Annotated in this window: 104 protein-coding genes (1 of these 104 running past the window's edge); 40 read left to right on the top strand and 64 right to left on the bottom strand. The window is 68.0% G+C overall.

Annotated features, from left to right (window positions below; all coding sequences use genetic code 11):
* Positions 1–449 carry the 3' end of a class I SAM-dependent DNA methyltransferase gene (locus J1C47_RS13520; protein WP_207351298.1) on the top strand. 2443 nt of this gene lie to the left of the window's left edge, so the window shows 449 of its 2892 coding nt (coding positions 2444–2892); its start codon lies beyond the left edge, outside the window; its stop codon occupies positions 447–449.
* 30 nt (positions 450–479) lie between these two features.
* On the opposite strand, the gene J1C47_RS13515 is transcribed toward J1C47_RS13520, so the two are convergent.
* From J1C47_RS13515 to tam, 8 genes are all read right to left on the bottom strand, one after another.
* Positions 480–1853: a DUF6538 domain-containing protein gene (locus tag J1C47_RS13515; RefSeq protein WP_207351297.1), complete on the bottom strand. Its 1374-nt coding sequence runs from the start codon at positions 1851–1853 to the stop codon at positions 480–482.
* Positions 1854–2190: 337 nt separating this feature from the next.
* The gene (locus J1C47_RS13510; RefSeq protein WP_207351296.1) at positions 2191–2757 is read right to left on the bottom strand and encodes an NUDIX hydrolase; all 567 of its coding nucleotides are present in this window, start codon (positions 2755–2757) and stop codon (positions 2191–2193) included.
* 3 nt (positions 2758–2760) lie between these two features.
* A complete protein-coding gene (locus J1C47_RS13505; protein ID WP_207351295.1) occupies positions 2761–3057 on the bottom strand; it encodes a type II toxin-antitoxin system RelE/ParE family toxin in 297 nt (98 codons plus the stop codon).
* A 7-nt stretch (positions 3058–3064) separates the two neighbouring features.
* Positions 3065–3334, bottom strand: a complete 270-nt coding sequence (locus tag J1C47_RS13500; RefSeq protein WP_207351294.1) for a type II toxin-antitoxin system ParD family antitoxin — start codon at positions 3332–3334, stop codon at positions 3065–3067.
* A gap of 78 nt (positions 3335–3412) precedes the next feature.
* Positions 3413–4102, bottom strand: a complete 690-nt coding sequence (locus J1C47_RS13495; RefSeq protein ID WP_207351293.1) for a DsbE family thiol:disulfide interchange protein — start codon at positions 4100–4102, stop codon at positions 3413–3415.
* Positions 4099–4284: a heme exporter protein CcmD gene (gene ccmD, locus J1C47_RS13490; protein WP_207351292.1), complete on the bottom strand. Its 186-nt coding sequence runs from the start codon at positions 4282–4284 to the stop codon at positions 4099–4101. Before ccmD ends, J1C47_RS13495 begins: the two co-directional genes overlap by 4 nt.
* A gap of 31 nt (positions 4285–4315) precedes the next feature.
* On the bottom strand, positions 4316–5077 hold the full coding sequence (locus tag J1C47_RS13485; RefSeq protein ID WP_207351291.1) for a heme ABC transporter permease: 762 nt from the start codon (positions 5075–5077) through the stop codon (positions 4316–4318).
* 69 nt (positions 5078–5146) lie between these two features.
* A complete protein-coding gene (tam, locus tag J1C47_RS13480; RefSeq protein WP_207351290.1) occupies positions 5147–5926 on the bottom strand; it encodes a trans-aconitate 2-methyltransferase in 780 nt (259 codons plus the stop codon).
* Positions 5927–6362: 436 nt separating this feature from the next.
* On the opposite strand from tam, the gene J1C47_RS13475 reads away from it, so the two are divergent.
* Positions 6363–7388, top strand: a complete 1026-nt coding sequence (locus tag J1C47_RS13475; protein ID WP_207351289.1) for a GGDEF domain-containing protein — start codon at positions 6363–6365, stop codon at positions 7386–7388.
* Positions 7389–7534: 146 nt separating this feature from the next.
* Here the strand turns inward: J1C47_RS13475 and J1C47_RS13470 are convergent, their stop codons facing one another.
* From J1C47_RS13470 to ccmA, 3 genes are all read right to left on the bottom strand, one after another.
* Positions 7535–8545: a threonine ammonia-lyase gene (locus tag J1C47_RS13470; RefSeq protein ID WP_342591981.1), complete on the bottom strand. Its 1011-nt coding sequence runs from the start codon at positions 8543–8545 to the stop codon at positions 7535–7537.
* A gap of 289 nt (positions 8546–8834) precedes the next feature.
* Positions 8835–9494, bottom strand: a complete 660-nt coding sequence (gene ccmB / locus J1C47_RS13465) for a heme exporter protein CcmB (RefSeq protein ID WP_207351288.1) — start codon at positions 9492–9494, stop codon at positions 8835–8837.
* Positions 9491–10321: a heme ABC exporter ATP-binding protein CcmA gene (ccmA, locus tag J1C47_RS13460; protein WP_210382325.1), complete on the bottom strand. Its 831-nt coding sequence runs from the start codon at positions 10319–10321 to the stop codon at positions 9491–9493. The genes ccmB and ccmA overlap by 4 nt, the downstream gene beginning before the upstream one ends.
* A gap of 257 nt (positions 10322–10578) precedes the next feature.
* On the opposite strand from ccmA, the gene acnA reads away from it, so the two are divergent.
* On the top strand, positions 10579–13338 hold the full coding sequence (acnA, locus tag J1C47_RS13455) for an aconitate hydratase AcnA (protein WP_342591979.1): 2760 nt from the start codon (positions 10579–10581) through the stop codon (positions 13336–13338).
* Positions 13339–13681: 343 nt separating this feature from the next.
* Positions 13682–14479, top strand: coding sequence for a DUF1223 domain-containing protein (locus J1C47_RS13450; RefSeq protein ID WP_207351286.1), 798 nt, complete (start codon positions 13682–13684; stop codon positions 14477–14479).
* Positions 14480–14489: 10 nt separating this feature from the next.
* Here J1C47_RS13450 and J1C47_RS13445 read toward each other — a convergent pair whose 3' ends face one another.
* Positions 14490–15491, bottom strand: a complete 1002-nt coding sequence (locus tag J1C47_RS13445) for a 2-hydroxyacid dehydrogenase (protein WP_207351285.1) — start codon at positions 15489–15491, stop codon at positions 14490–14492.
* A gap of 199 nt (positions 15492–15690) precedes the next feature.
* Here J1C47_RS13445 and J1C47_RS13440 point away from each other — a divergent pair, with 199 nt between their 5' ends.
* Positions 15691–16239, top strand: a complete 549-nt coding sequence (locus J1C47_RS13440; protein WP_245396549.1) for an SH3 domain-containing protein — start codon at positions 15691–15693, stop codon at positions 16237–16239.
* Positions 16240–16333: 94 nt separating this feature from the next.
* On the opposite strand, the gene aspS is transcribed toward J1C47_RS13440, so the two are convergent.
* Positions 16334–18127 (bottom strand): aspartate--tRNA ligase, encoded by a 1794-nt coding sequence (gene aspS, locus J1C47_RS13435; RefSeq protein ID WP_207351284.1) that lies wholly within the window; start codon positions 18125–18127, stop codon positions 16334–16336.
* A gap of 268 nt (positions 18128–18395) precedes the next feature.
* Between aspS and J1C47_RS13430 the strand changes: the two genes are divergently transcribed.
* The 3 genes from J1C47_RS13430 (at position 18396) to J1C47_RS13420 (ending at position 21711) form a co-directional block, all read left to right on the top strand.
* Positions 18396–18590, top strand: coding sequence for a hypothetical protein (locus tag J1C47_RS13430; RefSeq protein WP_207351283.1), 195 nt, complete (start codon positions 18396–18398; stop codon positions 18588–18590).
* Positions 18591–18721: 131 nt separating this feature from the next.
* Positions 18722–19876: a ribonuclease D gene (gene rnd, locus J1C47_RS13425; protein ID WP_207351282.1), complete on the top strand. Its 1155-nt coding sequence runs from the start codon at positions 18722–18724 to the stop codon at positions 19874–19876.
* A 542-nt stretch (positions 19877–20418) separates the two neighbouring features.
* Positions 20419–21711, top strand: coding sequence for a capsular biosynthesis protein (locus J1C47_RS13420; RefSeq protein ID WP_207351281.1), 1293 nt, complete (start codon positions 20419–20421; stop codon positions 21709–21711).
* Between the two features lie 269 nt (positions 21712–21980).
* On the opposite strand, the gene J1C47_RS13415 is transcribed toward J1C47_RS13420, so the two are convergent.
* The 5 genes from J1C47_RS13415 to J1C47_RS13395 all read right to left on the bottom strand — a co-directional run bounded on the left by J1C47_RS13415 (position 21981) and on the right by J1C47_RS13395 (position 26382).
* Positions 21981–22991, bottom strand: coding sequence for an adenosine kinase (locus J1C47_RS13415; RefSeq protein WP_207351280.1), 1011 nt, complete (start codon positions 22989–22991; stop codon positions 21981–21983).
* 332 nt (positions 22992–23323) lie between these two features.
* A complete protein-coding gene (locus J1C47_RS13410; RefSeq protein WP_207351279.1) occupies positions 23324–23626 on the bottom strand; it encodes a PAAR domain-containing protein in 303 nt (100 codons plus the stop codon).
* A 94-nt stretch (positions 23627–23720) separates the two neighbouring features.
* Entirely contained in the window at positions 23721–24233 is a 513-nt protein-coding gene (locus tag J1C47_RS13405) for a 2'-5' RNA ligase family protein (protein ID WP_207351278.1), read from the bottom strand.
* Between the two features lie 203 nt (positions 24234–24436).
* Entirely contained in the window at positions 24437–24937 is a 501-nt protein-coding gene (locus J1C47_RS13400; RefSeq protein ID WP_207351277.1) for a YetF domain-containing protein, read from the bottom strand.
* A 248-nt stretch (positions 24938–25185) separates the two neighbouring features.
* A complete protein-coding gene (locus J1C47_RS13395; RefSeq protein ID WP_207351276.1) occupies positions 25186–26382 on the bottom strand; it encodes a hypothetical protein in 1197 nt (398 codons plus the stop codon).
* A 235-nt stretch (positions 26383–26617) separates the two neighbouring features.
* Between J1C47_RS13395 and parC the strand changes: the two genes are divergently transcribed.
* The gene (parC, locus tag J1C47_RS13390; protein WP_207351275.1) at positions 26618–28870 is read left to right on the top strand and encodes a DNA topoisomerase IV subunit A; all 2253 of its coding nucleotides are present in this window, start codon (positions 26618–26620) and stop codon (positions 28868–28870) included.
* A gap of 47 nt (positions 28871–28917) precedes the next feature.
* Here parC and J1C47_RS13385 read toward each other — a convergent pair whose 3' ends face one another.
* The 6 genes from J1C47_RS13385 to J1C47_RS13360 all read right to left on the bottom strand — a co-directional run bounded on the left by J1C47_RS13385 (position 28918) and on the right by J1C47_RS13360 (position 34368).
* Positions 28918–29244, bottom strand: coding sequence for a type II toxin-antitoxin system PemK/MazF family toxin (locus J1C47_RS13385; protein WP_207351274.1), 327 nt, complete (start codon positions 29242–29244; stop codon positions 28918–28920).
* A gap of 103 nt (positions 29245–29347) precedes the next feature.
* Entirely contained in the window at positions 29348–29698 is a 351-nt protein-coding gene (locus J1C47_RS13380) for a hypothetical protein (RefSeq protein WP_207351273.1), read from the bottom strand.
* Positions 29699–29739: 41 nt separating this feature from the next.
* Positions 29740–30489, bottom strand: coding sequence for an arginyltransferase (locus tag J1C47_RS13375; protein WP_207351272.1), 750 nt, complete (start codon positions 30487–30489; stop codon positions 29740–29742).
* Between the two features lie 17 nt (positions 30490–30506).
* Complete coding sequence (locus J1C47_RS13370; protein WP_207351271.1) at positions 30507–32333, bottom strand: SLC13 family permease; 1827 nt, start codon at positions 32331–32333, stop codon at positions 30507–30509.
* 174 nt (positions 32334–32507) lie between these two features.
* Positions 32508–32978 carry an RDD family protein gene (locus J1C47_RS13365; protein ID WP_207351270.1) on the bottom strand — a complete coding sequence of 157 codons (471 nt, stop codon included), beginning with the start codon at positions 32976–32978 and terminating at the stop codon, positions 32508–32510.
* Positions 32979–33087: 109 nt separating this feature from the next.
* Positions 33088–34368: an NAD(P)/FAD-dependent oxidoreductase gene (locus J1C47_RS13360; RefSeq protein ID WP_207351269.1), complete on the bottom strand. Its 1281-nt coding sequence runs from the start codon at positions 34366–34368 to the stop codon at positions 33088–33090.
* Between the two features lie 228 nt (positions 34369–34596).
* On the opposite strand from J1C47_RS13360, the gene J1C47_RS13355 reads away from it, so the two are divergent.
* The gene (locus J1C47_RS13355) at positions 34597–35313 is read left to right on the top strand and encodes a class I SAM-dependent methyltransferase (protein WP_207351268.1); all 717 of its coding nucleotides are present in this window, start codon (positions 34597–34599) and stop codon (positions 35311–35313) included.
* Positions 35314–35456: 143 nt separating this feature from the next.
* Positions 35457–35888 carry a MarR family winged helix-turn-helix transcriptional regulator gene (locus J1C47_RS13350; RefSeq protein ID WP_207351267.1) on the top strand — a complete coding sequence of 144 codons (432 nt, stop codon included), beginning with the start codon at positions 35457–35459 and terminating at the stop codon, positions 35886–35888.
* 18 nt (positions 35889–35906) lie between these two features.
* Here J1C47_RS13350 and J1C47_RS13345 read toward each other — a convergent pair whose 3' ends face one another.
* Positions 35907–37223 carry an NAD(P)H-dependent oxidoreductase gene (locus J1C47_RS13345; protein ID WP_207351266.1) on the bottom strand — a complete coding sequence of 439 codons (1317 nt, stop codon included), beginning with the start codon at positions 37221–37223 and terminating at the stop codon, positions 35907–35909.
* Positions 37224–37468: 245 nt separating this feature from the next.
* On the opposite strand from J1C47_RS13345, the gene J1C47_RS13340 reads away from it, so the two are divergent.
* From J1C47_RS13340 to J1C47_RS13330, 3 genes are all read left to right on the top strand, one after another.
* The gene (locus J1C47_RS13340; RefSeq protein WP_207351265.1) at positions 37469–37675 is read left to right on the top strand and encodes a hypothetical protein; all 207 of its coding nucleotides are present in this window, start codon (positions 37469–37471) and stop codon (positions 37673–37675) included.
* Between the two features lie 265 nt (positions 37676–37940).
* Positions 37941–39218: a 5-aminolevulinate synthase gene (gene hemA, locus J1C47_RS13335; protein WP_207351344.1), complete on the top strand. Its 1278-nt coding sequence runs from the start codon at positions 37941–37943 to the stop codon at positions 39216–39218.
* Positions 39219–39301: 83 nt separating this feature from the next.
* Positions 39302–39679, top strand: a complete 378-nt coding sequence (locus J1C47_RS13330) for a hypothetical protein (RefSeq protein ID WP_207351264.1) — start codon at positions 39302–39304, stop codon at positions 39677–39679.
* Positions 39680–39692: 13 nt separating this feature from the next.
* Here the strand turns inward: J1C47_RS13330 and J1C47_RS13325 are convergent, their stop codons facing one another.
* From J1C47_RS13325 to J1C47_RS13290, 8 genes are all read right to left on the bottom strand, one after another.
* Positions 39693–40814, bottom strand: a complete 1122-nt coding sequence (locus J1C47_RS13325) for an AbrB family transcriptional regulator (RefSeq protein WP_207351343.1) — start codon at positions 40812–40814, stop codon at positions 39693–39695.
* A 2-nt stretch (positions 40815–40816) separates the two neighbouring features.
* The gene (locus J1C47_RS13320; RefSeq protein ID WP_207351263.1) at positions 40817–41986 is read right to left on the bottom strand and encodes a pyridoxal phosphate-dependent aminotransferase; all 1170 of its coding nucleotides are present in this window, start codon (positions 41984–41986) and stop codon (positions 40817–40819) included.
* Positions 41987–42122: 136 nt separating this feature from the next.
* On the bottom strand, positions 42123–43760 hold the full coding sequence (locus J1C47_RS13315) for an ATP-dependent Clp protease proteolytic subunit (RefSeq protein WP_207351262.1): 1638 nt from the start codon (positions 43758–43760) through the stop codon (positions 42123–42125).
* Between the two features lie 24 nt (positions 43761–43784).
* A complete protein-coding gene (locus J1C47_RS13310) occupies positions 43785–44531 on the bottom strand; it encodes a hypothetical protein (protein ID WP_207351261.1) in 747 nt (248 codons plus the stop codon).
* 165 nt (positions 44532–44696) lie between these two features.
* A complete protein-coding gene (pnp, locus tag J1C47_RS13305) occupies positions 44697–46829 on the bottom strand; it encodes a polyribonucleotide nucleotidyltransferase (RefSeq protein WP_207351260.1) in 2133 nt (710 codons plus the stop codon).
* 295 nt (positions 46830–47124) lie between these two features.
* Complete coding sequence (gene rpsO / locus J1C47_RS13300; protein ID WP_207351259.1) at positions 47125–47394, bottom strand: 30S ribosomal protein S15; 270 nt, start codon at positions 47392–47394, stop codon at positions 47125–47127.
* 320 nt (positions 47395–47714) lie between these two features.
* Positions 47715–48062 carry a DUF2147 domain-containing protein gene (locus J1C47_RS13295; RefSeq protein ID WP_207351258.1) on the bottom strand — a complete coding sequence of 116 codons (348 nt, stop codon included), beginning with the start codon at positions 48060–48062 and terminating at the stop codon, positions 47715–47717.
* A 407-nt stretch (positions 48063–48469) separates the two neighbouring features.
* Positions 48470–48811: a DUF2147 domain-containing protein gene (locus tag J1C47_RS13290; protein ID WP_207351342.1), complete on the bottom strand. Its 342-nt coding sequence runs from the start codon at positions 48809–48811 to the stop codon at positions 48470–48472.
* A gap of 485 nt (positions 48812–49296) precedes the next feature.
* Here J1C47_RS13290 and J1C47_RS13285 point away from each other — a divergent pair, with 485 nt between their 5' ends.
* Both J1C47_RS13285 and J1C47_RS13280 read left to right on the top strand, forming a co-directional pair.
* Positions 49297–49569 (top strand): hypothetical protein, encoded by a 273-nt coding sequence (locus J1C47_RS13285; protein WP_207351257.1) that lies wholly within the window; start codon positions 49297–49299, stop codon positions 49567–49569.
* A gap of 125 nt (positions 49570–49694) precedes the next feature.
* Entirely contained in the window at positions 49695–50768 is a 1074-nt protein-coding gene (locus J1C47_RS13280) for a serine hydrolase domain-containing protein (RefSeq protein ID WP_207351256.1), read from the top strand.
* Between the two features lie 65 nt (positions 50769–50833).
* Here J1C47_RS13280 and J1C47_RS13275 read toward each other — a convergent pair whose 3' ends face one another.
* Both J1C47_RS13275 and J1C47_RS13270 read right to left on the bottom strand, forming a co-directional pair.
* Positions 50834–51949: a pyridoxal phosphate-dependent aminotransferase gene (locus J1C47_RS13275; RefSeq protein WP_207351255.1), complete on the bottom strand. Its 1116-nt coding sequence runs from the start codon at positions 51947–51949 to the stop codon at positions 50834–50836.
* A gap of 128 nt (positions 51950–52077) precedes the next feature.
* Positions 52078–52605, bottom strand: a complete 528-nt coding sequence (locus tag J1C47_RS13270) for a gamma carbonic anhydrase family protein (protein WP_207351254.1) — start codon at positions 52603–52605, stop codon at positions 52078–52080.
* Positions 52606–52865: 260 nt separating this feature from the next.
* On the opposite strand from J1C47_RS13270, the gene J1C47_RS13265 reads away from it, so the two are divergent.
* The 3 genes from J1C47_RS13265 (at position 52866) to J1C47_RS13255 (ending at position 58381) form a co-directional block, all read left to right on the top strand.
* On the top strand, positions 52866–53999 hold the full coding sequence (locus J1C47_RS13265) for a metallophosphoesterase family protein (protein ID WP_207351253.1): 1134 nt from the start codon (positions 52866–52868) through the stop codon (positions 53997–53999).
* 1 nt (position 54000) lies between these two features.
* Complete coding sequence (locus tag J1C47_RS13260; protein ID WP_207351252.1) at positions 54001–56688, top strand: AAA family ATPase; 2688 nt, start codon at positions 54001–54003, stop codon at positions 56686–56688.
* Positions 56689–57115: 427 nt separating this feature from the next.
* The gene (locus J1C47_RS13255; RefSeq protein ID WP_207351251.1) at positions 57116–58381 is read left to right on the top strand and encodes a porin; all 1266 of its coding nucleotides are present in this window, start codon (positions 57116–57118) and stop codon (positions 58379–58381) included.
* Between the two features lie 515 nt (positions 58382–58896).
* Here J1C47_RS13255 and J1C47_RS13250 read toward each other — a convergent pair.
* Positions 58897–59922, bottom strand: a complete 1026-nt coding sequence (locus J1C47_RS13250; RefSeq protein WP_207351250.1) for a glucokinase — start codon at positions 59920–59922, stop codon at positions 58897–58899.
* Between the two features lie 193 nt (positions 59923–60115).
* Positions 60116–61132 carry a penicillin-insensitive murein endopeptidase gene (gene mepA, locus J1C47_RS13245; protein WP_207351249.1) on the bottom strand — a complete coding sequence of 339 codons (1017 nt, stop codon included), beginning with the start codon at positions 61130–61132 and terminating at the stop codon, positions 60116–60118.
* 305 nt (positions 61133–61437) lie between these two features.
* Here mepA and J1C47_RS13240 point away from each other — a divergent pair, with 305 nt between their 5' ends.
* Positions 61438–62169 (top strand): glutathione S-transferase, encoded by a 732-nt coding sequence (locus tag J1C47_RS13240; protein ID WP_207351248.1) that lies wholly within the window; start codon positions 61438–61440, stop codon positions 62167–62169.
* On the opposite strand, the gene J1C47_RS13235 is transcribed toward J1C47_RS13240, so the two are convergent.
* From J1C47_RS13235 to J1C47_RS13195, 9 genes are all read right to left on the bottom strand, one after another.
* On the bottom strand, positions 62145–63389 hold the full coding sequence (locus J1C47_RS13235) for a BatD family protein (protein WP_207351247.1): 1245 nt from the start codon (positions 63387–63389) through the stop codon (positions 62145–62147). The genes J1C47_RS13240 and J1C47_RS13235 overlap by 25 nt on opposite strands.
* Before the next feature lie 95 nt (positions 63390–63484).
* Positions 63485–64135, bottom strand: coding sequence for a tetratricopeptide repeat protein (locus tag J1C47_RS13230; protein WP_207351246.1), 651 nt, complete (start codon positions 64133–64135; stop codon positions 63485–63487).
* 5 nt (positions 64136–64140) lie between these two features.
* Positions 64141–65070 carry a VWA domain-containing protein gene (locus tag J1C47_RS13225; protein ID WP_207351245.1) on the bottom strand — a complete coding sequence of 310 codons (930 nt, stop codon included), beginning with the start codon at positions 65068–65070 and terminating at the stop codon, positions 64141–64143.
* Positions 65067–66020 carry a VWA domain-containing protein gene (locus tag J1C47_RS13220; protein WP_207351244.1) on the bottom strand — a complete coding sequence of 318 codons (954 nt, stop codon included), beginning with the start codon at positions 66018–66020 and terminating at the stop codon, positions 65067–65069. Before J1C47_RS13220 ends, J1C47_RS13225 begins: the two co-directional genes overlap by 4 nt.
* A gap of 3 nt (positions 66021–66023) precedes the next feature.
* A complete protein-coding gene (locus J1C47_RS13215) occupies positions 66024–66443 on the bottom strand; it encodes a hypothetical protein (protein ID WP_207351243.1) in 420 nt (139 codons plus the stop codon).
* Positions 66430–67401 (bottom strand): DUF58 domain-containing protein, encoded by a 972-nt coding sequence (locus tag J1C47_RS13210; RefSeq protein ID WP_207351242.1) that lies wholly within the window; start codon positions 67399–67401, stop codon positions 66430–66432. Before J1C47_RS13210 ends, J1C47_RS13215 begins: the two co-directional genes overlap by 14 nt.
* A complete protein-coding gene (locus J1C47_RS13205; RefSeq protein ID WP_207351241.1) occupies positions 67401–68426 on the bottom strand; it encodes an AAA family ATPase in 1026 nt (341 codons plus the stop codon). The genes J1C47_RS13210 and J1C47_RS13205 overlap by 1 nt, the downstream gene beginning before the upstream one ends.
* 410 nt (positions 68427–68836) lie before the next feature.
* The gene (tldD, locus tag J1C47_RS13200) at positions 68837–70255 is read right to left on the bottom strand and encodes a metalloprotease TldD (protein ID WP_207351240.1); all 1419 of its coding nucleotides are present in this window, start codon (positions 70253–70255) and stop codon (positions 68837–68839) included.
* Positions 70256–70442: 187 nt separating this feature from the next.
* Positions 70443–70991, bottom strand: coding sequence for an invasion associated locus B family protein (locus tag J1C47_RS13195; protein WP_207351239.1), 549 nt, complete (start codon positions 70989–70991; stop codon positions 70443–70445).
* A gap of 400 nt (positions 70992–71391) precedes the next feature.
* On the opposite strand from J1C47_RS13195, the gene coxB reads away from it, so the two are divergent.
* From coxB to J1C47_RS13130, 13 genes are all read left to right on the top strand, one after another.
* Positions 71392–72327: a cytochrome c oxidase subunit II gene (gene coxB, locus J1C47_RS13190; RefSeq protein ID WP_207351238.1), complete on the top strand. Its 936-nt coding sequence runs from the start codon at positions 71392–71394 to the stop codon at positions 72325–72327.
* 22 nt (positions 72328–72349) lie between these two features.
* On the top strand, positions 72350–73951 hold the full coding sequence (gene ctaD, locus J1C47_RS13185; protein WP_207351237.1) for a cytochrome c oxidase subunit I: 1602 nt from the start codon (positions 72350–72352) through the stop codon (positions 73949–73951).
* A gap of 231 nt (positions 73952–74182) precedes the next feature.
* The gene (locus J1C47_RS13180) at positions 74183–75118 is read left to right on the top strand and encodes a heme o synthase (protein ID WP_245396548.1); all 936 of its coding nucleotides are present in this window, start codon (positions 74183–74185) and stop codon (positions 75116–75118) included.
* A 2-nt stretch (positions 75119–75120) separates the two neighbouring features.
* Positions 75121–75258, top strand: coding sequence for a hypothetical protein (locus tag J1C47_RS13175; protein ID WP_207351352.1), 138 nt, complete (start codon positions 75121–75123; stop codon positions 75256–75258).
* Positions 75255–75878, top strand: coding sequence for a cytochrome c oxidase assembly protein (locus tag J1C47_RS13170; protein ID WP_207351235.1), 624 nt, complete (start codon positions 75255–75257; stop codon positions 75876–75878). The genes J1C47_RS13175 and J1C47_RS13170 overlap by 4 nt, the downstream gene beginning before the upstream one ends.
* Positions 75879–75980: 102 nt before the next feature.
* Complete coding sequence (locus tag J1C47_RS13165) at positions 75981–76859, top strand: cytochrome c oxidase subunit 3 (RefSeq protein WP_207351234.1); 879 nt, start codon at positions 75981–75983, stop codon at positions 76857–76859.
* Positions 76860–76965: 106 nt separating this feature from the next.
* Entirely contained in the window at positions 76966–77364 is a 399-nt protein-coding gene (locus J1C47_RS13160; RefSeq protein ID WP_207351233.1) for a DUF983 domain-containing protein, read from the top strand.
* Positions 77365–77464: 100 nt separating this feature from the next.
* Positions 77465–78193: an SURF1 family protein gene (locus J1C47_RS13155; RefSeq protein WP_207351341.1), complete on the top strand. Its 729-nt coding sequence runs from the start codon at positions 77465–77467 to the stop codon at positions 78191–78193.
* Positions 78194–78413: 220 nt separating this feature from the next.
* Entirely contained in the window at positions 78414–79424 is a 1011-nt protein-coding gene (gene ispH, locus J1C47_RS13150; RefSeq protein WP_207351232.1) for a 4-hydroxy-3-methylbut-2-enyl diphosphate reductase, read from the top strand.
* A gap of 5 nt (positions 79425–79429) precedes the next feature.
* Positions 79430–80419, top strand: a complete 990-nt coding sequence (locus tag J1C47_RS13145; protein ID WP_207351231.1) for a homoserine kinase — start codon at positions 79430–79432, stop codon at positions 80417–80419.
* Entirely contained in the window at positions 80416–80898 is a 483-nt protein-coding gene (rnhA, locus tag J1C47_RS13140) for a ribonuclease HI (RefSeq protein WP_207351230.1), read from the top strand. The genes J1C47_RS13145 and rnhA overlap by 4 nt, the downstream gene beginning before the upstream one ends.
* Before the next feature lie 3 nt (positions 80899–80901).
* On the top strand, positions 80902–81183 hold the full coding sequence (locus J1C47_RS13135; RefSeq protein ID WP_207351229.1) for a hypothetical protein: 282 nt from the start codon (positions 80902–80904) through the stop codon (positions 81181–81183).
* Positions 81184–81440: 257 nt separating this feature from the next.
* Positions 81441–82484, top strand: a complete 1044-nt coding sequence (locus J1C47_RS13130) for a M42 family metallopeptidase (protein ID WP_207351228.1) — start codon at positions 81441–81443, stop codon at positions 82482–82484.
* A gap of 130 nt (positions 82485–82614) precedes the next feature.
* Here J1C47_RS13130 and J1C47_RS13125 read toward each other — a convergent pair whose 3' ends face one another.
* Both J1C47_RS13125 and J1C47_RS13120 read right to left on the bottom strand, forming a co-directional pair.
* Positions 82615–83100 carry a peroxiredoxin gene (locus tag J1C47_RS13125; RefSeq protein WP_207351227.1) on the bottom strand — a complete coding sequence of 162 codons (486 nt, stop codon included), beginning with the start codon at positions 83098–83100 and terminating at the stop codon, positions 82615–82617.
* 160 nt (positions 83101–83260) lie between these two features.
* Entirely contained in the window at positions 83261–84181 is a 921-nt protein-coding gene (locus tag J1C47_RS13120) for a protein-disulfide reductase DsbD domain-containing protein (RefSeq protein WP_207351226.1), read from the bottom strand.
* 290 nt (positions 84182–84471) lie between these two features.
* Between J1C47_RS13120 and J1C47_RS13115 the strand changes: the two genes are divergently transcribed.
* Positions 84472–85086 (top strand): YqgE/AlgH family protein, encoded by a 615-nt coding sequence (locus tag J1C47_RS13115; RefSeq protein ID WP_207351225.1) that lies wholly within the window; start codon positions 84472–84474, stop codon positions 85084–85086.
* A 127-nt stretch (positions 85087–85213) separates the two neighbouring features.
* On the opposite strand, the gene J1C47_RS13110 is transcribed toward J1C47_RS13115, so the two are convergent.
* From J1C47_RS13110 to J1C47_RS13085, 6 genes are all read right to left on the bottom strand, one after another.
* A complete protein-coding gene (locus tag J1C47_RS13110; protein WP_207351224.1) occupies positions 85214–88114 on the bottom strand; it encodes an EAL domain-containing protein in 2901 nt (966 codons plus the stop codon).
* 169 nt (positions 88115–88283) lie between these two features.
* Entirely contained in the window at positions 88284–88931 is a 648-nt protein-coding gene (locus J1C47_RS13105) for a GNAT family N-acetyltransferase (protein WP_207351223.1), read from the bottom strand.
* Positions 88932–89017: 86 nt separating this feature from the next.
* The gene (locus tag J1C47_RS13100) at positions 89018–90319 is read right to left on the bottom strand and encodes a M16 family metallopeptidase (RefSeq protein WP_207351222.1); all 1302 of its coding nucleotides are present in this window, start codon (positions 90317–90319) and stop codon (positions 89018–89020) included.
* Positions 90316–91731 (bottom strand): threonine synthase, encoded by a 1416-nt coding sequence (gene thrC, locus J1C47_RS13095; RefSeq protein WP_207351221.1) that lies wholly within the window; start codon positions 91729–91731, stop codon positions 90316–90318. The genes J1C47_RS13100 and thrC overlap by 4 nt, the downstream gene beginning before the upstream one ends.
* A gap of 880 nt (positions 91732–92611) precedes the next feature.
* Positions 92612–94399 (bottom strand): methyl-accepting chemotaxis protein, encoded by a 1788-nt coding sequence (locus tag J1C47_RS13090; RefSeq protein WP_281065521.1) that lies wholly within the window; start codon positions 94397–94399, stop codon positions 92612–92614.
* A 300-nt stretch (positions 94400–94699) separates the two neighbouring features.
* Positions 94700–95380 carry an HAD family hydrolase gene (locus J1C47_RS13085; protein ID WP_207351220.1) on the bottom strand — a complete coding sequence of 227 codons (681 nt, stop codon included), beginning with the start codon at positions 95378–95380 and terminating at the stop codon, positions 94700–94702.
* Positions 95381–95651: 271 nt separating this feature from the next.
* Between J1C47_RS13085 and J1C47_RS13080 the strand changes: the two genes are divergently transcribed.
* Positions 95652–96791: a site-specific DNA-methyltransferase gene (locus J1C47_RS13080; RefSeq protein WP_207351219.1), complete on the top strand. Its 1140-nt coding sequence runs from the start codon at positions 95652–95654 to the stop codon at positions 96789–96791.
* A 243-nt stretch (positions 96792–97034) separates the two neighbouring features.
* Here the strand turns inward: J1C47_RS13080 and J1C47_RS13075 are convergent, their stop codons facing one another.
* The 4 genes from J1C47_RS13075 to pimC all read right to left on the bottom strand — a co-directional run bounded on the left by J1C47_RS13075 (position 97035) and on the right by pimC (position 104123).
* Positions 97035–100157, bottom strand: coding sequence for an efflux RND transporter permease subunit (locus tag J1C47_RS13075; protein ID WP_207351218.1), 3123 nt, complete (start codon positions 100155–100157; stop codon positions 97035–97037).
* Positions 100154–101335, bottom strand: a complete 1182-nt coding sequence (locus J1C47_RS13070) for an efflux RND transporter periplasmic adaptor subunit (RefSeq protein WP_207351217.1) — start codon at positions 101333–101335, stop codon at positions 100154–100156. The genes J1C47_RS13075 and J1C47_RS13070 overlap by 4 nt, the downstream gene beginning before the upstream one ends.
* Before the next feature lie 134 nt (positions 101336–101469).
* Positions 101470–102618, bottom strand: coding sequence for an acyl-CoA dehydrogenase family protein (locus J1C47_RS13065; protein WP_207351216.1), 1149 nt, complete (start codon positions 102616–102618; stop codon positions 101470–101472).
* Positions 102619–102920: 302 nt separating this feature from the next.
* Positions 102921–104123: a pimeloyl-CoA dehydrogenase large subunit gene (pimC, locus tag J1C47_RS13060; RefSeq protein ID WP_207351215.1), complete on the bottom strand. Its 1203-nt coding sequence runs from the start codon at positions 104121–104123 to the stop codon at positions 102921–102923.
* 298 nt (positions 104124–104421) lie between these two features.
* Here pimC and J1C47_RS13055 point away from each other — a divergent pair, with 298 nt between their 5' ends.
* The 3 genes from J1C47_RS13055 to J1C47_RS13045 all read left to right on the top strand — a co-directional run bounded on the left by J1C47_RS13055 (position 104422) and on the right by J1C47_RS13045 (position 106648).
* Complete coding sequence (locus J1C47_RS13055) at positions 104422–104958, top strand: SRPBCC family protein (protein WP_207351214.1); 537 nt, start codon at positions 104422–104424, stop codon at positions 104956–104958.
* Positions 104955–105983: a YVTN family beta-propeller repeat protein gene (locus J1C47_RS13050; protein ID WP_342591978.1), complete on the top strand. Its 1029-nt coding sequence runs from the start codon at positions 104955–104957 to the stop codon at positions 105981–105983. The genes J1C47_RS13055 and J1C47_RS13050 overlap by 4 nt, the downstream gene beginning before the upstream one ends.
* Positions 105984–106111: 128 nt before the next feature.
* Entirely contained in the window at positions 106112–106648 is a 537-nt protein-coding gene (locus tag J1C47_RS13045) for a hypothetical protein (RefSeq protein ID WP_207351213.1), read from the top strand.
* A gap of 145 nt (positions 106649–106793) precedes the next feature.
* Here the strand turns inward: J1C47_RS13045 and J1C47_RS13040 are convergent, their stop codons facing one another.
* The 5 genes from J1C47_RS13040 to J1C47_RS13020 form a co-directional block, all read right to left on the bottom strand.
* Complete coding sequence (locus J1C47_RS13040) at positions 106794–107975, bottom strand: KpsE/RkpR family capsule polysaccharide export protein (protein WP_207351212.1); 1182 nt, start codon at positions 107973–107975, stop codon at positions 106794–106796.
* A 340-nt stretch (positions 107976–108315) separates the two neighbouring features.
* Positions 108316–109644 (bottom strand): glycosyltransferase family 4 protein, encoded by a 1329-nt coding sequence (locus J1C47_RS13035; protein WP_207351211.1) that lies wholly within the window; start codon positions 109642–109644, stop codon positions 108316–108318.
* Positions 109645–109813: 169 nt separating this feature from the next.
* Positions 109814–111127: a glycosyltransferase family 4 protein gene (locus J1C47_RS13030; RefSeq protein ID WP_207351210.1), complete on the bottom strand. Its 1314-nt coding sequence runs from the start codon at positions 111125–111127 to the stop codon at positions 109814–109816.
* A 99-nt stretch (positions 111128–111226) separates the two neighbouring features.
* Positions 111227–111997: an ABC transporter ATP-binding protein gene (locus J1C47_RS13025; RefSeq protein WP_207351209.1), complete on the bottom strand. Its 771-nt coding sequence runs from the start codon at positions 111995–111997 to the stop codon at positions 111227–111229.
* Positions 111998–112044: 47 nt separating this feature from the next.
* On the bottom strand, positions 112045–113403 hold the full coding sequence (locus tag J1C47_RS13020) for a KpsE/RkpR family capsule polysaccharide export protein (protein WP_207351208.1): 1359 nt from the start codon (positions 113401–113403) through the stop codon (positions 112045–112047).
* A gap of 33 nt (positions 113404–113436) precedes the next feature.
* Here J1C47_RS13020 and J1C47_RS13015 point away from each other — a divergent pair, with 33 nt between their 5' ends.
* Positions 113437–113763, top strand: a complete 327-nt coding sequence (locus J1C47_RS13015) for a hypothetical protein (RefSeq protein WP_207351207.1) — start codon at positions 113437–113439, stop codon at positions 113761–113763.
* Between the two features lie 13 nt (positions 113764–113776).
* Here the strand turns inward: J1C47_RS13015 and J1C47_RS13010 are convergent, their stop codons facing one another.
* Positions 113777–114631, bottom strand: a complete 855-nt coding sequence (locus J1C47_RS13010) for an ABC transporter permease (RefSeq protein ID WP_207351206.1) — start codon at positions 114629–114631, stop codon at positions 113777–113779.
* Positions 114632–115098: 467 nt separating this feature from the next.
* Between J1C47_RS13010 and J1C47_RS13005 the strand changes: the two genes are divergently transcribed.
* The coding region (locus J1C47_RS13005) for a hypothetical protein (protein ID WP_207351205.1) at positions 115099–115343 on the top strand (245 nt) is incomplete at its 3' end.

Genomic DNA, 115343 nt, shown 5'->3' with positions numbered 1-115343 from the left:
GGACATCTCTCGAAGACCGCCCCCGCTATACTCCGACGACGACGTTCGAGACCTTCCCCTTCCCGGAAAGCCTCACCCCTGACGTCCCCACTGCCGCCTACGCCGACAACCCTCACGCTATCGCCATCGCGGCCGCCGCCGCCCGGCTGAATGAGCTTCGCGAGAACTGGCTCAATCCGCCCGATCTCGTTCGCCGAGAGCCTGAAGTGGTCCCTGGCTTCCCCGACCGCGTCCTTCCGGTCGATGACAAGGCCGCCGCGATCCTCAAGAAGCGGACGCTGACCAATCTCTATAACGACCGGCCGGCATGGCTCGACAATGTCCACAAGGCGCTCGACGCCGCCGTTGCTGCTGCCTACGGGTGGCCCGCTGATCTCTCCGACGACGAAATCCTCGCCCGCCTCTTCGCCCTCAATCAGGAGCGAGCGGCGGCGCAGAAGGGAGACTGATGGGCCGCTGACGAGCGCGAGGAGTGGGCCCTAAGCGACCCCCTCCGGCAACCGCACGGCCTCGACACAAGACCGCATTTGCGCCTCCGATGGCCCTCCCCGGTTATAGACGCCGAGTGTGATCCCATCGCGGCCCTCGGCGTGCCCCACGACCCAAGAGACGACGTGATGAGGCACTCCGGCCCGGATGGCATCCTCGACGAAGCGCCTTCGGAACGAATGGAAGTTGACCTTGGACCGGCGATGTCCCTCCCGCAGATCGGCAACGCCAATTGCCCGAATGAATCGGCCGAACTGTTTGCTGAGAGGATCGGAGAGGGACGCGCCCTTCCCCCGGACGTCAGAGAATAGACGCTCATCGGCCGCCTTGCCCTTGCAGCGCCTCGCGACGAGCGAAGCAAGACCTGAGTGAATGGGGAGGGTGCGGGCGGCAGCGTCGGTCTTGCCCTCGCGAATTCTGAAGAGCCCGTCTTGGCAGTCGCTCACAGTGAGTCGGCAAATTTCTTCGATCCGCATCCCAGACAGAGCGCCAACCCGCATGGCATCGTTGAGACGCTCCCGATCCTTGCCGCCGGCTTCGGAGATTCCTGCGAACAGCCGCCGCATTTCGTCGTCGCTGAATGGCCGTTCCGCTTCCTTGGCTTGCCCCGCGCGGGCCTTCTTCTGATTTGGAAACCGGAGACGATCCCAAGGGCTGTCTTCGAGATAGAAGCCGCGCTCGATCAGCCATCGCCAATAGACCCTGATGTTCGAGAACTTCGTCTCGGCGGTTTTCCGGTTCATCGGGAGGAGGACTTCCGCGAAGAAATCCGCAGCCTCTCGCCGCCCGACCTTGCGGACCGTCAGACGGCGCTTGGAGGCCCACGCGGCGAACAAGCCGATGTCTGCGCGGCGGCCTTGGAGGGTCTTGGGCTTCAAGTCGAGTTCGCCGAGATGGGTCTCCACGTGCTCCTCTACGGTGGTGCGGTTGTGCAGACGATCCAAGAAGCGGGCCTTCGCATCCTCGCCGTGCAATCGCGCAATGCCCTCGACCTCGTCATCCAGAACCTCGTGAGGACTGAGTGCGTCCTCTTCGCGTTCGACCCTTCGCCCTGCCTTTGCGGACCATGCGAGAGGGTCCGCATCATGCGCTTCGATTTCCGCCCGCCATTGATCGGCAATCTCTTCGATTCGCGCGACAGGCTTCGAGAATTTCCCGCTGCGGGCTTCGTCGAAGAGCCGGTCGGTCTCCCTTGCGATCTCGTCGCGGCGCCGCTTCGCGATCTTGGTGTCGGACGTCTCCAGGGGTCGGATGATCGCCGTCTTCCCGTCGAAATGATGCCGAAGCGCGGCGGGTATTTCACGGCGGAACTGGTATCTGTTGCCGCGTCGTTTGAGGTACCGTTCGCTGCTTGAAACCGCCATTCCGACCAATCGCTCCGACCAAAATTCATCTCTGAAGCGACTGTGATATAACGGAAACAAGGCGATATTGCAAAACGGCAGACAGTCCCTCTCTCACCGCCATAGTTTCAATAAAATCAATAGTCTGAGGCTAGATTTTTGGTCGCTCTATTTTTTGCCGTCAACTCCAAAAGGCCTGCCTTCGACGGCGACAATCTTGTGACCCGATAAATGTCCACGAAAGAGGGGGGAACTCGAACTCCAACTCCCGCGCTCTCTCTCTGTCTCTGCTTGTCTGCGCATGATTCTTTCAGAAAGCCGGTTCCCGGTTTTCGCGATCATGCTGTGAACGCGGCCCTCAGCCGCCGCCGCCGGCAGGCCTGCGCCCTTGCGCCGGCATGACGTCGCCCGACTGCCCGGCCGGATTGCCGAAGGGTACCGGCGGCGCCCCGGCCGCCGCCGCCTCGTCATGGGCGAGCGCCCAGTGGACGGATGGAAAGGCGATCTCGTCGAAGGGGATCTTATCGCGCGTGAACAGCTTCACGTCGAGGCTTTCCGGCCCGGCGGCAAAATGCGGCCGCCCCAGCGTCGCCCGGTAGATCAGCTGCACCTGGCTGATCCGTGGCACCGCATAGACGGCGAGCAGCCGCTCGATCACAAGGTCGGCCTCCGCCTCCTCCCGCGCCTCGCGCCGCGCGCCTTCCTCCGGCGTCTCGCCCAGTTCGAGATAGCCGGCGGGGATCGTCCAGAAGCCCCGGCGCGGCTCGATCGCCCGGCGGCAGAGCAGGATCCGCCTCTCGTGCCGCACCACCGAGCCGACGACGATCTTCGGATTTTCATAGGCGACGAAGCCGCACCTGTCGCAGATCCGGCGCGGGATGTCGTCGTCGTCCGGCGTGCGGAGGGAAAAGGACGGTTCGGCCATGGCCTATAGATGGTCGGAAAGCTTCATCCGGGAATGGAGGATGCGGACGACGAGAAGCCTTCCCGCCGCATCGAACCGGAAAATCACGTAATGGGATCTGACGAGCTTGCGCTTGTACCCCGGCCGGATCTGGTCGATCGGCTGCCCTCGGAGAAAGCCTGCCGCCAGATCATCGCATGTTTTCCTGATGCCGTCTGAATAGCGCCGCGCCTGTGCCGCGCCAAAAAGGCGGAGGCTCTGGCGGAAGACGTGGGCGATGTCGGCTTCGGCCTGCCGGGAATAGAGCGGCGCAGGAGCCAAGGCTCGGCTACCGCGCTCGGGGCGAGACCGCGGCAGCTTCCTCCGCCTCGATGCGCTCGTAGAGGGCGTCCCAGTCGAGCTCCCGGTAATCCCCGCTCGCCTCGCCCGCTTCGATCGCGGCGCGGATCCTCGCTTCCTCGTCGGCGCTCTGGCGCTCGAGCAGCGACAGGCCGGCCCGGACGACGGCGTCGGCGCTGGCGAAGTTGCCGGCCTCGACCTGGCCGTCGACGAAGCTCCGGAAATGCTCTCCGAGATCGAGCGTCTTGACCGAACTCATCGCCCTCTTCTCCTGTCACGTGGCAGCGTCGACAAAAGCTAGGCGCCGCCCGCCCGACGCGCAACAACGATCGCGCCGTCAGCTCGTCGCCGCCCGCGCCTTCGGTTCGCGCTTCAGCGCCTTCTCGACCGCCGGCATCAGGCCGGTCTCGATGGAATCCGGCGTGAACGGGCCGGTCTGCTTGTAGAGGATCTCGCCGTCGGGGGCGACGAGGAAGGTTTCCGGCACGCCGTAGACGCCCCAGTCGATGGTCGCCGCGCCCTTTTCGTCGACGCCGATCGCCGCATAGGGGTCGCCGAGGCTCTTCAGGAAGGCGAGGGCGTTTTCGGGCTTGTCCTTGTAGTTGATCGCAACGAGGCGGAAGCGCTTGTCCCTGGCAAGCTGCATCAAGAGCGGATGCTCCTCGCGGCAGGGCGCGCACCAGGAGGCGAAAACGTTGACCAGCACCGGCCGGCCGTCGCCGGGGCCGGAAAGATCGAGGCCGGGCGTCGGCGTGCCGTCGGCGAGCGTCGCCCCGGCAAGCGCCGGCAGCACCGTCATCGGCGCGGTCTTGCCGACGAGCACCGAGGGGATCTCCTTGGGGTCGTTGCCGGCGAGAAGCTGGTAGAGGAAGACGCCGGCAAGGCCGAGAAAGATCAGGAGCGGCAGCAGCACGACGAGACGCGGGCCGCCGCGGCGCGCGGCGGTCTTCGCGTCGGCATGCGGCGCGGGCCGCGCACCGTCGGCCGGCGCCGTCTCGAGCAGCGTCTCGTCGTTGCGAACGCTCATCGGCCGGACCCGCCTGCCGTCTCGCCCGCCGCCGAGCGCCGGCGCACGCCCTTGGCGTCGAGCGCCGCGAGGGCGCGGCGCTGGGCCCGCGCATCGAGGAAGATCCAGGCGAGGAGGCCGCAGATGGCGAGCGCCGAGATGCCGTAGGCGCTGGCGATGAAGGCGGAATATTCGGCTTGCAAGTCGTCCTCCCGATGGCTGCCGCCGGCCGGCTCAGGCGTCGGCGCGGCGGGCGGCGAGCCGCGACAGCGCCGCGACCCGGCGGCGCAGGATCTCGGTGCGCATCGCCGTCAGATGCAGGGCGAAGAACAGCACGGTGAAGCCGATCGCCGAGACGAGGAGCGGGGTCAGGTAGACGGCGGGCATCGCCGGCCCGTCCATGCGCATGACGCTCGCCGGCTGGTGCAGCGTGTTCCACCAGTCGACCGAGAACTTGATGATCGGAATGTTGACGAAGCCGACGAGGACGAGGATCGCCGCGGGTCTTGCCGCCTTGCCCGGCTCTTCCAGCGCGCGGGTCAGCGCGATCAGGCCGAGATACATCAGGAACAGGACGAAGACCGAGGTCAGCCGCGCGTCCCAGACCCACCACGTCCCCCACATCGGCCGGCCCCAGATCGAGCCGGTGATCAGCGCCAGCGCCGTGAACACCGCGCCGATCGGCGCCGCCGCCTTGATCGACACGTCGGCGAGCGGATGGCGCCAGACGAGGGTGCCGAGCGCCGAGACGCTCATCACCGTCCAGATCATCATGCAGAGCCAGGCGAAGGGCACGTGGATGAACATGATCTCCACCGTCGAGCCCTGCTGGTAGTCGGCCGGCGCCGTCAGGCCGAGCGACAGGCCGACGGCGATCGCGGCGAGGGCGACGGCGTAGAGCCACGGCTGCACCTTGCCCGACAGGTCGAGGAACCGCGTCGGATTGGCGAGGAGGCTGACGCGCGAGGGCTTGGCGCTGGCGGAAACGTCGGTCATGGGAACCGAATTTAGAGCCTCTCGAACGAAGCCGCAAACGACTTCTCGCGGCCCGCCATCACATCGTGATCATCCCTCCCGGCGCGTCGCGACGACGAACAGCCGCGGGAAGGGCAGGATCACCCGGCCGTCGGCGCGCGGCGGATAGGCCGCGGCGATCCGGGCGGTGTAGGCGGCAAGGAAGGCGGCCCGGTCCGCCTCGTCCAGCGGATCGAGGAAGGGGCGCAGCCCCGTCGCCCGGACCCATTCGACGATCGCCGGGGCGTCGGCGAGGACGTGGCAGTAGGTCGTTCGCCAGATGTCGATCGTGGCGGCGAGGGGGAGGAGGAGGTCGTAATAGGCCTCGACCGCAAGGATGCGGGCGCGGGCGCCGCCCGCTTCGCCGAGCCTTGCCGCAAAGCGCGGCTCGGCGGCGACCTCGCGCATCAGCCGGTGCGAGGGCTGATCGAGATTGTCCGGCATCTGGACGGCGAGGACGCCGCCGGCGGAAAGGCTCCGCATCAGCCGGGGAAACAGCGTTTCGTGATCGGGCAGCCATTGCAGCACGGCATTGGCGAAGAGGAGGTCGGCGGGCGGCTCGGCCCTGAACGCTGCGACGTCGCCGCGGGTGAAGCTGACGCCCGGCAGGCGCGCTTTGGCCTTTTCCAGCATGTCCGGCGAGGTGTCGACGCCCTCGACCGCCGCCTCGGGATAGCGCGCGGCGATCAGCTCGGTCGAATTGCCGGGCCCGCAGCCGAGATCGACGGCGCGGCCGAGGCGGGTCAGCGGCACCCGCGCCAGAAGCTCGGCGGCGGGGCGGGTGCGTTCGCCCGCAAAGCGGAGATAGAGGTCGGCGTTCCAGTCGGTCATGGCGGGGCCCGGTCGGATTGAGGTCGCCGGCTTGTAGCACCGATCGGTGCGGCAGGCTGCCGGTTCGGCCGCGCAACTGTTCGGGCGGCGAATCGACTGTCTGGCTGATTAATCCGAAATTCACCCTTTCGTCGTCATCCTGCAGCGGTTCGTCCCGCTTGTGACGGTCCGGCCGCCCGTCGCCGGCCCGCCCCTTGAATTGTCTGGCCTTTCAGCCTCTTGATAAGCTCGTGGTCCGATTCCGACATCTGTACCGCTTTGCCGAGACCGCGCAGCAAATGTCGGAATCGAAAGACCACGAGCCAAGATTATGATCCCGGTGGATTTTTCGAATTTGACATTTGATACGGCGCCTCACCCGATCGGCACTCGAATGTCAAATTCAATCCACTAGTTCGCGCGGCCGCGGAAGGGGCCCGGAGGAAAGCGTCGCATCTTGGCGAAGACGGAAAGCATATTCGACGATGTCGACGCCCTGCGGCGCTCCATCCTCGTCGCGCTCCTGATCTTCACGACGGCGTTCGGCGCGGCCTTTGCCGTCCTCAACTACTTCCACGCCAATTACGAGGCGATGGTCGGCGAGATCGCGATGGGAAGCTTCGCGCTGGTTCTCGTTCCGGTGATCCGCAGGACGCCGCATCTCGTGCGCTGGTCCTTCGTCTATCTCGTCCTCTTCGACTTGACGATGATGCTGATCCTCGCGACGCCGCAATCGGCGCCGTCGGTCTTCGCCTGGGTCCTCCTGATCCCGATCCTGTCGCACATGCTGCTCGGTCGCGCCCTCGGCGGCGGCGTCAGCGTCGTCTTCCTGGTGATCGCCTTCCTGATCTATTACGGGCGCTTTTCAGACAGCGCGCTCAACGGCAACCCGCGGGCGCTGCTCAACGTCGCGGGGGTGGCGCTGTGCATCTTCGGCTTTTCCTTCGTCTACGAGACCTCGCGCTCGCGGGCCGAGAATGCCCTGAAGCGCCAGGCCCTGAGCGACCCGCTGACCGGGCTCGGCAATCGCGCCTTCCTCGGACTGCGCTTTGCGGAAGAGAAGGCCCGGTGGGAGCGCCACGGCACGCCCTGTGCGATGCTCCTCCTCGACATCGACTTCTTCAAGAAGATCAACGATTCCCATGGCCATGAGGCCGGCGATACCGCGCTGAAGGCGATGTCCGCGCTGCTCGTCGAGAACCTCCGGCCGAACGACGACGTCGTCCGCTATGGCGGCGAGGAGTTCTGCCTTCTCCTGTCGCACGCCACGCCGCACGACGCGCGGCAGGCGGCGGAGAAGCTCCGCCGGCTGATCGCGACCTCGTCCTTCGAGGACGCCGGCAGGGCGCTGTCCTTCACCGCGAGCATCGGCGTCGCCACGCTTCCCGAGGACGGAACCGACCTGCAGGCCCTGCTCGGCGCAGCCGACAAGCGGCTTTATGCGGCGAAGGTGGCAGGCCGCAACCGGGTGGTGTGGGAGTGAGGCGCCGGGGAACGGAGCCGACAATCGCGCGTCATCGCCCAGCATTGATGCGGGCATTGGTGATCAATGAAGGCTGAAACGGAATTGATGAATCCGTTTGAGAATTGGTGGGCTTCCACACGCGCCAGCAAGCGCCGCTCAAATCCTCAAAACCCGGCCCATTTCGCAAAATCTTCCGGTGCAACATTGCTTCCGCACAGAACTGTCGCAACGGTTTGCCCGCGAAAGCGGTTCGGGTTCTCAAGAATGCTGGCGACACCCAAAGCAGCGGCAGGTTCAACCACCAGGCCACAGCATTTGTAAAGAAGCCTCATGGCCTCAACGATGCTCTTCTCCTCCACCAGAAGGGCGTCATCGACGATTTCCAGCATATCTGCCAAGACCTCGGGGATCGTATATCGTCCGGCTACACCGTCGGCAATTGTCCTGGGTGGTCCGGAGTCGACCACTTCACCAGCAAAATATGACCGCGTTAACGCGGGTGCATTCTGAGGTTGAACGGATAAGACTTTTGTGCGGGGGCTGTAGGATTTCAGCGCAAGGCCGATGCCCGTTGCCATCGCGCCCGCGCCAAGTGAAATCAAGATTGAATCGAATATGAATGGTAATTTCGCAAGTTCCAGGCCGATTGTCCCTGCACCTTCGCAAGTATCAATGTTCTTGCTGTCTTCGACCAGGAACGCACCGGTTTCTCTGGAATGTGCAATAGCAGCTTCAAGAGCTTCCTCGATCTGCCCTTCCACTAAGATAACCGTTGCACCCAGCGCCTTCATCCGCTGAATCTTCAACGGGTTGGCGGCTGCCGACGCAGCGACCGTGACCTCGAAGCCTCGCTTCTTTCCGCAATATGCAAGGGCTTGGCCAAGATTTCCCGCGCTTGCACACACCACGGATTTCGGTCCGTCATTCGCGCCAAGCCGAGCCAGCACCGTCTCCGTTCCGCGACCTTTGAAACATCGAATCGGGTTCAATGTTTCCACCTTCAAAATAACGCGGCATCCCAACGCATTGCTGAGATGAGGGCAAGAATATTGCGGCGTATTCAAAAAAACCTGGTCGATTATCCGATATGATTCTTCAATTCTGCTGAGGCTCAGTCTTGTCATAAGCCCACCCTGCGTCGAGTCGCCAAACCCCAGCTTTCGAAGCGGTTCCACGCCGGATTTCCGCAAGGCCGTGAAGGAGGCGTTTTGCGGGCGCTGCAGAGGACGACAGGCTCTGGTGTCATGGGTTTAAGATCAGGGCCTCCGACATGAAGATGCAGTGCGGTCGATGATGGAGAGGTGGGAGAGCGTCTCCTTCCTCGTGTTCGGTGTCCGAAGCCGACCATCCGCATATCACCCGTCCCGGCCCTTCGAACCCTCGTTTTGCAACACTATCATGGTATTCCGTTTCACGCCGCCGATGCGCCGGGATGGCGTCATACGCCGAGCGTCGTCTGCCTCTTCAATCCCCACCCCCCTTCAACGCAGCCCCAGCAGCGATCGGCCCCAGCGCCCCGAAGAACAGTGTCAGCGCGCATAAGATCATGAAGGGAGGGAGAAACGGGTCCGGCTCGTTGACCGCGGCATAGGTCGCCGAGACGCCGAAGATCAGCACCGGAATCGCAAGCGGCAGCACCAGCACCGAGACCAGCAGGCCGCCGCGGGGCAGCGCCACGGCGACGGCGGCGCCGACGGCGCCGATGAAGACGATGGCCGGCGTGCCGACGAAGAGCGTCGCCATCACCGCGAAGAGCGCGGCGGGCTCGAGCGCCAGGAACAGGCCGAGGACCGGCGAGGCGAGGACCAGCGGCAGGCACGAGGCGGCCCACAAGGCGAGGCATTTCGCCAGGACGACGAGCGGCATCGGCAGCGGCCCGGCGATCAGAAGATCGAGCGTGCCGTCCTCCCGGTCGGCCTGGAACAGCCGGTCGAGGGTGAGCAGCGTCGACAAGAGCGCGCCGATCCACAGGATCGCCGGGCCGATGCGCGACAGGAGATTGAGGTCCGGCCCGACGCCGAAGGGGATCGTCGCGATGACCGCGAGGAAGAAGATGACGCCGGTGGTCGCCCCGCCGCCGCCGGAAAAGGCAAGGCGCAGGTCGCGGAGGAAAAGGGCGGTCACAGCCAGCCCTCGGCTTCGGCGAGGGCGGCGTCGTCGATGGCGGGCGCGACGGGGCCGTTCGAGCCTGGACCGTCGTCGCGCCCGGCAGGTGGGGTGATGTGGAGCGTCTGCGCCGCTTCGAGCCCGAGCGGATGGTGGGTGGCGGCGATCGCGATGCCGCCGCGGGCGAGATGCCCGGCGACGAGGCCGGCAAAAAGCGCCTGCGAGGCGAGGTCGAGCGCCGAGGTCGGCTCGTCGAGGATCCAGACCGGCCTGCGGGCGACGAGCAGGCGGGCGAGGCTCGCCCGGCGCTGCTGGCCGGCGGAGAGATAGGCGAAGGGAATGTCGGAAAGGCCGGGCAGGCCGACGGCGGCCAGCGCCTCCGCCGGCGCCAGCGGCCCCGCCCCCTCGGCCGCTTCGCCCGTCCGCAGAGGGCCGGCGCCGAGATAGCCCGCCCAGAAGGCGAGGTTCTCGCCGACGCCGAGCGCCGCCTTCATGCCGTGGCGGTGGCCGACATAGTGGGAGGCGTCGGCGAGCCGCGCCGCCGCTTCGCCGTCCGCCGCCGTCAGGCCTTCGAGGCGGACGCCTCCCGATATCGGCGGCAAAAGGCCGGCGAGTGTGCGCAGCAGCGTCGACTTGCCGGCGCCGTTCGGCCCGGTGACGACGAGCGCCTCGCCGCTTGCGACGGCGAGGTCGAACGGCCCGGCGACGGCGACGGCGCCGCGCCCGACGACGAGGCCCTGAAGGGCGATCCGCGGCCGGATCACGCGGCCGCACCCTCGATGGCCGCCGCCGGACGGACCGCTGCCGGACGGGCCGGCGCCGCCCGTCTTGCGCCGATTTTGCAGCGTGTCATATTTTCTCGCCTCGGTCGCCCTCGGGCCTTTATAGCCATTACAAACTTGCCTATAACGCCCGCAGCCACTCCAGCGACCGGCGTGGAAACATCAAGCGCCGATCTCATGGCGCCCGCACGGCACCGACGGGCGTCAGGGCGGACAGCGGAAATGGTCGCACCCGCATCTTCGAGCGCGCTCTTCCGCGGCGCATGAAGGCCGTTCGCCCTTCGGACTATTTCATCGGTTCGAGAAGGAATGTGAGCCTCGTGAGCAATCATCCAGATAGTTTCAAAGCCCGGAAGACGCTGTCCGTCAACGGCAAGGACTACGTCTATTTCGACCTCAAGGAAGCCGAGAGGAACGGTCTGACCGGCGCGTCGCGCCTGCCCTTCTCGATGAAGGTCGTGCTGGAGAACCTTCTGCGCAACGAGGACGGGCGCACGGTCACGGCCGACGACGTCAGAGCCGTCGCCAAGTGGCTCGACGACCGGGGCAAGGCCGGCTACGAGATCGCCTACCGCCCGGCGCGCGTTCTGATGCAGGACTTCACCGGCGTTCCGGCGGTGGTCGATCTCGCCGCCATGCGCGACGCGACGGAAAATCTCGGCGCCGACCCGAAGAAGGTCAATCCGCTGGTGCCGGTCGATCTCGTCATCGACCATTCGGTGATGGTCGACTATTTCGCCTCCCCCGACGCCTTCACCAAGAACGTCGACGCCGAATACGGCCGCAACAAGGAGCGCTACACCTTCCTGCGCTGGGGCCAGGAGGCGTTCCGCAACTTCCGGGTCGTGCCTCCGGGCACCGGCATCTGCCACCAGGTCAATCTCGAATATCTCGCCCAGACCGTCTGGACCCGCGATGAGAACGGCGAGACCGTCGCCTATCCCGACACCCTCGTCGGCACCGATTCGCACACGACGATGGTCAACGGCCTCTCCGTTCTCGGCTGGGGCGTCGGCGGCATCGAGGCCGAGGCGGCGATGCTCGGCCAGCCGATCTCGATGATGATTCCCGAGGTCATCGGCTTCAAGATGACCGGCAAGCTGCCGGAGGGGACGACCGCCACCGACCTCGTCCTCACCGTCACCGAGATGCTGCGCAAGAAGAAGGTCGTCGGCAAGTTCGTCGAGTTCTTCGGCCCGGGACTGTCGAACCTCACCCTCGAGGACCAGGCGACGATCGGCAACATGGCGCCGGAATACGGCGCGACCTGCGGCTTCTTCCCGATCGACAAGGACACGATCGCCTATCTCGAGGCGACCGGCCGCGACAAGGACCGCATCGCGCTGGTCGAGGCCTATGCCAAGGCGCAAGGCATGTACCGCCAGGACGGCACCGAGGATCCGGTCTTCACCGACACGCTCGAACTCGATCTTGCCACCGTCGTTCCCTCGCTCGCCGGGCCGAAGCGCCCGCAGGACCGCGTCGCGCTGACTGACGCCGCGCGGCAGTTCGCGACCGCGCTCACCGAGATCAAGGGCGGCCGCAAGAAGAGCGAGACGCCGCAGTCCGAGGGCGATTCGCGCTACATGGACGAAGGCGCCGTTCCGCCCAAGGAGACGCCGGAGACGGTGCGCCATCCGGTCGAGGGCGCCGAGCACGGCCTTGCCGACGGCGACGTCGTCATCGCGGCGATCACCTCCTGCACCAACACCTCGAACCCGAACGTTCTCGTCGCGGCCGGCCTCGTCGCCCGCAAGGCGCATGCGCTCGGCCTGAAGGTGAAGCCCTGGGTGAAGACCTCGCTGGCGCCGGGCTCGCAGGTGGTCACCGAATATCTGAAGAAGGCCGACCTCCAGAAGGATCTGGACGCGATGGGCTTCAACCTCGTCGGCTACGGATGCACCACCTGCATCGGCAATTCCGGGCCGCTGCCGGAGCCGATCTCCGAGGCGATCAACGACAACGACCTCGTCGCCTGCTCGGTGCTCTCCGGCAACCGCAACTTCGAGGGCCGCGTCAATCCGGACGTCCGGGCGAACTATCTCGCCTCGCCGCCGCTCGTCGTCGCCTATGCCATCGCCGGCTCGATGTTCGTCGACGTCACCACCGAGCCGCTCGGCAAGGACAAGGACGGCAACGACGTCTTCCTCAAGGACATCTGGCCGACCACCCAGGAGATCGCCGCGATCGTCCGCGAGACCGTCACCCGCGAGATGTTCGAGACGCGCTATGCCGACGTCTTCAAGGGCGACGAGCACTGGCAGAAGATCGAGGTCTCGGGCGGCCTGACCTATGACTGGGACGACCGCTCCACCTATGTGCAGAACCCGCCCTATTTCGAGGGGATGGACGCCGAGCCGGCGCCGGTCACCGACATCGAGGGCGCGCGCATCCTCGGCCTGTTCGGCGATTCGATCACCACCGACCACATCTCGCCGGCCGGCTCGATCAAGAAGGACGGCCCGGCGGGCGACTATCTGGTGTCGCACCAGGTCCGCCCGGTCGACTTCAACTCCTACGGCGCGCGGCGCGGCAACCACCAGGTGATGATGCGGGGCACCTTCGCCAACATCCGCATCAAGAACCAGATGGTGCCGGGAATCGAGGGCGGCGTCACCAGGCACTATCCCGACGGCGCCGAGATGCCGATCTACGACGCGGCCATGATGTACCGCGACGAGGGCGTGCCGCTCGTCGTCTTCGCCGGCAAGGAATACGGCACCGGCTCGTCGCGCGACTGGGCGGCGAAGGGCACCGTGCTCCTCGGCGTCAAGGCGGTGATCGCCGAGAGCTTCGAGCGCATCCACCGCTCCAACCTCGTCGGCATGGGCGTCGTGCCCTTCGTCTTCGCGGAGGAAGGCACGTCCTGGTCCTCGCTCGGCCTCAAGGGCGACGAGAAGGTGACCATCGAGGGCCTCACCGAGGTGAAGCCGCGCCAGGAGATGGAGGCGAAGATCGAGAAGGCCGACGGCTCGACCGAGACGGTCAGGCTGAAGGTGCGGATCGATACGCTCGACGAGCTCGAATACTACAAGAACGGCGGCATCCTGCAGTACGTGCTGCGCCGGCTCGCCGCCTGAGACTGCTTGACGAGGGAAGGGGCCGCGCGGCCAGGCTGCCGCGCGGCCCCTTCCTTTAGTCCGGGCCCCGCGGCCCGGAGCCGGGGGGAGGGGCAGACGGAGCCGTTCGTTTGCCTTATGGTTCGCGAGCGCGCCTTTCACCCGCAATTGACTGGCCCGTGTGACGGTCGATCCCTTAGGGTCCGCCGCGACAAGGGCCCCCTGCAATGCCATTCCGCCGAGCCGCCATGACCAGCCTTCAACACCGACCCGGGTGCGACCGCCGTTTTCGGCGGCCGGGAGCTTCCGCGAGACGGAGCGCCGCAGACGGCCGATGCGCTCCGGCTCGGGCGGACCGGTGCTGATGCGGGTTCTTCCTGCCTGCCGCCTCGTCCGCAAGGCGGCTGCCCCGCTCTTTCTTCTCGTGGTTCTCGCGCTGCCTGCCCACGGCTGGTGTGCCGAACGGATCAAGAGCCAGATCACCCACGTGCTCGAGCTGTTCACCAGCCAGGGCTGCTCCTCCTGTCCGCCGGCGGACGATCTCCTCGCCCGCTTCGCCGACGCGCCGCACGTCCTGGCGCTCTCCTATCACGTCGACTACTGGGACTATATCGGCTGGCGCGACACCTTCGGGTCCGGCCACAACAGCGAGCGCCAGCGCGCCTATGCGCGCAGCTTCGCCAACAAGATGATCTACACGCCGCAGTTGGTGATCAACGGCCTCTACGACGTCGTCGGCTCGCATGCGGAAAAGATCCGCCGGCTGATGGCGAAGTCCAGCCTGCCGGCCGCGACGACGCCGATCAGCCTCGGGGTGAAGCGCGTCGGCGACAGCATCCACATCACCGCCAGCGGCATCCGCACCGCGCCGGGCGAGCCGAAGCCGATGCTGGTGCTCGTCAGCTTCGCCGACCGTGCCGAGGTTTCGATCGAGCGCGGCGAGAACCGCGGACGCACGCTGGCGACCACCCATCCGGTCAGGAGCTGGCAGCTGATGGGCATGGTCGGCGAGGACGGCATGGCGGTCGACATGCCGCTGTCCTCGGTCATGCCGGACGGCGAGGAGACCTATGGCTGCGCCGTGCTGGTGCAGGCCGTGCGCCCGGACGGCAGTCCCGGCGCCATCCTCGCGGCGACGCAGATGGAAGTCGATCCGGACTGATCCGGCCGGCTCAGACCCCGCCCGGCAAAATCCGGTCTGGCGGCCGGTGGCCGTCCATCAGGGTGCGGATGTTGATGATCACCTTCTCGCCCATCTCGATCCGGCCCTCGATCGTCGCCGAGCCCATGTGCGGCAAGAGCACGACGCGGTTCTCCTCGGCCAGCCGCAGCAGCTTCTTGGAGACCTGCGGTTCCTCCTCGAAGACGTCGAGCCCGGCGCCGGCGATCTTCTCGGCCTCGATCGCGGCGACCAGCGCCTTTTCGTCGATGATTTCGCCGCGCGCGGTGTTGACGACGAAGGCGTGCGGCTGGACGAGGGCGAGGCGCCGCGCCGAGATCAGGTGGTAGGTCGCCGGCGTGTAGGGGCAGTTGATCGAGACGATGTCCATGCGGGCGAGCATCTGGTCGAGGCTCTGCCAGTAGGTGGCCTCGAGCTCGCTCTCGGTCTTCGGGCTGACGCGGCGGCGGTTGTGGTAGTGGATCTCAAGGCCGAAGGCGCGCGCCCGCCGCGCCACCGCCGTGCCGATGCGGCCCATGCCGACGATGCCGAGCTTCTTGCCCCAGATCCGTCGGCCGAGCATCCAGGTCGGCGACCAGCCGGGCCAGCGCCCGCCGGCGACGAGCCGCGTTCCGCCCTCCACCAGCCGGCGCGGCACCGCGAGGATCAGCGCCATGGTCATGTCGGCGGTGTCCTCGTTGAGGACGTTCGGCGTGTTGGTGACGTAGAGATTGCGGGCATGCGCCGTCTCGATGTCGATGTTGTCGACGCCGTTGCCGTAGTTGGCGATGAGCTTCAGCCGCTCGCCGGCCTGTTCGATCACCGCGCGGTCGATCCGGTCGGTCACCGTGGGCACCACGACGTCCGCCTCGCGCAGCGCGGCGACGAGTTCGGGCTGCGTCATCGGCCGGTCCGTCTCGTTGAGACGCGTGTCGAACAGCTCGCACATGCGGCTCTCGACCGGCTGCGGCAGCTTGCGGGTGAGGATCACGAGGGGCCTTCTGCGCTCGTCCATCAACCGCCTTTCCCGATGACTCTCAAGACCTTGTTAACCGAAACGGCCGATTATCCGGATCGACGCCGATGCTCACCAGTAGCAGCCGGGCGCCGCGAAAAAAAGTTCCGCGGGGCCCGTCGCCGCCCATTCGCCGCCGGCATCGGCCAGCGGCCGGGGCAAGCTGTGGCGCTTCGGCCGCGTCAAGGAGTGAGATGTCATGCCGCCCGCCGTTCGTTTCGCCCCGATGCACCGTCTGCCGGCCGCCCTCGCGGCCCTCGTCCTGGCGATCGGGCTCGCGCCGTCGCCGGCCGTCTCTGTCGAGCTCGGCCCGGTCTCGAAGCTGCCGCTGCCCCGCTATGTCAGCCTCAAGTCCGCGCGGGTCAACGCCCGGATCGGTCCGGGCCGCGACTATCCGGTGGTCTGGCTCTATCTGAAGCCGGGCCTTCCCGTCGAGATCATCCAGGAATTCGGCCTGTGGCGCCGGATCCGCGATTCCGAGGGCTCGGAAGGCTGGGTCTATCACTCGCTGCTCTCCGGCGAGCGCACCTCCATCGCCGCGCCATGGCTGAAGGGCAAGGCGACGATGGTCGACGTCCATGTAAGCCCGGCGCTCGACGCGCCGCTGGTCGCCCGGCTCGAGCCAGGCGTCGTCTCCAGGGTCAAGGAATGCGCCACCGGCTGGTGCGAGGTCACCACCTCGGACCGCGAAGGTTTCGTGCGCCAGGAAGACATCTGGGGCGTCTATCCGAACGAAAGCTTCGACTGACCTGATTGCGCCGGCCCGGCGGTGGCATCGCCGAAGGCCGGCCCCCCCGAAGACGTCCTCGACGCTTCGGCGGTAGCGGGGAGGGCGGCGGCCGCTACGCCTTCTTCTCCGCCTGCGGCGCCACGCGGAGCCCGAGCTCGCGCAGCTGCGCCGGCGAGGCTTCGGCCGGGGCGCCCATCAGGAGGTCGAAGGCCTGCTGGTTCATCGGGAACAGCGCGATCTCGCGGAGGTTCTTCGCCCCGCAGAGCAGCATGACGATGCGGTCGATGCCGGCCGCCATGCCGCCATGCGGCGGGGCGCCGTACTGGAAGGCGCGATAGAGGCCGCCGAAGCGCTCCTCGACGTCGGCGCGCGAATAGCCGGCGAGTTCGAAGGCCTTGACCATCGTCTCGGGCAGCTGGTTGCGGATGCCTCCGGAGGCGATCTCGTAGCCGTTGCAGACGACGTCGTACTGGAACGCCTTGATCGACAGGGGCTCCTCGCTCTCCAGCGCCTCGATGCCGCCCTGCGGCATCGAGAACGGATTGTGGGCGAAGTCGATCCTCTTCTCGTCCTCGTCATATTCGTAGAACGGAAAGTCGACGATCCAGGCGAGCTCGTAGCGGTCGCGGTCGACGAGGTTGAGCTCCTCGCCGACGCGGGTGCGGGCGGCGCCTGCAAACTGCACGAACTTCTCCGGCCGACCGGCGACGAAGAAGCAGGCGTCGCCTGCCGCGAGGCCGAGCTGGGTGCGCACCGCCTCCGTGCGCTCCTCGCCGATGTTCTTGGCGAGCGGTCCGGCGCCGGAGACCGCGCCGTTCTCCTCGCGCCAGAAGATGTAGCCGAGGCCCGGCTGGCCCTCGCCCTGCGCCCAGGAGTTCATCCGGTCGCAGAAGGCTCTGGAGCCGCCGGTCTTCGCCGGGATCGCCCAGACCTCGACCTTGTCGTCGTTGGCGATCATGTTCGCGAAGACCTTGAAGCCCGAGCCGGCGAAATGCCGGGTCACCGCCTGCATCTCGATCGGGTTGCGGAGGTCCGGCTTGTCGGAGCCGTATTTCTTCATGGATTCGGCATACGGGATGCGCCGGAAGGTCTCGGTGACCTTCTTGTCGCCGGCGAACGCCTTGAAGACGTCGCGGATGACCGGCTCCATGGTCTGGAAGATGTCTTCCTGCTCGACGAAGCTCATCTCGACGTCGAGCTGGTAGAACTCGCCGTAGAAGCGGTCGGCGCGCGGGTCCTCGTCGCGAAAGCACGGCGCGATCTGGAAATAGCGGTCGAAACCCGACATCATCAGCAGCTGCTTGTACTGCTGCGGCGCCTGCGGCAGGGCGTAGAACATGCCGTTGTGCAGCCGCGACGGCACGAGGAAGTCGCGTGCGCCCTCGGGGCTGGAGGCGGTGAGGATCGGCGTCTGGAACTCGGTGAAGCCGGTCTCCTGCATCAGCGAGCGGATCTTCGCGATGATCTCGGTCCGCCGCATGATGTTCTTGTGCAGCGTCTCGCGGCGAAGATCGAGGAACCGGTATTTCAGGCGGATGTCCTCGGGATAGTCCGGCTCGCCGAAGACCGGCAGCGGCAGTTCCTTGGCGGGCGACAGCACCTCGATCTCGCGGGCGAAGACCTCGATCTCGCCGGTCGGCAGCTTGGGGTTCACGGTCTCGGGCGAACGCGCCTTCACCGCGCCGTCGATGCGGATCACCCACTCGCCGCGCACCGTCTCGGCGGTCGAAAAGGCCGGCGAATCCGGATCGACGACGATCTGCGTCAGTCCGTAATGGTCGCGAAGGTCGATGAACAGGAGGCCGCCATGGTCGCGGATGCGGTGCGCCCAGCCGGACAGGCGCACGGCCTCGCCGACATTCGCCCTGGACAGGTCGGCGCAGCGGTGGGTGCGGTAGCGGTGCATGGCTCGTCTCGTCGCGTTTCATGGCGCGGCGCCTCGCCCCTCGGGGCGAAAGCGGGCGAAAATCTCGTGGAATCGGTGGCGGAAAAGCACATGACCGCCTCGCGATGTCAAGGCCGACGGGGCGCCTGCGGGGGACGGGCGGAGCGACGCGCCGGAAGGCGCCGGGAGAGCATCGGCGCCGATCGGCGGAACCGCGGTCGCGGCGAAATGCGCGGGCTTGGGGCAGCCGCAATTTGGCAGGCAGCGCGCGCGCCCTTATAGAGAGCCGATGTGGCTGCCGATACATCTGCTTCTGCGCACGGCCTATTGGGTGCGCCGCCCGCCCGACAGGCGATGGCTGATCGCCGCCGGCGCCGCGGTCGCCCTGTGTGCCGCGGTCGCCATCGTCGAGAACACCGTCGGCTGGCCCGACTGGGCGAAGACGCAGCGCGTGCCGCGCAACGCCGTCCACCTGATGCGGTGACGCCGCCGCGGCCGCTTCCCGGCGCATCGGGGCGGTGCCGGGGGTGCCGGGGGAGGGCGCAGCGGGCGGCCATTCGCCGCGTCGCCCTTCCGGGCTTTCGCCGGGAGGTTTCTTCGGGCTAAAGAAGAATCATGCATCTCATCACGACGACGGCGGCTCTCGCCGAGCTCTGCCACCGCTTCGCAAATTCTCCGTTCATCACGGTCGATACGGAATTCATCCGCGAGACGACCTTCTGGCCGGAACTCTGCCTCATCCAGATGGCTTCGCCGGACGAGGGGGTGATCGTCGATCCGCTCGCCCCCGGCATCGATCTGTCGCCGCTGTTCGAACTGATGTCGGACGCCTCGGTGCTGAAGGTCTTCCACGCCGCCCGGCAGGACATCGAGATCCTCTACAAGCTTTCCGGCCGGGTGCCCGAACCGCTGTTCGACACGCAGATCGCCGCGATGGTCTGCGGCTTCGGCGAATCCATCGCCTACGACCAGCTCGTCGCCCGGCTGACCGACGCCCGGATCGACAAGACCTCGCGCTTCACCGACTGGCGCCGGCGCCCGCTCACCGACAAGCAACTCGCCTATGCGCTTGCCGACGTGACGCATCTGCGCGACGTCTTCGAGGCGCTGCGTGCGAGGATCGAGGCGAGCGGGCGCGGCGAATGGCTCGCCGAGGAAATGGCGCTGCTCGCCAATCCCGAGACCTACGACCTCCACCCCGACGAGGCCTGGACGCGGCTGAAGATGCGGGTGCGCAAGCCGATCGAGCTGCAGATCCTCAAGGAGGTCGCGGCCTGGCGCGAGCGCGAGGCGCGCGACAGCGACAGGCCGCGCGGGCGCATCCTGAAGGACGAGGCGATCTACGAGATCGCCCAGCAGCAGCCCCGGGACGAGGCGGCGCTGTCGCGGCTGCGCGCGCTGTCGAAGGGTTTCGAGCGCAGCGCCAGTGGCCGCGACCTCTTGGCGGCGGTCAACCGGGCCTTCGCGGTGCCCAAGGCGGACCTGCCGCCGGTGCCGCGGCCGGAGCCGCTTCCCGAGGGCACGGCTGCGGCGGTCGAGTTCCTGAAGGTGCTTCTGAAGATCGTCGTCGAGGAGGAGGGGGTGGCGGCCAAGCTCATCGCCTCGTCCGCCGATCTCGAACGCCTCGCCTCGAAGGGCGAGGCGGCCGACATCCCGGCGCTTTCCGGCTGGCGGCTGGAGCTGTTCGGGCGGCGCGCCCTCGATCTACTCGCCGGCAAGGCCGGGCTGATCTACCGCAACCGCCGGGTCGAGCTCTTCTCCGTCGCCTGAAGGCGCGGGGCGGCGGCCGATCGCGACCGGGAAAGACTTGCTGTTCCCCGGTGTCGGCCGGCCTCGTCCCGGGGCGAAGCCGGAGCCGCCCCGGCGAGGTCCGCGACCGGCGGCCATGCTCGAGTTTGCGGGCTCGCGCCGGGTCTGCCGGCCTCCTCACGAATTGCAATGCTGCAACGCAAAATGTGAGCGTGGCAAATCCCGCCGCCCCATGCTAGCGTGATCGGAGTGCTCATTGCATGCGTCGCGGCGGCCGGTCGGATCAAGTATTGATCTTCTCGCCGTTCTTCTCCAAAGATTCGCCGCAAAGGCGGCGTTTGACGAGCGTCATCTGATTTGAAGCCGTCATGTTCCCGAGCGTAAGGACGAGTAGCGCAGGTATGTGGCGGTCTTGCATCAGTCGAGTGAATTCCGTGCCGCTCCGTGGGGATCAGGGGCTGCGGGGGAGATGCCGGGTAGACAGTTCGGCTATCGCGGTCGTAACGGGATGCGTCCGGTCGGGCCGCAATCCGATTGCGGGAAGCTAGGGGGCGCTACGCAGAATGGCGACGAAACGCATCCTGTTCATTGGCGCTCCTTTCGGCCAGTTTTTCCGGGAACTCGCAGAGGCGCTCGAGGCACAGGGTGCGGAGGTGTTCCGCGTCGTTCTCGACGGCGGTGACTGGGCCGAGACTCCCGCTCGCAACCGCATCATGCTGAACCGTTCGATGAGCTGGGCGCGCTTCCTGCGCGAGGTCATCGCCACGCGCCGCATCCAGACGGTCGTCACATACAACGATACGCTGCCGCGCAACCGCATCGCCCTGACCATCGCCAAGCGTCTCGGCCTGACCCGGCTGGTGCTGGAGAACGGCTATCTGAGGCCGCACCACGTCACGCTGGCGCAGAACGGCGTCAACGGCAACTCGGAGCTGAGCTGCGACCCCGAAGTCATCGCCGGAACGCCCGAGCCGAAGAAGAAGTGCCGCGAGTTCCCGGTCCACATGCGCCCGCACGTGACCAACACGATGGGCCATTTCTTCTGGAGCATCCTGCTCAAGCCGGTCCTCCCCTATAATTCGCATTATTACGGGGATTCGATCGCCCGGCAGGGGATCGGCTATTTCGGCGAATATTCCTGGCGCCTGCGGCACGACGAGACGGCGAAGCTTGCCACCATCGACGCCCACAAGGCGACGTCGGGCAACCGCGTCTACCTCGTCCTGATGCAGAAGCCGGGCGACGGCCAGATCCGCTACCACTCGCCCTTCGGCACCAATCTCCGCTTCCTCGAGGAGGTGCTGACCTCCTTCGCCGAGCATGCGCCGCAGGATGCCTTCCTGGTCGTGAAGCAGCATCCGCTCGACTACGGGATCGAGCGTCTGCAGGAGACCTTCGAGGCGCTGGCCGCAAAGCTCGATCTGACCGGCCGGGCGGTCTATATGCGCAAGGCCGGCATCGCCGGTCTGATGGATCGCACGGACTGCCTGGTGACGATCAATTCCACCGGCGGCCTGCAGGCGGTGATGAACGGCATTCCGGTGAAGTGCCTCGGCAAGGCCGTCTACGACGTCGCGGGCCTCACCTTCCAGGGCTCGCTCGCCGAATTCTGGTCGAACCCGCCGAAGCCCGATCCGCGGATGGTGCGTGCCTATCGCAACTATCTCTTGTCGACCTGCCAGCTCAACGGCGGTTTCCACACGCCGGAGGCCCGTTCGATCCTGGTTCCGGCCCTGTCCCGCCGGATGCTCGAACTGACGACGCCGGTCATCTCGCCGCGCCCGGCGCTCGCCGGCGTGCCGGCTCAGATGGAAGACGACTTCTTCGCCCACGAAGGCCTGGTGCCGGCCGAATAACGCGCCGCCGTGCAGCGCCCGGCGGCAGGATGATGAGCGACGCGCATCATCTCTCGCGTCGGGACACCGCCTCGGATCGCTCCACGAGCGTCGCCCCGAAACCGCGGCGGCACGGCGCCTTCACGCAATGGGAAGGCGTCCTGCCGGAGAGCGACCAGCCGCGCCGGCGTCGTGCCGAAAATCGGGTTCGATCTTCGGCACGAACGATACGTCCAATCACAATCCGGGAGCGTCCGGCATCCCGCAGGACGCAGGGCGCTCCCGATGCCTCAGCCCCGCGCTGAGCCGAGCAGCGCCGCAACGGGCGGAAGGTCGGCGAGGCGCGTCTGCGGCCGCGGTCCGATCTGCCGGATGATGTGGCTCGCGGCGAGATTGCCGAGCCGGGCGGAAGTCTCGTGGTCGTAGCCGGCGGTGAAGCCGCGCAGGAACCCGGCGGCGAAGAGATCGCCCGCCCCGGTGGTGTCCACCACCTCGGCGACGTTCTCGGTCGGCACGTCGATCCGCCGGTCGCCTTCGAGGACGACGCAGCCCTTTTCGGAGCGCGTGATCACCGCGAGCTGCGAGGCGTCCTTGGCGAGCTTCCCGCAGGCGGCGTCGAAGTCCTCGGTCTCGTAGAGGGCGAGCGCCTCGGATTCGTTGGCGAAGACGATGCCGACGGCGCCGGTGCGCAGGAGGTCGAGAAATTCGCTGCGGTAGCGATGCACGCAGAAGGCGTCCGACAGCGTCATCGCCATCGATCGGCCGTTCGCCTTGGCGATCCCGGCGGCCTTGACGATCGCCTCCTTCGCCCGCGGCGGATCCCAGAGATAGCCTTCGAAATAGGTGACCTTGGCGGCCTTGACGATCTCCTCGTCGATGTCTTCCGGGCCGAGCTCGACGCAGGCGCCGAGATAGGTGCTCATCGAGCGCTCGCCGTCCGGCGTCACCACGACCATGCAGCGCGCCGTCGGCGGCTGACCCTCGAGCGGCCGGGTGCGGTAGGTCACGCCGAGCGAGCGGATGTCGTGGGTGAAGATCGCGCCGAGCTGGTCGTCGGCGACCTTGCCGAAATAGGCGCCGCTGCCGCCGAGGCTGAGGAAGCCGGCGACGGTGTTGCCGGCGCTGCCGCCGGAGGTCTCGACGCCCGGGCCCATGGCGGCATAGAGCTCTTCCGCCCGTGCCGCGTCGATCAGCGTCATGCCGCCCTTCTGGATGTTTTCGCGTTCGAGAAAGGCGTCGTCTCCGCGCGAGATGACGTCGACGATGGCGTTGCCGATGGCAAGGAGGTCGTATTCGGCCATGATGCTTTCCGCTGCGTTGCACATGGCGCGCATCGGTACAGTCTGCGGCCGCGTCTGGCTAGGGGATTGAATTAGACATTCGAGCCCCGATCGGGTGAGGCGTCGTATCAGATGTCAAATTCGAAAAATCCACTGGGATCATGATCTTGGCTAGTGGTCTTTCGATTTAGACATTTGCCGCGCGGTCTCCACAAGACGGTAACGATGTCGGAATCGGATTTGAGACCGGCCGGCGACGCGCCGCAGTCACGAGGGCCGCTCCGGCATGGCGGCTGGAGGCAGCGCGCCGGCTGCCTATCGTCGCGGAGCCGCCGCGACGCCGGGATCACGGGTCAGACCGTCCGCGCGCCGTCGCCGACGATCACCGAGGGACAGCCGCCGGTGATAAGGTTCCGCTCTCGCCCCTCGACGATCGTGTCGCCCAGGCGGCAGGCCGGCTGACCGTTGATCAGGACGGTGGGCGAACCGTCGACGACGACGCCGGTGCCGTGCCGGCATTCGTGCCTGTCGATGCGGGCCCGCCACGCCGGCAGGCCGCCGATGACAACATTCGCGCTTCCCGGCCCCGGCATCAGCCGGCCCGGATGCCGGTGGGCGACGGGGTCGAGGCGGCGGGCGGCCGGGCCGGTCGGCATGATGCATCCAGCGTTCGTTGCGCCTCGGCAGTAGGCAGCCAGAAAGAGCGGCCGGTCAAGGCCCTGTCGTCGCCAACTGCGTGCGGGTGGGCGCTCACGCCGCCCCGAAGGGAAATGCGCCCGCCTCCTCCCACGGCCCGCCGCGATAGCGCCAGAGCAGGAGGCCGGTGCCGGTGGCCTCGAGGGGCTCGAAGCCGGCGCGGAGCGCCTCGAAGGTCGCCCGCGCTTCGCCCGCCGGGACCTTGTTCTGGATCGTCACATGCGGGCGAAACGCCGCCGCGTCCTGCGGCGTCAGCTGGTCGCGCCAGCGGTCGGCGAAGTCGCGGCGCAGCGAGGCGAGGCGGGGTGCGGCGATCTCGAAGGCGGTGCCGCGGCCGAGAAAACGCAGGCCGGAAACGACCAGCGGGATCGGGGCGACGTCGCGCGTCACCGCGCTGAGGACGGCTGCGACGTCGCTCTCCTTTTCGCCGGAGAGGTGATGGAACAGCGTCAGATGCGCCGGCACGACGTTGCGCTCCGCCGGAAAGTGCCGCCGGCGCATCCCGTCGAGGAAGGCGAAGCTCTCCGGATCGAAGCCGAGGGTCAGGATGAGGGGCGCGTCGGCCATCCGGCATGTCCGGTCGGGGTCCGGTCGGGGCGGTGTGTCGGACCGCCATATGGCGCGCGAAGAGCCGCGGCACAGCGGTTCGCGCGGTCCCTGTGGGCCAGGGGCCACGGAAAGCGGACCGCGGCTCCCGGGCCCGACGGGGGTGGGGTGCATTCGGATCGGCGGCGGCCCGGGGCCGCTCCGGGCGCCTTGTGGTGCCGTACTCACGCCTTGCGGCTGGCGCTCGCCGCTTCGGCGCGGAGGTTGAACCCGGCCGCCTCGGCGCCGCGCACGTGGCGCAGCAGCTCCGGCGCGAAGCCCTTGCCGTGCAGCACCGAGATGTCGCCGCTGGTCTCCAGCACCACGGCGCGCACCTCCTCCATGGACTGGATGTTGGCGCCGCGCAGCTTGGCGTAGACGTCGCCGGGCGAGACGCGGCTTTCCGCCATCGCTGCGTCGATGAAGGCGCCGTCGCGCATCAGGAGCATCGGCTCGTTGTCGACGACGGCGGTGACCGCGCTCGACCGCCGGCGGCCGAAGGCGAGGGCGACCTGCACGGCCATCAGCGCCGCGATCGCGACGACCGCCTTGAGAAACGCCGGCCAGTCGGAAGACGAGGCGGCGGTCGCGAGCAGCGAGCCGGTGGCGAGGGTGATGACGAAGTCGAAGGCCGTCATCTTCGAGAACGAGCGCAGCCCGATCAGGCGCACCAGCAGGATCACCACCGCGAGCGCCAGGATCGCCAGGACGAGGCCGCCGACCAGGGCGTTCAGGGTGGGGGACAGGCCGAAGATGATCGCCTCCTTCTCGTCGTTGCGGGCGGGCTCGTCGCCGGGAACGGGCTCGTCGTCGCGTCGGGCACTCCCCGGGAAATGAAAACGCCGGCGGCCCTTGAAAGACCGCCGGCGCCGATATCGGCCGGAAATTTCAGGTTGCGGCTAACGGCCGCCGGCGATGCCCGGCGCGGCGATTGCTATTCGTTGGTCGCGTCGTTGGCCGTCACCTGGAGCGACAGCACCTGCGGCAGGGTCTGCGGCGCGCCCATCGCCGCGCCCATGATCTGCATCGCCGGCACCGGGTTTTCCGGATCGATCGAGATCGACAGCGACTTCGGATCCTTCAGATAGGTCGAGACGGCCTCGCTCACCTGCTTCTGGAAGTCCGGATTGTTCAGCTGGGCGAGGGCGGCCGGCACCATCGATTCGAGCTGCTGGACCAGCTGGTCCGGCGTCGTGCCCTGCTTCTTGGCGTAGTAGTCGAGGAGCTTCTTGGTCAGCGAATCGTCGGTGAAGGTGATGTCCGCCGAGCCGAGCGAGAGCTGCGACAAAAGCCCCATCATCGCCATGCCGGCATTCTGGTTGCCGTCCGGATTCTGCTGCATCTGCTGGGAGATCTGCTGCATCGACTGGATGAAGGCCGGGGTGTAGCCGGCCATTTCGTAGGTGAAGGACAGGTTGCCGGCGTTCTGGACGTTGACGTCGAACGGATCGAGCGTCAGCGTGCCGGTCTTCGGATCCCAGCTGGCGCTGCCTTCGACGCTGCCGTTCATCTTGGTGTAGCCGAGATCGCCCATGGTCTGGACCGTCTCGGGATCGGCGGTGGAGAAATCGGCGTCGAAGGTGCCGAAATTGAAGTCGGACGACAGCGTGTCGTCGTCGTTGATGGTGTTCTCGATCGAGACGCCCGACAGGTCGAAGACCTTGGCGCCCTTCTCCTCGACGGTCATCTTGTCGAGGCCGGCCTTCTGGAAATAGAACTCCGACAGCTGCTTGACCGCCGGCAGTTTCGAGCGGTCAGCCGGCAGGAGCTCGACCCCCTCGACCGACATGCCGGTCACGGTGGTGTGGGTGTCGTCCTTGGTGACGTCGACGTCGGCGATCGGGATGCGGGCGACCTTCCAGCCCTCCTCGGTGGAGCCGGAGACGCTCTCGAAGGTGACGTCGCCGAGCTTTGCCGGCTCCTCTCCCTTCGGCGCCGCGGTCATGCCCTTCAGGACGACGTTGTCGCCCTCGGACGCCGCGCTGTCGTAGGCGATCATCATGTTCTGGGTGGCGGCGACCGCCTTCAGGCGCTCGCCGAAGGCGTTCGCGTCGGCGGCGAGCGCGCTCGCCGAGCAGAAAAGGAGCGCGGCGGCCGTCGTGGTCAGGGACACGGAAGTCTTGGCGAACATGCAGAACCTTCTTTCAGCGTTGAGCCCGGCGCGACGCGCGGAGCCGATCATGCCCCGCGCGAGACTTAGCGCGATCAGTTGACGCAATCTACGGACAAATCAGGCGCCGGAAAGACGCCCGCGAAGGAAATCCGGCGACGGGAACGGACCGCATCGGGGAATGCCTGCGGAAAAAAGCTGAGGATTGCTTCGTTCCGCTCTTGTTCTCATCGGCCCGCTCCGCTAGAGCCCGCGCATGGGCAAGGCTGCGGAACCGCCGGGAAGCGGCGGCGACATCGAACCGATCGACCTGAAGACGGCGCTCGAGGAGCGCTATCTCGCCTATGCGCTCTCGACCATCATGGGGCGGGCGCTGCCGGACGTGCGCGACGGGCTGAAGCCGGTCCACCGGCGCATCGTCCACGCCATGCGCATCCTGAAGCTCGATCCGGGCGACGCCTACAAGAAGTGCGCCCGCATCGTCGGCGACGTGATGGGCAAGTTCCATCCGCATGGCGACGCGGCGATCTACGACGCGCTGGTGCGCCTCGCCCAGGACTTCTCGGTCCGCTATCCGCTGATCGACGGTCAGGGCAATTTCGGCAATGTCGACGGCGACAGCGCCGCGGCCATGCGCTACACCGAAGCCCGGATGACCGACGTCGCGACGCTGCTTCTGCGCGGCATTGACGAGGACGCGGTCGACTTCCGCCCGACCTACAACGAGGAGGACAGGGAGCCGGTGGTGCTGCCCGGCGCCTTCCCGAACCTCCTCGCCAACGGCTCCTCCGGCATCGCCGTCGGCATGGCGACCTCGATCCCGCCGCACAACGCCGCCGAACTCTGCGACGCGGCGCTGAAGCTGATCGAGGATCCGGACGCCTCGACCGACCAGCTGCTGCGCTTCGTCCAGGGACCGGACTTTCCGACCGGCGGCGTCGTCGTCGACAACCAGGCGCAGATCCGCGAGGCCTACGAGACCGGCCGCGGCTCGTTCCGGGTGCGCGCCCGCTGGGAGAAGGAGGATGTCGGCCGCGGCAACTACGTCGTCGTCGTCACCGAGATTCCCTATCAGGTACAGAAGTCGCGGCTGATCGAGAAGGTCGCCGAGCTGCTGGCGGCGCGCAAGCTGCCGCTCCTCGCCGACATCCGCGACGAATCCGCCGAGGACGTGCGCGTCGTCATCGAGCCGAAGAGCCGGACCGTCGATCCCGAGCTCTTGATGGAGTCGCTGTTCCGGCTGACCGATCTGGAAAGCCGCATTCCGCTCAACATGAACGTCCTTTCCGGCGGCAAGGTGCCGAAGGTCCTGTCGCTGAAGGAGGCGCTGTCGGAATGGCTGGCGCATCAGCGCGAGGTGCTGCAGCGGCGCACCCGCCACCGGCTCGGCCAGATCGAGCGGCGGCTCGAGATCGTCTCCGGCTATCTCGTCGTCTTTCTCAACGTCGACGAGGTGATCCGCATCATCCGCGAGGAGGACGAGCCGAAGAAGGAGCTGATGCGCACCTTCGAGCTGACCGACACCCAGGCCGAGGCGATCCTCAACATGCGGCTGCGCTCGCTGCGCAAGCTCGAGGAGTTCGAGCTCAGGCGCGAGTTCGACGCGCTGACCGCCGAGAAGGCCGACAAGGAGGCGCTGCTCGCATCGGACGACAAGCAGTGGGGCCGGGTCGCCGACGAGGTGCGCGAGGTGCGCGAGACCTTCTCCAAGAAGACCAGGCTCGGCCGCCGCCGCACCCGCTTCGCCGATGCGCCGAGCCACAATCTCGACGACATCGCCGTCGCGCTGATCGAGAAGGAGCCGGTCACCGTCGTTTTGTCGAAGAAGGGCTTCCTGCGCGGCATGAAGGGCCATCTCGCCGATCCTGCCGCCCTGACCTTCCGCGAAGGCGACGGGCTGAAGCTCGCCGTCCATGCGATGACCACCGACAAGCTGATCCTCCTGTCGGCCGGCGGGCGGGCCTTCACGCTGTCGGCCGACAAGCTTCCCTCCGGCCGCGGCCAGGGCGAGCCGGTGCGGCTCGCCGTCGAGATGGAGGACGAGGACGACATCGCCGCCGGCTTCGTCGCCGATCCGGAGGCGAAGCGGCTGCTCGTCGCCACCGACGGGACCGGCTTCATCGCCGGCGAGGCCGACATGATCTCCGGCACCCGCAAGGGCAAGCAGCTGGTCAACGTCTCCGGCAAGGCGAGGCTCGGCTTCGCCGTGCCGCTCGCGGGCGGCGACGCGGTGGCGATCGTCGGCGAGAACCGCAAACTCCTGGTGTTCCCGGTCGCCCAGGTGCCGCAGATGGCCCGCGGCAAGGGCGTGCGCCTGCAGCGCTACAAGGACGGCGGCGTCTCGGACGTCAAGGTGTTCAGGCTGGCCGAGGGCCTCGGCTGGACCGATTCCGCCGGCCGCGCCTTCCTGCGCCGCGAGGACGAGATGCTGGAGTGGCGCGGCGACCGCGCCCAGGCCGGCCGGCTGGTGCCGAAGGGCTTTCCGAAGAACAACAGGTTCATCGGCTGAGGGCGGGGCCGTTCCGGTCGCTGTTTCTCAAAAAATGCGGCGAACTCTCACGGCACGAGGGCAAGATGTTGCCTGATGGCCGCCTCGACGGCCGTCATGTCGGGTGCGCTCGGAATGCCCAGCCGGCTTTTCAGGCGGGATTTGTCGGCGGCCATGATCTGATCGGCCATTGCCTTGCTGGTCTGCGTCCCGACCGTGACGACCGCCTCTCCCGGATAGACCCGACCCGTGGCACTCGTAAATGGCACGACGACGACCCGCCTGATATTCCGGTTGGCGGCGTCGTTGCTGACGATGACGGCAGGGCGCCTCTTGCGGATCTCGCTTCCGATGGAAGGATCGAATTCGACCCACCATACCTCACCGCGCCTCATGTGCCGTGTCCGCGGCGAGCCCTGTCAGGCCAGTCCGCGGCTTCGGTTTCCCGCTCCGCATCGGCGGCCATGGCGCGATACGCCTCGTCGAGGCCTGAGTCGATCACGTGCCGACGCAACAGGTTCTCGATGTAAAGGCGCTGACGTCGCCCTCGCCGGCGGCCCGGGTGAGCCCGTCGAAGACGTCTTCGGCGATGGTGATGGTCATCTTGCGGGGCATGGTCGGATCCGTTCGTCCGGCACGAAAGATTTCTACCAGATCGAAGATCGTGCCTCCATCACGGTCGCGCTCGGGGGTGGAGGCAGTAGATGGACAGAAGCGCGAACGACGGCCGAAGGGTGAGCCAATGCACACCGCTCCGGTGCATCCCGGATCGCTGCCGTCGTGGCCGCCGCTTTCCGCACGGGCGATTGCCCGCCGCCAGTCCGGTCCGTTCGCGAAGCCCGGCGCCACGCGGGGCCGCCTCGACCCGCCGCGCGAGCAAAAGCCCGGCACTATCCCTCGTATCTCTCCCAGCCCTTCGGCGTCAGGTGTTCCTGCGGCTGGAAGCGGATCTTGTAGTCCATCTTCTTCGAGCCTTCGACCCAGTAGCCGAGATAGAGATAGGAGAGGCCGAGCTTCTTGGTCTGCTCGACATGGTCGAGGATCATCTGGGTGCCGAGGCTGCGGTCGTCCTCGAAGGGGTCGAAGAAGGAATAGACCATCGACATGCCGTCGGCCATGACGTCGGAGAGCGCGACGGCGACGAGTTCGCCGTCCGAGGCGGCCGAAAAGCGCGAGTCCGGGCCGCGGCGGCGGTATTCGATCAGCCGCGTGTCGACCTGGCTGTCCTCCACCATCATCGCATAGTCGAGGACGCTCATCTCCGCCATGCCGCCCTTGGCGTGGCGGTGGTCGATATAGCGCCGGAACAGCGAATACTGTTCGCTCGTCGGATTCGGCGCGGACATGCGGGCAACGAGGTCGCGGTTCCTCGACCTCACCCGCTTCATCGACTTCGTCGGCGCGAATTCGTCGACCAGGATGCGCACCGACACGCAGGCCCGGCAGCGTTCGCAGGCCGGCCGGTAGGCGATGTTCTGGCTGCGGCGGAAGCCGCCCTGGCTCAACAGGTCGAGCAGCGCCGGCGCGCGTTCGCCGAGGAGATGCGTGAAGACTTTGCGTTCGGCCCGCCCCTGCAGATAGGGGCAGGGCGAGGGCGAGGTCAGGAAGAACTGCGGCGTCTGCGGATGATGGACGGTCACGTGCTATCCCGAAACAGTCAAAGCCCGTAATACCATGGTGCGACGATGGTGAATGTTAACCACACCAGAAGCACGAGGGGAACACCGGCCTTCACGAAGTCGACGAAACGATAGCGCCCCGGCCCCATGACGAGAAGGTTGGTCTGATAGCCGATCGGCGTCGCGAAGGAGGCGTTGGCCCCGAAGATCACGCAGGCGAGCCAGGGTTCCGGCGCGACGCCGAGGCGGCGCGAGATGTCGAGGGCGATCGGCGTGAAGAGGACGGCGGTGGCGTTGTTCGACAGGAAGTTGGTGAAGACCGCGACGACCAGGAACAGCCCGGACAGGAGCACGATCGGCGAGGCGCCGTCGAGAGCCGACAGCGCGCTCTCGGCGATGAGGTGAGCGCCGCCGGTGCGCTCCAGCGCCGTCGCGGCGGCGATCGAGGCGCCGACCAGCATGAAGATCGACCGGTCGATGGAGCGGGCCGCCTCGCCGATGGTCAGGCACCCCGTCGCCACCATCGCGATGGCGCCGCAGACGGCGAGCACCTCGATCGGCAGGATGCCGACGGCCGAGAAGCCGACGATGGTGACGAAGATCAAGGTGGCGAGCAGCGCCTTGGCCGACTGCGGGATGGCCTGCGCCGAATATTCGAGCAGCAGGAGATCGTGATTGCCGCGCAGCGCCGAGATGTTCGCCTCGCGGCCGCACAGGAGCAGCGTGTCGCCGGGCTCGAGCCGGATTTCCGACAGGGCCGCCCGCGCCATGCGGCTCTTGCGCTGCAGGCCGAACAGGGTGATGCCGAACTGCGTCCTGAGGCCGGAGAACTGCATGGTGCGGCCGGCATAGCGCGAGCCGGGCGCGACCACCGCCTCGGCCATCACCATGTCCGGCCCGATCTTGTTGGCGCGCCCGGCGGTCTCGCCGCCCGACGGGTCCAGCGCCTTCACCTTGAGATTGCCGCGCGACAGCGCCCGCGAGAAGGCGCGCCGCGTCGCCGTGACGATCAGCCGGTCGCCGATCGACAGCTCGATGTCGTCGAAGGGGGGAAGGATGGTCTCGCCGCCGCGGATGATCATCCGCGGCGTCAGGTCGGAAAGTCCCGGAAACAGCCCCGACCGCGCCCTGAGGCCGAGAAAGGCGTGGCCGGGCGCAATGTCGATCTCGCCGAGGAACTGCTTGCCGCCGGGATCGACGACCCTTCCTTCCTGCGCCTCGCGCGGCGTCAGGATGCGCGGCATGAAGCGGATGACGTAGATCGCGCCGACGACGGCGATGGCGAGGCCGGGAACGGTGATGTCGAAGAAGCCGAGATGGATGCCGGAGCGCAGGGCGACGCCGGCGACGAGAAGGTTGGTCGAGGAGCCGATCAGCGTCGTGATGCCGCCGAGGATCGACAGGAAGGACAGCGGCATGAAGACGTGGTTCGGCGAGATGCCGCGCTGCGTCGCCAGCATCGTCAGGATCGGGATGAAGATGACCACCACCGGCGTGTTGTTGAGGAAGGCCGAGAGCGTCGCCGCCGAGACGAGGACGATCGCGACGGCCCCCGCGCCGATATTGCCGCCGACCTTGGTCAGCCAGGTTGCCGGCCGCGCCATGGCGTCGGTGGCGAACAGCCCCTGGCCGACGATCAGGAGCGCCATCACGGTGATCAGGGCCGGATTGGCGAAACCGGCAAGGAGATCCGAGGTCGTCACCGCCTGGCCGGCGGAATCGACATAGGGAAAGGCCGAGAAGAGGAGCAGGAATCCCGCAAGGGACGCCGCCGCGACCCCCTCGATGGGCCAGCGCTCCAGCGCGTAACCCACGATGCTCACCAGAATCAGCAGATAGGTGAGCCAGATGTGAAAGAATTCCATGAAACGTCGCGAGCAGTTGTCCCCGCGCCGTTATCTCCGGCCGAACGCCGGCTGACAACCCGGCCCCGGACGATTGATTCCCCGCCTCGGGGGAGAGCTGCCGGAGCCTCGGCATGCCGTCCAGGCAGGTGGCGGCCGGCCGAAGGTCGGCTTGCCTTCGGCCGGCGAGGCGTCTCAGAATTCGCGGTCGCGCAGGACGACGGTCCCGAGCAGCAGGTCCTGCAGCAGCTGCTTGCGCGGCGTGAACAGCGACACCAGCAGCACGAAGGGCGTCAGCACCGCGTTCGCCGCCCAGAAGATCACCCCGTGCAGCACGGCGAGTGACGGGTCGACGGCGCCGCCGTCGAGCCGCGCGATCCGGACGCCGGCCATGCGCATGCCGGGCGTCGCCTGGTTGCGCCCGCCCATGGTGAAGCCGACGTAGAACACCGCGACGACCGGAAACAGCAAGGCATAGAGGCTCCAGGCGAGGCCGAAGGAGACGATGCCGAGCAGGAAGACGACGATCGCCGCCGGCACGCAGAGCAAAAGCACGAGCGTGTAGTCGAAGACGAAGGCGAGCATCCGCCGCGTGCGCACGCCGCTGTAGGTGCCGGGGGCGTCGAGACGGTCGGCGCGCATGGCGTCGATCGTGGTGTCGGACATGGGCTGTGTTCCTCCTGACGAAAGGGCGGCCGGTTCCGCCGGCCCGCAGCATCAGATGGGAATGCGGCGTTTCCCCCGCAATGGTTTCCGGCCGATCCCGAGGCGGCGCTCAGGCGCCGCGCTTCAGCGCCGCGACGTGGGACTTGAGGTCGAAGCCGTGGCGGGCGACCTCGCCGCGCGCGAGAACGAGGTCCTCGGCGAGGATCCGCCGCCCGAGCATGTGCTCGCCGGGGCGGTTCACCGTCTCGATGCCGAGCAGCCTGTCGCCCGAGAAGCAATAGGCGACGAGCTTGCCGGCCTCGCCGAGGGGGGCGATCTCGACATGATCGGCGCCGGCGGTCAGGCCGACGATCTGCAGCTTGAACGGCCCCTGGTCGCTCCAGAACCACGGCACCGCCCGGTAGGGCGCGACGCCGGCCGCCGCCTCGCCGGCGACGATCGTCTCGGCGACGAGCTTTGCCTGGTCGACGGCATTCTGCACCGATTCCAGCCGCACGATCTTCTCGGCGAAGGGCGAATGAAAGGCCGCGCAGTCGCCGATGGCGAAGATCGCCGGATCGCTCGTTCTCATCGTGCCGTCGACGAGGACGCCGTTCTCGGCGGCAAGACCCGCCGTGCGGGCGAGCCGGTCGTTGGGAACGACGCCCGCGGCGATCAGCACGAGGTCGGCGGCGAGTTCGCTGCCGTCCGACAGGGCGACGGCGCCGACCCGGCCGTCGCCGAGAATGGCCGACAGCGCCGTGCCGAGGCGGATCTCGCTGCCCATCGCCCGATGCTCGTCGAGGAAGAACGCCGAGACCTCGCGCGAGACGGTGCGGCCCATCAGCCGGTCGGCGGCCTCGACGACGGTCACCGTCTTCTCCAGCGCCCGCAGGGCCGCGGCGACCTCGAGCCCGATGAAGCCGCCGCCGGCGATGACGACGCGCTGCGCCCCGGCGAGCCCGGCCCTCAAGTGCTCGGCATCCTCGGCCGAGCGCAGCTGGTAGACGCCTTCAAGGTCGTGGCCGGGGATCGGCAGGACGCGGTTGGAGGCGCCGACGGCAAGCACCAGCCGGTCGTAGGCGAGCCGCCCACCGCGCGAGAGCGTGACGCTCCGGTCGCCGCGATCGATCGCCTCGACCCGCTCGCCCAGCCGCAGATCGATGCGGTTCTTCTCGAAGAAGCCGTCGGGCTTGAGGACAAGGCTTTCGAAGGCCGCGTCGGTCTTGATGTAGGTCTTCGACAAAGGCGGGCGCTGATAGGGAAGGCGCGCCTCTTCCGAGACAAGCGTCACCCGGCCCGGATAGCCGGCCTGGCGCAGGCTGGCCGCCACTTGGAAGCCGGCCTGGCCGCCGCCGGCGATCACGACGCTTCCCTCGCCCGGCTCGGCTCCGCTGTTTGCAGCGTTCATGTCTCGTCTCCGTCAAACCTGTACCGCCGGCGCCCCTCGCGCGTCGGCGCGCCCGCCCTGTGAAGGGCGAGCCTCTCGTCGCATCGTGGGATGTCGTCCCGCGGCCGCAGTTCCGTTTTGACAGGTCGGCGCGCATTGATGAAGGGTGGGCGTGAGGGGCGGGCGCAGGCTCCGCTCATAAAAACAGGCGCCGGCCGCGACCGGGCGGCCGCGGGAGGACAGGACTTCATGCAGACACCCGAGGCGCTCAACGCCGCCTTCGCCTCCGGCAATCCGCACGACGTCGTCGTCGCGGCGCTGCGCTTCGCCGCGGCCCGCACCGTCCTCGACGTCGGCTGCGGCGGTGGCCGGCTGGTCGGCCGGCTGATCCGCGAAGGCTTCGACGCGACGGGCGTCGATCCGGCGCCGCTCGCCGTCGAAACGGCCCGCCGCACCGTTCCCGCCGCCGGCTTCGCCGAAGCCGGCGCCGAGGCGCTTCCCTTCGAGGCGGGACGCTTCGATGCGGTGGTGTTCATGAACTCGCTGCATCACGTGCCCGCCGAGCGCATGGCGGACGCGCTCGCCGAGGCGCGCCGCGTGGTGCGGCAGGAGGCGGCCATCCTGATCGTCGAGCCGCTCGCCGAGGGCAGCTATTTCGAGGCGATGCGTCCGGTCGAGGACGAAACGGCGATCCGGCAGGCGGCGGGCGCCGCCATCGCCGACGCCGTGCGCGCCGGGCGGTTGCGGCTGCGCGGCAACGTCGTCTTTGAGGAGACGATCCGCTTTGCCGACGTCGACGCTTTCTTGGCGCGTCTCGTCGCCGTCGATCCGGCGCGCGCCGTCCTCGCGGAGCGCCGCCGCGACGAGGTGGAACGCCGGTTTCGCGAATGTTCTCAGCCGGATGCGGCCGGCCGCCGGCTGCAGCAACCGCTGCGGATATACTGGCTGGCGCCGGCTCAAGATTAAAGTTGTTCTAGAAAGTTCATGCGTGAGGCAGGCGGCGCTACATTTTGCAATCATTCCGTGGTCGCATTGCGAGGATTCCCGTTCTATGATGCTTGTGACTGCTTTGCGGCGGTCGGATGAGTGAAGGGGCAACTTGTATCGACATGACGGAGACTGATTCCACCGAAGTGCTCACTGGGCTTTTCGAGCAAATGGCGCGCCGCCTGCATTCGAACGGCTATGCCGCGCACCTTTTCCCCGCCCAGTGGTCGGCGCTGCGCTACATCCACCACGCACAGGCGGACCGGCGCACCGCGATCGACCTCGCGCGCTATCAGGGACTTGCCTCCGGAGCCGTGGCGCGCACGGTGCGCACCCTCGTCGAAAAGGGACTGGTCACCAAGATGGGGACGATCGGCCGCGGCCGCGCCGAGCGTCTGGAGCTGACCGAAAAGGGCTACCAGCTTCTGAAGAGCGATCCGCTGCGCTCGATCCGCAAGGCGATGGAGGAGTTGTCGACCCACGAGCGCAGCGTCCTCGCCAAGGGCCTCGAAACCGCCATCGACGCGACGAGAATGCCGCACGGCCGTCTCTGACCGGCAGCCACGCACCGCCTATCCGAACGCCCTGTCGTCCGCAGCGTCCAGTTCGGCGCGCATGCGCGTGACGATGAGCGAAGCGTCCGGCGTGCAGTTCTCGTAGGTGAGAAGCTCGCCGGCCGCGATCGGCCTTGTGACGCGTGCATGTTCGGCAAGCCCGAGGGGCAGAGCGCGCTTGCCGCGTGCGTCGCGCCATTCGAGAGCGTAGCCGCGATAGTCGGCCATGCCGATGCGACCGAGCGTCTCACCCGGCTGCAACCCGCGCTTGGCACGGGCGCCGCATTCGGCCACCGGCCGGTCGATCGGCACCATGTCGGGCCGCCGGTGGATGACGACCCGCGCCGCCGACAGCGGCGTCTCCAGGCTTGTCAGATGAAACGGCCGGACGAGGGCGAAGCAGGGGCCGGGTCCGACCTTCAGATCCGCCATCCGCTCGATGGCGCGCGGGTGGCGGGGCTTGACGACGCAGAAGACGCCGGGGGCGACGCCCTTGCCGATCGTGTAGTCGACCCGCCCGGCGCGCGACAGCACGCCGCCGTCCTCGGCCGCGCAGAGAACCTGGGCGAGGTTCTCGACGCTGGCCTCGGGTCCGTGCATGCCCGGCACGTCCGGGACGAGGCCGGTGCAGTTTGCGATCGCCGTCATCTCGACCATCGTCTTCGAGCCGTCGATGAACTCGACCAGCATCCGGGCGTTCATGTTGCGCTCCTCAGCCTCGGCCTCGTATTCCTCGGGCACGGCGTCGTGGCGCAGGGGATTGTTCTTGCCCTTGCCCGCCGCGACGACCTCCATCCCGAGAGACTGGGCGAAGCCGATCAGTTCGAGCGTCGCCGCCGGTTCGTCGCCGGCCGAGCCGGTATAGACGACGCCGGCCGCCGCCGCCCGGCGGGCCAAGAGGCGGCCGACGGTGATGTCCGCCTCGACGTTCAGCATGACGACGTGCTTGCCGTTCTCGATCGCCAGGAGGGCGAGGCGGGTGCCGACTTCCGGGCTGCCCGTGGCATCGACGATGACGTCGATCTTGCCGGCCGCACAGAGCGCCGCGATGTCGTCGGTGACGGCGATCCTGCCGGTCTCGATTGCCGCGTCGATCGCCGCCGGCGTCGCCGCGACGACGCCGTGGCCCTCGTCGTAGCCGGCGATCGCGAGCGCCTCCAGCGGCCGGCGCGGGCTGTTGGCGGCGATCGCCCCGACCCGCACGCCCCGCATCAGCGCCGTCTGGACGACGATGTCCGTGCCCATCTGCCCGGCACCGGCAAGGCCGATCGTCACCGGCCCGCTGGATTCGGCGTGACGGGCGAGTTCGGCGGCAAAGCCGATGTGGTCGATCATGAGGTCTCAACTTTCCTTCAACACGCACCGGCCGGCTGCGGCGCGTCGGGCCGCGGCGGCGACGCTTCGACCGCCGATCTACCGGTTTTGCAACGAGCTTGTCACCCGGGGCCCGGCAGCTTGCGTCGGCTGCGCCATCCCGAATCCGTGACCGGGCCGGATCGGAACGGGCCAGACGCAGCGGCCCGCCCCCGCCGCGCCGCGGCGTCTGGCGTTTCCAGTCTGGAATCGATACATGCGGAACCATGGCCGGTACATCGCCCGACGATCGGAAGAAGACACAGCGCGAGGAGCGTCTCGAACGGGCGCTGCGGGCCAATCTGTCGCGTCGCAAGAGCCAGGCCAGGGCGCGGCGCGACGCCGGGACGCCGGCCGGCGAAACGGCGGAGCCAGGGGAACCCGGCGCGTCCATGCCGGAAGCCGGCGAGGGCGAGGGCGGCGGCGAGACGTGACGCCGCCGGCGCGTCGGGAGCGCCCGAGGCCCCGTTCGAGCAGCCCGGTCGCGGCGGCGGAGGCATTTCGAAACTTTAATTTGCTCCAAATCAAGGTGCGGACGTTACAACGGCGGCAGGATCGATGCCGGGGTGTCAAATTATTTTGTCACTTCGTGCGCCATTCGTGTCATATTGATTGGACGGGCGTCGGCGGCCGGTTGCGCCGGCGGTGGACAAGGCGGATGCACGGACTTAGAACCATTCCGATGAGGAGTGCAGGATGATTGACTACCAGCGCCATTTCGCCTCGGCGATCGAAGCCCTTCACGCCGAGCGGCGCTATCGGGTGTTCGCCGATCTGGAGCGTATCGCGGGAGAGTTTCCGAAGGCGATCTGGCGGCACCAGGGCGAGGCGCGGGAGATCACCGTCTGGTGCTCGAACGACTATCTCGGCATGGGCCAGCATCCCGACGTCGTCGGGGCGATGGCGAAGACGGCGCAGAGCATGGGCTCGGGCGCCGGCGGCACCCGCAACATCTCCGGCACCAACCATCCGCTGGTCGAGCTCGAGCTGGAACTCGCCGATCTGCACGGCAAGGAAGCGGCGCTGGTCTTCACCTCGGGCTTCGTTTCCAACGAGGCGTCGATCTCGACCATCGCCAAGCTTCTGCCGAACTGCCTGATCCTTTCCGACGAGCTCAACCATGCCTCGATGATCGAGGGGGTGAGGAAGTCCGGCGCCCGCAAGCAGGTGTTCCGCCACAACGACCTCGCCCATCTCGAGGAACTGCTCGCCGCCGCCGAGCCCGACCGGCCGAAGCTGATCGTCTTCGAGAGCGTCTATTCGATGGACGGGGACGTCGCGCCGATCGCCGCGATCTGCGACCTCGCCGAGACCTACAACGCCATGACCTATATCGACGAGGTCCATGCCGTCGGCATGTACGGCGCGCGCGGCGGCGGCATCTCCGAGCGTGAGGGCGTCGCCGGCCGCATCGACGTCATCGAGGGAACGCTGGCCAAGGCCTTCGGTGTCCTCGGCGGCTACATCACCGGGTCGAAGGCGCTGATCGACGCGGTCCGCTCCTATGCGCCGGGTTTCATCTTCACCACCGCGCTGCCGCCGGCGCTCGCCGCCGCCGCCACCGCCTCGATCCGCCATCTGAAGCACTCGCAGTCGGAGCGCGCCGGCCAGCAGCTTCAGGCGGGGCGGGCGAAGGCGGTGTTCGCCGAGGCGGGTCTGCCGGTGATGCCGTCCGAGACGCACATCGTCCCCGTGCTGGTCGGCGACCCGGACCTCTGCAAGCAGGCGAGCGACCGGCTGCTGGCCAAGCACGGCATCTACATCCAGCCGATCAACTATCCGACGGTGCCGCGCGGCACCGAGCGCCTGCGCATCACCCCGACGCCGCTGCACGACGACCGGCTGATCGAGGCGCTGCGCGACGCGCTGGTCGAGACCTGGCAGGCCGTCGGCATTCCCTTCGCCGCGGAACGCCCGGCGAGCCCCGAGCGTTCGGAGAAGGTGACCCCGCTGGTCGTCTCGCAAGCCGGCGGCTGAATCGCGGCCGTCGCGGCCCCGGCTCGGCCGGTGCCGCCGGCACGACGACGGGGCGGGTCCCGACGATCGCAAGGACCTGCCCGATGAAGGTTTCGCTCGCCTCCCTCCTGTCGAAGCTGCCCGGCCCTGCCAGCACGGCCTTTCCCGGCGGCAGGTTTGCCGCTGAGGCCTTCGCCCACGGCACCATGACCCTCGAAGTCCACGCCCCGCGCGGCGAGGACGCCCAGGATCCCTATCATCAGGACCGGCTGTTCGTCGTCGCGAGCGGCCGCGCGGCGACGCTCTCCGGCGACGGGACGGGGGCCGTCGGCGCCGGCGACGCGCTGCTGGTCGAGGCGGGCGAGGCGTTCCGTTTCGCCGAGATGAGCGACGACTTCGCCGCCTGGGTGGTCTCGTGGGGCCCGGAAGGCGGCGAGGCGGAAGCGCCGAGCCCGTCGGTCTTCGCCGCCATCGACGCCTGACCCCGCCGCGCCGTCACGCGCTTTCTCGATCCCATTCGCCGGGCGCCGGCGCGGCCGCCGTCCCGTCCTCGGCCCTTTCCGTGACGGCCTCGCGCCGCGAGACCCGCCGCGCGAGGAAGGGCACGATCAGCGCGATGGCGAAGAAGCGCACGACGTGATGGGAGGCGACATAGGCCGGATCGATGTCGAACTGGAAGGCGAGCACCGTCAGCGCCTCGAGCGCGCCCGGCGCATAGGCGAGGGCGACGTTCGGCGCCGGCAGGTCGACGAAGACGACGGCGGCGACGCCGGCAAGCCCGGTGCCGAGAAGGCCGAGCGCGAAGCAGCCGAGCGAAGGCGCGAGCAGCCGCAGGAAGGCGGAGACCGAGATGCCGTTCAGCCGGCCGCCGACGATGATCCCGAGAAGCACGAGGCTCGGCAGGGCGAGCCACCAGGGCAGCGAGACCGCGACGACGTCGGCGCCGTGCAGAACGGCGCTGCCGATCAGCGCGCCGAGCATCATGCCGCCGGGAACGTTGAGCCTTGCGGCGAGCCAGGCGGTGGCGGCGGAAAGGCCGAACATCAGCGCATAGGCGAACACCCCGCCGTCGCCGGCCGGCCGCAGCGCCGGACCCATCGCCCCGCCGCCTTCCAGCGCGCCGAGCAGCGGCACCAGGGCGGCGATCAGCATCAGGAGACGGATCGACTGGATGATCACCACCCGGCCCATGTCCGCCTTCGTCTCGGAGGCCGCCGCGACGACGAAGGACAGCGCGCCGGGCAGCGAGGCGAAGAGCGCGGTCGCATGGTCCCAGCCGAGCATCCGCCGCAGGAAGCCGTAACACAGGGCGACGGCGAAGAGGACGCCGAAAAGCTGGATGACGAAGGAGAGCGGCCAGACCGCGAACTGGGTGGCGATCTCGGGCGAGACGCCGGACCCGGCCTGGACGCCGAGCACGTAGAAGGCGAGGGTCTTCAGCCGGTCCGGCAGCCGCGTGTCGAGCCCGGCGAGGCTGAGCGCCGTCGCGGCGACGACCGGGCCGAGCAGCCAGGCGACCGGCAGGCCGAAAGAACTGGCGACGGCGCCGGCGGAAAGCGCCGCCGCCCCGGTGACGGCAAGGTCCCGCAGGCGGCCCCGCGCCGCCCGGTGGCCCATGCTCACACCTGGTATCCGATCCACTCCGCTAGGCGATGGGCGGCCGCCTCGACCTCGTCGAGCCGGCGGTGGAAGCAGGCCCGGAAGAACGGCGCGCCCGCCGGCCCGAAGGCCGTGCCCGGCGCGATCGCGACCTTCGCCTCGTCGACGATCCTGAAGGCCGCCGCCCTGGTGTCGCCGATGCCGTCGATCTTGAAGAAGGCGTAGAAGGCGCCGTCGGGCGGGGCGAGTTCGACGCGGTTGGTCGCCGTCAGGATGTCGCAGAAGATGTCGCGGGCGGTCTCGGCGCGGGCGATCTGGTTCTCGACGAATTCCTCGCCATGGGTCAGCGCGGCGATCGCACCCCGCTGCATGAAAGCCGCGACGCCGGAATTGGAATACTGGATGAGGTTCTCGATGATCTGGCCGAGCGCCGGGCTGGTCTCGATCCAGCCGACCCGCCAGCCGGTCATCGCCCAGTTCTTCGAGAAGGAATTGACGAAGACGATGGCGTCGTGGGCGGCCATGACGTCGTGGAAGGAGGGCGCGCGCGGGCCCTCGTAATAGAACCGCGCATAGATCTCGTCGGCGATGACGACGATGCCGGCCTCGCGCGCGACGGCAAGGATCGCGGCAAGCTCCTCGCGGGTCGCGGTCCAGCCGGTCGGGTTCGAGGGGGAGTTGACGAAGAGGACGCGGGTCTTGTCGGTAATCGCGCTCTTCAGCTTGCCCAGATCGAGCTGCCAGCGGCCGGCGACGCAGTCGAGGCTGACCTCGCGGGGCATCGCGCCCATCAGCCCGGCGGCGGCGGAAAAATTCGGCCAGGCCGGGCCGACGAACACCACCTCGTCGCCGCTGCCGGCGAGCGCCATCAGCGCGAGCTGGATCGCGTGCATCCCCGAGCCGGTGACGAAGAAGCGCTCGGGCTCGAGGTTCTGGCCGTAGAGCCGGCTGGTGTACTGGCTGAGCGCGACGCGCAGCTCCGGCAGGCCGCGCTGGAAGGTGTAGAAGGTCTCGCCCTCGGCAAGGCTCGCCGCCGCGGCCTCGGCGATGAAGCGCGGCGTCGCGAGGTCGCCCTCGCCGGCCCACATCGGGATGATCCCCTCCCTGCCGCGGGCGTGGTTGACGACGGCAACAATACCGCTTTCAGGCGCCTCCACGGCTTCGCGTCGCAGGCGGGAGAGGTCGAGCATGGGGAGGGGCTTTCGGAAAGAAAGGGTTTCCGGGCGGTCTCTTAAAGACATAGATCCCGGTACTGCATGATCCACGGGCCATAGCATTCGGCGCCGAGGTGGAAAAGGCAGGATGCTGCGGTGCGAACAGTTGTGATCAGTCGCTGGGAGCGGCAGGACAGGCGAGAACGATCTTCTTGGTCTGGACGTCGCGTTCGTATTCGGCAATGCCGTCATGATCGAATACGAGCGCAGCCGCGCTGCTATCGAAGGTTTTCCCTTCGGGCTGGCAGCGATCGCCGGTCTGATCGGGGGCGGCTCCCGTCAGGCGAAACGCGCTTTGCGATGGATCGAAGCGGCCGGTGACGCCATAGGGGATGGGGTCGCAACCTCGACGGAAGACAAAGGCTCGGCCGCTCAGCGATCCTTCGACCAATTGTCCCTTGAAAAGCAATTGCTTAGGCTCGATGCCGTACTTCAGGAGCGACTCTCTCGGCTGCGAGTAGCTGATCGTCACATCGGTCTGCCCGGTATCGAGCTTTTCGACCCTGAGCTCCATCTTCGAGCCGTTATGGTTCCAATTGGTCGTCTGTGACTCGACGACAAACGGCTCGACATCCTGCTCTGGACCAACGCTGCGAAAAATTCCGGTATCGGCAAGGGACTCGTCGATACGGGTGATAGGTGTATCTGGCGGAAGAGCCTGCCATGCACGAATTCGGTCGACAGGGATCAGAGCGACGCCCTGATTATCGATGTTCGGCAGCCCCGATCGGACCGTCAGGTCGCCTGGCCAGAATGCTGAATAGATGCGGCCGCTTTGATCCGTAGACACGACGCAATACGACTCATACCCGCCGATCGTCTCGTGCGAGAAGAGGTGCTCCCGGTATCGCCTCGCCCTCGTATAAGCAATAATTGGGCGACTTAAGATCGACCGATCTTGAATGTTCGCCGCCAAGGGAGAGGGGGTGTCCAACACAGGAAATGCGAACTGATCTTTTGCCCACTCTTCAGAATTGACGCAAAAGCTATGCAGGCCCAGCGGCGAACCTGCATCTGCCGCATAATAACTTTCATCGCGCAGATTTGGCTCAATGCGTAAGCGGCGAGATCCAGCAATCCCGATGCGCCACCTACCTGCTTGATCAACGGTTTTTACCTCAACGAATTCCCCTTTGTCGACGGCCTCAAGGGTAAACTCCGTCAATGATTGCGCCCAATTGTGATCATGCAGCAAATTGACGAAGCCGCGCGCTGCCTGGAACATTGCCTCCTCGATGGCCCGCGCCGCGACCCGATCGTCTGGCGCAATGTCGCGAAGCATTTCTTCTGGTAAGTCAGGGGCGTGGAATGCCAGTTTTGCGCCGGGCTCGATCTCCCGGATCGAGAAGCGCTTGCCGTTCGCTCCAATGGATGTACCTGCCATGAAAACGAGCGCGCACGCCGAAACGCACTGAGCGTTGCTCCTGACATAGGTTCGGAGGGCAGCATCTCGGACGAGGTTCGCCAGAGCTATTCCTTCGACGAGGTTTCCTCCGGGGCTGTCCAAAACCAAACGCGCCTGAGAACCTCGAAAGTCGCTTGTTGGAGCCTCGCTCAGCTTTGGTCCGAGGGCCGCTCTCAGTCTTTCGACGTCCCCCTTATCGATTTGGCCGTGCAGCAAAATCGTCCGTTCTGCGCCACAACGGTCGGAGATCTGGGCAGCAGACTGCGTCAAGACCTCGGCTGCTGTCGTAAAGTCTGCAAACGTGCAGACGAAAAATAATGTCAAAAATGAGGACAATTTTTTCATAATAGTCTCGGATAGGCTAAATAATCAATTTGTCACAACAAAAGGACAAGGTCGCCCCAAATCTATACTGCGCTCCGCATGGGCGACGATGCCATAATAATCATCCGGGCTTCCTTCTCGTAGTAGATGGAGAGGGTCATAATCCGCCCGCACAATCGTTCTTCCAGAGATTCCGGCCTCAAGTACGGCCTGAACTAGCTGCTCCGGCCACTCGTGCTCTCTCGTCAGGGTGATCAGATCAACAAAAAAAAGAAACATCTGACGGCGCGCGACCCGCGCGAGTTCGGCATTGCGGTCCTCCAACGGATTTATGGTTCGCACTTGCGCGAATGTGGGGATCGAAAACTCCAGGACGCCGCCTTCTTGCAGGCATCTTGCCGAGGCCCGGACGGTGGTCTCGTTGAAATTGCCCATGTTGCCAGCCATGAACGCGACCGCACAGGCATCTGAACACGTATCTCCAGCTAACACGGCAGTCGATACCTCGGATTGGCCGATCAGCCGAGCGATCTTCACTGCTTCTAAAAAATCTCCACCCTCACCCGCCAAAGTTACCTGATCAACGGCCGATCTTTCGCTGTCTTTGTCACGCGGTTGGTCAAGTCGAGCAGCGACCTTCTGGCTGTCGCCTTCCGTGATGTCCCCAGCGATGCGCAAGATTCTGGTAGCTTGACCTCCAGGACCTTCTCCGGTGGAAAGGCTCAATTCGGCTGCAAATGAACGCTGCATCCACACTGCGGCTAAAACGGCTGCGATCAGAATCCTGTTCACTGCAATTCCTCGGTACCACAACCACCCGATGAAAACATGGATGTCCGATTTAGGCAAATCGATCTTCGACCAATATGATCTTCGCAGATACCAAAACGCGCCCGGGTTTCCCCGAGCGCGCGCATCATGTCCGGTGGGGCTTCCGCCCCGAAAGCACCGTGAAGCTTACGCCTCTTCCTCGGCGCCCTTCTTGAGCTCTTCGCCCGTCGTCTGGTCGACGACCTTCATCGAGAGCCGCACTTTGCCGCGCTCGTCGAAGCCCATGAGCTTGACCCAGACCTTGTCGCCTTCCTTGACGACGTCCGTCGTCTTGGCGACGCGGCCTGCGCCGAGTTGGGAGATGTGGACGAGGCCGTCGCGCGAGCCGAAGAAGTTGACGAAGGCGCCGAACTCCACCGTTTTCACGACCGTGCCCTCGTAGATCTCGCCGACTTCCGGCTCGGCGACGATCGAGTGGATCCACTTCTTGGCGGCCTCGATCTCCTTGCCCGAGGCCGACGCGATCTTGATCGTGCCGTCGTCCTCGATGTTGATCTTGGCGCCGGTCTTCTCGACGATCTCGCGGATCACCTTGCCGCCCGAGCCGATCACGTCGCGGATCTTGTCGGTCGGGATGTTCATCACCTCGATGCGCGGGGCGAACTCGCCGAGTTCGGCGCGGCCCTCGGAGATCGCCTTGGCCATTTCGCCGAGGATGTGGTCGCGGCCGCCCTTGGCCTGGCCGAGGGCGATCTTCATGATCTCCTCGGTGATGCCGTCGATCTTGATGTCCATCTGCAGCGAGGTGACGCCCTGGCTCGTGCCCGCGACCTTGAAGTCCATGTCGCCGAGATGGTCCTCGTCGCCGAGAATGTCGGAGAGGACGGCGAAGCGCTCGCCTTCCTTGATCAGACCCATGGCGATGCCGGCGACCGGCGCCTTCAGCGGCACGCCCGCATCCATCAGCGCCAGCGAGGTGCCGCAGACCGTCGCCATCGAACTGGAACCGTTCGATTCGGTGATCTCGGAGACGACGCGCAGCGTGTAGGGGAACTGGTCGGCGCCCGGCAGCATCGGGTGGATCGCCCGCCACGCCAGTTTGCCATGGCCGATCTCGCGGCGGCCGGGCGAGCCCATGCGGCCGGTCTCGCCGACACTGTAGGGCGGGAAATTATAGTGGAGCAGGAAGCGCTCCTTGTAGGTGCCGGTCAGGGCGTCGACGAACTGCTCGTCCTCGCCGGTGCCGAGCGTCGCGACGACCAGCGCCTGCGTCTCGCCTCTGGTGAACAGCGCCGAGCCGTGGGTGCGCGGCAGGACGCCGACCTCCGAGACGATCGGGCGGACGGTGTCGAGCGAGCGGCCGTCGATGCGCGAGGAGGTGTCGAGGATGTTCCAGCGGACGATCTTCGCCTGCAGCGACTTGAAGACCGCGCCGACCTCTTCCTTGGAGTAGCGGGTCTCTTCCGCGCCCTCGGGCAGGAAGTTCGCGACGACCTTCTTCTTCACCGCGTCGACGGCGGCATAGCGCGCCTGCTTGTCGGTGTTCCTGTAGGCCTCGCGCAGCTCGCTTTCGGCAATCTGCAGCATCTCGCCCTCGAGCGCCGAATGATCCGGCGTGACGTGCTCGCGCGGCTCCTTGGCGGCGACTTCGGCGAGCTTGATGATTGCGTCGATCACCGGCTGGAAGCCGCGGTGGCCGTGCATCACGGCGCCGAGCATGACGTCCTCGGAAAGCTCCTGGGCCTCCGATTCCACCATCAGCACGGCGGCGTCGGTGCCGGCGACGACGAGGTCGAGGGCCGATTCCGGCATCTCGTCGACATGCGGGTTGAGCTTGTACTCGCCGCCGATATAGCCGACGCGGGCAGCGCCGATCGGGCCCATGAAGGGAACGCCGGAGAGCGTCAGCGCGGCGGAGGCGGCGACCATCGCGACGACGTCGGGATCGTTCTCGAGGTCGTGCTGCAGCACGGTGCAGACGACCTGGGTGTCATTCTTGTAGCCGTCGGCGAAGAGCGGGCGGATCGGACGGTCGATGAGGCGGGAGACGAGGGTCTCCTTCTCGCTCGGCCGGCCCTCGCGCTTGAAGTAGCCGCCGGGGATCTTGCCGGCCGCGAAGGTCTTTTCCTGGTAGTTGACGGTGAGGGGGAAGAAGTCGAAGCCGACCTTCGGCTGCTTCTCGGAGACCACCGTCGCGAGAACCGCCGTCTCGCCGTAGGTCGCAAGCACGGCGCCGTCGGCCTGACGGGCGATCTTGCCGGTCTCGAGGGTGAGCGGGCGTCCCGCCCAGTCGATTTCCACCTTGTGGGTGTTGAACATTCTCTTGCCTTTCGTTCGGCGTCGCAGCCGGGAGATCCCGGTGCGGCGCTTTGGCGTTCTGTTTTGGTCGAAACGCGCCATGGGCAAGACGGCGAGAGGCTTCGTGCGGCGCTTCGTCGAGGAAGCGATCGGCCGTTTTCGGCCTGCCCGGAAGCATCCGGCAATCCTGCCCCATGACCGTTCGGTGGTCCTTCGCGGGCAGGGCCCGTTCGGGGGTCAGGCGACGGCCGCGCGTCGCGGCCGGCAAAGGCCGGCGGGCCCGCGAAGCTGCGTTCGGGGCCCGCCGGAAGGTGTTTTAGCGACGCAGGCCGAGACGCTCGATCAGCGTCTGGTAGCGGCTTTCCTCGCAGCCCCTCAGATAGTCGAGAAGGCGCCGGCGCTGGGAGACCATCTTCAGAAGGCCCCGGCGCGAGTGATTGTCCTTCTTGTGGCCCTTGAAGTGCTCGGTGAGGTTGTTGATGCGCTCGGTGAGGAGCGCGACCTGCACCTCGGGCGACCCGGTGTCGCCTTCCTTGGTCGCATATTCCTTCAGCAGCGCAGCCTTGCGCTCTGCGGTGATCGACATCGCGTTACCCTTTCTTTTCGGTTTTGCGGGGTCGTGTCGCCCTTCGCCGGGATGTCGTCCAGCGAGGGCCGTGATGGCATTCGGCATCGTCGAGCGGCGAATGCTGGGGCGCATATAACGGATCGGCGCGCGAAATGCTAGCGGCCGTCGCCTTGCGCTGGTTTTGCGGAGCGGTGCGGATCAGGCGCGGGCGTTGCGCCGGCAAGCCATGCCACAGCACGGTACGGCGAGAACGGTGCCGGCGCCACCCGTCATGGATGGCGCCGGCGCCCGCCTGGCGGGATCGGCGCCCCTCCGATCCCGCCGTACCTCGTTGTTGCCTACTGCCGCGTCCAGGTCTGCGACTTGCAGAAGATCTTCAGCGCGCAACCGGTCAGTTTCAGCGAATTGCCGCTGATCTTGGCCGTCCCCTCATAGGTCTTGCCGTTGGCCGGATCGGTGATCTGTCCTGAATAGCTGTTGCCGGAGCCGCTCATCTGGCCGATCCGCTTGCCCTTGTGCTGGCCGGTCATGATCGTCGTGCAATAGGCCTTGCCGCAGGACGCGATCTTCGCGGTCTCGCCGCTGGCGGTCCGCCAGTTGCCCTCGATCGGCGCCGCCGCGGCCGTGCCGGCGCCAAGGATCATGATCGCGGCGGCCGCCGCAGTAAGTTTCGCCGTCTTCGACATCTGGTCTCCTCCCCAGTGGTTTGAATTTGACATTTGAGTCCCGATCGCGTGAGGCGTCGTATCAAATGTCAAATTCAAAAAATCCATTATAATCATAAACTTGGATAGTGGATCTTTCGTTTCCGACATTTGCTGCGCGGCCTCCACAGGACGGTACCAAATGTCGGAATCGGACCACCAGTCGTTCTCGCGGATGACCGGCGGATTCCCCGTCCGCCGCAGCGGATCCGCCGTTTACGTAAACGTAACTCAACTTTGTGGCCGGGAAAAGGCCGGGGGTCGAGACGGCCCCTGCATCGCAAGGCTCGGAACGGTGGAAAGACTTCGCGGGGGATGAGGTCAGAATGCCGGGAAGGCGCCCCGGCGGGGTGGCAGCCCGCGCCCGCGGGGCCGCCGCCGGGAATGCGTCAGACCCGGGTCCAGACCTGCGTCTTGCAGAAGACCTTGAGGGCGCAGCCGGTCAGCTTGAGCTGGCTGGCGCCGACGCTGGCGGAGCCGGAATAGGTCCGGTTGTCGCGGGGGTCGGTCACTTCGCCGGTGTATTCCCCGCCGGCTCCCGACATGCGGCCGACGGCCTTGCCCTTGTGCTTTCCGGAAATGACGGTGGCGCAATAGGCGCCGCCGCAGGTGCTGACCCTGACGATGCCGCCGCCGGGGGCGCGCCATTTGCCGAGGATCGGTTCGGCGCCGAGCGCCGGCGCGGTCAGGCCGGCTGCAAGCGCCAGCGCGCAGACCAGGGACTTCATCATCATGGTTTCATCCTCTCGGTTTCATGCGATGCGGTCTTCGGCGGCTCGCCCGGCGGCAGCAGGGCCGTCGGCCGCGGCTTCGCGAACGTTCCGCCGTGCGGGCCGCCTCGATCCGCCAAGGTGGCTCCCCGCCCATGCAGGCGGGACAAAAACTTCGGTCGCCCGGGCTGTGGTTCCAGCCGGCGGCTCTTTGCGTCTCGACATGCATGATGGCCGGGCCACGACGGCGGCGATCGCCCGTGGAGGCGCCACCTACAGCCGGATTGACGTGAAGGGAACCCGTCTCCGCGAAACGTGATCAACTATTGGGCAAGATTCGCGGGCTCGTGATCGCGTTCCGGCGCCGTCCGATCGCCGTCGGACTTTGTTTACCGCAACGGCATTCGAGCGGATTCATCTCGAATTAAGCGCAAATTTTAAGTGCGCATTGAAACGACCGCGGGATGATCATCGCCATAACGACAACAGCTTTCGGGACAGGGATCATGGCACATATCGACCTTTCGGCCTTCGATCGGGCCTTTGGCAACGGCGCGGCGCATGTCGACGGGCAGTTGCTTCTCGAACTCGGCATGCGCGCCGCGCTCGGCCGCGACGGCACCGCCGACTTCGTCGCCGCCCATATGTATTTCAACCTCGCCGACAAAAAGGGCGTCGCCGGTGCCGCCGCGCACCGCCAGGATGTCGCGGCGGAGATGACCAAGGCCGAGATCGCCGCCGCGCTGCGCAGCGCCCGCAGGTGGCTGACGCTGCACTGACTGGGGCACGGATCGCCAAGTGTCGAGACCGTTCTCGGCCCCCGGCGATTGAGTTCGCGTGGCTTGCGAAACCCGATACGGGAAGGCACGATGACGTCATGTCGCAATGACGTCGAAGGTGCGCCATGCAGGAAACCGCCGATGGCAGTGCTGGAGATGATGGCTGGCCGACGGCTCGTCCGGAAGAGGCGGGGATGGATGCGGCCACGCTCGCGGGCCTCGCACCACAGTTCGAGGCCTGGCCCGAAGCGAAGCTGCATGCGGCGCTTATCCTGCGTCACGGCAAGGTCGTCTACGAGCGCTATTTCGCGGCCGACGACATGGCTTTTGCGGTGCCGCTCGGCCGCGTCGACTATCATGCCGGGCTGACACACGACCTCCGCTCGATCACCAAGAGCATCACGTCGCTTCTCATCGGCGCGGCGATCGATCGCGGCCTGATCGCGGATATCGACGTGTCGGTGTTCGATTTCTTCCCAGACCATGCGGACCTGCGATCGAAAGAGAAGCAGCAGATCACGCTACGCCACCTCCTGACGATGTCCGCGGGCCTCGAATGGAACGAATCCATTCCCTACAGCGATCCGGCCAATAGCGAACGGCAAATGATCGAGGCGGCGGATCGGTGCCGCTACGTTCTCGAGCGGCCGGTCGTTCGCCCGGCAGGCGCCAGCTACAATTATAGTGGCGGCACGACCATGCTGCTTGCCAATGTCCTAAAAAGGGTGTCGGGGCGACCGGCGGATGAGCTGGCGCGGGAATGGCTCTTCGATCCGCTCGGCATCGTCGAAGTGGAATGGGTTCGCTATCGCGACGGCACACCCATGGCGGCGTCCGGACTGCGCATGCGGCCCCGCGATCTCGCGAAGATCGGCCAACTGGTTCTCGACGCGGGCCTGTGGCACGGGCAGCGCGTTGTCTCCGGCGGTTGGATCTCCGAATCGACCCGCGCGCATATCAACGGCGAGGGGTTATTCTTCTACGGGTACCAGTGGTGGCTCGGTCGGTCGTTGATCAAACGCCGGGAGATCCGGTGGATTGCCGGCTTCGGTTGGGGCGGTCAACGATTGTTCGTCGTCCCGGACCACGACCTCGTCGTCGTGGTCATGGCCGGGCTCTACGGCGATCCGTTCCTGCAAGCGTTGCCCGGCGAAGTCGTCTTGCGCCGATACGCGCTCTCCTCCGTGATTTCCGACTGAACCCGACCGTCGGACCGGTGCGGAGGTTCGGCGCTGCCGTCTCGGCGCATCCTTCCCGCGCCGGCTCAGCGAGCGTTCGGCCGGCCGATCTCGTCGATGGCGCTGAAAAGCGCATCCTCGAACAGCGCGAGATCATCCGGCCGGCCGGCGGACACCCGGATCATCCGGTCGAGTGGCGCGACCCCCGGCATGCGGATGAAGACGCCGCGTTTCAGGACGGCGGCGAGAAGGCCGCGCGCGTAGTCGCCGTCGCCGCCGCAATCGATGGCGACGAAATTCGTCGCCGAGGCGAGCGGGGTCATGTTCGCACGACGCGCGATGTCCGCAAGCGCCGCGCGCGCGGCCGCGATTTTCTTCACGACGTCGACGAGAAAGGCCTGATCCTTCAACGCCGCGATCGCGCCGGCCTGGGCGATCCGCGAGACGCCGAAATGGTTGCGCACCTTGTCGAATTGGGCGACCGTGGCCGGCTCTCCGACGACATAGGCGACGCGCACGCCGGCCATGCCGTAGGCCTTCGAGAAAGTGCGGAAGCGCAGGAGATTCGGCCGCATCAGCGTGATCGGCGTCAGCGCGCCCTCCGGCGCGAGATCGCTATAGGCCTCGTCGAGGACGAGGATGGTCTCTTCCGGCACCGCGTCGATCATCTGCTCGATCGTTCGAGCGTCGTGCCAACTGCCGGTCGGATTGTCGGGATTGGCGAAATAGAGAAGTTTCGGCCGCAGCGCCGTCGCCCGCTCCACCAAGGCTTCGGCGTCCTCGTGGGCGTCCGGCCGGTAGGGAACGAAGTCGAGCTTCGCGCCATGGCCGGCGACGTGATAGTTGAAGGTCGGATAGGCGCCGTAGGAAGTGACCACCGTGTCGCCGGGGTCGGTCGCAAGATGCACCAGATGGCCGAGAAGGCCGTCGATCCCTTCGCCGATCGCGATGTTTTCGAGACCGATCCCGTGATGCGCGGCGATCGCGCGTTTCAACTCGTACTGTTCCGGGTCGCCATAGGCCCAGCTCTCGGTCGCCGCCCGGGCCATGGCCTCGACGACGGCCGGGGAGGGTCCGAAGACGCTCTCGTTCGCGCCGAGCCTGGCGCGGAACGCCTGTCCCATGCGACGCTCCAGGGTCTCCGGCCCGACGAAGGGCACGGTGGCGGGAAGCGAGCGGGCGAGATCGGTGAAGAGCGGCATCGGCGGTTCCGGCGGTCTGGCGACCGGCAGGGTATGGCGAGCCGATCGCGGGCATAGGTGAAGAAGGTGAGGCGTCTTACGCGGTCGTGACCTTCGGGAAAAGATGCCGGGCCGCCGGACCGGACGATCTATCCGTCGATCCGCTTCAGGCCCGCGGCGTAGCGCCGGCCGTTGTCGCGATAGTGCCGGGCCGATTCCTTCAGCTTCTCCGCCGCCGCCGCATCGAGCGTGCGCACCACCTTGGCCGGCGCGCCGACGACGAGCGAACTCTCCGGAAACGTCTTGCCCTCGGTGACATGGGCGTTGGCGCCGACGATCGACCGGTCGCCGACCTTGGCACCGTTCAGCACCGTCGCGCCCATGCCGATCAAAACGTTCTCGCCGATCTGGCAGCCATGCACGATCGCCGCATGGCCGATCGTACAGCCGGCACCGATCGCCAGCGGCGAGCCGAGGTCGCTGTGGAGCACCGCATTGTCCTGGATGTTGGTGTCCGCGCCGATCTCGATCCACTCGTTGTCGCCGCGGATCACCGCGCCGAACCAGACGCTCGCCCCGCGGCCGATCCGCACCCGGCCGATCACCTGGGCGTTCGGGGCGATGAACACGTCCTCGCCGATCTCGGGGCGGTCCTCGCCGAGCTGATAGACGGGCATCGCCGCTCCTCTCCTTCTTCTTCTTGTTGCCGCGGGAATTTGCGCGATGGCGGCGCATGCGGTCAAGCGCTGCCGGAAGGGCGAAGCGCCCGGGGGTGCCGGGCAGCGCGGCCGGCGCGGCATCGCCGAAAGCCGCACCTTGCCGGCCCGGAAAAGCCGTTGAAAAGGCTCGCGAACGGCCATTCGCCCTTGCATCGCCCGCCGCCGCCCGGCACGTTCCCGCCAAGATTGGCGGCAACCCGAATCGCAGACGTCAGACGATGATCCGGCTTCTCCACACGGCGGACTGGCAGATCGGCAAGCCCTTCGGCGGTTTCGACGAGGAGCGGCGGGCCGGGCTGCGGGCGGCACGGTTCGAGGCCGTCGGCCGGATCGCCGCGCTCGCCGCGACCCGCGGCGTCGACGCCGTGCTCGTCGCCGGCGACGCCTTCGACGACAACACCGTGCAGGAGCGCGACCTCAACCGCGTGCTCGACGCGATGGCGGCCTATGAGGGACCCTGGATCCTGCTTCCGGGCAATCACGACGCGGCGACGACGGGCAGCGTCTGGGACCGGCTGCGGCCCCTCGCTCTCCGGCGCGGTGTCGCCAATCTGGTGATCGCCGACGAGCCGGCACCGATCGCGCTTGCGGGCGGGCGGCTCGTCGTCCTGCCGGCGCCGCTGCGCCGCCGCCACGAGGGCGCCGACCTCACCGCCTGGTTCGACGCCGCCGAGACGCCGGCGGCCGCGCTCCGGGTCGGCCTCGCCCATGGCGCGCTGGAGAACCGCCTGCCGCAGGGCGCCGATGCCGGCAACCCGATCGCCGAGACCCGGGCGGCGAGCGCGCGGCTCGACTATCTCGCCCTCGGCGACTGGCACGGTTTCGTCGAGATCGCGCCGAAGACCGTCTATGCCGGAACCCCGGAGCCGGATCGCTACCCCGCCAACGAGCCGGGCCACGTCGCCCTCGTGGAACTTGACGGGCCGGGCGAGCCGCCGCGCATCGAGCGGGTCGCCGTCGCGCGCTATGCCTGGACGGTGCGGACCGAGCGCATCGACGGCGACGCCGGCGGGCTGGAGGCGGTCTTCGCCGCCTTTCCCGATCCCGGGCACACGCTCCTGCGGCTCGTCCTCTCGGGCAGCCTGCCGCTGCGCCAGCGGGTGGAGCTCGAAGCGGCGATCGGCCACTGGCGCGAGCGCTTCTTTCATCTCGACCTCCGGGACGAGGACCTCTACGACGAGCCCGACGAGGACGATCTCGACCGCATCGACGTCTCGGGCTTCGTGCGCAGCGCCATCGAGACCCTGCGGGCCAAAGCGGCCGATCCCGCCGATCCCGAGCGGGAGGCGGCGCGGCTCGCCATCCGGATGGCCTATGTCGAACATCGCCGCCTGACCCCTTCCGAGGGTTGAGATGTATCTGAAGTCGCTCGCCGTCTCCGAATTCGCCAGCCTCGCCGAGGCAAGGCTCGAAGCGCTCGATCCCGGCCTCAACGTCGTCGTCGGCGACAACGAGGCCGGCAAGTCGACGCTTCTCAAAGCGCTGCGCGCCGCCTTCTTCCAGAAGCATCGGGGCCGCGGCGAGACGGTTGAAGCCTTCCTGCCCTATTGCGGCGAGGGCCGGCCGAGCGTTTCCATCGCCTTTTCCCATGGCGGCGCCGACTACCGCCTGTCGAAGAGCTTCCTGACCCGGCCCGCGGCCGAGCTCCTCGGGCCCTGGCCGTCGCCGGTGTCGGGCGACGCGGTGGAGGAGAAGCTCGCCGAGCTCTTCGGCTTCGTCCATCCCGGGCGGGGCGATTCCAAGCTCGCCGAGCATCAGGGCGCCTTCGGCCTGCTCTGGGTCGAGCAGGGCCGCTCGAACGGCGGCCTCGACATCGGCGCCGGGCGCGACGCGGTGACCGCCTCGCTGGAAGGCGAGGTCGGCACCATTCTCGGCGGCGAGCGCGGCCGCTCGCTGATCGCCGCCGCCAAGGCGCTGAACGACCGGCATTTCACCGCCACGGGACGGACCGCGGCGAATGCGCCGCTGAAGGCGATCGACGACGAACTGACGCGCGCGCGGGAGGACCTCGTCGGCCGGCGGGCGGCGCTTGCCGAGCTCGAGGAGAAGCTCAAACGGCTGGAAGACCGGCGCCGGGCGCTCAAGGGATACGAGGAGGCCGCGACCCTCGAAAAGGCCGAGGAGGCGCTGCGCTCCGCCGAGGCGGCGATGCGCCGGGCCGAGGATCACGACCGGGAATGGCAGGCGGCCGAAAGCGCCGTCCGGCAGGCCGAGGCGGTGCGCACCGGCGCGGCCGAGGCGCTGAAGCGCCGCGACGACCTGGTCAAGGCGGTGGAGGCGGCGCGCACCGCCTTCGAACGCGCCGCCGCCGATCACGCCGAGATCGACGCCGCCGCCCGCCTCGCGGTCGAAGCGGTCACGGCGGCCGCTCAGGCCCAGGAAGAGGCGCGCAAGGCGCTGAAGGCGGCCGAGGACCGGCACGAATCCCACCGCCGGCGCGCCGATCTTTCCCGCGCGGTCGCGGAACGGGACCGGCTGTCGGCGGTCGTCGCCGAGGCCGGCGACCTGACCGAGCGGATCGCGGCACTCGCGGCGCACCGCGACCTCCTGCCGATCGACCAGAAGAGCCTCGCAGCCGTCGAGAAGGCCGAGCGCCGGCGGCGCGACTGCGAGGTGCGCCTGCAAGTGGCGGCGCCCGCCGTCACCTTCGAGCCTGAGGCGGACGGGGCGGTGCAGCGGGAGGACGGACAGGCGGTGGCGGCCGGCGTGCCCACGCGCGTGACGTCGCGCAGCCGCTACCTTCTCGGCGGCTTCGGCGCCGTGACGATCGAGCCGGGCGGCGGCGCGGCCAACCTCGAATCCGAGCTGCGCGAGGCGGAGGCCGCCCTCGCGGCGCTTCTGAAGGGCGGCGGCGCGGCGAGCGGCGACGAGGCCCGGCGGCTTTTCGCCGAGCGTCAGGACGTCGAGGCCGAGCTGAAGCTGGTCTCGGCCCGCCGCGATGCGCTGGTGTCCGACGGCCTCGACGCCGCCAAGGCAAGGCTGCGCGCGGCCGAGGCGGCGGCCGACCGGCTGAACGCCGCGATCGGCGGCGAGGGTTCAAAAGGCGCGGCGGAAGCTGAAGCTGAAGCGACGGCGGGGGAGAGCGGGGACGACGAGGCCCTTGCCGAAAGCCTGGTCGCGGCGCTGAACAAGGCGCGCCGCGCCACCGCCACGGCCGACGAGCGGCTGCGGGCGGCCTCCAAGGAAAGCGAAGCCGCGGCGCTGCGCCGTGCCGCGGCGGAGAGCGATCGCAGCCATCTCGAAGCCCAGGCGCTGCGCCTGCGCTCCGAATGCGAAGGTGCGGAGGCCGCGGCCCCGCGCACCACCCTGGTCGATCGGCTCGCCGAGGCCGATGCCGATCTCGAGGCAAAGCGCGGACGCCTCGCTCTGAAGGAGCGTGAGCGGGTCGGCGACGGGCGCGAGGCGGCCGAAGCGCGGCAGAAGGCGGCGGAACGGACGCTCCGCCAGATCGGCCGTACGCTGCAGGAACTGCGCGACGAGACGATCGGCCTCGAAGCCGAGGTGCGCGTTTCCGGCGGCAGCGGCCTCGGCGAGACGGTGCAGCTCCTCGAAGAGGAGATTGCCGATCTCGAACGGCGCCGCGCCCGCACGGCGCTGGAGGCGTCCGCCGCAAGGCTTCTCTACGAAACCCTCGGCGAGGCGCGAAGGGCGGCCCGCGAGCGCTGGCTCGGGCCGATCAAGACGCGGGTCGCGCCGTACCTGCGGCTGATCCATCCCGAGAGCGACATCGACCTCGACGAGGAGACGCTCGAACTGAAGGGGCTGACCCGCGCCGGGGTGGCCGAGCGCTTCGAGCGGCTCTCGGCGGGCGCGCGCGAGCAGGTGGCGGTGGTGACGCGCCTGGCGCTCGCCCAGGTTCTGAAGCAGGGCGGCCATCCGGCGGCCGTCATCCTCGACGACGCGCTGGTCAACACCGACGAGATCCGGCTGGAACGCATGCACCAGGTGCTGCGCGAGGCGGCGAAGGATCTGCAGGTGATCGTGCTGACCTGCCGCGAGCGCGACTTCCGCGACCTCGGAGCCCCGACCTTCCGGCTGTGATTCGGGCCGCCGGGCCCTGCTGCCCGGCCCGCCGCAAGCCGCCGCGCGACGTCAGCCTCGGGCGGGCTCAAGCCACGTGCAAGCTTCGTCCGCGGCCGGCGTGGGGCCCTGCCGCGCGGCCGGAGCCGCCCCGATGCCCTCCTCGGCCGAAAACCGTTCAAAAACGCTCCGAAACCGCCGCGTTCCGGCTGTGGTTAGCGGCTGGTGAACGAAAAAGTGGCATCGGCGCAACACGGGTGTGACCAAAGCGTCCCAAACCGCGAGTGTGGCAGTTATGCGATTGCATCGATTTCCCGGCTGGATATTGTCGCGTCAGAAAGATCGCGGGGGCAAACGGCTTCGGACTTTCGCAGAGGGGATGGGGCAGGGAAGGCTGTCCTTCATACAAGGCCCAACCCTAACCTATTAATTGACTGGAGGTCAGGACATGAACATCAAGAGCCTTCTTCTCGGCTCCGCTGCGGCCCTCGTCGCAGTTTCCGGCGCCCGCGCTGCGGACGTCATCGTTCCGGTTGCGCCGGAACCCGTCGAATACGTCAAGGTCTGCGACGTTTACGGCACCGGCTTCTACTACATCCCGGGCACCGAGACCTGCCTGTCGATCGGTGGCTACGTCCGCTACCAGATCAACGCGTTCAGCAAGGTCGAGGACGACTTCGGCACCAACTACCTGTTCAACAACGAGGGCACCAACTACCTCGTCGGTTCGCAGGTCCGCGTCCGCCTGAACTTCGACGCCCGTGAAGAGACCGAGCTCGGCACCCTGCGCGCCTTCGCCCGCGTCCAGGCCACGAACTCCTTCGGCGCCTACTCGGCCGATCAGGCCTACGCGATGGACCAGGGCTACATCCAGCTCGGCGGTCTGACCATGGGCTACCTCGACAGCCTCTGGACCGAGGACGACGGCCTCCTTACCGATACCGACCTCGCCCTCGGCGACTACCAGACCAACCGCATTTCCTACACCTACGCCTCGAACGGCTTCTCGGCCGCTCTGGCGATCGAAGACGACGCTTCGGGTGACTGGCGTCCGGACGTGGTCGGCCGTCTGGCCTATGCCGGTGGCTGGGGCCGCGTCTACATCGCCGGTTCGTACGACGAGCGTGAGGCCGGTGGTCTCATCAGCAACCGTTACGCGGTCAACACCGGCCTGCCGGGCGACTTCTTCATCAGCGACTTCGACCAGGGCCGCAACGACGGCGCCTTCGCCCTCAAGGGCGGCCTGAGCCTGAAGGACCTGATCGCCACCGACTCCGAGCTGCGCATCGAGGGCGGCTACGCGTTCGATCCGTCGAGCTACATGACGATCGGCCTGTTCAACACCTCGACCGTCGGCACGACGCTCGTCGGCACGCTCGCCGGCACGCCGCTCCCGGTCGAGTGGCAGGTGGGTGCGGGCTACTCGCAGTCATTCGGCAAGCTCGGCGTCGCCCTGTCGGGCGCCTACGGCGAGACCTTCGCGATCGACGGCGTCACCGCTGTCGGCCCGACGACCGTCGCCGACCTCGGCCGCGGCAAGTACTACAAGATCGTCGGCAACGTCGGTTACGAGATCACCAAGAACTTCGACATGCTGGCGGAAGTTTCCTACGCCAACATCGACTTCGACGGCACCAACACTGCCGTGTCGGACTTCAGCGGCAACTCGGTCGACCAGACCGCCGGCTTCCTCCGCTTCGTCCGCTCCTTCTGATCGAAGCAGCGACAAGCCAGGAATACATGATGAAGGGGTCCGGCGTTCGCGCCGGGCCCCTTTTCGTTTGCGTGGTCGGTTTCGCGCGGTCCCGAGATTATGCCGCGGGTTCGGCCACTGCGGCGGGAAGGGCACGCCGACCGGTCGAAGCCTGAATCTTACCGGAGGGTCGGGGCCTTCCGCCGCATTCGGCGGGGGGACGCCTCGGCGTTCTTGCTCGCCGGTATCGAGAGAAAGATCGGGCGACACCGCCTGTGGCACGGGGCGTCCGGCGATTCCGGCGGGGCCATCGGTGGGAGCGGGGCTTTCCAAGCGACCATGCGCGACGGCCCGGCGCCGGAAGGCGGGATGGGCTTTCCCGATCAACCGGATCGGCGTCGTCGGTCAATGCGATAACGTGCCGGCCTCCCGCCGCCGCCCCGGACCGTGAAAGCGACTTCGGCAGGCATGCCGCGGAGAGTGGCGATGTCGGAACGGTCTCCGTGCGTCCCGGAGGACGCGCGCGGCCGGGGGCCTCAGCCGACCCAGCGCCGGCCGGTCGTCTCCAGCCCGAAGAAGCGCGGCGTGCGGGCGAAGGTCGCAAGACCCGCCAGCGCCGCCAGCGGCTCGGTCACCACATAGAGCGGGATCTCGCGCATCAGGTTGGAATGCGGCGCCTTGTCCTCGAAGGCGGCGCGCACGTGGTTCTTCTTCACCACCGGAATCAGCCGCTGGAAGATGCCGCCGCCGATGAAGACGCCGCCGCGGGCCATGAATACCAGGGCGATGTCGCCGGCGATGCGGCCGAGATAGGTGGCGAAGAGATCGACCGCCTCGCCGGCTTCCGCGTCCATGCGGTTGATCGCCGCCTCGGTGATCGCCTGCGGCGTCTCCAGCGACGGCTCGACGCTCTTCGTCGCGCAGATCGCCCGGTAGAGATTGACGAGGCCGCGGCCGCAGAGGATCTGCTCGCCGGAGACGCGCCCCTCGATGGTCTGGAGATGCGGCCAGATCTGGAGGTCGCGCTCGCTGCGCGGCCCCATGTCGATGTGGCCGCCCTCGCCGGCTACCGGGATCCACATGTTGCGGGCGCGCACCAGGCCGGCGACGCCAAGGCCGGTGCCCGGCCCGAGCACGGCGCGGCTCGCGCCCTCGCGGACGATGCCGCCGCCGATCTGCGTCCGCGCGTCGTCCTTCAGCGACGAGATGGCGAGGGCCTGTGCCTCGAAGTCGTTGAGGACGATGATCTCCGAGATCCCGAGGGCCGCGATCATCGCCTTCGGCCGGACCACCCAGGGGCAGTTGGTGAGGTCGATCTCGTCGCCGTCGATCGGGCCCGCCACCGCGAGCACCGCCGATTTCGGCTGCAACGAGGTCTTGTCGAGCACGCTCTCCTGGATCGCCGCGTCGATGTTCTCGTAGTCCGCCGTCTGCACCACCGGAAACATCTTCGGCTCGGCATAGGCGTCGACGATGATCGCGAAACGGGCGTTGGTTCCGCCGATGTCCCCGATCAGGATGGGAAATTTCAGCGCGTCGCTGACCTCGCGTGTCGATGCCATCTGATGCCCGCCGCTCAAATCGATTTGGATGGCATCGACATAGGACATCCGGCCTGCGAAGGCAAAGCGGCCGCGGCCCGTCGAAGGTGCCTTTCGCACGCGTCGGGCGGTGGCGTTCGGCCGCCGCCGGAAGGTCTACCCGGCAGCGTTCGGAGCCTTGCCGGCCGCAGGCAGCACGGCCGCCGGGCAGCTGTCACCGCGCGGGGCGCGGGGTCGGCACGGGAACGCTGGCGGCGGGCGGGGCGAAGGCGCTGGCATAGGCCCCGGCCGGCTCCATGCCGGTCGAGCTTCCGGCCGGGGCGGCGTCCGGCCGGGCACTGCCCCTGGCCGGTGCGGCGAGCACGGCCTTGCACGCCGCCGGCATGCCGGAGAGGGTCAGCGGCGGCTTCGGCTTCGGCGGCTTCGACCCCGGCGGCGGCGGCTTCAGCGCGACGTTGAACCACCAGTCGAGCTCGTCGCAGCCGTCGCCGCGCCCCACCGCCTGCTGCGGCTTGCAGCCCGGCGAGCCCGGCTGGCAGAACAGCCGGACGTGGAAATGCTCGTCATGGCCGTAGAAGGGGCGGACCTTCGCCATCCAGCCGCGGCCACGGCCCGCCGTTTCGCAGAGCTTTCTCTTGATGCCCGGATTGACGAAGATCCGCTGCACCTCGGGCTGCTCGGCGGCGAGCCGGATCAGGTCGAGATAGTGGCCGTTCCAGATCCGGTCGTCGACGGTGAAGGTGCCCTTCTTCAGGACCGAGCGGAACGGATAGGTCTCGCGCTGCTCGACGCTCAGCCGCGGCGAGGGCATCGGCCGCAGCCAGAGATCGAAGTCGAGGCCGACCTGGTGGGAGGCGTGGCCCGACGCCATCGGACCGCCGCGCGGCTGCGACACGTCGCCGACGAGAAGCCCCGGCCAGATGCCGCGCCGAGCCGCCTCGCCGGCCAGCCGCTCGATCAGCGCGACTGTGGCCGGGTGGCCGTAGCGCCGGTTGCGCGACAGCCGCATCACCTGCCAGTTCGGCCCGTCCGGCGGCAGTTCCGCGGCGCCTGCGATGCATCCGTCCGAATAGAAGCCGAGGCTCTGCGTCCCGCCCGCCGACGGCGCGCGCTCGGCCGAAAACAGCGTCTTCGCCGGCGTTTCGGCGAAGACGGGGCCGATGCCGGTCGCCGCGGCGAGAAGTCCGACGAACAAAGCAGCCGCAAGACGCGGCGTCGGCGATTGTCTCATGCTTTGCGTCCTTCGGATCGACCGCCCTTCGAAGCCTCGGGCACGTTGCCCGCAAGTCTCGATCACCAATCGGCGCGAAATTCGGACGGTTCCACCGCAAAGACGGGTCGCGCCTGAAGGGGCGCCAGATTGCCGGCATGGTGCGGCGGATCGGTCACGCCCGCACTCTCCTCCCTGACTTTCGACCCGATGCTCCCGTCAGGGGCCCCGCGTGGCGCCGGCGCCCGGCCGCACTATCCTCGGTGCCGGAAGGCATGAGCGCCGGCGCGGCGGCCGGCGACGGAGACATCAGGAGCCCTGAACCGATGACCTACGATCTCTATTACTGGCCTTCGATCCCCGGCCGCGGCGAATATGTGCGGCTGGTCCTCGAGGCCGCCGGGCTCGCCTATCGCGACATGGCGCGGCTCCCCGCTTCGAAGGGTGGGGGCATCGAGGCGATGTTCGCCTTCATGAAGGGCGAAAAGGGCGCCCATCGCCCCTTCGCCCCGCCCTTCCTCGTTTCCGGCGACATCGTCGTCTCGCAGACGGCGGTGATCGCGGCCTTCCTCGGCGAGCGCCACGGTCTTGCCCCGGAAGGCGAGGCCGACCGGCTGTTCGCGCGGTCGATTGCCGTGACGACGGCCGACTTCGTCGCCGAGGCGCACGATACCCACCATCCGGTCGGGTCGGGCCTTTACTACGACGAGCAGAAGGCCGAGGCGGCGCGTAGGGCCGAAGGCTTCCGCGCCGAGCGGATGCCGAAGTTCCTCGGCTGGTACGAGGCGCTCCTCACGGCAAATCCTGCGGCGAGCGGCTGGCTCGTCGGCAAGGCGCCGAGCTATGCCGATCTCGGCCTTTTCCAGACGGTGGCGGGGCTGCGCTACGCCTTTCCCCGGCGCATGCAAAGCCTTGCGGGCTCCTATCCGCGCGTCGAGGCGCTCTGCGCACGCCTCGCCGAAGAGCCGCGGATCGCCGCCTATCTCGCAAGCGACCGGCGGCTTGCCTTCAACGAGGACGGCATCTTCCGGCGCTATCTGGAGCTCGACGGCGAATAGACCGGCGCAGCGTCTCCCCCATGGGCAGGGCGCGTGTCCGCGTCGGTCCGCGCGCCCTGCCGGCGCAGCGCGGCCATGACCGCCCGGTCGATGGCGCCAAGGTCGACCGGCGCGGCCGATCCGGCGGCATCTCCGGCCCTTCTGCGAAACAGTGCGGCGTCGAGCGGCGCGAGCGCCCGTTCGGGCGAAAGGCCGTGTCTCGCAAGACGCCGCGCGGCATGGCGGCGATAGGCGCGCAGGTCGCCCCGCCCGCGGGCGAGACGCATCGCCGGAGCCTCCCGGTCGGGCAGCAGCCGGCGAAGACGGGCGCCAAGCGTTCCCGCCGGCAGCGGCCGGCGGCCGGCAAGCGCCGCGACGAGCGGCAGAGAAAGGCCGAGCAGCAGCGGCAGCAGCCACGCGGCGAGATTCGTGCGCGCCGCCCGGCCTTCCGGGGCGGTGATCGTCGCATAGGCGAAGCGGGCGGATTTCAGCACGATGTCGCGCATCTGCCGGCTCCTCGTGTCGAACCAGGGAATGTCGTAGGCCGGCAGATTGCCGGGCTCGGCCTTCGATGGCCGCAGCCGCCACTGCCAGCGCACGGTGCCGATCGGCCCGTCGCGGGTCAGCGTCGTCGTGCGCTCCTCCGGTGCGATGAAGGCGATCAGCCACGGCGCCACCAGCTTCGGCGGCGGCGGCAGGGCCGCGGCGGTCTGGCCGACGGCGGTGATCGTCACGGTGCGCGTCGCGGTCGCCCCGTCGGCGAGATGGGCGGTGTCCATGTCGAAACGGTCGTCGACGGTCACGTTCCGTGCCGGCAGCCACCAGCCGCCGCCCGTCGACGGCTTCGGCAGCACGGTGAGGGTGACGGCGTTGGAGACGACGGCGGTCTCGGTCCAGCGCCCGGTCCCGTCGTCGATGGTCAGCTGGTGGCGGAACGGCCCGATGGTGAAACTGCCGGCCTTTTGCGGATAGAGCGCCAGCTTGCGCTCCACCGTGGTGTATTCCCGGCCGTTCTTGCGGCCCTTCGACCAGATGTCGCGGCCGAGCTGCAGCCAGGTGAAGTTGGCAAGCTCGACCCCCTCGAAGCGCTCGCGGGTGATGAAGGCGTCGTAGTCGCCCTTCAGCGTCAGGATCACCATCTCGCCGACGAAGGGTTCCGGCGCGTCGGCCTCGATAGTCGCGGTGAGGGTGAGGTCCGGCGTCGCCGCCCGGGCCGCGGCGGCTCCGAAGAAGAGGGCCACGGAGAAGAGTGCCCCGAAGAACGCGGCCCAGTAAAATGCGGCGACGGGCCGGCGGCCACGGAGCGCCGCGCGACCTTGCCGTCCCGATCTTCCGGCTACCATGCGGTGTCCTCCGGTGGATTGGCGAGGCCGAGATCCTGGCGGCGCTGATATTCGGCCTTGATCCGGCGCTTCAGGTAGAGCGCCGGTTCGTCTTCCAGCGTCGTCAGCCAGCTTTCGGTGGCGGCGGTGAAGCTCTTCACCCGCGGATCGAGGATGCTGAGCTGGATCGCCAGGCTCTTCGCCTTGATGAGGTCGCGGTCGGAGGTGGTCGCCTCGGACGGGCCGTTTGCCGCAGCGTCGGCGGCGACGCCGTCGATGGAATTCGATTCGCCGATCACGCCCGGCACCTTCGCTACGACGAGGTCGCGGTTGAAGCGGGCGTCGGCATCGGCCGGATCGACGAAGAGGACGCCGTCGAAATAGCCGACGGCGAGGGCGTATCTGCCGGTGGCGGCGAGCGAGAGGCCGCGGTCGTAGGTCGCCTTGCGGCCGGCCTCGGCGAAGGCGCGGTCGGCGCCGGCATAGTCGCCGGCGGCATAGAGGGCGACGCCGCGCGCATGCGGGTCGGCGAGCAGCGGCAGGGCGAGCCGCGGCAGGCCGGAAGCGAGGGCGAGCCTGCCGAAGGCCTCAGGACCGGCGGCAAAGGCGGCGACCGCGGCGCCGGCGAGGCAGAGGGCGGCGAGGGGAAGGGTCCGGCTTCGCATCGCCGTCAGGTCGCCTTGCGGAAGAGGAGCAGCGCCGGGAAGAGCGCGAGGGCGAGCAGGTAACGGCCGAAATCGGCGAAGAACAACGCCGCCGTGTCGCCCCTGGCAAGGTCGCTCGCGGCCCGGCCGGCGATGGTCTCGGCGAGCGCGAAGGGGTCTTCCGCGACGCCGAAGCTGCCGTCGCCCGCCGCCACCAGCCGTTTCAGCCCATCGGCGTCGGGCGGCGGCGCGTCGCCGTTCTTCGTCGCCGGGCGCACCAGATAGGCGTCGACATGAATGCCGCGGCCGCCGAGATCCCGCGCCGTGTCGAAGGCCGCGGGCGACAGGTTGTCCCCGTCGGTGACGAGGACGACGTCGCCCTTGAGGACGTTGGCCTCCTGAAACATCCGCGCCGCCAGCGCCAGCGCCCGGTCGGTGCGCGAGCCCGGATTGGGCACCACCGTCCCGTCGAGGACGGCGACGAGCGGCGAAAGCGCTGCGGCGTCCTCGGTGAAGGCGCTCGCGACATAGGCCTCGCCGGCATAGACGATCATCGCCACCGGCCGGCCGCCCGCCCGCTGCAACACCAGCTGCGTCGCCGCCTGGGCGTCGGCGAGACCGTCGCTCTCGACGATCGAGCGGGAGAGATCGACGGCGACGACGATCCCGTCGAGATTGCGGAAGGTCTCGGGGTCGGCGATCCGATGCGCGGGACCCGTGAGCGCCAGCGCGACGAGCGCCGCCACCGCGACGGGGATGAGCAGGCGCCGGCCGCGGCCGGGAACGACGCGGCCGAAGCGTTCGAGCGCCTGCATCAGCACCGGGTCGATCGCGCTCTCCCAGGCGCCGAGGCCGCGCGCCCGGCGCAGCGCGAGAAAGGCGAGGATGGCGAGCGCCGGGATCGCCAGGAGCCAGAGCGGCCGCAGAAGCACGAGAGAGCCGAGCGCCGCCGTCACATCGCCCTCCGGCTGACGACGAGGAACAACGAACAGGCGAAGGCGACCAAAGCCGGCCAGATCCAGTCGTCGCTGCGGACGGTCGCCGGCGGCCGGTCGAGGCCGCTCTGTTCCAGCCGGTCGATCGCGGCGGTGACCTGTTCGAGGTCGTTCGTCGACCTGACGCGGAAGGTCCGGCCGCCGCTCGCCTCGGCGACCTGCCTCAGGGTGCGGGTGTCGACCGCGTCGGGATCGTTCGGCCGCGCCTCCTGATCCTCCGGCCCGAGGGCGATCGTGTAGACGGTGACGCCGAGGCTCTTCGCCAGCCGCGCGACGTCGGCCGGCAGGACGTTGCCCGACGTGTCGGCGCCGTCGGACAGAAGCACGACGACGCGCGATCGCGCCTCGCCGCGTTCCAGCCGCTTCAGCGCGACGCCGAGGCCGCCGGCGATCGACGTCGAGCGGCCGGAAATGCCGATCGTCGCCTCGTCGATGGCGCGCGACACGGCGGCGACGTCGAAGGTCAGCGGCGCGGCGACATAGGCCTTTTCGGCAAACAGCACGAGGCCGACGCGGTCGCCGCCACGGCCCTCGACGAAGCGCTTGCCGACCGCCTTCACCGCTTCGAGCCGCGAGACGGTGTCGCCGTCGAGGGTGAAGTCCTTCTGTTCCATGGAGCCGGAAAGATCGAGGGCGACGACGAGATCGCGGCCGGAGACCGGCAGCGCATCGACCGGGGCGAGACGCTGCGGCCCGGCCAGCGCGAGAACCAGCGACAGCCACAGGATGATGGGGACGGTGCGGCGGATCCTGACGCTGACGCCCTCGCGCGCGTCTTTCGGCAGCACCCGGCCGATGCTCTCGGGCAGGATCAGCGCCCCGGTCACCGCCTCGCGGCCCGGCAGCAGCCGCATGGCGAGAAGCGGCAGCGGCAGGAGCAGGAAGGCGGCGGGCGTCGCAAAGTCGAACATCGCTCAGCCCCGCCTTCCGAGCGCCTCGAGGATCGCGGCCTCGACCGCGTCGGGATCGAGCGCCGGCTCGCGCCGGTAGAGCTCGGCGTCGATCGTCGCCTTCAGCTCGGCGAGCCGCCGCGCCGCGGCCGCGGCGGCCCGGCCGCCGTCCTGCCGGCGCGCGAGCCGGGCGACGAGGCGGGACTGGCCGAGAAGCCGGTCGGCGGGAGACAGGCCGCGCTCAGCGGCGAGCGCGCGTTCGGCGGCCTCGCCTTCGGAAAGCCGCGGCGCGGTGAAGGCGCGCAGGATAAGCGCGAGGACGAGGCCAGCGACCAGCGCCAGCGCGAACACCGCCAGGATGCCGTTCCAGTCGAGCGCGTCGAAGCCCGGCGGCAGGCGCACCGGCTTGAGCCGCGCCACGAGATCGGGGTCAGCGGCGGCCATCGGCCCCCTCCATCTCGGCGGCCATCGCCTCGAAGGAAGCGTCGGCATAGAGGCTGCGCACCGTGATGCCGGCGGCGGCGAGGCGTTCGACGCGCGCATCCTCGGGCCTTCGCGGCAGCGGCTTGGCCTGCTGCGCGTGCTTGGCCTGCCGGTCGCGCCGGGCGACGAGCGCCCAGCGCATCGGCCCGGCACCGCGCGCGCCCGCCAGCCGGTAGGGATAGGCGCCGGTCGGCGGCTCGGCCTCGAAACGGTCGCGCAGGAGCATCACCGTCGTCGGAAACCGCCGGCAGGCGGCGCCGGCGAGGCGGTAGAAGTCCTCGCCCTCGTCGTCGAGGGCGGTGGCGAGAAGGATCGAGGTGCCGGGCGTCGCGCGGGCGACGGCTTCTTCCAGAATGCCAGCAAGGCTCGGCTCCGGCTGGCCGCCGCCGGCGGCTAGCGCCTCTGCCGCCGCCGCATGGGCGCTTTCCAGCGCTCCGGCGATCGCCGCCATCGCCCGCTCGCGCGGCCGCGGCGGCAGGAAGCTGCTGCTGCCGGCCGCAGCCGTGAGAAGGCCGACGCGGCCGCCGGCCTCGACCACCCGCCAGCCGGCGAGGGCGAGGGCACCGGCAGCGGCGACGGAGCGCAGCCGTCCGCGCGTGCCGAAGAACATCGCCGCCCGGAAGTCGGCGACGAGCAGCGCCGCCCGGTCGCGCTCGTCGCGGAAGGTGCGGACATGCGTCTTTGCCGTCCGCGCCGTCGCCGCCGCGTCGACGTGGCGGATGTCGTCGCCCGGCGAGAACCGCCTGACGTCGACGATCTCCAGCCCGTTGCCGCGGCGCCTGCCGGCAAATCCGCCCGGCCGGCCGGTCGGAGCAAGGCCGCGCTCGGGGACGTGGCGGACGATGTGGCGGAGGGCGAAGAGCCGTGCGGCGTCGACGTCGACCGCCTCCGCGGCGAGATCCGGTGCCGGCGCCAGCATCACAGCGGCTCGACGCGGGCGATCAGCCGTTCGACGAGGCTGCGCCCGGTCACTCCCTCGGCGCTGGCGCGCCATGTCGGGATGACGCGATGGGCGAGGATGTCGGGCGCGAGTTCGGCGACGTCCTCCGGCACGGCGTAGTCGCGGCCGGCAAGCAGCGCGCGCGCCCGGGCCGCCGCTGCGAGGGCGAGCGAGCCGCGCGGCGAGACGGCGTGTTCGATCTTCTCCGCGAGGTCCGGCATCGCGCCGCTCTTGCGCGTCGCCATGACCAGCCGGACGATGTAGTCCTTCAGCGCCGGGGCGAGGTGGATGGAAGCCGCCTGGCGCCGCGCGTCGAGAATCGCCTCGCTCGCGATCGGCGGATGGCGGGACGCGGTCTCGCCGGCGGCCTCGCGCTCGACGAGGTCGAGGATCCTCAGCTCCGATTCGGCATCCGGCAGATCGACGAGCACATGCATCAGGAAGCGGTCGAGCTGGGCCTCGGGGAGCGGGAAGGTGCCTTCGTGCTCGATCGAGTTCTGGGTGGCGACGACCATGAAGGGCTGCGGCAGCGTGTAGGTGACGCCGCCGGCGGTCACCTGCGCCTCGGCCATCGCCTCGAGCAGGGCCGACTGGACCTTGGGCGGGGCGCGGTTGATCTCGTCGACGAGGACGAGGGAGTGGAAGATCGGGCCCTCGACGAATTCGAAGCGACCGGTCTCCGGCCTGAAGACCTGCGTGCCGGTGAGATCGGCGGGCATCAGGTCGGGGGTGCATTGGATACGCGAGAACGAGGCCTCGAGCCCGCCCGAGAGCAGCTTCACCGCCCGCGTCTTGGCAAGGCCGGGCGGGCCTTCGACGAGCAGGTGGCCGCCCGAGAGCAGCGCGATCAGGAGCCGCTCGACGAGGCTCGAGCGACCGATCAGCCCGGCCTCGACGGTTTCGCGCAGCCGGGCGAGCGGCGCTGCGGCCCCGAGCGGCGCGGCATCCGTTTGTCGACGGTCGTTCGATGCGGTCAGCGCCTCGGCCAGCGGACGGTCCACCATGCTCCTCCCATCGCCGCGCGACGGGCGGTGCCGGACCCCACGCGACGAGGGCAAGGACTATCACGACAGGATGGGGGAAGGAAAATGGTGAAGCGTGAGCGGGAAAGCGAGGCGTCCGGCGGAGCGCTCAGAGACGCTCGATCGCCCGTATAGCCGGCTGGGCGGCGTTCTTGACCATCACGAGGAAGAAAAAAGCCGATCCATCGACCGCGCCACGCCCCGAGCCTTCAGCCAGCGGGAGACTAGCTCGATCCGGCAGGGTCCATTAAAGCCGCTTTGAACGGAGCGCCTCAAATTAAAGTTTGAGGCCGAAAAGTTTAATTTGGCAAGAGTGATTCAAGCCGACTTGAAGTCGGGCCGAGGGCACGGCCGCGGTGGAAACCTCATCCGTCGAGGCGGCCATCGACAGCTCACCCCGCCTCGGTCCCCCCGACCGTCACCTGGTTCATCCGAAGATGCGGCTGGCCGACCCCGACGGGAACGCCCTGGCCGTTCTTGCCGCACATGCCGATACCGGTGTCGAGGGCGACGTCGTTGCCGACCATCGAGACCCGGTGCATCGCCTCCGGCCCGTTGCCGATCAGCATGGCGCCCTTCAAGGGCTCGGCGACCCTGCCGTCGCGGATGCGGTAGGCCTCGGTGCAGCCGAAGACGAACTTTCCCGAGGTGATGTCGACCTGGCCGCCGCCGAAGGAGACGGCGTAGATGCCGTCCTTCACCGAGGCGACGATCTCGTCCGAGCCGTAGGGGCCTTCGAGCATCATCGTGTTGGTCATGCGCGGCATCGGGACATGAGCATAGGACTGCCGGCGGCCGTTGCCGGTGGCCGCCATGCCCATCAGCCGGGCGTTCTGCCGGTCCTGCATGTAGCCGACCAGCCTGCCGTCCTCGATCAGCACGGTCTTGTTGGTCGGCGTCCCCTCGTCGTCGATGGTGAGCGAGCCGCGGCGCTCGGCGATCGTCCCGTCGTCGACCACGGTGACGCCCTTGGCCGCCACTTGGCTGCCCATCAGCCCGGCGAAGGCCGAGGTCTTCTTGCGGTTGAAGTCGCCTTCGAGGCCGTGGCCCACCGCCTCGTGCAGCATCACGCCCGGCCAGCCGGCGCCGAGCACGATGTCGAAGCTGCCGGCCGGCGCCGGCACCGCCTCGAGGTTGACGCGGGCCTGGCGCAGCGCCTCGTCGGCGATCGTCTGCCACGAGCCGTCGGCGAGGAACTCGCCGAAGCCGCGGCGGCCGCCGGCGCCGGAGGAGCCGGTCTCCTGCCGGTCGCCGCTGCCGCAGACCACCGAGACGTTGATCCTGACCAGCGGCCGCACGTCCTTCACCAGCCGCCCGTCGGCCCTGAGGATCTCGACCGTCTGCCAGGTGGCGCCGAGCGTCGCCGAGACCTGGCGAACGTCGTCGCCCTTGGCCCTCAGATAGGCGTCGATCGCCTGCAGCAGCTTCACCTTGGCCTCGAAGCCGGGCGTCGGGATCGGGTTCTCGTCGCCATAGAGCCGCCGGTTGGTGCCGGCCGGCGGTTCGGCGACCGTGCCGGAATGGCCGGTCTTGACGGCGGCGACCGCGTCGGCGGCGCGCTTCAGCGCCGCTGCCGAGAAATCCCCCGCATGGGCGTAGCCGACCGCCTCGCCGGCGACCGCCCGCATGCCGAAGCCCTGGTCGATCGAGAAGTTGCCGGATTTCAGCCGGCCGTTGTCGAAGACGAGACTCTCCGATTCGCGGTATTCGAGAAAGAGTTCGCCGTCGTCGGCGCCCGCGAGCGTCTCGGCGAGCACCGCCTCGACGCTCTCGCGGGAAATATCGAAACGGTCGATGAGGGAGATGGCCATCGTCTTGTCGTCCTCGCGGCGGCGGCGGCGGACGCCGCACCGGGTTGCTGTTTCGTCGGCCGTCCGGTCGGGGCCGGCCTCGATGTCGTCGGCCCGCCGAAGATAGGGTCGCGCCAGCGGCGATGCGAATGCCGTGCCGCGGGCCATGCGGCGGGAGCCGCCAGCGCCCCGCCGGGCCCGGCCCGGCTCACAGGGCGTCGAAGCCCTCCCTGAAGCCCTTCAGGTCGACCGAGATGCCGATGCCGCCGTTCGGCTCGGCCGACTGGAAGAAGGTGAACACCGCCTCCTTGCCGTCCGACAGCATCTTCAGAAGATTGTCGTCGAGCGGCACCTCGGCGTAGCAGCCGTCGGAAAAGCAGCGGGTGAACTGCGTGCGCCCGACGCTCTTGCCGTCGATGATCAGGCCGAGCCCGTAGTCCGGCAGCGGCAGCAGCACGCCGAGCGGCGCCAGCACCCGGAGGATCCGCGCCTTGCCGTCGGCGGTCTTCAGCGCGACGACGGAAAGGCTGAGCTCGGGCCGCTTGTCGGAGACGACGTTCTGCAGGAGGGCGCACTGCTCGCCGCCGGCGCCGGCCGGCTTGTCGCAGACCACCGCCCATGCCCCGTGCTTGGACTTCACGGTTCCGGTCGCCCCGGCCTGGGCGGCGGCCGGACCGGCGCAGGCGAGGGAGACGAGGAAAGCGAGCGCGGCCGCGATCGAAAGGACGAAGGCGGGCGGTCTCGGCACTTTGGTCATGAAACGATCCGAATCAGTTGCGTGGTCGGGGTCGGCGAAAGCGTCGCCGCGGTCAAGCGCCCGGGCCGCGGATGCGGGTGCCGGCCGCGGTTGCGTCGCGTCTTGCCGGGAACTTACGCCGACCAGATTGCGACCGGAAGTCCCGCGGCGCACGCGGGCGGCGGCGCAGTGCAGCGAAATGCGCCGGCCGTGCCCGGGAACGGCCGCCGATTCCGCAGCGGAATCCGCCAATATGCCGCAAGCTTCGGGCCTTGTTATGGAGTTGCGATTTGCCGGGTTTCGTGATTTGAAGCTTGCGGGTCACCGAAGTTTAGGACGATTCAACGCGGGAGCCGGGCGACGCCCGGCGTCGATCGCGGTTGCGTCGCTTCGGCGCCGACCGTGCGTGTGAGGGGAGAACATGCAAGTGAGACGACCGATCTTTGCCGCCGCGGCATTGCTCTCGTCGGCCGGCGCCGCCCTGGCGCAGGAGGGAGGCCCGATGCTGCCGGGCCAGCCGCACGACTGGCAGATCACGCTGCAGGAAGCGCTGTCGCCGATCGAGGAACAGATCCACTGGTTCAGCAACTACACGCTGGCCTTCATCATCCCGATCACCATCCTCGTCGCGGCGCTGCTCGGCTGGTGCGCCTACCGCTTCGCCGCGCCGAAGAACCCGACGCCCTCGCGCACCAGCCACAACACCACCATCGAGGTGATCTGGACCCTCGCGCCGGTCGTCATCCTGCTGATGCTGGCGATCCCGAGCTTCCAGCTCCTCACCGCCCAGTACAATCCGCCGAGCGAGCCTGAACTGACGGTGAAGGCCACCGGCTACCAGTGGTACTGGGGCTACGAATACCAGCCGAGCGACAAGTCGGAACAGGCGCAGGCCGAGCCGGTCTCCTTCGAATCCTATCCGCTGGCGCAGCTGACCGATTCGCTGGCCGACCAGGACGCCGCGGCCGCCGCCAAGGGCGACATCGCGCAGTATCCCCGGCTCCTCGCCGTCGACAACGAACTCGTCGTGCCGGTCGACACGGTGATCCGCGTGCTCTCGACCTCGGCCGACGTGATCCACTCCTTCGCCCTGCCGTCGATGGGCGTGAAGGTCGATGCCGTTCCCGGCCGCCTCAACGAATACTGGTTCGAGGCGAAGCGCGAGGGCATCTTCTACGGCCAGTGTTCCGAGCTCTGCGGCCAGAACCATGCCAACATGCCGATCGCGCTGCGCGTCGTCTCCAAGGATCAGTTCGCCGAGTGGTACAAGTCCGCGGGCGCCGATCTCGACGGCGCCAACAAGGCGCTGACCGCCGCGATCGCCGCCAAGGGCGGCGCCAAAGTCGCCGCGCGCTGACATTTTCTTCGGGGATAGGATCATGGCATATTCCGCCGCCCACGAGGCTCACGACGACCACAAGCCGCACGGCTGGACGCGCTGGGTCTACTCGACCAACCACAAGGACATCGGGACGCTCTACCTGATCTTCGCGATCTGCGCGGGCGTCTTCGGCGGCGCGCTCTCCGTCGTCATGCGCATGGAGCTGCAGGAGCCCGGGCTGCAGATCTTCGGCGATCCGCAGATCTACAACGTCTTCACCACCGGCCACGGCCTGATCATGATCTTCTTCATGGTCATGCCGGCGCTGATCGGCGGCTTCGCCAACTGGATGGTGCCGATCATGATCGGCGCGCCGGACATGGCGTTCCCGCGGCTGAACAACATCTCCTTCTGGCTGCTCGCCGCCGCCTTCCCGCTGCTCATCCTCTCGATGTTCGTCGAGGGCGCGCCGGGCTCGAACGGCGCCGGCACCGGCTGGACCATGTATCCGCCGCTGTCGACCTCCGGCCATCCCGGCCCGGCGGTGGATCTGGCGATCTTCTCGCTGCACATCGCCGGCGCCTCGTCGATCCTCGGGGCGATCAACTTCATCACCACCATCCTCAACATGCGCGCCCCGGGCATGACGCTGCACAAGATGCCGCTCTTTGCCTGGTCGGTGCTGGTGACGGCGTTCCTGCTGCTCCTGTCGCTGCCGGTCCTCGCCGGCGCCATCACCATGCTTTTGACCGACCGCAACTTCGGCACGACCTTCTTCGCGCCGGCCGGCGGCGGCGACCCGATCCTGTTCCAGCACCTGTTCTGGTTCTTCGGCCACCCGGAGGTCTACATCCTGATCCTGCCGGCCTTCGGCATCATCAGCCACATCATCTCGACCTTCTCGCGGAAGCCGGTCTTCGGCTATCTCGGCATGGCCTACGCCATGGTGGCGATCGGCGTCGTCGGTTTCGTCGTGTGGGCGCACCACATGTACACCACCGGCCTGTCGCTCAACACGCAGCGCTACTTCGTCTTCGCCACGATGGTGATCGCGGTGCCGACCGGCATCAAGATCTTCTCCTGGATCGCGACGATGTGGGGCGGCTCCCTGTCGTTCCGGGTGCCGATGCTCTGGGCGATCGGCTTCATCTTCCTGTTCACCGTCGGCGGCGTCACCGGCGTGAAGCTCGCCAATGCCGGCATGGACCGCGTGCTCCACGACACCTACTACGTCGTCGCCCACTTCCATTACGTGTTGTCGCTCGGCGCCGTCTTCGCGATCTTCGCGGCCTGGTACTACTGGTTCCCGAAGATGACCGGCTACATGTACAACGAGCGGATCGGCCAGATCCATTTCTGGATGACCTTCGTCGGCGTGAACATCATCTTCTTCCCGCAGCACTTCCTCGGCGCCGCCGGCATGCCGCGCCGCTACGTCGACTATCCGGACGCCTTCGCCGGCTGGAACTTCGTCTCCTCGATGGGTTCCTACATCTCCGGCATCGCCGTGCTGGTGTTCCTCTACGGCGTCTTCGAGGCCTTCTCGAAGAAGCGCGTCGCCGGCGCCAATCCCTGGGGCGAGGGTGCGACCACGCTGGAATGGCAGCTGCCGTCGCCGCCGCCCTACCACCAGTGGGAAGAGCTGCCGCGGATCCGCTGACGGACGCCGGAGCCTGGACATGGAGAGCGGGCGTTCCGCGCTCCGTGGCCATGTGAAAGCGACCGGCTGCCGGCCCCGGCCGGGAAGGGCCGGGCACCAGATTGAGAAGACGGCCGCGGGCTGCCGCGGCTCCTATCGCCGGCGGCGGGTTCCGCCGGCGGATTTCGGCCCACGGGCGGAGAGCGCCGAACGCGTACCGCCCGCCGGGCCCTGATGATCGAGGTTGGAGAATTGACGCTAGTCGACGCACAGGCCCCCATCGCTTCTCCCGCAGCGATCAGCCTCTCCGAGCCGAAGGATTTCGTCGCGCTTCTGAAGCCGCGGGTGATGTCGCTCGTCGTGCTGACGGCCCTCACCGGGCTCGTCGTCGCGCCGGTCACCATGCATCCGACGCTGGCGGTGATCTCGATCCTCGCGATCGCCATCGGCGCGGGTGCGGCCGGCGCGCTCAACATGTGGTACGACGCCGACATCGACGCGATGATGACCCGCACGGCGAAGCGCCCCGTGCCGACCGGCCGGGTGAGCGGCGAGGCGGCGCTCGCCTTCGGCCTCGCCCTGTCGCTGCTTTCGGTCTGCCTGCTCGGCCTCGCCTCCAACTGGTTCGCCGCCGCCTTCCTGGCCTTCACGATCTTCTTCTACGCCGTCGTCTATACGATGGGGCTTAAGCGCTCGACGCCGCAGAACATCGTCATCGGCGGCGCGGCCGGGGCCTTTCCGCCGATGATCGGCTATGCCGCCGCGACCGGGACGGTCTCGCCCGAATCGATCATCCTCTTCCTGATCATCTTTCTGTGGACGCCGCCGCATTTCTGGGCGCTGGCGCTGTTCAAGCTGCGCGACTACGGCACCGCCAACGTCCCGATGCTGCCGAACGTCGCCGGCGAGCGGGCGACCCGCATCCAGATCTTCGCCTATTCGCTGGTGCTGGCGCCGGTCGGCGTCGCGCCCTTCATCTTAGGCTATGCCGGCCCGGTCTACGGTGCAGCCTCGATCCTTCTCGGCCTCAACTTCCTGCGCCACGCCTTCGCCGTCCTGAAGATGGCGGACGGCGACGCGAAGATGATCCCGGCGAAGAAGCTCTTCGGCTTCTCCATCCTCTATCTCTTCGGCCTCTTCGCCATGCTGCTCGTCGACGCCGCGCTCAAGGTCGCCCTAGGAGGATGATCGTGGAGCGGGAGGACAGGGTCAGGCTGACGGAGGCCGAGCAGCGGGCGCGGCGCAACCGCTCGCTGGCGATCGGCGCCGTCCTCGTCGGCCTCGTCGTGATCTTCTATTTCGTTACGCTGGCGAAGATGGCGTCATGAGCGAAGACAAGAACCGCCCGTCGCCGAACCGCGGCAAGGGAATGCGCGGCATCGTCGTTCCGCTCGTCTGCGCCGCCTTCGCCGCCGGCATGCTGGGCGCCGCCTTCGCGTCGGTGCCGCTCTACCGCCTGTTCTGCCAGGTCACCGGCTATGGCGGCACCACCCAGCGGGCGGAGGCCGCGCCGACCAGCGTCAGCGACAAGCAGGTGACCGTGCGCTTCGACGGCAACGTCGCGGAGGGCCTGCCCTGGACGTTCCGGCCGAACCAGCGCGAGGTGCGCGTCCATCTCGGCGAAAAGACCGAGGTGAGCTACCATGTCGAGAACCGCTCCGATCACGCCATCACCGGGCAGGCGCTGTTCAACGTGACGCCGGAGGCGGCGGGGCTCTACTTCAACAAGATCGCCTGCTTCTGCTTCTCGAGCCAGACGCTGCAGCCGGGCGAGACCGCCGACATGCCGATCGTCTTCTACGTCGATCCGGAGATGGCAGACACCGAAGAGCTGAAGAGCCTTCTGGCGATCACCCTGTCCTACACCTTCTTTCCTGTCGACGATCCGGCGGAAGTCGCGGCGCCGAACCGGCCCTCCGATGCGGCGGAAAAGGGCAAGGACAGTTGAGAGCCCGGCGGGAGGAACCCGCGACGATGGGATTGCTGGAGTACGGCGCCGCGGTGATGTAGAAACCGGATGGGCCGAAAAGGGGAGTGAGCGGGGAGAGCCATGGCGGACGCGCACGCGAAGAAACACGATTACCACATCATCGACCCGAGCCCCTGGCCGTTCGTCGGATCGATCGGCGCTCTGATCATGATGATCGGCGCCGTCGGCTTCATGCGCTGGCACGGCGGGCTCGACTTCAACATCCTCGGCCTCAACCTCGCGACGCCGTGGATCTTCCTGCTCGGTCTCGCCATCGTCCTCTACACCATGTTCGCCTGGTGGTCGGACACGGTGAAGGAGGGCCAGGAGGGCGCCCACACGCGCGTCGTGTCGCTGCATCTTCGCTACGGCATGATCATGTTCATCGCCTCCGAGGTGATGTTCTTCGTCGCCTGGTTCTGGGCCTTCTTCGACGCCAGCCTGTTTCCCAACGAGGCGGTGCAGGCGCAGCGCGTCGAGGTGCTCGGCGGGCAGTGGCCGCCGGTCGGCATCGAGGTTCTCGACCCGCTGCACCTGCCGCTGTTCAACACCATCACGCTGCTGCTCTCCGGCACGACGGTCACCTGGGCGCACCACGCGCTGCTGCACAACGACCGCAAGAGCCTGAAGATCGGCCTGGCGCTGACCATCGTGCTCGGCGCCATCTTCTCCTACGTGCAGTTCTTCGAATACGCCCACGCGCCCTTCGCCTTCTCGGGTTCGATCTACGGCTCGACCTTCTTCATGGCGACGGGCTTCCACGGCTTCCACGTGATGATCGGCACGATCTTCCTGACCGTCTGCCTAATCCGCGCGATGATGGGCCAGTTCACGCCGCAGAAGCATTTCGGCTTCGAGGCGGCGGCCTGGTACTGGCACTTCGTCGACGTGGTGTGGCTGTTCCTGTTCTTCTGCATCTATGTCTGGGGCGGCTGGGGCGCGCCGGTGCACGCGGCCTGATCGTCGCCGCATCCGCTCCGGCCCTTTCGGCCGGGGCGTCAGGATGAAACGCGAGCGGGGCGGCGCCGGCTGACGGGCCGCCCTTGCCGTTCGAGGGGACGTCACCATGACCGAGGATCGCGCGCTCCATGCCGAGACCGACCCGGTGAAGGCGGCGACGCGGGGCCGGTGCCCGCGCTGCGGTGAGGGCAGGCTGTTCGCCGGCTTCCTGTCGCTGCGGCCGCGCTGCGGCAATTGCGGCCTCGACTACGACTTCGCCGATGCCGGCGACGGGCCGGCGGTCTTCGTCATCCTGATCATCGGCTTCGTCGTCTGCGGCCTCGCTCTGTGGCTCGAGGTCAGCGTCTCGCCGCCGCTCTGGGTGCATTTCCTTCTCTGGATCCCGCTGACCTTCGTCCTCTGCCTGCCGCTGCTGCGGCTCCTGAAGGGCACGATGATCGGCCTGCAATACCGCAACCGGGCCGCGGAAGGCCGCCTCGACGGGCGGGGCGACGGGAGCGCGTGACGTGACGGCGGGGCCGGCCGAAACCGGCCGTCGAGACGCGGGCACCGCGCAGCCCGCAAGCTCGGGCGTCGGTGCCGACGCCGGGGCGGTGTCCCTGCCAATGCGGCGGGGCCGGTTTTTCACGGCGCTCGCCTTCTGCCTCGTCGGCATCGCCATCCTGTTTTCGCTCGGCACCTGGCAGCTGCAGCGCCTGCACTGGAAGGAAGGGCTGATCGCCGCCATCGACCGGCGCATCCATGCCGCACCGGCCGATCTGGCGACGATCGAGTCGCGGCTTTCCGCCGGCCAGCCGGTCGACTACACGCCCGTGACGATCTCCGGCCGCTTCCGCAACGCCGAGGAGCGCTACTTCCTCTCGACCTTCGAGGGGGAGGCGGGGTGGAACGTCTACACGCCGCTCGTGCTCGATGGCGGCGACGTCGTCTTCGTCAATCGCGGCTTCGTGCCCTACGCGCTGCGCGAGCCGGCGCGGCGCAGCGCCGGCCTGCCTTCGGGGCCGGTGACGGTCACCGGCCTCGTCCGCATCCCGCCGGCTCAGAAGCCGGACTATTTCACGCCGGACAACGCCCCGGAAAAGGCCGAGTTCTACTGGCAGGACCTCGCGGCGATGGGGCAGGGCGTGGCGATCCCGCCCGGCGGCCGGCTGCTGCCGTTCTTCGTCGATGCCGGGCCCGGCCGCGCCGAGGGCGGCTGGCCGGTCGGCGGCGTCACCGTCGTCTCGCTGCCCAATGACCATCTGCAGTATGCCATCACCTGGTACGGTCTCTGCCTCGTCCTGGTGGTCATGACCGGGCTGATGGTGGTTCGGCGGTTTCGGCGGCGCGGCTGAGGCAGGGCGTTCGCTTGGAGCAGGTGGCCGCATTCGCGATGGGGCTGATCTCCTCCGCAAGGGGGAGATCGAAGCGTCGGTGGCGGCGGCTGCCTTCAAGCGATCGCGCTGGCTGCAGAGGCCCGGTGCTTGACAGGGCGGGGGCGGATGCCTTCATTCGGGCCGACGCCGCAGGCTCGCGAGAAAGGCCCGGCGCCCGCCCATCGCCATTGGAGATCCCGTGTCCTTCAACGCGCCGACAAAGCCGAAGCTGACCCTTCGCCTGTGCGAGCCGCGCGGCTTCTGCGCCGGCGTCGACCGGGCGATCCAGATCGTCGTCCTGGCGCTGAAGAAATACGGCGCGCCGGTCTATGTGCGCCACGAGATCGTCCACAACCGATACGTCGTCGACGGGCTGCGCGACATGGGGGCGGTGTTCGTCAAGGAACTCGACGAGATCCCCGACGACGGCCAGCCGGTGGTGTTCTCGGCGCATGGCGTGCCGAAATCGGTGCCCGCCGCGGCCGCGACGCGCGAGATGCTCTATCTCGACGCCACCTGCCCGCTGGTCTCCAAGGTCCACAAACAGGCGATGCTGCACGTGAAACGCGGCCGCCACGTCGTGCTGATCGGCCACAAGGGCCACCCGGAGGTGGTCGGAACAATGGGCCAGCTCGCGCCCGGCACCGCCAGCCTGATCGAGACCGTGGCGGATGTCGCCGCCTTCGAGCCCGCCGATCCCGCCGCCCTCGGCTTCGTCACCCAGACGACGCTGTCGCTGGACGACACGGCGGACATCGTCGCCGCGCTCAAGGCGAAGTTTCCGCAGATGACGGCGCCCTCGTCGGAATCGATCTGCTATGCGACGACCAACCGCCAGGAGGCCGTGAAGGCCTCGGCCGAGGGCAGCGATCTGTTTCTGATCGTCGGCGCGCCCAACTCGTCGAATTCCAGGCGCCTCGTCGAGGTGGCCGAGCGGGCCGGGGCGGCGCACGGCCTTCTCGTCGAGGGACCAGATGAGATTCCGTTCGAGATGCTGACGCAAGAGCATCCGGTGGTCGGCATGTCGGCCGGGGCCTCGGCGCCGGAGGTGCTCGTCGACGCGATCATCGCCGCCTTGCGCGAACGCTTCGACCTGCGGCTCGAACTGGTGCAGACGGCCGAGGAGAACGAGAACTTCCCCGTCATGCGTGCGCTGCGCGACGTGCCGCTGACCAGCGCCGACATGGCCTTCGTCAACGGCGGAGCCTGACCGACTTGGCCGTCTACACCGACGTTACGGAACAAGATCTCGCCGCCTTTCTCGGCCGCTACGATCTCGGCAGCCTGTCCAGCTACAAGGGGATCGCCGAGGGCGTCGAGAACTCCAACTTCCTGCTGCGCACCACCGCCGGCACCTACATTCTCACGCTCTACGAAAAGCGGGTGAACCGCGGCGATCTGCCGTTCTTCATCGGCCTGATGGAGCATCTGGCCGAGCGCGGCCTCTCCTGCCCGCTGCCGGTGCACGACCGTTCCGGCAATGCCCTCGGCGAGCTCGCCGGCAGGCCGGCCGCGGTGTTCACCTTTCTCGACGGCATGTGGACGCGGCGCCCGAGCCCCGAGCAGTGCCGGGCGGTGGGGGTTTCGCTGGCGAGGATGCACGAAAGCGCCCGGAGCTTTCCGATCGCACGGCGCAACGGCCTCGCCCCCGCCGACTGGCGGCCGCTCTACGACAGCTGCGCCGGCCGCGCCGACACGGTGGAGCCGGGTCTGTCGGCCGAGATCGAGGCGGAACTCGCGGACTTCGAAGCCAACTGGCCGGCCGACCTGCCGGAAGGGGTGATCCATGCCGACCTCTTCCCCGACAACGTCTTCTTCCTCGCCGGCGAGCTGTCGGGCCTCATCGACTTCTACTTCGCCTGCAACGACCTTCTCGCCTACGACCTCGCCATCACGCTCGGCGCCTGGTGCTTCGAACCTGACGGCTCCTACAACGTCACCAAGGGCCGGGCCCTGATTTCCGGCTACGTCTCGGTCCGCCCGCTGGCGCCGCGGGAATACGAGGCGCTGCCGATGCTGTGCCGCGGCGCCTCGATGCGCTTCCTGCTGACGCGGCTCTACGACTGGCTGAACGTGCCGGACGATTCCTTCGTCACCAAGAAGGATCCGCGCGAATATCTGAGAAAGCTGCGCTTCCACCGCGGCGTGCGCGAGGCTTCGGCCTACGGGCTCGACCGGGCGGAAGTGACGAAAGGAAGCGAATGAGCGAGGCAGGCGGCGCCGACCGCGTCGAGATCTTCACCGACGGTGCCTGTTCGGGAAATCCGGGCCCGGGCGGCTGGGGCGCGATCCTGCGCTTTCGTGGCCAGGAGAAGGAGCTGAAGGGCGGCGAGGCGGAGACCACCAACAACCGCATGGAGCTGACGGCGGCGATCGAGGCGCTGAAGGCGCTGAACCGGCCCTGTGCCGTCGATCTTTATTCCGACTCCAACTATCTGCGCGACGGCATTACCAAGTGGATCTTCGGCTGGAAGCGCAAGGGCTGGAAGACCGCCGACAACAAGCCGGTGAAGAATGCCGAGCTCTGGCAGGCGCTGGAGAGCGAAAAGGACCGTCACGACGTCACCTTCCACTGGGTCCGCGGCCATGCCGGCCATGAGGAGAACGAGCGCGCCGACGAACTGGCGCGATCCGGCATGGAGCCGTTCAAGCGCAAGGGCAGGCGACCGGCCGCCGCGGAGTGAGCGATGACGCTGCCGACGAACGCGGGATTGACGACGCGTGTCAGGCCGGGAGACGAAGAAGCCCGCCGCGAGGCTGCCAAGTTGACGGCGAGCTATGTCAATGGCGTCGCCATCGCGCTTGCCGCGGTGGGTGGCATCGCGCCGGTTTTCACTGCCATATACGCGAAGCAGCCGCTTTCTGTCGGGATGTGGCGCCTCGGCGTCGTCAGCCTCGTTTGCCTGTCGGGCTCCGCGGGCCTACATTGGGCGACAAGATCTTATCTCCAGCGAGCGCTGCGCAAATGAGCGATCTCAACCTCTGGCTGGCACTTCTCGGCCCGGTGAGCCTGCTGGTACTCGGGCTTGCGACCCTGTACTTCACCAGCAGTTCGCGCTGACAAACGCTGCGAGTACCGCCGTCCCGGCGCCCGTCGGGTCGGACAAGGTGCTCGTCTCGGCAATAATCCCGACCTCGGGCGCAATCTGCCTCCCCCGGACGAATTTCAGCCAAACGAAGGCGTGTGGCATTCGCCCGCAATCCAGAATTCCAAGGAACTGAATCGATGAATCTCGACCTCCTCAAGCGGCTCTGCGAAACGCCGGGCGTTCCCGGCCGCGAAACCCGCGTGCGCGCGCTGATCGAAGCCGAGGTCGGCGGCCTCTTCGACGAGATCCGTATCGATGCCCTCGGCTCGCTGATCTGCAGGCGCAAGGGCAAGGGCAAGGGCGACACGCCGCAGAAGTTGCTCCTCCTCTGCCACATGGACGAGATCGGCTTCCTCGTCAGCCACGTCACCGACAAGGGCTTCGTCCATGTCGATCCGGTCGGCGGCTTCGATCCGCGCAACCTTTTCTCCCGCCGCGTCCTCGTCTGCACCGAGGACGGCGACATCAAGGGCGTGATGAACGCCGAGGGCAAGCCGATCCACATCCAGTCGCCCGACGAGCGCAAGAAGATGCCGGAGCCGAACGAGTTCGTCGTCGACACCGGTCTCGGAACGGCGGCGAAGGAGAGGATCCGGATCGGCGACTACGTCGTGATGAACGAGCCCTTCGAGGAGATGGGCGAAAAGATCGTCTCCAAGGCGCTCGACAACCGAATCGCCTGCTGGCTGGGGATCGAGGCGGTGCGCAAGCTGGTCGAGGACGGGCATTCCCACGACTGCGAACTGACCGTCGCCTTCACCGCGCAGGAGGAGGTTGGCCTCAGGGGCGCCAAGACGGCCTCCTACGGCGTCAAACCGGACATCGCCATCGGCGTCGACACGACGCTGTCCTGCGACACGCCGGGCGTTCCCGAAAAAGACCGCACGACGGTCCAGGGCGAGGGCTTCGGCCTGCACATGAAGGACGGCTCCTTCATCGCCGACTACGGCCTCGTGAAGGAGATCGAGACGCTGGCGAAAGAGCGGGGCATCGCTTGCCAGCGCACCATCCTCGCCAAGGGCGGACAGGACGGCGCGGCAGCCCAGCAGACCGGCGCCGGAGCGCGGGCGATCGGCATCGTCGTCGGGACCCGCTACATCCACACCGTCGCAGAGATGATCGACAAGCGCGATCTTCATGCCGCCCGCGAGATCCTGACGGCCTTCATCTCGGCGCATTGAGGCACGGGCAGCCGCGGCGAAGGAAGAGCGGCGGCGGCGCTCAGGGCCAGCGGTCGAATGCGCCGCGTCATTCGACCGATCGCGCGCTGGCCAATGGCGGCTCGCGCCCGCTCCGGCCCCGCCTGCGGCGTCACATCTGTTCGAGCAGCGCCTCGGCGCTCGACTTGTCGGCCTGGCCGGGGCTTTCCTCGATGTTGAGCTGCTTCACCGTGCCGTCTTCGACGAGCATCGAATAGCGCTTGGAGCGGACGCCGAGGCCGGCGACCGAGAGGTCGATGTCGAGCCCCAGCGCTCTGGTGAAGTCGCCGTTGCCGTCCGACAGGAAGAGGATCTTTCCCCCCGCCTCGCTCGCCTTCTCCCAGGCGCCCATGACGAAGATGTCGTTGACCGCGACGACGGCGATGGTGTCGACGCCCTTCTGCCGGAACTCGTCGTTATGGGTGATGAAGCCGGGCAGGTGGTTCATCGAGCATGTCGGGGTGAAGGCCCCCGGAACGCCGAACAGGACGACGGTCTTGCCCGAAAAGATCTCGTTGGTCGAAAGGTCGGCCGGGCCGTCCTCGGTGCGGGTCTTGACGGTGGCGTTCGGGATCTTGTCCCCGACGGCGATGGTCATGGCGGATGCTCCCCTCGGAGAAATCGTTGGGCGGCGTGCGCTGCTGCGGCCCGCCGAGCATCGAACTGGCGTCGCCGCGGCGCTTGTCCAGCGCAGCCCGGCCCGCTGGTGCAAATCGACGCAGGCGCGCGCGGCGCAAAACGCCGCCCGCCGCCGGCCCTCAGCTTCCGGGCGAGACCGGCACGGAGCGCGCCTCGACGCCCCGGCCGCCGCCGGCGGTGACGAGGACGTCGACGCTGGCCGGCGCTGTCGCCGTACTAGCGGGGCTTTCGACGACCGGCACGTCGAAGACCGTGGCGTCGTCCGTCCGCTCCGCCACGGTCGGCTCGTCGAAGAACCAGCCGTCGCCGGAGGTGACGAAGAGGTCCGGCGTGTCGCCGGACGTCCCTTCGGCAGCAGCGTTCTTCACGGCGACACGCAGCGTCTTCCCGTCGCCGGCCGCCGAGACGGTGACGGCGCCGTCCGGCGCCTCCTCGGGAAGCGCGGCGAAGGCCGCCGCGACAGCTGCCTCGGCTGCCGGGTCGCTGCCGTCGGTCGCAAGCTCAGCCGTCACCGGAATGCAGATCTCCTTGCAGACGCCCATGAAGACCGTGGCCTTCACCGTTCCGATCGTCGCGCCCTTTTCCGGAGCGATCTCGTAAGCGAAGGCGGCTTCGCCCTCGTAGCCGTTCGCCCGGGTCTCTCCCTCGCCGAAACGCCGCGGCGCCGGCAGCCGCTGCCGGACGCTGCCGGCGCCCTTCGTCGCGGAAAGGTCGATCTGCGGCGGGACGCCGGACGCCCCCGGGTCGAGCCAGTAGCTGTGCCAGCCGGGAGCAAGCGACACGAGGAGCGCGGTACGAACCTTGTCGTCCACCGGGTCCGCCGCCCTGACCAGCTGCAGCGTCACCTCGTCGTTCTGGAACGTCGCATCCTGGCCCGCGGCGGCGGCGGGCAGCGTGGCGAGGCCGGCGGAAGACATGGCGATCGCCGCGAGTGCCGCCCGGGCGGCGCTCGTCGTCGCCCCCAGAAAGGCCGGCCCGGCCCGAAATCGGCGGCGGGGCTTTTCGACGGTGCTCTCGCCTGCGGTTCGGCGGATCTGCATGGACGGTCTCATTTCCATTGTTCCATGGGGAGATAACGGCTTTTTGTCGAATTCGGAATGCTCGTGACAATTTCGCTCTGGTCATAGTTCGATGCGAATGCCACCTTCGTTTCAGGGACGGTGGCCCGGCGGTGGCCCGAAGTCGTGCCGGACGTCGCGGTGGAGGCCGCCGGTCTTCCGAGACGGCCGGTCACGGCGCGAGGGCGGCCCGGTGTCCATGGAGCGGCGTCGTCGCGAGGAGTGCCACGTCATCGAAGGTTTCGCTGTCGCAAACTGTGCGGTGAGGAAGTATGAAGCTCGATATCGATTTCGACTCCGAGGCAGGTGAGGTCGCCAACTCGCTCGAGGGGCATTTCCTCATCGCCATGCCGGCGATCAGCGACGAGCCCTTCGCCGGAACCGTGATCTATGTCTGCGCGCATTCTCCCAACGGCGCGATGGGCTTCATCATCAACAAGTCGCAGCCGATGAGCTTTCCGGCCCTCCTGACCCAGCTCGGCATCGTCGAGAGCGAAGGCGACATCCGCCTGCCTTCCGGCGGCCGCGAGGTGTCTGTCTGCATCGGCGGGCCGGTGGAGAAAGGGCGGGGCTTCGTCCTGCATTCCGACGACTACGATTCCGAATCCACCGTCCATGTCGCCGAGAACATCGCGCTGACCCCGACGGTCGACATCCTGCGCGCCATCTCGGAGGGCGTCGGTCCGAAGACGGCGATCATGGCGCTCGGCTATTCCGGCTGGGCGCCCGGCCAGCTCGAGGAGGAAATCGCCGCGAATGGCTGGCTGACCTGCAAGGCCGATCTCGGCATCGTCTTCGACACCGACCTCGAGGCGAAGTACAAGCGCGCCCTCGGCCTTCTCGGCATCGAGCCGGTCTTCCTCGCCGGCGAAGCGGGGCATGCCTGACGGCACTCCGTCGTGTGACGGGGGGCGGTCCCGGTTTTCGGGCGCTGCCTGGAAGACGCAGGCGTGACGCGATGGCTTGACGCCAGCCGCCACGGCAGCGTTCTGCGGATAACCCGAGGCGTTCCCCTCAGCTCGCGCGCTTCAGGCTGGCGGAGCGATCGACCAGCAGCCGCCGCGCCATTTCGAAGTTGAGCGGCGGCGAGAAGGCGAAGCTCTGGGCGTATTCGCAGTTGAGCTGCTTCAGCTGGACGATGTCGCTCTCGCTCTCGACGCCTTCCGCCACGACCCTCAGGCCGAGATCGTGGGCCATGGTGACGATCGAATGCAGGATGATCGGCCGCTGCGGCTGGCTGTTGTTGCGCAGGAACGACTGGTCGATCTTCAACGTGTCGAAGGGAAAGCGCATCAGATAGGCAAGCGAGGAATGGCCGGTGCCGAAGTCGTCGAGCGAAAGGCCGACGCCGAGCTCGCGCAGCCGGGCGAGCAGCCGCGCGGAGCGCTCCGGATTGTCCATCACCATCGATTCGGTCAGTTCCAGCTTCAGGACGGAAGGCGCCAGCTTGTAGCGCTCGAGGACGCTTTTGACGTCGGCGATGAGGTCCTGGCGGATCAGCTGCCGGCTGGAGATGTTGACCGACATGAAGAAGCTCTCGTCGCCGGTCGCCCGGTGCAGGTCGCCGAGCCGCTTGGCCGCCTCCTCGAGGGCGAACTGGCCGAGGCTGACGATCAGGCCGGTGTTCTCGGCGATCGGGATGAATTCCGCCGGCGAGATCGTCCCGCGGCGCGGATGCTCCCAGCGCAGCAGCGCCTCGAAGCCGGCGACGGTCTCGGCCGCGAGATCGACGATCGGCTGGAAGGCCAGCGACAGTTCGGAGCGCTCGAAGGCGCGGCGAAGGTCGGATTCGAGCTGCAGCCTGCCCGCGCCGATGGTCTTGTAGGCCGGGCGGAACGGCTCGATCCGGTCGCCGCCGAACCGCTTGGCCTGATACATCGCGAGTTCGGCCTCCTTCAGCGTCTCCTCGCTGGTCGCTCCCTCGGCCCAGCCGGAGAGGCCGATCGAGCCGGTGAGCACGATCTCGCGGCCGGCGAGCGCGATCGGCGCCTTGATCGCCTCGCGCAGCGATTCGGCGAAGGCCGCGACGGCGGCGACGTCGCTCTCCGAGACGAGGATCAGGCCGAACTGGTCGCCGCCGAGCCGGGCGAGCGAATCCTGCGGCTTCAGGATGCGCTTCAGCCGCCGCCCGACGGTCAGAAGGATGGTGTCGCCGACGGCGAGGCCGAAATCGTCGTTGACCTGCTTGAAGCGGTCGACGTCGATGACGAAGATCGTCGGGCGGACGTCGTCGCGTGTCGCGGCGAGGATCCCGATCGCCTCCAGCCGGTCGCGGAACAGCTCGCGGTTCGGAAGCCCGGTCAACTGGTCGTGCAGCGCGTCGTGGAGCAGCCGCTCCTCCGCCTTCTTCAGATCGGTGACGTCCTTCAGCGTGCCGACGCAGCGCACCACCTCGCCGTCCGAACCGAGCACGGGACGGGCCCTCAGCTGCATCCAGTGATAATGGCCGTCCTCGTCGGCGACGCGGAATTCCTGGACGATGCGGCCGCGGCGATGCTCGATCACCGTGTCGAAGGTCAGTTTGAAGCGGTCGCGGTCGTCGGGATGAAGGACGGGGAGCCAGTCGCGCGCGGCGCCGTTCATCGCCGCGATCGGCATGCCGGAGAGGGTGTCGCCGTCGGCGTCGAGGAAGATCCGGTCGCGCGAGACGTCCCAGTCGAACACCGCGTCGCCGGCCCCTGCGAGAGCGAGCGAGCGCCGCTCCATGTCCGACAGCAGCCCCTGCGCGAAGCTGCCGCCGGCAAAGCCGTGCTGCATCACCGTGAAGCCGATGAGGAGGACGATGAGGACGAGGCCGCCGCCGAGCGCCGGCTGGATGATGTCGTTGTCGATCCGGCCGGTGACGGTCATCCAGCTCGCGGCGAGCCAGAGGATGATCAGGCACCAGGTGGGGATCAGCATGACGGCGCGGTCGAAGCCCTGAAACGCCAGCCCGACGATCAGCGCGAGGCCGATGCCGGCGGTCGCCGCCAGGGACAGCCGCGCGATCCCCGAGGCGGCGACGGGCTCGAAGGCGGCGAGACCGCCGAGCCCGGCGAGCAGCGTCAGCCAGACGAGCAGGGTGATCGACAGCGCCCGGTGCCAGCGGTTGAGGTTGAGATAGGCGAACAGGAACATCGCCAGCGTGAAGGCGAGGGCGACCTCGGTCCAGGCGCGCCAGATCCGCTCCTGGCCTGGGGCGAGCGGCAGGAGCTTCTGCCAGAAGTCGAAGTCGATGCAGATATAGGCGAGCACCGCCCAAGCGAGCGCCGCGGCGGCGGGGAACATCGCCGACCCCTTGACGACGAAGAGGATCGTCAGGAACACCGCGAGCAGGCCGGCGATGCCGAGCACGATGCCGCGATAGAGGGTGAAGGCGTTGATCGTGTCCTTGTAGCCGTTGGGGTCCCAGAGCCTGAGCTCGGGAAGCCGCGAACTCGTCAGTTCGGCGACGAAGGTCACCACCGAGCCGGGATCGAGCGTGACGAGGAAGACGTCGGCGTCGCTGCTCGCCTGGCGTTCCAGCGCGAAGCCCTGGCTCGGCGTGATCGAGGCGATCCGCTGCGAGCCGAGATCCGGCGAGAGGATTCCCGAGCCGACCAGCCGGAAATGCGAGGCGACGACCAGCCGGTCGATCTGGTCGTCGGTGTTGTTGGCAAGCGCGAAGACCGCCCAGTTGCCTGAGGCGGCGGCGGATTTCGCCTCGACCTCGATGCGCCGGACGATGCCGTCGGCGCCGGGAACGGTGGTCACCTGGAAATTGCGGCCCTGGCCGAAATAGAGGTCGGTCGCCGGCTTCAGGTCGATGGCGACGTCGTCCTTGGAGACCCCGACCGGCTCCAGCGCCCGCGCCGGCGTCGGCGCGCCCGCCGCCACCAGGAAGACGGCGAGAAGCACGAGGCCGACGACCAGCCGGCGGAGCTTCGCGAGGGGCATTGCCGGCGGCGCCTTCCTGTCGGCTGCTACAGCCCGTCCATCGGTCACCGGTGAAAGTTCCCGCTCGTCGTGCCCGCTGCTCTCAGTCTCGCCTGCATCAGCTCCGTCGCCATGATTGCCCCCGCCGGTCCGGATTGTCGCAGTTTTCGGCACTGTGGTGAAGCTGCAATCATCCGTTCATCTCGACGATGCCCGCCCGCAGGGCCGGCGCGCTCCGCCCCCGCGCCGCCGCGGCGCGCGACCATTCTTCGGCGAGGATGGCGTAGAGGCAATGATCTTCCCATTTTCCGGCGATCTTGAGATAGCCGCGCAGATGGCCCTCGCGGGTGAAGCCGCAGCGCTCCAGAAGGCCGATCGAGCGCTGGTTGCTCGGCAGGCATGCTGCCTCGATCCGGTGCAGCCCCTCGACCTCGAAGGCGAAGAGCTTCACCGCCTCGACGGCGCGCCGCATGTGGCCGTGGCCGGCGAAGCGCTGGCCCATCCAGTAGCCGAGGGTGCAGGCCTGCGCGACGCCGCGCCGGATGTGGCCGACGCTGATCCCGCCCATCAGCGTCGTCTCGTCTGCGTCGAACAGGAAGAAGCTGTAGCTGCTCGCCTCCCGGGCCTCCTGATTGTAGCGGACGACGCGGCGGCGGAACGAGGCGTAGGTGAGTTCGTCGCTCGTCCATACCGGCTCCCAGGGGGTCAGGAACTCCCGGCTCTCCTCGCGCAGGGCCCGCCAGGCGGCGAAGTCGGCGCGGCGCGGCAGCCGCAGCACGACGCCATCGCCGGTCAGGACGGGAACGTTCGGCCGGCTGAGATGATCGATCAGGCCCATGGCGCGCGACGAGAGATGAATACGATGGCATGCGGCGTCGAAGCCGGTTAGCCGAGAAGATCGGGCGCCCGCAAGAGCGAAGCGCCTCATCGCCCGGCGGCGGCCCGCAACGGCGGCCGGCCGGCGAGGCGCTCGCCGAGATCGGCCATGGAGGGCAGCCGCGACACCGGACCGATGGCCGCCAGCGTCGGCGACGAGCCGGTGAAGGTCCGCCCCGCGAGATCGGCGAGGCGCGGCGCGGTGATCGCGTCGAGCCGGGCGATCAGGTCCTCGTTGGGGATGACCTCGCCGTTGAACATCAGCTGCCGGGCGATCTGGCCGGCGCGCGAGGCCGGGCTTTCCTGCGACATCAGGAGGCTCGCGCGCATCTGCGCCCGTGCCCGGGTCACCTCGGCGTCGGTGATTCCCTCCGCCGCCGCGACGAGCTCGTCGACGATGACCGGGGCGAGTTCGGCGAGTTCCTCCTCGCCGGTCGCGGCATGGACGCCGAAGACGCCCGAGTCGGAGAAGCTCCAGTGGAAGGCGTAGATGGCGTAGCAGAGGCCGCGGCGCTCGCGCACTTCCTGGAAGAGCCGGGACGACATGCCGCCGCCGAGGATCAGCGACAACACCTGGCTGGCGTAGAAGTCGCGGGCGTAATAGGGCCGGCCCTCGAAGCCGAGGACCATTTGCGCGTCCATGAGGTCGCGTTCCTGGCGGTGCTCGCCGCCGACATAGGTCGCCGGGCTGCGCGCCTCGGCGGCCGGCGGCGCCGGCGCGGCGTCGGCGCCGAGCGCCTCGGCGACCTGCCGCACGACGGCGTCGTGGGAGACCGCGCCGGCGGCTGCCACCACCATCCGGTCCGGGCCGTAGTGGCGGGCGAGATAGGCTCTCAGATCGTCCGGCGTGAAGGAGCGCACCGTCTGGCGGGTGCCGAGGATCGGCCGGCCGATGATCTGGTCGGCGAAGGCGGCCTGCTGGAAATGGTCGAAGACGATGTCGTCGGGCGTGTCCTCGGCGGCTCCGATCTCCTGCAGTATCACCTGCTGCTCGCGCTCGAGCTCGGCCTCGTCGAAGCGGGAATCGACCAGGATGTCGGTGAGGATGTCGATCGCCAGCGGCACGTCGTCCTTGAGGACGCGGGCGTAGTAGGAGGTCGTCTCGACGCTGGTCGCGGCGTTGAGGTCGCCGCCGACGTCCTCGATCTCCTCGGCGATCTGCCGCGCCGTGCGCCGGCTGGTGCCCTTGAAGGCCATGTGTTCGAGAAGATGGGCGATGCCGTGCTCGCCCGCGGTCTCGTCGCGGGCGCCGGCCTTCACCCAGATGCCGAGCGCGGCGCTTTCCAGCGTCGGCATGGTCTCGGTCGCGATGGTGAGGCCGTTGGCCAGCCGGGTGACCTCGACGCTCATGGCCTTGCTCCTGCGGTTGCGGCGCGGGTTCGCGCCCGGATGTAGTCCTCGACCGCGGCGAGCTCGGCGGGCAGCCGGTCGAAGCGCTCGGCCTTTTCCATCAGCCCGGCATGCGCCGGCGGCAATGCCGGCTCGCGCCCGCAGGCGCGCTTCACCGCCTCCGGGAACTTCGCCGGATGGGCGGTGGCGAGGGTGATCATCGCCGTGTCGGGCGGCGTGTCCGTCGTTTCGGCAACGCCGACGGCGACGGCCGTGTGCGGATCGAGCAGGCAGGCCGTCTCCTCCAGCACCCGGCGGATCGTCGCGGCGGTCGCCGCCTCGTCGCTGGTCCCGGCCGCGAAGGTCGAAAGCATGGTCTGCAGCAGCTCGGGCGGTAGGTCGAAGCCGCCGGACTGGGAAAGGCCGGCCATCAGCCGGCGCACAAGCGCGGCGTCGCGGCCGCTCGCCTCGAAGATCAGCCGCTCGAAATTCGACGAGACCTGGATGTCCATCGAAGGCGACATCGTCGCATGGACCTCGCCGGTCTCGTAGCGCCCGGTCGCGAGGCTGCGCGCCAGGATGTCGTTGGCATTGGTGGCGATCACCAGCTTCTCGACCGGCAGGCCCATGCGCAGGGCCGCATAGCCGGCGAAGACGTCGCCGAAATTGCCGGTCGGCACGGTGAAGGAGATCTTCCGGTGCGGCGCGCCGAGGCTCGCCGCGCTGGTGAAGTAGTAGACGATCTGGGCCATGATCCGGCCCCAGTTGATCGAGTTGACGCCCGACAGCGCCACCTCGTCGCGGAACCTGCGGTCGTTGAACATCGCCTTCACCAGCGCCTGGCAGTCGTCGAAATGCCCGTCGACGGCGACGGCATGGACGTTGTCGACGCCGGAGGTCGTCATCTGGCGCTGCTGCACCGGCGAGACGCGGCCGTTGGGGAAGAGGATGAAGAGGTCGGTGCGCTCGGAGCCGGCGAAGGCGGCGATGGCGGCGCCGCCGGTGTCGCCGGAGGTGGCGCCGACGATGGTGGCGCGCTGGCCCCGCTCCTTCAGGACGTGATCCATCAGCCGCGCGATCAGCTGCATGGCGACGTCCTTGAAGGCGAGCGTCGGGCCGTGGAAGAGCTCGAGGACGAAATGCGCCGGCCCGAGCTGCACCAGCGGCGCGACGGCGGGGTGCGGGAAGGTCCGGTAGGCCTCGTCGATCATGGCGCGCAGCGCCGCCGGGGCGATGTCGTCGCCGACGAAGGGGCGGAAGACCGCCTCGGCGACGTCGGCATAGGGCCGGCCGGCGAAGGCCTCGATCTCCGCATGGGAAAGGCTGGGCCAGCTTTCCGGCAGATAGAGCCCGCCATCGCTGGCGAGCCCCTTCAGAAGGACGTCGGAAAAGCCGAGGATTTCGGCCTCGCCGCGCGTACTCAGATACCTCACGTGGTCAAAACTCCCTGCCGGACCGGCGGTGGAACCGCGGCCGCCCGGCTTGCCCGCCGGCGGTCGGGTCGCCTATCCGATGTCCGGCTGATATAGAACGGCCCGTCACAGTAAGGGAAGAACCCAGCGATGCATACCGTGCCGGTCATCCGGAGCCTCTTCGTCGCAGCGTTTGCGGCAAGCCTCGCCGCCTGCACCACGGCCGACAGGATCGAGAACACCGATCTCGGCCCGCCCGCCGCGGCATCCGAGCCGGCCGCCGCCGACACCGCCGCCTCGGCCGACGTCGCGAGCGCCGATCCTGCCGCCGGCGACGCCACCAGGAAGGCGGAGGCCGTGGGCGGCGAAGCACGCTACTGCCCGCAGGCCTCGATCCGCGAGGGAACCTCGACGCTCCAGAAGAAGGACGGGGATGCACTCGACTATCAGGCGGTGATCGTCAATGCAAAGCGCGATTGCCGCATCGTCGGCGGCAAGCTGAAGATCACCGTCGGCGTCGAGGGCCGGCTGATGCCCGGCCGCGCCGCCAAGACCCGCGGCGTGGAACTGCCGATCCGCATCGCCGTCGTCGGCCAGGACGGGGTGATCTATTCGAAACTCGGCAAGCTGCCGCTCTCGGTCGAGAAGGGGGCGGCGTCCCGCAGCTTCCGCTATGTCGACGACGAGATCCTGATCCCGCCCGCCAAGGGCGGCATCATCGTCTATGCGGGCTTCGACGAGGGGCCGCCTATGCTGGGCGGTGGCTACACGGGGGGGGCCTGCCGCGGGGGCCCGTCATCACCTGAACGAAGAAGGAGCCGCCGGCCGCCTTGCGGCGGCCGTGCGGCGGGGCAGGGACGATCGGGGCGTGCCGCCCTGCCTTTGCGGATGCCGGGCCGGCTCAGAATTCCGTCCAGCTCTCCTCGCTCGGCGCCGCCTTCAGGGCGGTGTTGCCGGCCGTCGCCGGGCGGGACTGGTTGGCCGGGCGCGGCCGGGCCGCGGCCGGTCGCGGGGCGGGACGGCGGGCGGCGACGCTTGCGTCCGCGGCGGTCCGGAAGCGCTGCATCAGCGTCCCGAGCTGCTCGGTCTCGACGCTGAGGTTGCGCGCGGCCGCCGTCGTCTCCTCGACCATCGCGGCGTTCTGCTGGGTCACCTTGTCCATCTGGTCGGCGGCGGTCGAGACCTCGCGCAGCGTCCCGGCCTGCTGGTCGGCGCTGCGGGCGATCTCGGCGACGAGCTGGCTCACCTCCTGGACGCGGGCGACGATCTCCTCGAGGCTCTTGCCGGAGGCGCGGGCGAGCTGCACGCCGCTCTCGACCTGTTCGGACGAGGTCATGATCAGGCCCTTGATCTCCTTGGCCGCTTCGGCGGAGCGCTGGGCGAGCGCCCGAACTTCCTGGGCGACGACGGCGAAACCCTTGCCGGCCTCGCCCGCCCGCGCCGCCTCGACGCCGGCGTTGAGGGCGAGGAGGTTGGTCTGGAAGGCGATCTCGTCGATCACCCCGATGATCTGCGAGATCTTCTGCGAGGAGCCTTCGATGGCGCTCATCGCATTGACCGCCTGCGCGACCACCGTGCCGCCGTTCTCGGCGTCGCGCAGCGCCGTCGTCGTCGCCTGGTTGGCCTTCACCGCGTCGGCGGCGGTGGCGTTGATGCCGCGGGTGATCTCCGACAGCGCCGCGACGGTCTGTTCCAGGCTCGCGGCCTGCTGCTCGGTGCGCTGCGACAGGTCGTTGGCCGCGGTGTTGATCTCGCTCATGCCCTCGCCGATGGTGGTCGTCGCCGCCTTCACCTGGCCCATGGCGCTTTCGAGACCCTCCAGCGCCTGGTTGAAGTCCTCGCGCACCTTGTCGAGTTCCGGCGTCAGCGGCACGGCGATGCGGCGGTCGAGCTTGCCCTCGGCGAGCGCGGCGAGGGCCGAGCCGATCTCGGCGACGGCCTTGACGCGCTGGGTGACGTCGACGGCGTATTTGACGACCTTGGTGACCTTGCCGGACGCGTCGAGGATCGGGTTGTAGGAACCCTGGATCCAGACCTCGGCGCCGCCCTTGCCGAAGCGGCGGTATTCCGCCGCCTGGTAACGGCCGGCCCTGAGCTCTTCCCAGAATTCGCGATAGGCCTGGCTGTCGCGATAGCCGGGTTCGACGAACATCGAATGGTGTTTGCCGGCGATCTCGTCGAGCTTGTAGCCCATCGTCGTCAGGAAATTGTCGTTGGCGGTGAGGATGGTGCCGTCGGTCGAAAATTCGATGACCGCCTGCGAGCGTTTGACCGCCGTGATCTGGCCAGAATAGTCGAGGTTCTCGAGCCGTTCCTTGGCGTCCGCCCATTCGACGACGAAGCCCGTCGTCGTGTTGCCGTCGCGAAGCGGGGTGACCAGCAGATCGAACACCCGGCCGCCGACCTTGATCGTCGCGGCATGCGGACGCTGCAGGCCCGCCAGCATGTTGCGCTGATGGCCCGGGTTCTTGTGGAAGATGTCGATGTTGGCGCCGACCAGCGTATCGACGTTGAACCGCGGCAACTCACGCTTGAGCTCCGGCTCGGCCTGGCGCAGCAGGCGCTCGAGTTCCGGATTCATGTAGGAGATGTTCAGCTTGGCGTCGGCGATCATCACATTGGCGCGCAGGGCGTCCAGGGCGGCGATCTTCTGACCTGCGAGATTGCTACGGCGAAAGGGAAGCGACATCTTCGTTCTCTTGTGGGGACGCGGATAAACCCGAACCAATGTAAAGCCGACTGATGTTATTGCTGGCTTGCCGCGTGGAGGGGCGAAATTAAATTACGTCCTAATTGTAGAAAAATATCTTAATAAACCCCTCGTCGACCTGCAGCGCAAAGGCTCAGTCAAAGACTCAAAAGTTGCTTAGGGAAACGATGCGTCAAGCATAATATATGCACAGGAATGCCAATCGATCGCGCGAATGCGGCGATCTGGGCAAAATATCAGCTAAGTATAGTTGGAAAGAACCGTCCCGCGGGCGGAAGATCAGGCATCCTGCCAGGCGGCGAGAACCTCGACCAGCGCCGGGAAATCGGCGAGACGCTTGATGACGGTCTCGGCACCGGCCTCGGTCAGGGCGTCGGCGTGGCCGGGATAGCTGTGCCCGGCGCCGGTGAAGCCGACGACGCGGCAGCCCGCCGCCCGGGCGCCGGCGACGCCATGGACCGAATCCTCGAGGACGATCGCCCTGTCGGCCGGAACGCCGAACACGCTCAGGGCGTGCAGGAAGACGTCCGGCGCGGGCTTGGCCTTGCCGACGTCGACCGCGGAGAAGACGTAGGGACGGAACCGGTCCCACAGGCCGACGTGGTCGAGTTCGAGTTCGAGGCGGTGGGCGGTCGAATTCGAGCAGATGCAGCGGGCCATCTCAAGCCTGTCGAGCATCTCGTGGGCGCCGGCGATCTCTTCGGCCTCGGTGGCGAGCCGCCGGTCGATCTCCTCGTCGACGCGCTTCATGAAGGCCGCGGAAAACCGCCGTCCGGTCTCTTCGCCCAGCCGCTCGACGATCGTCGGCCACGTGAGGCCGGCGAATCGCGCCGCGATCTCGCCTGCGTCGATCTCGATCCCCTCCTCGCCGAGCAGCTCGCATTGGACTTTCGCCGCGATGATCTCGGAATCGATCAGGACGCCGTCGCAGTCGAAGATGAGGAGCTGTGGGTGGCCCATGATGATCCTTTCTCGGCGCCTTGGAGGGTGTCGCTCGCCGCGGCGAGCGATGATCGGCGTTTTCGGCCAAGCGGGTTAGCATGGCGGGATGATGCGGCAAACTGCCATCGGGCCTGCGCGAGGCCCGGGGATGCGCGGTCCGCCCGCGTCGTCCCGCCAAAGCTGCGGCCTTGGCGCCGCCGGTCGACATGTTCTGCAGACTTTATCGATTGTTTACGCTGTTCGGTAACCATGGCGGTCATCCGAGTGTTCCTGTGTTTCCGGTATCGCCATGGCTCCTCTCCGCTCCGCCCGTCTCAAAACCCCGCCGCCGCCGGCTCCCGACTTCCGGGACCGGATCCTGACGGGGCACTGCGTTGCGCAGATGGAGGCGCTGCCGGCGAAGTCGGTCGACGTCGTCTTCGCCGATCCTCCCTACAACCTCCAGCTTGCCGGTGACCTGCATCGTCCGGACCAGTCGCGGGTCGACGCCGTCGACGACGCCTGGGATCAGTTCGAGAGCTTCCAGGCCTACGACGCCTTCACCCGCGCCTGGCTGCTCGCCGCGCGCCGGGTGCTCAAGCCGAACGGCACGATCTGGGTGATCGGGTCCTATCACAACATCTTCCGGGTCGGCGCGATCCTGCAGGACATCGGCTACTGGATCCTCAACGACATCGTCTGGCGCAAGTCCAACCCGATGCCGAACTTCCGCGGGCGGCGCTTCCAGAACGCCCACGAGACGCTGATCTGGGCCTCCCGCGACCAGGACGCCAAGGGCTACACGTTCAACTACGACAGCCTCAAGGCGGCCAACGACGACGTGCAGATGCGCTCCGACTGGCTGTTCCCGATCTGCACCGGCGGCGAGCGGCTGAAGGACGACGGCGGCCAGAAGCTGCACCCGACCCAGAAGCCCGAGGCGCTGCTCGCCCGGCTGCTGCTCGCCTCGACGAAGCCCGGCGACGTCGTGCTCGACCCGTTCTTCGGCACCGGGACCACCGGCGCCGTGGCCAGGCGCCTCGGCCGGCACTTCGTCGGCATCGAGCGCGACGCGGCCTATGTCGAGGCGGCCGAGAAGCGGATCGCCGCCGTCGAGCCGCTGGCCGGCGAAAGCCTCGAGATCGTCGCCGGCAAGCGCGCCGAGCCGCGCATTCCGTTCGCCACCCTGCTGGAAGCCGGGCTGATCGAGCCGGGAACGCAGCTCACCGACGCCGGCCGCCGCCACGTCGCCCATGTGCGCGCCGACGGCACGGTCTCGGTCGCCGGCGAGGCTGCCTCGATCCATCGCGTCGGGGCGCGGGTCCAGGGGCTGTCGGCCTGTAACGGCTGGACCTTCTGGCACGTCGAGGCCGAAGGAGAACTGAAGCCGATCGACGAACTGCGCCGGCTGGTCCGCGAGCGCATGGCGCTGCGCCACGTCGGCGGATGAGACGAGATCCGCTCGATCACAGCGGGGCTCGTATCAAGCCCGCGCGGCGAATGAGCGTCTTTTCCGGCATCACGAAGTGATCTGCCGGAAACCGTATGAGACCAGGAGGCGCTGGAAGCGACTCTCGGTTCCGGATCCAAGCCTCTGGCGTCGCATTGAAAATCCGGATGTGTTCAACGGGCGGACGCGTCGGCGTCTTCGCCCGCTGGCAAAGACCTGTGAACCGGGTCGCGCCGGCGCGGCCTATTCGGCCGGCGCTGCCGCCCCGGCGCCGCCCGACGGGGTCCGGTCGTCCGTCGGCAGGAGCCTGCCGAGCCAGCGGCCGAGGACCCGCTCGAGATCGTCGACGATCGTGTAGACCACCGGCACATAGACGAGGCTGAGCAGCGTCGAGGAGACGAGGCCGCCGATCACCGCGATCGCCATCGGCGCGCGCGTCTCGGCGTCGGCGCCGAAGCCGAGGGCGAGCGGCGCCATGCCGGCGCCCATGGCGATCGACGTCATGACGATCGGCCGGGCGCGCTTTTGCGCCGCTTCCATCAGTGCCTCGAAGCGCGAGGTTCCTTCCCGCCGTGCGACGATGGCGTATTCGACGAGCAGGATCGAGTTCTTGGCGGCGATGCCCATCAGCAGCAGGACGCCGATCAGCACCGAGATCGCCACCGCCGAGCCGGTCAGCCACAGGAAGCCGAAGGCACCGCCGATCGACAGCGGCAGCGCGGTCAGGATGGTGATCGGCTGCAGGAACGAGTTGAAGAGCAGCGCCAGCGTCGCGAACATCAACAGGACGCCGGTGATCATCGCCATCTCGAAGCCGGAAAACATCTCGTTCATCCGCTTGGCGTCGCCTTGCGCCTTCTCGTGGATGCCGGCCGGCAGGTCGCGCATCGCGGGCAGGGCCTTGACCGCCTTCTCCGCCTCGCCCAGCGTGATGCCGGAAAGCTCCGCCTCGACGCTCGCGGTGCGCTCGCCGTCGTAATGGGTGATGGTCGTCGGGCCGGCGCCGAAGCCGAAATCCGCGATCGAGCCGAGAGGAACGGAGGCGGACGTTCCGGCGATCTTCAACGCCTTGATCCGGTCGAGGTCGCCCCGCGCGTCGTCGCTCAGCGTCGGGACGACGTAGACCTGCCGGTCGCCGAGGCTGTATTTCGCCAGCGACGCCTCGTCGGCGCCGATGGTGGCGACCGACAGGAGCGTCGCGACGTCGCTCGCCGTGATGCCGAACGCGGCCATGCGCTGCTTGTCGGGCGTCACGACGAGTTCCGGCTTGGCCGCCGCGGCGTCGGAGATCGGATTGAGCAGGCCCGGCACGTCGCGCATTTCGGCGGCGAGCGCGTTCGCCGTCTCGGCGAGCTTCTTGCCGTCCGCGCCGGCGAGGGTGATCTTGACCTTCGCGCCGGACTGGTCGTCGGCGCCGAACTGGATCCGCGCGCCCGGAATGTCGTCGAAGGCCCCGGAGAGGCGCTTTTCGAACGCCTGCTGGCTGACGGACCGTGCGTCGCGGTCGACGAGATTGGCCGTCACCGTCGCCGAATTGACGCTCGCCGTGGTGTTGCGCTGCGGGCCGCCTCCGCCCTCGCTCGCCGTGCCGATCGAGGCGAAGACGCTTTCGACCTCCGGCTGCTTTTCGAGGACGGCGCTGACCCTCTTCACCACCGCGTCGGTCTCTTCCAGCCTCGAACCGGGCACGAGCTCGACCGCGACGAGGGAGCGCCCGCGGTCGGACGAGGGCATGAACTCGGTCGGCAGGCCGAGCGCGACATAGACCGATCCGGCGAAGAAGGCGACGCCGATGAGCGCCGTCAGCCAGCGGAACCGCAGCGCCTGGCGCAGGAGCGCGAGATAGGCCGGCACCCAGCGCGGCGTGTCCTCTTCCGTCGAGCCATGGCCGGCCTTGACGAGATAGGCCCCCATCAGCGGCGTCAGCAGCCGCGCAACGACCAGCGAGAAGCCGACCGAGACGCAGACGGCGATGGCGAAGGAGACGAACATCTTGCCCGGGATGCCGGGCATGAAGCCGACGGGAAGGAACACCGCGACGATCGTCGCGGTGGTGGCGACGACGGCGAGGCCGATCTCGTCGGCCGCCTCGATCGCCGCCTCGTAGGCGCTCCTGCCGCTCTGGCGCATGTGCCGGACGATGTTCTCGATCTCGACGATGGCGTCGTCGACGAGGATGCCGACGACCAGCGACAAGGCGAGCAGCGTGATGTTGTTGAGCGAAAGGTCGAGCCACTCCATCACGAAGAAGGTCGGGACGAGCGACATCGGCAGGGCGGTCGCGGCGACGATGGTGGCGCGGACGTCCCTGAGGAAGAGGAAGACCACGGCGACGGCGAGCAGCGCCCCGAGCCAGAGCGCTTCGATGGCGGCGTCGTAGCTTTCCTGGACGAAGTCCGACGAGGACGTGACCTCGGTGAAGCTCACCTTCGGGTCGGCGGCGTCCATCGCCTGGACTGCGGCGCGCGCCGCCTTGGTGACGCCGATCTGGCTCGAGCCCTTGGCGCTGTAGACCTCGAAGGAAACGACCTCCTTGCCGTTCAGCCGGGCCCTGCTGCGCGGCTCTTCCCAGCCGTCGACGACCTGGCCGAGATCGGACAGCCGCACCGACTTGCCCGAGCCGACGGTGATCGGCGTTGCCGCGAGCTCGGCGATCGAGCCGGCGCTGCCGAGCGTGCGAACCGACTGTTCGGTGCCGCCGATGACGGTTCGCCCGCCCGCCTGATCGAGATTCTGGGCCGCGAGCGCCTTGGTGACGGCGGCGACCGTCGTGCCGTAGGCGTCGATGCGCGCCGGGTCGAGCTTGACGAGGATCGCCCGGTCGACGCCGCCGGAGCGCTCGATCTTCGAGACGCCTTCGACGCCGAGGAGTGCCTTGGAGACGTCCTCGTCGACATACCAGGAGAGTTCGTCCGGCTTCATGCCGGGCGCGTCGACCACATAGGTCAGGATGGCGTTATCGCCGGCCTCGACGCGCGAGACGACCGGCGTTTCCGCCGCGTCCGGGAGCTGGCTCTGGATGTCGTCGACGGCATTCTGGACGTCGTCGGTCGCCTCGATGAGGTCGGTGCCGAGCTTGAACTCGATTGACGTGACCGAGGAGCCCTCGCTGATCGTCGAGGAGACGCTCTCGACGTTGGAGATCGTCGCGACGGAATTCTCGACGAGGTCGGTCACCTGGGTCTCGAGTTCCGTCGGCGCGGCGCCGGTCTCGGCGACCGTCACCTTGACCATCGGGAAGTCGATGTCCGGCATGTTGTTGACGCGCAGCTGGGTGAACCCCCAGGCACCGCAGATCGCTAGGGCGAGGAACAGGACGATGGTCGGCAGCGGGTGGCGGATCGCCCAGGCGGAGACGTTCTTCACTGGCCGCCCTCCTTCTGGCCGGTCGCTTCCGCCGACGCCTGCTCGGTGACCAGCCGGACCCTGTTGCCGTCCTGCAGGAAGCCGGCGCCGCTCGTCACCACCCGGTCGCCGGCGGCAAGGTCGCCGGCGACGGCGACGCGGCCGTCGCTGCGCGCGCCGACCGCCACCGGAATCGCGGCGACGGTATCGTCGGCGCCGACCCGGAACACCGCGGTCTTGCCCTCCTGCCAGGTCAGCGCCCGGTCGGCGACGGTCAGGCTGTCGGCACCGCCCGCCTCGATCTTCGCCGTGACGAACATGCCGGCCCTGAGGCCCGACCCGTCGGGAAGCGGGACGACGGCAAGGGCGAGATGGGTGTCGGAATCGACCACTTCGTCGAGCGAGGCGAGCTTCGCTGCGATGGTGCGGCCGTCGGGGGCGGTGATCTCGGCGCTCGCGCCCGCTTCGAGGCTCGAAACGGCCGCTTCGGGCACGTCGACCCGCGCCTCGAGCGCGCCGTCCTCCTGGATGCGGGCGATCTCGGTCGATGCCTGGACGATGATGCCCGGCACGGAAGGCCGGGCGGAGACGACGCCGGCGAAGGGGGCGCGGATCTCGGTCCGTGCGAGCTGCACCTCCAGCGTCTTTCTGGCCGCCTCGGCCTCGGCGAGTGCGGCTTTCGCGGTGGCGACGCTGGTGGCGTTGCTCTCGGCGGTCTCCCGCGAGACGGTGCCGGACTTCATCAGCCGCTGGCTGCGGTCGCTGGTCGAGACCGCGTTGGCGAGCGTCGCCTCGGCGCTGTCGATCGCGGCGTCCTGTTCGGCGATCTGAGCCTTCAGGAGCGAGCCGTCGAGCCGCGCGATCACCTGCCCCTTCTCGACGCGGTCGCCCTGTGCCACGAGGACGTCGGTGAGAGCGAGGCCGGTCGCCTCCGCCCCGATGGTGACCTCGCGATGCGCCGCGACGACGCCGTTGCCGACGATCGTCCGGCCGATCGTGTCATGGCGGACCGTGTCGGTGGTGACCGTCAGGCTCGCCGGCTGGTCCGAAGCCGCGTCGGGCGCGGCGGCGGAGGCCGCGCTCGCGGCATCCTCGCTGCCGGTATGCCGCTCGGGCATGCGGATCGCCCCGGCGACGACGAGGCAGGCCGTCAGGACGAGGACGCAGGTCGGTTTCCATCGGATGGCGGGAAGCTTCATCGGCGGACGCACGCGGGAATTGAGGTCTGGGACACTCCCAGAAATACGTCGCCGGCGGGCGCGCTTCCATTCGTCGCCGGTATCGATATGTAACGAATGGTGTCAGCCGGGCCCGAAAGGCCGGCCGAACCACCTCACCGGTCGTCGAGGCCGCCTTCAGCCGCCACGATCTGCTGGTGGTGATCGGCATCGCCGAAGGAAAGGTCGATCATCGCCTGGCGCTTGAAGTGGTGGGCGATCTCGTACTCCATGGTCACGCCCACCCCGCCGTGAAGCTGGACCGCGGTCTGGGCGATGAAGCGGCCGGAACGGCCGATCTGGACCTTCGCCGCGGCCATGGCGGTCCGGCGCGCGCCCTCGTCGCTCTCGGCCGCGTTCATCGCCGCGAAGATCGCCATCGAGCGGGCCTGTTCGAGCGCGATGTACATCTCGGCCGCCTTGTGCTGCAGCACCTGGAAGGCGGCGATCGGCACGCCGAACTGCTTGCGTTCCTTGATGTAGGCGACGGTCAGTTCGACCATCCGCTCCATCGACCCGACCGCCTCGGCGCAGAGCGCCGCGATCGCCTCGGCCTCGATCCGGGCGATCGTCGCCGCGGCCGCACCGGGCTCGCCGAGCACCGCTTCCTTCGGGACGCGGACGTCGGCGAAGGAAAGTTCGGCGGCGCGCATCCCGTCCTGGGTCGGAAAGCCGCGCCGCGACAGCCCCTCGGCGTCGGCCGGCACGAGGAACAGGCCGAGGCCTTCCGCTTCGCCGGCCTCCCCCGCCGTCCGGGCGGCGACGACGAAACCCGTCGCCGTGTCGCCGTGCAGCACCAGCGTCTTTTCCCCCGACAGGCGGAAACCGTCGTCCTCCGGGGTCGCCCGCATGGCAATCTGGGAGAGATCGTAGCGTGTCCCGCGCTCGGCGAAGGCGAAGGCGAGGCGGCTGGATCCATCGACGATGCCCGGCAGCCATTCGGCCCGCTGTTCTGGCGAACCGGCATGGCGCAGGGCGGCGCCCGCCATCACCACCGAGGCGAGATAGGGCTCGACCACGAGGGCGCGGCCGAAGGCCTCCATGACGATCATCGTCTCGACCGGCCCGGCGCCGAGGCCGCCGTCGGCCTCGTCGAAGGGGATGGCGAGAAGGCCGAGTTCGGCGAAGGATGCCCAGAGCTTTTCGGAAAAACCGGCCGCCTCGGCCCGATGCTTCTCGCGCGCCTCGAAGCCGTATTCGGTGCGCAGCAGCCGCGTCACCGAGTCCTTGATGAGGCGCTGTTCCTCGGAGAGATCGAAATCCATGTGGTTCCTCCCGGAAATTGCCGTCGATGGCGGGCCGCCTTGCTGCGGCAACGACGTCGACATGATGTTCTGATCAGGCGGTGCCGAGGCACCCCCCTCTGCCTGCCGGCATCTCCCGCGCAAGGGGGGAGATCGGCGGCTTCGTCGTCGTCGCCTCACTTCCAGCGTTTATGCGGTTTCGGGCGTCTGAGATTGGCGTAGCCCTCTGCGCAGGATCGATCTCCCTCCTTGTGGGGGAGATGTCCGGCAGGACAGAGGGGGGTATGCATGCGCCAACGCCAGCCAGAAGACTCAGCGCCCCCTCACAGCCCCAGGATCGCCTTGGCGATGATGTTCTTCTGGATCTCGTTGGAGCCGCCGTAGATCGACACCTTGCGCGTGTTGAAATAGTTCGGCGCGATCGGCGCGGCGTAGTCCGGCCCGACGGGCGGCTCGTTGCGTCCTTCGATCTCCTCGGCCTCGAAGGGCAGGGCGAAGGGGCCGATCGCCTCCATCAGAAGCTCGGTCGCCGCCTGCTGCAGCTCAGTGCCCTTGATCTTGAGGATAGAGGATGCCGGGTCCGGCTTGCCGTGGCCGCGCCGCGCTTCCGCCGAGACGACGCGCAGCTGCGTCATCTCCAGCGCCTTCAGCTCGATCTCGACGGCCGCCACCTTCTCGCGGAAGCGCGGATCGTCCCAGACGGTGCCGGCGCCGGACGGTTCCGCCCTGGCGATCTCCTTCAGCCGGCGGATGCGTTCCTTGGTGGCGCCGACGCCGGCGATCCCCGTGCGCTCGTTGCCGAGCAGGAACTTCGCATAGTCCCATCCGCGGTTCTCCTCGCCGACGAGGTTTTCCGCCGGCACCCTGACGTCGTCGAAGAACACCTCGTTGACCTCGTGGCCGCCCTCGATGGTGCGGATCGGCCGCACGGTGATTCCGGGCGTCGTCATGTCGATCAGGAGGAAGGAAATGCCCATCTGCTTTTTCGGCGCCGCCGGGTCGGTGCGCACCAGGCAGAAGATCCAGTCGGCATGCTGGGCGAGGGTGGTCCAGGTCTTCTGGCCGTTGACGACATAGGTCTCGCCGTCCTTCACCGCTTTGGTCGTGAGGCCGGCGAGGTCGGAGCCGGCGCCCGGCTCGGAAAAGCCCTGGCACCACCAGTCGTCGAGATTGGCGATGCGCGGCAGGAAGCGCTTCTTCTGGTCGTCGGAGCCGAAGGTGTAGATCACCGGCCCGACCATCGAATGGCCGAAGGGCAGCATCTGCGGTGCCGGCGCGCGCTGCATCTCGTCGAGAAAGATGTACTGGCGGATCGGATCCCAGCCGGTGCCGCCGTGTTCGACCGGCCAGTGCGGGACCGACCAGCCCTTTGCGTTCAGGATGCGCGTCCAGCGCTGCAGCTGGTCCTTCGTCACATGGCGGCCGGCGCGCAGCGTTTCCTTTGCGTCCCTCGGCACGTTCTCGGCGATGAAGGCGCGGACCTCCGCGCGGAACGCCGTCTCTTCGGCTGAAAAGGTCAGGTCCATGTCTCGTCCTCCCGGTCGTCGCCCGCGTCGCCCCGATGCGAATGCCGCCCGATGCAATGCGGAACGGGCGGGCGTGCTAGGGCGCGATGCGACGCGAAACGGCATCGCCGCTTCGCCGCGATTCTAGCATAATTGACGCGAACGTAAGAGTAAATCGATGCGGCCGTCCCGGCAGAGCTGCAGGCGCATCGGGCCGGCGCCGGCCGGCGCGATGCCCCTTTCCCTCGCCGGGCCTTGTGACTAGGGTCACGCCGGCCGATGGTTCGGGTGGGCACCGAATCGAAAGAGGAGTCTGGCCGTGTTCAGAGCTTTCGCCGCGCTGGTCGTGGCGCTTTTCGTCCTGCCGGGCATCGCCGCGGCGCATGGTCCGACCCGCCAGAAGGCGAGCGACACGATCACCATCGATGCGGCCCCCGAGAAGGTCTGGGCGGCGATCGAGAATTTCGGCGACATGTCCTGGCATCCGCGGATCGCCATGACCGACGCCAGCAAGGGCAACGAGAAGGGGTCGGTGCGCACGCTCGGCTTCAAGTCCGGCGGGATGATGGAGGAGGAACTCTCCAAATACGACGCCGACAAGATGAGCTATTCCACCTTCATCGGCCATGTGAACACCGACCTCCTGCCGGCGACGAACTACTCCTCGACCATCACCGTCAAGCCCGCAGACGGCGGGGCGAAGTCCGAGGTGACCTGGCGCGCCGCCTTCTATCGCGGCTATCCGAACAACGACCCGCCGGCCGAGCTCAACGACGAAGCCTCGGTGAAGGGCGTGACCGGCTTCATCACCGAAGGCCTCGAAGGCCTGAAGAAGAAGGTCGAAGCGGGCTCGTGAGCCGGCCGATCGCTTCGCTGCGCAGACCGGCGGCTCGGCGCGTCGCGGCCGCTCTCGCCGGCGCGCTGCTGGCCGTGGCGACGGCGCAGACGCCGGCCCTGGCCGGCGATCGCGCCTATGTCACCAGCCAGGAGGCGGAGACGTTGTCGATCGTCGATCTCGACCGGATGGCGGTCGTCCGCACGATCGACATCCCCGGCAAGCCTGCCGGCATCGCGGTAAGCCGCGACGGCCGGCGCGCCTACGTCTCGCAGCCGGATTCCAAACAGGTCGCCATCGTCGACACGCAGGCCGGCCGGCTGATCGCGGAGGTCGATGTCGGCGGCGGGCCGCTCGGCATCGCCGTCCACCCGTCCGGCGCGCCGGTCTACGTCGCCGACTGGTATTCCCATTCGCTGCTGCTCGTCGATCCGGAAAGGCGTGCCGTGACCGGCCGCTTCGAGACCGGCAAGTCGCCCTCAGGCGTCGTCGTCTCCGCCGATGGGGAAGTGGTCGTCACCGCCGACCGCGATTCCGATCAGCTGTCATTCTTCGCGGCGCGGAGCGGGGCGGTGATCGCCCGCGTCGGCGTCGGGGAGCGGCCGTTCGGCGTGTCGTTCTCGCCGGACGGAAAACGGGTCTATGCCGCCAATGTCGGCTCGGATTCGGTCAGCGTCGTCGATGCCGAGAGCCATGTCGTCCTGCGCACCGTCCCGGTCGGCTCCCACCCCTACGATGCGGTGGAGACGATGGGGAAGGTCTTCGTCACCGACCAGTATGGCGGGAGCGTCACGGTCTTCGATCCGGCGAATGGCGAGCGGCTCGGCCAACTCGACTGCTGCGACTATCCCGAGGGGATCGCCGCCGGCAGCGACGGGACCAGCGTCTATGTCGCGAACTGGTTCGCCAACACGCTGGTCAGGCTCGATGCGGCCGGCCTTGAGGAGACCGGCAGCGTCGACGTTCCGGACGGGCCGCGCGCCTTCGGCAGCTTCGTCGGGCCGGCGCCGGCGACGGCGGACGAGGCGGGCGCTCGAAAGAAGTGACCGCGCGGTCAAGATCGGGAACCTTTCCCGCGGCGCTTTGCGGGAAAACGGCGCCCGACGCCATTTGCGACGGAAATCATGGGAGGCGGGATTGCGCCGGCTGGCGGCCCGCTTCGGGAGGAAGCCAGATGACGAGGATCTTCAATCGACGCTTGGCGCTCGCGGCGCTCGCGCTTTTCGTGCCGTTCGCCGTTGCGGGGGCGGGAGCGGGCAGCGCCCAGACCGCGACGGGCCCGGCCGTTTCCGGCGGGCAGGCGGTGACGCCGGGGTCTGCCGCGGTTCCCGGCGCGGGCGCCGGAGCCCAGAAGTTCACGGGCACGATGAGCGGCGGGAACGCCGGGGCGACGGCAGTGCCCGTCGGGCCGGACATGGCGCCGTCGTCGACGCGGGCCGACTATCCGACGCCGACGATCGCCGATTACGTCTTCGCCTGCATGGCCACCAACGGCAACACGCAGACGGCGCTGAACCAGTGTTCCTGCTCCTTCGACGTCGTCGCCTCGCTGATACCCTACAGCCGCTACGTCGAAGCCTCGACGTGGCTGTCGATGCGCCAGGTCTCGGGCGAGAACGGCAGCCTGTTTCGCAGCGCTGCCGAGGGCAAGGCGGCGATCGACGACCTGCGCCGTGCGCAGGCCGAGGCGGAGATCCGCTGCTTCGAATGATCCGCTTCGGACAGGCATGGGGCGGCGGTCGCCCGGATGCCGCTGCCCGGCCTGTTTGGACGGACGCGGCAGCGGCCCGGCGGGGCCCGCCTCGCGGCGATGCGATACGCGTCGCAAGCGTTGTGCGGCCGCGCCGGCGGGCTCGTCAGGTGTTGTTCTTGTTCAGATGTTCGCGTCCGCCGATCATCAGCATCCAGGCGACGACGAACAGCATCAGCGACACCACCAGCACCGAGACGATGATGCGCAGCCGGTTCGGCTCGGTCTCCTCGTCGGGCAGGTTCGGCTGCACGATGGTTTCGATGTAGATGCGCTGGCGCTTCGCCTCGAGCCGCGCCTGATCGATGGCCCGCGAGGCGATCGACAGCGCCTGGTCGGCGATCTGCTTGCGCAGCGACAGGTTCTCGAAATTCGAGATCTGGTTCGACAGAGAGTCGCCGCTGCCGGTCAGCTTGGCGTTTTCCTTGGTGATCTGATCTTCGATCACCATGGCTTTGGTTCTCAGCGACGGCAGTCCCGGGTTGGAGGGCGAGACCCGCTCCTGCTGCTCGATCTCGGCGCGGGTGTGGGCGAGTTCGGTGGTCAGGCCGGCGATGACGTTTGCCGTCGGCGCCGCACCGGCCTTGATGTCCAGCATCTTCTGTTCGTTGCGGAATTCGGTGAGGTTCTTGTCCGCCTCCATGACCCGCGCCTCGGCCTGGGCCATGAATTCGGTGGCATTGGACAGCGCGTCGTTCTCGGCCCGCCGGTTCATGCGGTTGGCGAGCGCCTCGCCGAGACCGATGAGCGTTTCCGCGACCTTCTTGGAATCTTCCGGCGTGTAGAGCGACACCGTCACCATGCTGATGCCGGTCGTCTCCTCGCGGATCGCGCTCACCCGCGAGAGATAGCACTGGTATAGGCTTTCGAAGTCGTGGTCCTCCCAGGGCCAGTAGCACCGCGAGATCAGGTCGATGCCTTTCGGATCGAGCATCTCCTCCATCGGCAGCGTCTTCATCAATTCGTGAAGAACGTCGCGCGACTGCATGTAGCTCTGCACCGCGTAGCTGTCGTCGTCGGAACGGCTGATGCCGAATGTCTTGAGGATGGAGGAGAAGCCGCTGACGTCCTGCGACGACGCGCTGCGCACCAGATAGCGGCTTTCGGAAACGTAGCGGCCGGTCGCGACGAAGCCGTAATAGACGACGGACACGCAGAACGGCAGCACGACCATGACGTAGAACAGGGTCCGCCCGGCACTGAAGGCCTTTCGCAGCGACTTGCGCTGCGATTTCGCGCGTCCCGGAAGCCGGGCCCTCAGGTCATCGAATGTCGTCAGCGCAGACACGTGTCAGCCTCTATGCTGCAGATCGAGCCGCCGTTGCGGCCTTCGGCCACAAGGCCTTGGTCGCATCCGACCGGATCACCGGTCGCTGATTCCGCCGATTTGCTCAATCCGTCAATCCCCCGAGCAAGTCTCGACAACCCGCGGCATCGCCGCTGCAGTCCGATTGGCGACGCGAAACCGGCAGGCACTTCGGCGTTCACGGAGCCGGATCGCCCCGCTCGCTCCACGTCATGCGCCATCGGCGCAGTTGCGTTGCCAATCGGGCGAGAATACGGCCCCGGCCGCGAACTGCCGGCGCGGATCGTTCCGGCGGTGCGCTGGGGTGCATGCATCCTCTGCGTCACGCCAGCCGATCGTAGATTGCCTTCATCCGCTCCGTGAAGCGCTCCGGCGAGAACAGCGCCGCCTGGGCCGGACCGCGGTGCCGGAGTTCGGCGCGCAGGTCGGCGTCATGGTCGACGTCCCGGATCGCCCGTGCGATCGCGACCGGATCGTAGGGATCGACGAGGATGCCTGCCTCGCCGACCACCTCCGGCAGCGAACTCGTATCGGCCGAGATCACCGGGGCCCCGAGCAGCATCGCCTCCAGCGCCGGCAGGCCGAAGCCCTCGTAGAGCGAGGGAAACAGTAGCGCCCTGGCGTTCTCGATCAGCGAGAGCACCTGAGTGAAAGGCAGGTAGGAGAGGTGGATGATCCGCTCCTTGAGCGGCGAGGGCGAGCCGTCTGGCATGACCGGAGGTCGGTCGCTCACCCGGTGCAGCTTCTCGAGGATCGCGTCGAAGCCCCAGCCGAGCTTGCCGACGATGACCAGCGGCCGGTGTGAACCGGCGGCGAGATAGGCGTCGATCAGCCGTTCGAGATTCTTCTTCGGCTCGAGCGCTCCGACGAAGACGAAATACTCTTCGCGCGTCAGGCCGAAGGCATTGACCTCTCGCTCCTTCTCTTCCGCCGACCGGGCGAGGTACTCGGCCGGCAGCGACACCGCCTGGTAGGTGTTGACGACCCGGTCTTCCTCGACCGGGAAATAGTGCAGGAAGTCGCGCCGTGAGCTTTCCGAGACGGTCAGGATCCTGTCGGCGCCGGCGGCGATGGCGCTCAGCGTCTTGTGGAAGGCGCGCTTGTTGTCGAGCGTCATGTGCGGCAGGCGCAAGGGAACGAGATCGTGCACCGTGTAGAGGTTGGGACAGTCTCTGACCTCGATTGCGGCCGGATGCGTGGCGTGGAAGACCTTCGGCTGGCGCAGCGGCTTGACCGTCAGCCGGCGGCCGTAGCGCAGCAGATGCTGGTCGGCCCGCATGAACAGCATCTCGATCGCCATGCGCTTGCCGAAGCCGTGAAGGCCGGGAAACACGCTTTGGTCGGCAATCAGGTTCGTCTCGGCGACCTCCCGCGCCTCGAGCGCCATCGGCGGCACGGTGAGGTAGCGGAAGGCCCGCCTGTAGCGCTGCAGGCGGGTGATCCGCGACGACTGCCGTAGCGACATGTCGTAGAGGCGCGTCTCGTTCCAGTCGGCGCGGTCGCGGCTGAGGCGGAACTCGGTGTCGAACAGGAGGTCGAGCTCGTATCCGAGGCTGCGCAGGGTGTCCGTGAGATTGCGGGCATAGGACGCAATGCCCGTGCCGTTCCTGATGGCGAGGTTGCGGCCCTCGATCAAAACCGGTGCTGTCATGGGAGGTCCAGATTAGGAAAAAGCATTGCGGACGGGCATCGTCGGATCGGGCTAAGCCTTTTCGGCCGGCGAGACAACATGCTCCGTGCGCTGCGGCCTGCGACCGGCGGACAATCGGCCGCGCCGGGCACTTCGGTCATTTGGTGCGGCGTTCTTGCGCTTGGCGGGGTCAACGGGAAAGCGTCTCGAGCGCCGCCATGGTGCGTTCGACATGGTCGTCCCAGCCCATCGGCCTGTAGCCGGAGGCCCGGCCTGCCCATTCGGTCCTGAGATCGCTCCTTGCCATGCCGATGTCGAGGATCGCCTCGAGCCAGCCACGGCCGTCGACCGGACCGAGAAGCATCGCGCGGTCGTCGGCGATCTCGCGATGCACGGCGATGTCGGAAGCGATCACCGGCGTGCCGATCGCGAGCGCTTCGGCCACCGGCAGGCTGAAGCCCTCGACCAGCGAGGGAGCGAGCAGCGCCCGCGCGCCCTTCAGAAGCGCCGACAGGCCGAGATCGGAGAGATCGGCGACCTCGACGAGATGCGGGCCGATCTCGCGGGAGCGTTCGAGGACGTCGATGATGTTCTCGTTTTCCCATCCCCGGCGTCCGACGAGGACGAGCTTCGGCGCCGAGGCGCCCAGACGCTCGACCACGCCGCGCCAGACATTGAGGAGAAAGATCAGGTTCTTGCGTGGCTCGATGGTGCCGACGCAGACGAAATAGGGCGCCTCGGGCACCGGTGCGTCCTCCGTCCGCTCCAGCGAGAACCAGCGGTCGACCCCGAGATGCACCACCTCGGTCCGGGGGACTCGCCATCCCTGGCTGCGCATGTAGCCGGCGACGGCCGTTTCGGTCGCGGCCGAATTGACGACGATCAGTTCGCCCTTTTCGGCGACGGTCTTCAGCCGCCGATGATGCCGGTCGGCGGAGCCCGGCGAGCAGAATTCGGGATAGTCGACGGGAATGGCGTCGTGGATCAGAAAGGCCGACCGGATGTGGCTTTCGCCGAGCCAGCGAAACCGGTCCGGCTTGTCGAGCTGGGTATGCGAGGCGTGGAAGTACCGTCGGGCGGAGCTGCTGGTCTCGCGCAGCGTATGCCGCAGGAGCGAGGGCGCCGCGGCAATCCGACGAAACGGAAAGTGCAGCGTCTTGGCCACCGCCTCGCGGCGGCTCTGACGCTTCAGCCGCTTTCCGCCGGTCTGGAGGGGATCTGCGGGGGCCTCGATCGCCGCCTTGAGGCTCATGTAGAACGGATCCTCGGCGGCGTTGATCCGGTCGCGCAGCCAGCCGGCTTCGATCTTTCGAAGATGTTCGCGCATCGTGTCGACGGCGATCGCGCCGGTGGCGAGCGGCGTGGTGATCACCGGCATGACCGGGCCATAGCTTTGGTTGAGCACCAGCGCTTCGGCATAGGCGTATTCGACCCGGTCGATGCCGGTGGGGGCGCCTCGGAGCAGCCGCGACGATATCCGCGTCAGGTCCAGGAACAGCGTCATGACGTGCCTCTCGCCGAGGATTGGAAATTGCGCCGCTGGCCGGCATCACCGCTTCGGACGGTCGTTGCTGAAGGCACCGTTCAGGCGTGCCTCAGGCCGTCACAGGGAGGCGGAGAGGTCGAGGGCAAACTCGACGTCGTCGAACAGACGGCTGCGCCCCCGTTTCAGAACGAGGGCCTTGGAGCAGTATTCGAGGATCGTCTGGCGATGGTGGCTGACGAGGATCATCGCGCTCGATTCGACCTTTCCGAACAGGGCGTCGCGGCACTTCTTCTGGAACCGCTGGTCGCCGACGCCGAGAACCTCGTCGATCAGGTAGCATTCGAAGTCGACCGCCATCGACAGCGCGAAGGCAAGACGCTGCCGCATGCCCGAGGAGTAGGTCTTCACTGGATAGCGGATATACTTTCCGAGCTCGGCGAAGTCGGCCACGAAGTCGAGCGTCTCGTCGATGGACTTGCCGTAGACTCGGGCGACGAAGCGGGCATTGTCGAGACCGGACATCCCGGGATGAACGCCGCCGCCGCCGAAGGACAGCGGCCAGGACATGTTCAGGCCGCGATGGACGATGCCGCTCGTCGGCTGCTCGACGCCGCCGATTAGCTTGACGAGGGTCGACTTGCCGGCGCCGTTCTTTCCGAGAATGGCGATCTTTTCGCCCGGACCGATCTCGAAGCTGATCCCGTCGAGGACGCGGACGGTGCCTGCTTCCCCATGGTAGGATTTCACCAGATCGCGGACGATGACCGCGCGTTCGTTGGCGACGGCCGGCCCCCGCGGCTTTGGAGTGGCGACAATCCGCTCGCCCTCGAAAATGCGCGGCGGCCTCGACGCCACGGAAGCCGCGGCAGCGGCCACGGCCCTGACCATCGCTCTGCCCGGCTTTCTCGGCTTGCCGGCGGTATCCGACGAAGAGTTCACGCCGAGTGTTCCATCGTGTCCTTCCCCATCGTGCGCGCGGTCGTATAGACGGCGAAACCGATGGCGGCGACGATTGCGGTCCAGAGGATCGGACGGGGATAGGAGGGCTTCTCGGGCAGATTGGGGGCCGCGATTGTCTGAAGGTAGAGGCGGCTGGTGAATGCCTCCTCGCGGGCCTGCTCCAGGGACGCGTAAGCGTTGGTCAGGGCCTGGATCGCCAGAGTCCGTTCGAGGTCGAGATTTTGGTAGGCGGAGAGTTTCCCCGCCAGCGACGTATCGTCGCCCGCAAGTCCCTGCCGAACCTCGGCGATCTGATTTTCCAGGGCTTTGCGCTGTGCCTTCAGACTGGCGAGCCGCGGGTTCTTCGGGGCGGAGGCCGTCAGCTGGGCGATCTGAGTGTCGATGCTCGTCACCTGTTGGGTGAGCTGCGTCATCAGATCGATCTGGCCGGTCGATTGGGCGCCGGGATCGAGTATGCTTTCCGAGTTCCGGAATGCCGTCATGCGCTTCTGCACGTCGCGGACGCGGTCTTCGTTTTCGGAAACGACGGTTTCGGCGAACGAGATCGTGTCCTTCACGGCGCGGGCATTCAGCCTGTTGACGAGGTTTTCCGCCTCGTCGAGCAGGGCCTCGTTCAGCATCTTCGCGTCGGCGGCAGACGAGGCAGTAACTGCGAGCGTCGAGATGCCGGTGTCCGTATCGATGCTGACATCGACGGAATCGAGCATCGCCCTGTAGAATGTTTCGCGGGTGTTCTCGGACAAGCCCGGCAAGCCGCTGAAAAAGCTCGACGAGGTGTCCGGCATGAGGGCGGCCTTGAGCTTTTCGTCGGCGGCAAGATGTTCTGCCGCGTCGCGTGACTGAAAATACACGACGATCGCTTCGCTGGAATCGTCAGACCGTCCGAGCCCGGGAATCACCGATCCCACCGTGAGCGCCGCGCCGCCCTTGCGCAGGATGTAGCTTGCCTCGGCGGTGTAGAGGTCGGGGGCGAACGCCAACAGATACGTCCCCGCCACTAGCGTCGGCAGGACGACGCACACCAGGAACAGCCAAGGCCGCTCGCGGCCCCCGGCTGGCTTCACCGCCACCTCGTCCAGGCGTCGGATCGTCCCCGCCGCCTCGGGCGTCAGCTCCCAGGTTTCGGTTTCCGGAAGGCGGGGACGAGGCTCGGCAAGGGGCCGGGGCGCCTGATATCCGGCCGGCAAGTGCGCGGCAACTGGTGGGGCGACCGTCGGCGCCCGGCCTGCACGGTTTCCGTCCGTGGGCTCAAGTCTCGGTTCGGACCTTTTGACGTGTGTCGTCTCTGTCCGTCCCGGATGCGGCACCAAGGAGTTTTTGACGTCTGTGGACACGGGTGAACTCCTCGCGTCTGCCGGTGCCCCGCGGTGGGCGGCCTCGACGGTTCTACGGAACGGCAGAAAGTCGAGATCTTCGATCGTCCCGAGGATGCCCCCGACCTTGCGGATCGGCGCGTCGAGGACCCGACGCGCCCTTACCAACGGGCCGTGGTCGGCGGGGCGGGGGCGATCGTCAAGACGATGCGGCGGCACGGCAGTCGTCAGCGCCTCGCCTGTCCGCGCGGCCACGCCCGTTGCAGGTTCGCCGGGCATTCGATCGGCGTGCTGCCTGACATTCGTCGGTCTTTCCCCTGCCGCGAGCTGGGCGTCGGCGGAAATGTGGTGGACGCGCTGAGCCAGGCGTTCGACAAGTGACGACATCCGAATTCTAGCCCACATGAATTTTGCGTTCGCCGAACTTCAGCGCGGTGATGCCGCCAGCCCAGGCGATGATACCGGTGAGGAAAAGATACCACGGATCATAATGGAAGGTGAGGACGGGGCCGACAAAGCCGGCCCGGAACATCTCCTGAGCATTGACCATCGGCACCCAGACCAGGAAATCCTGCGCACGCTGCGGCATCCAGTCGACGAGATAGAAGGCGCCGGTCAGCGGCAGGGTGAAATACATGATTGGTTGAAGCATGCGCCCGAACGGCTTCGAGGATTGCACGAGTGCGCCGAGCAGTAGAGCGAAGCCGCCGGCAAACAGTGTCATGCCAAGCCAAGCCAATGCCATGAGCAACGGATCGTATATCAAGTTCACCACTCCGAAGATGTACAACAAAATATAACAGAACAGGAACGAGACGAAGCACCCGATGCACTCGGAGAAGATGTTTGCGAGCACCGTGTCCACCACCTTGACGTTCTGGTGGAACAAAAGCCCGGCATTTTGGCGGAGGGCACTCGTTCCACGGGATACCATGTGCCGCCACAGGGTCAGCATGGAATAGCCCGTCAGCGCGAAGGTGACGACCGACAGGCCGTGCGTGACGGCGCCTCGCATCAGCGACCAGAGCACGATGATGCCGCCTATCATGAGAACCGGCTCGCCGATCAGCCACAGGAAGCCGATGTTCTCGCGGCCGTAGCGGCCAATCATGTCGCGGATCATCAGGGCGCGGATCACCCGCCACTGCACGGCGAGGCGCGTGAAGAACAGCCGGACGACGCCTCTCTGTGGGCCGCGCGGATCGTCTGCCCGGCGCCGGTCGTCGCCTCGCTCGGTCGTCATTGTCATCGGGCGAAACCCAGAACCATCATGTCACGCTCCTGCCGCCCGGTGAAATTTCCGTGGCATCGTCTCTGCGATACCGGTTTCAGGCACCATCCTGCAAGCGCCCGGCGTTAGGCAGGTCTTGTGCCGATTTTGTGGTGATGGCCGCGCGCGATGCGCGACCCTCTGCGTTGCCACGATCATGCCGGGCGAAGATGTTGCAGAATGCCAACAGAGACTGACGATTCCTGACCTGTCAGGCGTCGCAGCCGATCTGCGTTTACCCATGCCGCTTCTCCCTGTGGCAGAACGTCGCCGGCAGCCCGGCCCGACGGGCCCCGTCGTCGCCATTGCGCGCTGCGCGTGGCGATGCACCGGGGCCGCCGGAAAGTCGGGCGCGTCGAAGCGCTTCGGCGCTTCGAGCGTGGCAGACGGGCCGGACCCCGCACGAGCTTTTCTCGGCGGGGCCGGCCGGCATGGAGTGGCATTGCATGGTATCGATGAAGGCTGTTGGCTGGGGCGCGTCGAAGACGATGTCCGGGGGCGAGGTCGTGCGCAGGAAGGCCGTGAGGGCGCGGGGCGGCTGCGCGCGGCTGGTTCTGGCGGGGCTGGCGGCGGGGCTGTTGTCCGGCTGCGCGGCGCTGCCCTCGGCGGGGCCGACGGCCGGCGCCTTCGTCGGCAATGTCGACGAGAGCGCGGTGCAGTGGCGCGACGGCTATCTGCTGGTTCCCGTCGA

The sequence above is a fragment of the Jiella sonneratiae genome (assembly GCF_017353515.1).
GTDB classification, from domain to species: domain Bacteria; phylum Pseudomonadota; class Alphaproteobacteria; order Rhizobiales; family Rhizobiaceae; genus Jiella; species Jiella sonneratiae.
This window is presented reverse-complemented; position numbering and strand designations above follow the sequence as displayed.

Bases quoted from the DNA above. Each gene is read 5' to 3' on its own strand.
- J1C47_RS13515 (WP_207351297.1), bottom strand. From the start codon at position 1,853: ATGGCGGTTTCAAGCAGCGAACGGTACCTCAAACGACGCGGCAACAGA.
- J1C47_RS13510 (WP_207351296.1), bottom strand. From the start codon at position 2,757: ATGGCCGAACCGTCCTTTTCCCTCCGCACGCCGGACGACGACGACATC.
- J1C47_RS13500 (WP_207351294.1), bottom strand. From the start codon at position 3,334: ATGAGTTCGGTCAAGACGCTCGATCTCGGAGAGCATTTCCGGAGCTTC.
- J1C47_RS13495 (WP_207351293.1), bottom strand. From the start codon at position 4,102: ATGAGCGTTCGCAACGACGAGACGCTGCTCGAGACGGCGCCGGCCGAC.
- J1C47_RS13485 (WP_207351291.1), bottom strand. From the start codon at position 5,077: ATGACCGACGTTTCCGCCAGCGCCAAGCCCTCGCGCGTCAGCCTCCTC.
- tam (WP_207351290.1), bottom strand. From the start codon at position 5,926: ATGACCGACTGGAACGCCGACCTCTATCTCCGCTTTGCGGGCGAACGC.
- J1C47_RS13450 (WP_207351286.1), top strand. From the start codon at position 13,682: ATGCGGGTTCTTCCTGCCTGCCGCCTCGTCCGCAAGGCGGCTGCCCCG.
- J1C47_RS13445 (WP_207351285.1), bottom strand. From the start codon at position 15,491: ATGGACGAGCGCAGAAGGCCCCTCGTGATCCTCACCCGCAAGCTGCCG.
- J1C47_RS13440 (WP_245396549.1), top strand. From the start codon at position 15,691: ATGCCGCCCGCCGTTCGTTTCGCCCCGATGCACCGTCTGCCGGCCGCC.
- aspS (WP_207351284.1), bottom strand. From the start codon at position 18,127: ATGCACCGCTACCGCACCCACCGCTGCGCCGACCTGTCCAGGGCGAAT.
- J1C47_RS13430 (WP_207351283.1), top strand. From the start codon at position 18,396: ATGTGGCTGCCGATACATCTGCTTCTGCGCACGGCCTATTGGGTGCGC.
- rnd (WP_207351282.1), top strand. From the start codon at position 18,722: ATGCATCTCATCACGACGACGGCGGCTCTCGCCGAGCTCTGCCACCGC.
- J1C47_RS13420 (WP_207351281.1), top strand. From the start codon at position 20,419: ATGGCGACGAAACGCATCCTGTTCATTGGCGCTCCTTTCGGCCAGTTT.
- J1C47_RS13415 (WP_207351280.1), bottom strand. From the start codon at position 22,991: ATGGCCGAATACGACCTCCTTGCCATCGGCAACGCCATCGTCGACGTC.
- J1C47_RS13410 (WP_207351279.1), bottom strand. From the start codon at position 23,626: ATGCCGACCGGCCCGGCCGCCCGCCGCCTCGACCCCGTCGCCCACCGG.
- J1C47_RS13405 (WP_207351278.1), bottom strand. From the start codon at position 24,233: ATGGCCGACGCGCCCCTCATCCTGACCCTCGGCTTCGATCCGGAGAGC.
- J1C47_RS13395 (WP_207351276.1), bottom strand. From the start codon at position 26,382: ATGTTCGCCAAGACTTCCGTGTCCCTGACCACGACGGCCGCCGCGCTC.
- parC (WP_207351275.1), top strand. From the start codon at position 26,618: ATGGGCAAGGCTGCGGAACCGCCGGGAAGCGGCGGCGACATCGAACCG.
- J1C47_RS13385 (WP_207351274.1), bottom strand. From the start codon at position 29,244: ATGAGGCGCGGTGAGGTATGGTGGGTCGAATTCGATCCTTCCATCGGA.
- J1C47_RS13370 (WP_207351271.1), bottom strand. From the start codon at position 32,333: ATGGAATTCTTTCACATCTGGCTCACCTATCTGCTGATTCTGGTGAGC.
- J1C47_RS13365 (WP_207351270.1), bottom strand. From the start codon at position 32,978: ATGTCCGACACCACGATCGACGCCATGCGCGCCGACCGTCTCGACGCC.
- J1C47_RS13360 (WP_207351269.1), bottom strand. From the start codon at position 34,368: ATGAACGCTGCAAACAGCGGAGCCGAGCCGGGCGAGGGAAGCGTCGTG.
- J1C47_RS13355 (WP_207351268.1), top strand. From the start codon at position 34,597: ATGCAGACACCCGAGGCGCTCAACGCCGCCTTCGCCTCCGGCAATCCG.
- J1C47_RS13350 (WP_207351267.1), top strand. From the start codon at position 35,457: ATGACGGAGACTGATTCCACCGAAGTGCTCACTGGGCTTTTCGAGCAA.
- J1C47_RS13345 (WP_207351266.1), bottom strand. From the start codon at position 37,223: ATGATCGACCACATCGGCTTTGCCGCCGAACTCGCCCGTCACGCCGAA.
- J1C47_RS13340 (WP_207351265.1), top strand. From the start codon at position 37,469: ATGGCCGGTACATCGCCCGACGATCGGAAGAAGACACAGCGCGAGGAG.
- J1C47_RS13330 (WP_207351264.1), top strand. From the start codon at position 39,302: ATGAAGGTTTCGCTCGCCTCCCTCCTGTCGAAGCTGCCCGGCCCTGCC.
- J1C47_RS13325 (WP_207351343.1), bottom strand. From the start codon at position 40,814: ATGGGCCACCGGGCGGCGCGGGGCCGCCTGCGGGACCTTGCCGTCACC.
- J1C47_RS13320 (WP_207351263.1), bottom strand. From the start codon at position 41,986: ATGCTCGACCTCTCCCGCCTGCGACGCGAAGCCGTGGAGGCGCCTGAA.
- J1C47_RS13315 (WP_207351262.1), bottom strand. From the start codon at position 43,760: ATGAAAAAATTGTCCTCATTTTTGACATTATTTTTCGTCTGCACGTTT.
- pnp (WP_207351260.1), bottom strand. From the start codon at position 46,829: ATGTTCAACACCCACAAGGTGGAAATCGACTGGGCGGGACGCCCGCTC.
- rpsO (WP_207351259.1), bottom strand. From the start codon at position 47,394: ATGTCGATCACCGCAGAGCGCAAGGCTGCGCTGCTGAAGGAATATGCG.
- J1C47_RS13295 (WP_207351258.1), bottom strand. From the start codon at position 48,062: ATGTCGAAGACGGCGAAACTTACTGCGGCGGCCGCCGCGATCATGATC.
- J1C47_RS13290 (WP_207351342.1), bottom strand. From the start codon at position 48,811: ATGATGAAGTCCCTGGTCTGCGCGCTGGCGCTTGCAGCCGGCCTGACC.
- J1C47_RS13285 (WP_207351257.1), top strand. From the start codon at position 49,297: ATGGCACATATCGACCTTTCGGCCTTCGATCGGGCCTTTGGCAACGGC.
- J1C47_RS13280 (WP_207351256.1), top strand. From the start codon at position 49,695: ATGCAGGAAACCGCCGATGGCAGTGCTGGAGATGATGGCTGGCCGACG.
- J1C47_RS13275 (WP_207351255.1), bottom strand. From the start codon at position 51,949: ATGCCGCTCTTCACCGATCTCGCCCGCTCGCTTCCCGCCACCGTGCCC.
- J1C47_RS13270 (WP_207351254.1), bottom strand. From the start codon at position 52,605: ATGCCCGTCTATCAGCTCGGCGAGGACCGCCCCGAGATCGGCGAGGAC.
- J1C47_RS13265 (WP_207351253.1), top strand. From the start codon at position 52,866: ATGATCCGGCTTCTCCACACGGCGGACTGGCAGATCGGCAAGCCCTTC.
- J1C47_RS13260 (WP_207351252.1), top strand. From the start codon at position 54,001: ATGTATCTGAAGTCGCTCGCCGTCTCCGAATTCGCCAGCCTCGCCGAG.
- J1C47_RS13255 (WP_207351251.1), top strand. From the start codon at position 57,116: ATGAACATCAAGAGCCTTCTTCTCGGCTCCGCTGCGGCCCTCGTCGCA.
- J1C47_RS13250 (WP_207351250.1), bottom strand. From the start codon at position 59,922: ATGGCATCGACACGCGAGGTCAGCGACGCGCTGAAATTTCCCATCCTG.
- mepA (WP_207351249.1), bottom strand. From the start codon at position 61,132: ATGAGACAATCGCCGACGCCGCGTCTTGCGGCTGCTTTGTTCGTCGGA.
- J1C47_RS13240 (WP_207351248.1), top strand. From the start codon at position 61,438: ATGACCTACGATCTCTATTACTGGCCTTCGATCCCCGGCCGCGGCGAA.
- J1C47_RS13230 (WP_207351246.1), bottom strand. From the start codon at position 64,135: ATGCGAAGCCGGACCCTTCCCCTCGCCGCCCTCTGCCTCGCCGGCGCC.
- J1C47_RS13220 (WP_207351244.1), bottom strand. From the start codon at position 66,020: ATGTTCGACTTTGCGACGCCCGCCGCCTTCCTGCTCCTGCCGCTGCCG.
- J1C47_RS13215 (WP_207351243.1), bottom strand. From the start codon at position 66,443: ATGGCCGCCGCTGACCCCGATCTCGTGGCGCGGCTCAAGCCGGTGCGC.
- J1C47_RS13210 (WP_207351242.1), bottom strand. From the start codon at position 67,401: ATGCTGGCGCCGGCACCGGATCTCGCCGCGGAGGCGGTCGACGTCGAC.
- J1C47_RS13205 (WP_207351241.1), bottom strand. From the start codon at position 68,426: ATGGTGGACCGTCCGCTGGCCGAGGCGCTGACCGCATCGAACGACCGT.
- tldD (WP_207351240.1), bottom strand. From the start codon at position 70,255: ATGGCCATCTCCCTCATCGACCGTTTCGATATTTCCCGCGAGAGCGTC.
- J1C47_RS13195 (WP_207351239.1), bottom strand. From the start codon at position 70,991: ATGACCAAAGTGCCGAGACCGCCCGCCTTCGTCCTTTCGATCGCGGCC.
- coxB (WP_207351238.1), top strand. From the start codon at position 71,392: ATGCAAGTGAGACGACCGATCTTTGCCGCCGCGGCATTGCTCTCGTCG.
- ctaD (WP_207351237.1), top strand. From the start codon at position 72,350: ATGGCATATTCCGCCGCCCACGAGGCTCACGACGACCACAAGCCGCAC.
- J1C47_RS13170 (WP_207351235.1), top strand. From the start codon at position 75,255: ATGAGCGAAGACAAGAACCGCCCGTCGCCGAACCGCGGCAAGGGAATG.
- J1C47_RS13165 (WP_207351234.1), top strand. From the start codon at position 75,981: ATGGCGGACGCGCACGCGAAGAAACACGATTACCACATCATCGACCCG.
- J1C47_RS13160 (WP_207351233.1), top strand. From the start codon at position 76,966: ATGACCGAGGATCGCGCGCTCCATGCCGAGACCGACCCGGTGAAGGCG.
- J1C47_RS13155 (WP_207351341.1), top strand. From the start codon at position 77,465: ATGCGGCGGGGCCGGTTTTTCACGGCGCTCGCCTTCTGCCTCGTCGGC.
- rnhA (WP_207351230.1), top strand. From the start codon at position 80,416: ATGAGCGAGGCAGGCGGCGCCGACCGCGTCGAGATCTTCACCGACGGT.
- J1C47_RS13135 (WP_207351229.1), top strand. From the start codon at position 80,902: ATGACGCTGCCGACGAACGCGGGATTGACGACGCGTGTCAGGCCGGGA.
- J1C47_RS13130 (WP_207351228.1), top strand. From the start codon at position 81,441: ATGAATCTCGACCTCCTCAAGCGGCTCTGCGAAACGCCGGGCGTTCCC.
- J1C47_RS13125 (WP_207351227.1), bottom strand. From the start codon at position 83,100: ATGACCATCGCCGTCGGGGACAAGATCCCGAACGCCACCGTCAAGACC.
- J1C47_RS13120 (WP_207351226.1), bottom strand. From the start codon at position 84,181: ATGCAGATCCGCCGAACCGCAGGCGAGAGCACCGTCGAAAAGCCCCGC.
- J1C47_RS13115 (WP_207351225.1), top strand. From the start codon at position 84,472: ATGAAGCTCGATATCGATTTCGACTCCGAGGCAGGTGAGGTCGCCAAC.
- J1C47_RS13110 (WP_207351224.1), bottom strand. From the start codon at position 88,114: ATGCCCCTCGCGAAGCTCCGCCGGCTGGTCGTCGGCCTCGTGCTTCTC.
- J1C47_RS13105 (WP_207351223.1), bottom strand. From the start codon at position 88,931: ATGGGCCTGATCGATCATCTCAGCCGGCCGAACGTTCCCGTCCTGACC.
- J1C47_RS13100 (WP_207351222.1), bottom strand. From the start codon at position 90,319: ATGAGCGTCGAGGTCACCCGGCTGGCCAACGGCCTCACCATCGCGACC.
- J1C47_RS13090 (WP_281065521.1), bottom strand. From the start codon at position 94,399: ATGTCGCTTCCCTTTCGCCGTAGCAATCTCGCAGGTCAGAAGATCGCC.
- J1C47_RS13085 (WP_207351220.1), bottom strand. From the start codon at position 95,380: ATGGGCCACCCACAGCTCCTCATCTTCGACTGCGACGGCGTCCTGATC.
- J1C47_RS13080 (WP_207351219.1), top strand. From the start codon at position 95,652: ATGGCTCCTCTCCGCTCCGCCCGTCTCAAAACCCCGCCGCCGCCGGCT.
- J1C47_RS13070 (WP_207351217.1), bottom strand. From the start codon at position 101,335: ATGAAGCTTCCCGCCATCCGATGGAAACCGACCTGCGTCCTCGTCCTG.
- J1C47_RS13065 (WP_207351216.1), bottom strand. From the start codon at position 102,618: ATGGATTTCGATCTCTCCGAGGAACAGCGCCTCATCAAGGACTCGGTG.
- pimC (WP_207351215.1), bottom strand. From the start codon at position 104,123: ATGGACCTGACCTTTTCAGCCGAAGAGACGGCGTTCCGCGCGGAGGTC.
- J1C47_RS13045 (WP_207351213.1), top strand. From the start codon at position 106,112: ATGACGAGGATCTTCAATCGACGCTTGGCGCTCGCGGCGCTCGCGCTT.
- J1C47_RS13035 (WP_207351211.1), bottom strand. From the start codon at position 109,644: ATGACAGCACCGGTTTTGATCGAGGGCCGCAACCTCGCCATCAGGAAC.
- J1C47_RS13030 (WP_207351210.1), bottom strand. From the start codon at position 111,127: ATGACGCTGTTCCTGGACCTGACGCGGATATCGTCGCGGCTGCTCCGA.
- J1C47_RS13025 (WP_207351209.1), bottom strand. From the start codon at position 111,997: ATGGTCAGGGCCGTGGCCGCTGCCGCGGCTTCCGTGGCGTCGAGGCCG.
- J1C47_RS13010 (WP_207351206.1), bottom strand. From the start codon at position 114,631: ATGACAATGACGACCGAGCGAGGCGACGACCGGCGCCGGGCAGACGAT.